Annotated in this window: 88 protein-coding genes and 2 tRNA genes (1 of these 90 running past the window's edge); 46 read left to right on the forward strand and 44 right to left on the reverse strand. The window is 33.7% G+C overall.

What is annotated here, in order from left to right; all coding sequences use genetic code 11:
• The 9 genes from PW52_RS10600 to PW52_RS10640 all read right to left on the reverse strand — a co-directional run.
• On the reverse strand, positions 1 to 1,934 hold a 1,934-nt coding region (locus tag PW52_RS10600), incomplete at its 3' end, for a hypothetical protein (protein WP_044632932.1).
• A 212-nt stretch (positions 1,935 to 2,146) separates the two neighbouring features.
• On the reverse strand, positions 2,147 to 3,937 hold the full coding sequence (locus PW52_RS10605) for a cytochrome c oxidase subunit I (RefSeq protein WP_044632933.1): 1,791 nt from the start codon (positions 3,935 to 3,937) through the stop codon (positions 2,147 to 2,149).
• Positions 3,938 to 3,964: 27 nt separating this feature from the next.
• The gene (locus tag PW52_RS10610; RefSeq protein ID WP_044632934.1) at positions 3,965 to 5,032 is read right to left on the reverse strand and encodes a cytochrome c oxidase subunit II; all 1,068 of its coding nucleotides are present in this window, start codon (positions 5,030 to 5,032) and stop codon (positions 3,965 to 3,967) included.
• A gap of 29 nt (positions 5,033 to 5,061) precedes the next feature.
• Complete coding sequence (locus PW52_RS10615; protein ID WP_044632935.1) at positions 5,062 to 6,438, reverse strand: quinol:cytochrome C oxidoreductase; 1,377 nt, start codon at positions 6,436 to 6,438, stop codon at positions 5,062 to 5,064.
• A 13-nt stretch (positions 6,439 to 6,451) separates the two neighbouring features.
• Entirely contained in the window at positions 6,452 to 7,003 is a 552-nt protein-coding gene (locus tag PW52_RS10620; protein WP_044632936.1) for a c-type cytochrome, read from the reverse strand.
• Between the two features lie 7 nt (positions 7,004 to 7,010).
• Positions 7,011 to 7,541 carry a DUF3341 domain-containing protein gene (locus PW52_RS10625; RefSeq protein ID WP_044632937.1) on the reverse strand — a complete coding sequence of 177 codons (531 nt, stop codon included), beginning with the start codon at positions 7,539 to 7,541 and terminating at the stop codon, positions 7,011 to 7,013.
• A 9-nt stretch (positions 7,542 to 7,550) separates the two neighbouring features.
• Complete coding sequence (gene nrfD, locus PW52_RS10630; protein ID WP_082050895.1) at positions 7,551 to 9,287, reverse strand: NrfD/PsrC family molybdoenzyme membrane anchor subunit; 1,737 nt, start codon at positions 9,285 to 9,287, stop codon at positions 7,551 to 7,553.
• A 29-nt stretch (positions 9,288 to 9,316) separates the two neighbouring features.
• Complete coding sequence (locus PW52_RS10635; RefSeq protein WP_044632938.1) at positions 9,317 to 12,583, reverse strand: TAT-variant-translocated molybdopterin oxidoreductase; 3,267 nt, start codon at positions 12,581 to 12,583, stop codon at positions 9,317 to 9,319.
• Between the two features lie 28 nt (positions 12,584 to 12,611).
• A complete protein-coding gene (locus tag PW52_RS10640; protein WP_044632939.1) occupies positions 12,612 to 13,907 on the reverse strand; it encodes a c-type cytochrome in 1,296 nt (431 codons plus the stop codon).
• Positions 13,908 to 14,117: 210 nt separating this feature from the next.
• Between PW52_RS10640 and PW52_RS10645 the strand changes: the two genes are divergently transcribed.
• The gene (locus tag PW52_RS10645; protein WP_044632940.1) at positions 14,118 to 14,510 is read left to right on the forward strand and encodes an SPOR domain-containing protein; all 393 of its coding nucleotides are present in this window, start codon (positions 14,118 to 14,120) and stop codon (positions 14,508 to 14,510) included.
• A 598-nt stretch (positions 14,511 to 15,108) separates the two neighbouring features.
• On the opposite strand, the gene infB is transcribed toward PW52_RS10645, so the two are convergent.
• The 5 genes from infB to PW52_RS10670 form a co-directional block, all read right to left on the reverse strand.
• Positions 15,109 to 17,865, reverse strand: a complete 2,757-nt coding sequence (gene infB / locus PW52_RS10650; RefSeq protein ID WP_044632941.1) for a translation initiation factor IF-2 — start codon at positions 17,863 to 17,865, stop codon at positions 15,109 to 15,111.
• Between the two features lie 31 nt (positions 17,866 to 17,896).
• Positions 17,897 to 19,129, reverse strand: a complete 1,233-nt coding sequence (nusA, locus tag PW52_RS10655) for a transcription termination factor NusA (RefSeq protein WP_044632942.1) — start codon at positions 19,127 to 19,129, stop codon at positions 17,897 to 17,899.
• A gap of 7 nt (positions 19,130 to 19,136) precedes the next feature.
• Complete coding sequence (rimP, locus tag PW52_RS10660; protein WP_044632943.1) at positions 19,137 to 19,598, reverse strand: ribosome assembly cofactor RimP; 462 nt, start codon at positions 19,596 to 19,598, stop codon at positions 19,137 to 19,139.
• A gap of 118 nt (positions 19,599 to 19,716) precedes the next feature.
• Positions 19,717 to 22,773: a choice-of-anchor I domain-containing protein gene (locus PW52_RS10665; protein WP_052823458.1), complete on the reverse strand. Its 3,057-nt coding sequence runs from the start codon at positions 22,771 to 22,773 to the stop codon at positions 19,717 to 19,719.
• Between the two features lie 192 nt (positions 22,774 to 22,965).
• A tRNA-Gln gene (locus PW52_RS10670) sits at positions 22,966 to 23,038 on the reverse strand.
• Positions 23,039 to 23,187: 149 nt separating this feature from the next.
• Between PW52_RS10670 and PW52_RS10675 the strand changes: the two genes are divergently transcribed.
• Together PW52_RS10675 and PW52_RS10680 are read left to right on the forward strand one after the other, a co-directional pair.
• Positions 23,188 to 26,574 carry a glycosyltransferase family 117 protein gene (locus PW52_RS10675; protein WP_044632944.1) on the forward strand — a complete coding sequence of 1,129 codons (3,387 nt, stop codon included), beginning with the start codon at positions 23,188 to 23,190 and terminating at the stop codon, positions 26,572 to 26,574.
• A gap of 6 nt (positions 26,575 to 26,580) precedes the next feature.
• Positions 26,581 to 27,228: a polysaccharide deacetylase family protein gene (locus PW52_RS10680; protein ID WP_044632945.1), complete on the forward strand. Its 648-nt coding sequence runs from the start codon at positions 26,581 to 26,583 to the stop codon at positions 27,226 to 27,228.
• A gap of 105 nt (positions 27,229 to 27,333) precedes the next feature.
• Here the strand turns inward: PW52_RS10680 and PW52_RS10685 are convergent, their stop codons facing one another.
• The 3 genes from PW52_RS10685 to PW52_RS10695 all read right to left on the reverse strand — a co-directional run bounded on the left by PW52_RS10685 (position 27,334) and on the right by PW52_RS10695 (position 30,386).
• Positions 27,334 to 27,633 (reverse strand): thioredoxin family protein, encoded by a 300-nt coding sequence (locus tag PW52_RS10685; RefSeq protein WP_044632946.1) that lies wholly within the window; start codon positions 27,631 to 27,633, stop codon positions 27,334 to 27,336.
• A gap of 44 nt (positions 27,634 to 27,677) precedes the next feature.
• Entirely contained in the window at positions 27,678 to 28,904 is a 1,227-nt protein-coding gene (locus PW52_RS10690; RefSeq protein ID WP_044632947.1) for a metallophosphoesterase, read from the reverse strand.
• Between the two features lie 81 nt (positions 28,905 to 28,985).
• Positions 28,986 to 30,386 (reverse strand): aldehyde dehydrogenase family protein, encoded by a 1,401-nt coding sequence (locus PW52_RS10695; RefSeq protein WP_044632948.1) that lies wholly within the window; start codon positions 30,384 to 30,386, stop codon positions 28,986 to 28,988.
• A gap of 101 nt (positions 30,387 to 30,487) precedes the next feature.
• On the opposite strand from PW52_RS10695, the gene polA reads away from it, so the two are divergent.
• From polA to PW52_RS10725, 6 genes are all read left to right on the forward strand, one after another.
• Positions 30,488 to 33,334, forward strand: a complete 2,847-nt coding sequence (polA, locus tag PW52_RS10700) for a DNA polymerase I (protein WP_044632949.1) — start codon at positions 30,488 to 30,490, stop codon at positions 33,332 to 33,334.
• Between the two features lie 14 nt (positions 33,335 to 33,348).
• Positions 33,349 to 34,272, forward strand: coding sequence for a DUF4421 family protein (locus PW52_RS17170; RefSeq protein ID WP_082050896.1), 924 nt, complete (start codon positions 33,349 to 33,351; stop codon positions 34,270 to 34,272).
• Positions 34,273 to 34,284: 12 nt separating this feature from the next.
• A complete protein-coding gene (locus PW52_RS10710) occupies positions 34,285 to 34,671 on the forward strand; it encodes a (deoxy)nucleoside triphosphate pyrophosphohydrolase (protein WP_044632950.1) in 387 nt (128 codons plus the stop codon).
• On the forward strand, positions 34,668 to 37,802 hold the full coding sequence (locus PW52_RS10715) for a DUF3427 domain-containing protein (protein WP_044632951.1): 3,135 nt from the start codon (positions 34,668 to 34,670) through the stop codon (positions 37,800 to 37,802). The genes PW52_RS10710 and PW52_RS10715 overlap by 4 nt, the downstream gene beginning before the upstream one ends.
• 69 nt (positions 37,803 to 37,871) lie before the next feature.
• Positions 37,872 to 38,732 carry an N-acetylmuramoyl-L-alanine amidase gene (locus tag PW52_RS10720; protein ID WP_240475180.1) on the forward strand — a complete coding sequence of 287 codons (861 nt, stop codon included), beginning with the start codon at positions 37,872 to 37,874 and terminating at the stop codon, positions 38,730 to 38,732.
• An 84-nt stretch (positions 38,733 to 38,816) separates the two neighbouring features.
• Positions 38,817 to 39,770, forward strand: coding sequence for a bile acid:sodium symporter family protein (locus PW52_RS10725; RefSeq protein ID WP_044632952.1), 954 nt, complete (start codon positions 38,817 to 38,819; stop codon positions 39,768 to 39,770).
• A gap of 50 nt (positions 39,771 to 39,820) precedes the next feature.
• Here PW52_RS10725 and PW52_RS10730 read toward each other — a convergent pair whose 3' ends face one another.
• Positions 39,821 to 40,381, reverse strand: a complete 561-nt coding sequence (locus tag PW52_RS10730; RefSeq protein ID WP_044633134.1) for a type 1 glutamine amidotransferase domain-containing protein — start codon at positions 40,379 to 40,381, stop codon at positions 39,821 to 39,823.
• A gap of 139 nt (positions 40,382 to 40,520) precedes the next feature.
• Positions 40,521 to 41,480 carry a helix-turn-helix transcriptional regulator gene (locus PW52_RS10735; protein WP_044632953.1) on the reverse strand — a complete coding sequence of 320 codons (960 nt, stop codon included), beginning with the start codon at positions 41,478 to 41,480 and terminating at the stop codon, positions 40,521 to 40,523.
• A gap of 229 nt (positions 41,481 to 41,709) precedes the next feature.
• Here PW52_RS10735 and PW52_RS10740 point away from each other — a divergent pair, with 229 nt between their 5' ends.
• Positions 41,710 to 42,201: a DinB family protein gene (locus PW52_RS10740; RefSeq protein WP_044632954.1), complete on the forward strand. Its 492-nt coding sequence runs from the start codon at positions 41,710 to 41,712 to the stop codon at positions 42,199 to 42,201.
• A 10-nt stretch (positions 42,202 to 42,211) separates the two neighbouring features.
• A complete protein-coding gene (locus tag PW52_RS10745) occupies positions 42,212 to 42,430 on the forward strand; it encodes a hypothetical protein (protein WP_044632955.1) in 219 nt (72 codons plus the stop codon).
• Positions 42,431 to 42,545: 115 nt separating this feature from the next.
• On the opposite strand, the gene PW52_RS10750 is transcribed toward PW52_RS10745, so the two are convergent.
• From PW52_RS10750 to PW52_RS10765, 4 genes are all read right to left on the reverse strand, one after another.
• A complete protein-coding gene (locus tag PW52_RS10750) occupies positions 42,546 to 43,073 on the reverse strand; it encodes a hypothetical protein (RefSeq protein WP_044632956.1) in 528 nt (175 codons plus the stop codon).
• 128 nt (positions 43,074 to 43,201) lie between these two features.
• Positions 43,202 to 45,610: a TonB-dependent receptor gene (locus tag PW52_RS10755; RefSeq protein ID WP_044632957.1), complete on the reverse strand. Its 2,409-nt coding sequence runs from the start codon at positions 45,608 to 45,610 to the stop codon at positions 43,202 to 43,204.
• Positions 45,611 to 45,622: 12 nt separating this feature from the next.
• Positions 45,623 to 46,723, reverse strand: a complete 1,101-nt coding sequence (locus tag PW52_RS10760; protein WP_044632958.1) for a DUF4249 domain-containing protein — start codon at positions 46,721 to 46,723, stop codon at positions 45,623 to 45,625.
• A gap of 419 nt (positions 46,724 to 47,142) precedes the next feature.
• Positions 47,143 to 49,092, reverse strand: a complete 1,950-nt coding sequence (locus PW52_RS10765; RefSeq protein ID WP_044632959.1) for a YgiQ family radical SAM protein — start codon at positions 49,090 to 49,092, stop codon at positions 47,143 to 47,145.
• Between the two features lie 226 nt (positions 49,093 to 49,318).
• Between PW52_RS10765 and rplM the strand changes: the two genes are divergently transcribed.
• From rplM to PW52_RS10820, 11 genes are all read left to right on the forward strand, one after another.
• Positions 49,319 to 49,774 (forward strand): 50S ribosomal protein L13, encoded by a 456-nt coding sequence (rplM, locus tag PW52_RS10770; protein ID WP_044632960.1) that lies wholly within the window; start codon positions 49,319 to 49,321, stop codon positions 49,772 to 49,774.
• A complete protein-coding gene (gene rpsI, locus PW52_RS10775; protein ID WP_044632961.1) occupies positions 49,774 to 50,160 on the forward strand; it encodes a 30S ribosomal protein S9 in 387 nt (128 codons plus the stop codon). Before rplM ends, rpsI begins: the two co-directional genes overlap by 1 nt.
• 225 nt (positions 50,161 to 50,385) lie before the next feature.
• Entirely contained in the window at positions 50,386 to 51,165 is a 780-nt protein-coding gene (rpsB, locus tag PW52_RS10780) for a 30S ribosomal protein S2 (protein WP_044632962.1), read from the forward strand.
• A gap of 82 nt (positions 51,166 to 51,247) precedes the next feature.
• Entirely contained in the window at positions 51,248 to 52,222 is a 975-nt protein-coding gene (gene tsf, locus PW52_RS10785) for a translation elongation factor Ts (protein WP_044632963.1), read from the forward strand.
• A gap of 128 nt (positions 52,223 to 52,350) precedes the next feature.
• A complete protein-coding gene (gene pyrH / locus PW52_RS10790) occupies positions 52,351 to 53,058 on the forward strand; it encodes a UMP kinase (protein ID WP_044632964.1) in 708 nt (235 codons plus the stop codon).
• Positions 53,059 to 53,116: 58 nt separating this feature from the next.
• A complete protein-coding gene (gene frr, locus PW52_RS10795; protein ID WP_044632965.1) occupies positions 53,117 to 53,674 on the forward strand; it encodes a ribosome recycling factor in 558 nt (185 codons plus the stop codon).
• A 114-nt stretch (positions 53,675 to 53,788) separates the two neighbouring features.
• Entirely contained in the window at positions 53,789 to 55,060 is a 1,272-nt protein-coding gene (locus tag PW52_RS10800; RefSeq protein ID WP_044632966.1) for a DUF5686 family protein, read from the forward strand.
• Between the two features lie 47 nt (positions 55,061 to 55,107).
• Positions 55,108 to 57,495 carry an efflux RND transporter permease subunit gene (locus tag PW52_RS10805; protein WP_044632967.1) on the forward strand — a complete coding sequence of 796 codons (2,388 nt, stop codon included), beginning with the start codon at positions 55,108 to 55,110 and terminating at the stop codon, positions 57,493 to 57,495.
• 54 nt (positions 57,496 to 57,549) lie between these two features.
• Entirely contained in the window at positions 57,550 to 58,983 is a 1,434-nt protein-coding gene (gene asnS / locus PW52_RS10810; protein WP_044632968.1) for an asparagine--tRNA ligase, read from the forward strand.
• 68 nt (positions 58,984 to 59,051) lie between these two features.
• Positions 59,052 to 60,509 carry an RNA polymerase factor sigma-54 gene (gene rpoN / locus PW52_RS10815; RefSeq protein ID WP_044632969.1) on the forward strand — a complete coding sequence of 486 codons (1,458 nt, stop codon included), beginning with the start codon at positions 59,052 to 59,054 and terminating at the stop codon, positions 60,507 to 60,509.
• The gene (locus tag PW52_RS10820) at positions 60,509 to 61,114 is read left to right on the forward strand and encodes a hypothetical protein (protein WP_044632970.1); all 606 of its coding nucleotides are present in this window, start codon (positions 60,509 to 60,511) and stop codon (positions 61,112 to 61,114) included. Before rpoN ends, PW52_RS10820 begins: the two co-directional genes overlap by 1 nt.
• Here the strand turns inward: PW52_RS10820 and PW52_RS10825 are convergent.
• From PW52_RS10825 to PW52_RS10870, 10 genes are all read right to left on the reverse strand, one after another.
• Positions 61,109 to 61,798: a porin family protein gene (locus PW52_RS10825; RefSeq protein ID WP_044632971.1), complete on the reverse strand. Its 690-nt coding sequence runs from the start codon at positions 61,796 to 61,798 to the stop codon at positions 61,109 to 61,111. The two genes, PW52_RS10820 and PW52_RS10825, sit on opposite strands and share 6 nt — an antisense overlap.
• Positions 61,799 to 61,933: 135 nt before the next feature.
• On the reverse strand, positions 61,934 to 62,407 hold the full coding sequence (locus tag PW52_RS10830) for an ExbD/TolR family protein (protein WP_044632972.1): 474 nt from the start codon (positions 62,405 to 62,407) through the stop codon (positions 61,934 to 61,936).
• A 21-nt stretch (positions 62,408 to 62,428) separates the two neighbouring features.
• Complete coding sequence (locus tag PW52_RS10835; RefSeq protein WP_044632973.1) at positions 62,429 to 63,013, reverse strand: ExbD/TolR family protein; 585 nt, start codon at positions 63,011 to 63,013, stop codon at positions 62,429 to 62,431.
• Positions 63,014 to 63,016: 3 nt separating this feature from the next.
• Positions 63,017 to 63,448, reverse strand: coding sequence for a hypothetical protein (locus PW52_RS10840; RefSeq protein ID WP_044632974.1), 432 nt, complete (start codon positions 63,446 to 63,448; stop codon positions 63,017 to 63,019).
• Positions 63,449 to 63,474: 26 nt separating this feature from the next.
• On the reverse strand, positions 63,475 to 64,248 hold the full coding sequence (locus PW52_RS10845; RefSeq protein WP_044632975.1) for a MotA/TolQ/ExbB proton channel family protein: 774 nt from the start codon (positions 64,246 to 64,248) through the stop codon (positions 63,475 to 63,477).
• Between the two features lie 74 nt (positions 64,249 to 64,322).
• Positions 64,323 to 64,410 (reverse strand) — tRNA-Ser (locus PW52_RS10850).
• 79 nt (positions 64,411 to 64,489) lie between these two features.
• Positions 64,490 to 65,521, reverse strand: coding sequence for an asparaginase (locus tag PW52_RS10855; protein WP_044632976.1), 1,032 nt, complete (start codon positions 65,519 to 65,521; stop codon positions 64,490 to 64,492).
• Between the two features lie 3 nt (positions 65,522 to 65,524).
• On the reverse strand, positions 65,525 to 66,292 hold the full coding sequence (locus PW52_RS10860) for a TatD family hydrolase (RefSeq protein ID WP_044632977.1): 768 nt from the start codon (positions 66,290 to 66,292) through the stop codon (positions 65,525 to 65,527).
• Between the two features lie 118 nt (positions 66,293 to 66,410).
• A complete protein-coding gene (locus PW52_RS10865) occupies positions 66,411 to 67,148 on the reverse strand; it encodes a tetratricopeptide repeat protein (RefSeq protein ID WP_044632978.1) in 738 nt (245 codons plus the stop codon).
• Positions 67,149 to 67,152: 4 nt separating this feature from the next.
• A complete protein-coding gene (locus tag PW52_RS10870) occupies positions 67,153 to 67,734 on the reverse strand; it encodes a sigma-70 family RNA polymerase sigma factor (RefSeq protein ID WP_044632979.1) in 582 nt (193 codons plus the stop codon).
• Positions 67,735 to 67,877: 143 nt separating this feature from the next.
• Here PW52_RS10870 and PW52_RS10875 point away from each other — a divergent pair, with 143 nt between their 5' ends.
• The 6 genes from PW52_RS10875 (at position 67,878) to PW52_RS10900 (ending at position 75,178) form a co-directional block, all read left to right on the forward strand.
• Positions 67,878 to 68,315 (forward strand): hypothetical protein, encoded by a 438-nt coding sequence (locus tag PW52_RS10875; protein ID WP_044632980.1) that lies wholly within the window; start codon positions 67,878 to 67,880, stop codon positions 68,313 to 68,315.
• 84 nt (positions 68,316 to 68,399) lie between these two features.
• The gene (locus PW52_RS10880; protein WP_044633135.1) at positions 68,400 to 69,383 is read left to right on the forward strand and encodes a hypothetical protein; all 984 of its coding nucleotides are present in this window, start codon (positions 68,400 to 68,402) and stop codon (positions 69,381 to 69,383) included.
• Positions 69,384 to 69,541: 158 nt separating this feature from the next.
• Positions 69,542 to 71,494: a PKD domain-containing protein gene (locus tag PW52_RS10885; RefSeq protein WP_044632981.1), complete on the forward strand. Its 1,953-nt coding sequence runs from the start codon at positions 69,542 to 69,544 to the stop codon at positions 71,492 to 71,494.
• 28 nt (positions 71,495 to 71,522) lie between these two features.
• Entirely contained in the window at positions 71,523 to 74,084 is a 2,562-nt protein-coding gene (locus PW52_RS10890) for a CHAT domain-containing protein (protein WP_044632982.1), read from the forward strand.
• The gene (locus tag PW52_RS10895; RefSeq protein WP_044632983.1) at positions 74,074 to 74,517 is read left to right on the forward strand and encodes a retropepsin-like aspartic protease; all 444 of its coding nucleotides are present in this window, start codon (positions 74,074 to 74,076) and stop codon (positions 74,515 to 74,517) included. The genes PW52_RS10890 and PW52_RS10895 overlap by 11 nt, the downstream gene beginning before the upstream one ends.
• A gap of 31 nt (positions 74,518 to 74,548) precedes the next feature.
• Positions 74,549 to 75,178: a response regulator transcription factor gene (locus PW52_RS10900; RefSeq protein ID WP_044632984.1), complete on the forward strand. Its 630-nt coding sequence runs from the start codon at positions 74,549 to 74,551 to the stop codon at positions 75,176 to 75,178.
• Between the two features lie 593 nt (positions 75,179 to 75,771).
• On the opposite strand, the gene odhB is transcribed toward PW52_RS10900, so the two are convergent.
• Positions 75,772 to 76,980 (reverse strand): 2-oxoglutarate dehydrogenase complex dihydrolipoyllysine-residue succinyltransferase, encoded by a 1,209-nt coding sequence (odhB, locus tag PW52_RS10905; RefSeq protein WP_044632985.1) that lies wholly within the window; start codon positions 76,978 to 76,980, stop codon positions 75,772 to 75,774.
• A 30-nt stretch (positions 76,981 to 77,010) separates the two neighbouring features.
• Positions 77,011 to 79,761, reverse strand: coding sequence for a 2-oxoglutarate dehydrogenase E1 component (locus tag PW52_RS10910; RefSeq protein WP_044632986.1), 2,751 nt, complete (start codon positions 79,759 to 79,761; stop codon positions 77,011 to 77,013).
• 146 nt (positions 79,762 to 79,907) lie between these two features.
• On the opposite strand from PW52_RS10910, the gene PW52_RS10915 reads away from it, so the two are divergent.
• The gene (locus PW52_RS10915; protein ID WP_044632987.1) at positions 79,908 to 80,426 is read left to right on the forward strand and encodes an alpha-ketoglutarate decarboxylase; all 519 of its coding nucleotides are present in this window, start codon (positions 79,908 to 79,910) and stop codon (positions 80,424 to 80,426) included.
• On the opposite strand, the gene PW52_RS10920 is transcribed toward PW52_RS10915, so the two are convergent.
• Together PW52_RS10920 and PW52_RS10925 are read right to left on the reverse strand one after the other, a co-directional pair.
• Entirely contained in the window at positions 80,423 to 80,773 is a 351-nt protein-coding gene (locus tag PW52_RS10920) for a hypothetical protein (RefSeq protein ID WP_044632988.1), read from the reverse strand. The genes PW52_RS10915 and PW52_RS10920 overlap by 4 nt on opposite strands.
• Positions 80,773 to 81,747: a polyprenyl synthetase family protein gene (locus PW52_RS10925; protein ID WP_044632989.1), complete on the reverse strand. Its 975-nt coding sequence runs from the start codon at positions 81,745 to 81,747 to the stop codon at positions 80,773 to 80,775. Before PW52_RS10925 ends, PW52_RS10920 begins: the two co-directional genes overlap by 1 nt.
• A 125-nt stretch (positions 81,748 to 81,872) precedes the next feature.
• Here PW52_RS10925 and PW52_RS10930 point away from each other — a divergent pair, with 125 nt between their 5' ends.
• From PW52_RS10930 to PW52_RS10945, 4 genes are read left to right on the forward strand one after another with little or no spacing between them, the layout of a single operon-like run.
• Positions 81,873 to 82,478, forward strand: coding sequence for a TetR/AcrR family transcriptional regulator (locus tag PW52_RS10930; RefSeq protein WP_044632990.1), 606 nt, complete (start codon positions 81,873 to 81,875; stop codon positions 82,476 to 82,478).
• 6 nt (positions 82,479 to 82,484) lie between these two features.
• Positions 82,485 to 83,810, forward strand: a complete 1,326-nt coding sequence (locus PW52_RS10935) for a TolC family protein (RefSeq protein WP_044632991.1) — start codon at positions 82,485 to 82,487, stop codon at positions 83,808 to 83,810.
• 5 nt (positions 83,811 to 83,815) lie between these two features.
• Positions 83,816 to 84,982: an efflux RND transporter periplasmic adaptor subunit gene (locus tag PW52_RS10940; protein WP_044632992.1), complete on the forward strand. Its 1,167-nt coding sequence runs from the start codon at positions 83,816 to 83,818 to the stop codon at positions 84,980 to 84,982.
• 29 nt (positions 84,983 to 85,011) lie between these two features.
• The gene (locus PW52_RS10945) at positions 85,012 to 88,485 is read left to right on the forward strand and encodes an efflux RND transporter permease subunit (RefSeq protein ID WP_044632993.1); all 3,474 of its coding nucleotides are present in this window, start codon (positions 85,012 to 85,014) and stop codon (positions 88,483 to 88,485) included.
• A 111-nt stretch (positions 88,486 to 88,596) separates the two neighbouring features.
• Here PW52_RS10945 and PW52_RS10950 read toward each other — a convergent pair whose 3' ends face one another.
• On the reverse strand, positions 88,597 to 91,479 hold the full coding sequence (locus PW52_RS10950; protein ID WP_044632994.1) for a TonB-dependent receptor: 2,883 nt from the start codon (positions 91,477 to 91,479) through the stop codon (positions 88,597 to 88,599).
• A 284-nt stretch (positions 91,480 to 91,763) separates the two neighbouring features.
• Here PW52_RS10950 and aspS point away from each other — a divergent pair, with 284 nt between their 5' ends.
• The 4 genes from aspS (at position 91,764) to PW52_RS10970 (ending at position 96,343) form a co-directional block, all read left to right on the forward strand.
• Positions 91,764 to 93,518 (forward strand): aspartate--tRNA ligase, encoded by a 1,755-nt coding sequence (aspS, locus tag PW52_RS10955; RefSeq protein ID WP_044632995.1) that lies wholly within the window; start codon positions 91,764 to 91,766, stop codon positions 93,516 to 93,518.
• Positions 93,519 to 93,597: 79 nt separating this feature from the next.
• Positions 93,598 to 94,299 (forward strand): DUF6503 family protein, encoded by a 702-nt coding sequence (locus PW52_RS10960; protein ID WP_044633136.1) that lies wholly within the window; start codon positions 93,598 to 93,600, stop codon positions 94,297 to 94,299.
• Between the two features lie 11 nt (positions 94,300 to 94,310).
• Positions 94,311 to 96,095, forward strand: a complete 1,785-nt coding sequence (locus PW52_RS10965; protein WP_044632996.1) for a chloride channel protein — start codon at positions 94,311 to 94,313, stop codon at positions 96,093 to 96,095.
• An 8-nt stretch (positions 96,096 to 96,103) separates the two neighbouring features.
• Complete coding sequence (locus PW52_RS10970) at positions 96,104 to 96,343, forward strand: hypothetical protein (RefSeq protein WP_044632997.1); 240 nt, start codon at positions 96,104 to 96,106, stop codon at positions 96,341 to 96,343.
• A gap of 268 nt (positions 96,344 to 96,611) precedes the next feature.
• On the opposite strand, the gene PW52_RS10975 is transcribed toward PW52_RS10970, so the two are convergent.
• Positions 96,612 to 97,061 carry a nucleoside deaminase gene (locus tag PW52_RS10975; protein WP_044632998.1) on the reverse strand — a complete coding sequence of 150 codons (450 nt, stop codon included), beginning with the start codon at positions 97,059 to 97,061 and terminating at the stop codon, positions 96,612 to 96,614.
• Positions 97,062 to 97,100: 39 nt separating this feature from the next.
• On the opposite strand from PW52_RS10975, the gene dxs reads away from it, so the two are divergent.
• The 3 genes from dxs to PW52_RS10990 all read left to right on the forward strand — a co-directional run bounded on the left by dxs (position 97,101) and on the right by PW52_RS10990 (position 100,233).
• Positions 97,101 to 98,852: a 1-deoxy-D-xylulose-5-phosphate synthase gene (gene dxs / locus PW52_RS10980; RefSeq protein WP_044632999.1), complete on the forward strand. Its 1,752-nt coding sequence runs from the start codon at positions 97,101 to 97,103 to the stop codon at positions 98,850 to 98,852.
• Positions 98,853 to 98,917: 65 nt separating this feature from the next.
• On the forward strand, positions 98,918 to 99,673 hold the full coding sequence (locus PW52_RS10985) for a DUF5995 family protein (RefSeq protein WP_044633000.1): 756 nt from the start codon (positions 98,918 to 98,920) through the stop codon (positions 99,671 to 99,673).
• Between the two features lie 41 nt (positions 99,674 to 99,714).
• The gene (locus PW52_RS10990; protein ID WP_044633001.1) at positions 99,715 to 100,233 is read left to right on the forward strand and encodes a hypothetical protein; all 519 of its coding nucleotides are present in this window, start codon (positions 99,715 to 99,717) and stop codon (positions 100,231 to 100,233) included.
• A gap of 204 nt (positions 100,234 to 100,437) precedes the next feature.
• On the opposite strand, the gene dgt is transcribed toward PW52_RS10990, so the two are convergent.
• Positions 100,438 to 101,778: a dGTP triphosphohydrolase gene (gene dgt / locus PW52_RS10995; RefSeq protein ID WP_044633002.1), complete on the reverse strand. Its 1,341-nt coding sequence runs from the start codon at positions 101,776 to 101,778 to the stop codon at positions 100,438 to 100,440.
• Between the two features lie 159 nt (positions 101,779 to 101,937).
• Here dgt and PW52_RS11000 point away from each other — a divergent pair, with 159 nt between their 5' ends.
• From PW52_RS11000 to PW52_RS11010, 3 genes are all read left to right on the forward strand, one after another.
• A complete protein-coding gene (locus tag PW52_RS11000; protein ID WP_052823460.1) occupies positions 101,938 to 102,315 on the forward strand; it encodes a carboxypeptidase-like regulatory domain-containing protein in 378 nt (125 codons plus the stop codon).
• A 249-nt stretch (positions 102,316 to 102,564) separates the two neighbouring features.
• Positions 102,565 to 103,863, forward strand: coding sequence for a hypothetical protein (locus PW52_RS11005; protein ID WP_044633003.1), 1,299 nt, complete (start codon positions 102,565 to 102,567; stop codon positions 103,861 to 103,863).
• A gap of 70 nt (positions 103,864 to 103,933) precedes the next feature.
• Complete coding sequence (locus PW52_RS11010) at positions 103,934 to 106,822, forward strand: TonB-dependent receptor (RefSeq protein ID WP_044633004.1); 2,889 nt, start codon at positions 103,934 to 103,936, stop codon at positions 106,820 to 106,822.
• Positions 106,823 to 106,891: 69 nt separating this feature from the next.
• Here the strand turns inward: PW52_RS11010 and PW52_RS11015 are convergent, their stop codons facing one another.
• Entirely contained in the window at positions 106,892 to 107,206 is a 315-nt protein-coding gene (locus PW52_RS11015; RefSeq protein ID WP_044633005.1) for a toxin-antitoxin system YwqK family antitoxin, read from the reverse strand.
• Positions 107,207 to 107,483: 277 nt separating this feature from the next.
• Between PW52_RS11015 and PW52_RS11020 the strand changes: the two genes are divergently transcribed.
• Together PW52_RS11020 and PW52_RS11025 are read left to right on the forward strand one after the other, a co-directional pair.
• Positions 107,484 to 109,751 carry an inorganic phosphate transporter gene (locus PW52_RS11020; protein ID WP_044633006.1) on the forward strand — a complete coding sequence of 756 codons (2,268 nt, stop codon included), beginning with the start codon at positions 107,484 to 107,486 and terminating at the stop codon, positions 109,749 to 109,751.
• A gap of 88 nt (positions 109,752 to 109,839) precedes the next feature.
• A complete protein-coding gene (locus PW52_RS11025) occupies positions 109,840 to 110,700 on the forward strand; it encodes an OmpA/MotB family protein (RefSeq protein ID WP_044633007.1) in 861 nt (286 codons plus the stop codon).
• Between the two features lie 249 nt (positions 110,701 to 110,949).
• Here PW52_RS11025 and PW52_RS11030 read toward each other — a convergent pair whose 3' ends face one another.
• The 3 genes from PW52_RS11030 to PW52_RS11040 all read right to left on the reverse strand — a co-directional run bounded on the left by PW52_RS11030 (position 110,950) and on the right by PW52_RS11040 (position 115,164).
• Complete coding sequence (locus tag PW52_RS11030; protein ID WP_044633008.1) at positions 110,950 to 112,749, reverse strand: ribonucleoside-diphosphate reductase subunit alpha; 1,800 nt, start codon at positions 112,747 to 112,749, stop codon at positions 110,950 to 110,952.
• Between the two features lie 2 nt (positions 112,750 to 112,751).
• Positions 112,752 to 114,026, reverse strand: coding sequence for a ribonucleotide-diphosphate reductase subunit beta (locus PW52_RS11035; protein WP_044633009.1), 1,275 nt, complete (start codon positions 114,024 to 114,026; stop codon positions 112,752 to 112,754).
• Between the two features lie 565 nt (positions 114,027 to 114,591).
• Entirely contained in the window at positions 114,592 to 115,164 is a 573-nt protein-coding gene (locus tag PW52_RS11040; protein ID WP_044633010.1) for a DUF3109 family protein, read from the reverse strand.
• 100 nt (positions 115,165 to 115,264) lie between these two features.
• Here PW52_RS11040 and PW52_RS11045 point away from each other — a divergent pair, with 100 nt between their 5' ends.
• On the forward strand, positions 115,265 to 115,343 hold the start of the coding sequence (locus PW52_RS11045) for a MarC family protein (RefSeq protein ID WP_044633011.1). It continues 509 nt past the right edge of the window; 79 of the gene's 588 nt are visible here — the first part of the coding sequence; its start codon is at positions 115,265 to 115,267; its stop codon lies off the right edge, out of view.

A 115,343-nucleotide genomic window follows, 5' to 3' on the forward strand; every position in this document is an offset into this window, starting at 1 on the left:
GCACAAAAGGTGGCTGGCGTTGGTGTTCCTGCATTTGGTAATGGGTTAATTATAATGCTAACCGTTACGTCTATATCATCACAACTTCCGATAGTAGCCACATCATAAGTATAGTAATATGTGCCTGCGGTAAATCCTGATCCTGATGGATTAATAATGTTGTTTGCAGTTGCTCCTGAAGTATCAGAACCAACATACCAAGTTCCTGTTTGATCTTCATTTTCTAATAAATCGAATAAATCGTAACTTGTTGGAGCTTCACCTTCACAAAATTCGGCCGGTGCATTTGCTGTACCAGATTCTGGAGCTTCTTCAACCGAAATAGTTATTGGTTCAGTATCTGAACAAGTACCATTATCTATTGTATAATTAAAAGTATAAGGGCTTCCTGCTACCGTTAAGTTAGTTATATCTAAATTACTTGAAATTGTATTACCAGAAACGTCTGTCCATGTTCCAGAATCGTGATCTTGCGATCCATCCAAAGCATCAAATAAATTAAATGGTGAATTGGTAGACAATTCATTTTCACAAAACACTTGATTAATTGCAACACCAGCATCTGGGTCTTCTAAAACGATTACCTGTACTGTTGTAGACTCTTGTGGACAAGGGTTTGGAGCCACATTTTGCCAATACGTAAAATTATAAGTGCCACTTGTATAACTAGACAAATCAATTGGAGTCAGTACAACAGGGTCAGTAATTAACGTCCCTTGAGTCCAGCTACCTGCTAAATCATAATTTTCTAATAAGGTAAATAAATCGAAACTTGTTGGTAAATTGGATTCACAAAAAGATTCTGGATTTGTAGCTGATGCATTACCCGCAGAAAGTGTTTCGTTTACTGTAATTGTAACTGTTGCAGTTGAATCTGGACAATCATTATTACTTAAAACACTATATGTAAAAATATAATTTCCGGCAGTAGTTAAAGAACTAATGTCTACTGTACCTTGATAGCCGTTTGATGTAGTTAAAGGTCCAGACCATGTTCCTGTAGTTTCTGGTGTTCCGCCTAACTCGTCAAATAAATTAAAAGCCGATGGTAAATTATCATTACAATACTCTAAAGTACTAGATGAACCCGCATCTACAGGATCATAAACTTCTACCATTACGCCTACTGCATCACTTGTACAAAAGAAACTATTAATTTGAATATAATATGTACTACCATCAACTAAAACTGTTGTATTAGAAAGCGCTGGTGGTATAGGTTCACCAGAACCATCAACATTAGCATACCAACTATAATTAGTTTCGGTAGTTCCAGGATTTAAATCGGCAATTGTAGGATTTGTATCTGAACAAAATATTTGTGGGCTAGTTGGCGTGGGGTTTGCTGGGGCATCGAATACTCCCACTTGTCCAACTTCAATCTGACTTTTACAACCACTATTATCTACAAAAACAATATAATAACTTTTTGCTCCATTTGGTAAATCATCTGATGGACTCACTAAATCGGTTAATGCCGAATCATTATAAAGTTCTATACTTCCTCCTGTCGGTATTTCAGAATCTAAAACATCATCAATATAACTTTGAACAGTAGCATTTTCATTACTACAGTAAATTTGATCAAAATTTTCACCCGTTGCTCCTACTGCAAAATTTACGACTATAGATTGACGTATACCACATGTTCCAGAATTATCGTCGACATAATAAGTGCCTTCTTTAACTAATTCATTGTTGTTAATTAGACTTCCATCTGAAATAGCGTCATACCAGACGATACCATTTCCGCCATTGGTAACATAATCTGCACTTAAATTGGAAAAGGTATAACCTGAGGCATCACAAATAGGTGGTGGCGTAGGGTTTGTTACAATTGGACATTGGGCATTTAAAGAAAAAGCCGTCCAAAGAAACACCATAATAAAGGATCCAATAAACCTTGGAAACCTAACAAGGGATTTTGTTTTCATAGATTCGGTTGATTTGTAATTGGTTAAAAGCTCAACAAATGTTAATTATGTTAAAAAAACACAGATAAAATTTATCTCGCACGGCAATTTAACTGATTTATTTTACATTTCATCGATTTTTACGAAAAAAAATGTACTTCGTCCTAAAAAACACGCATTTAAACGAAAAAGCCCGCTATAAATAGCGGGCTTATAAATAAGTAAGAATATTATTAATGTTGTAGTTCTTCTTCTCCTTCTTTTAAAGGTATATGTTGTGGAACAAAGTCTACATCGTGACCTGGTTTACTATAATCGTAAGCCCAACGGTGTACTTCTGGAATAGCTCCTGGCCAATTTCCATGCACGTGTTCAACCGGTGTTGTCCATTCTAAAGTATTAGATTTCCATGGATTTTGTTCCGCTTTCTTTCCGAAGAAAATACTAGAGAAGAAGTTATAAAGAAATACTAACTGAAATGCTCCACCAACAATTGCAAATATTGTAATTACCACATTTACATCAGCTAAATCATCAAATAAAGGGAAATTACTATTTGTGTAGTAACGACGAGGTAAACCTGCCATTCCTATAAAGTGCATTGGGAAAAATACACCATAAGCACAAACTGCCGTTACCCAAAAGTGTAAATAACCTAAATTCTTGTTTAACATTCTACCAAACATTTTAGGATACCAATGATAAATACCAGCAAACATTCCATATAATGCCGATATACCCATTACTAAATGGAAGTGAGCTACTACAAAGTAGGTGTCATGTACGTTAATATCTAAAGCTGAATCACCTAAAATAATACCTGTTAAACCTCCTGTAATAAATGTAGAAACTAAACCGATAGAGAACAACATAGCAGGGTTCATTTGTAAATTACCTTTCCATAAAGTTGTTATATAGTTAAAGGCTTTTACCGCCGATGGAATTGCAATTAATAATGTTGTAAATGTAAATACAGAACCTAAAAATGGATTCATTCCAGATACAAACATATGGTGACCCCAAACTATGGTGGATAAAAATGCGATAGCTAAAATTGAAGCAATCATAGCACGGTAACCAAAAATTGGTTTACGAGAATTAGTTGCAATAATTTCTGAAGTAATACCTAATGCAGGCAATAATACAATGTATACCTCAGGGTGCCCTAAGAACCAAAATAAGTGCTCAAATAAAACTGGTGAACCTCCTTGGTAATGTAAAACTTCACCTTGAATAAAAATATCTGATAAGAAGAAGGACGTGCCAAAACTTCTATCCATAATTAATAATAAAGCCGCAGATAACAATACAGGGAATGAAATAATACCGATTACTGCTGTAATAAAGAATGCCCAAATAGTTAAGGGTAATCTTGTCATAGACATACCTTTTGTACGTAAATTTAAAACCGTAACCACGTAATTAAGTGAGCCTAATAAAGAGGATGCAATAAAGATTGCCATAGATACTAACCAAAGTGTCATACCTGCGCCAGAACCACCTTGTGCCATAGGTAATGCACTTAATGGCGGATAGATAGTCCATCCAGCGGCTGCAGGTCCAGCTTCTACAAATAATGATAGTACCATGATTACACTTGATAAAAAGAATAACCAATATGATACCATATTTAAGAAACCAGAAGCCATATCTCTAGCTCCTATTTGTAACGGAATTAACAAGTTACTAAACGTACCACTTAAACCAGCTGTAAGTACAAAAAATACCATAATGGTACCATGGATGGTAACTAATGCTAAATAAATATCGGCATCCATTACACCATCTGGCGCCCATTTACCTAATAACGCTTCAAATAAAACATTAGGCTCTTCTGGCCATGCAATTTGCATACGGAACATTATTGACATCATAATACCAATAATACCCATAATGGTACCAGTAATTAAATACTGTTTAGCAATCATTTTATGGTCTATACTAAAAATGTATTTAGTAATAAACGTTTCTTTATGATGATGTCCGTGGTCGTCGTGAGCGTGATTATCTTCGTGTGCTGACATAATCTTATATCTTGTTAAATCTAGTTATTAGTTAATTAGAGAGTTTTTAAATTCCTTTTGTTCTTTAATCCATGCGTCGTATTCTTCTTGAGTTTCAACAACTATTTTCATTTGCATATTGTAGTGCGATTTACCACAAATTTTGTTACAAAGTAATAAGTAATCGAATTCATAACGCTCTAAAGCATCTTCTCCCTTAGCAATTAAAGCTTCACTTTTCTCAACTCTAATATCATTAATATGTTGAACTTTTTCAATCATTTCTGGGGTTTGTCTCATTTCTTCGGTAGTTACTGTTGGCGTAAAACCAAATTGAGTAATCATACCAGGGACACAGTTCATTTGCGCTCTAAAGTGAGGCATGTAAGCTGAATGCAGTACATCTTGTGAACGCATTTTAAATAATACTGGCTTACCAACAGGTAAATGCAATTCCGTAGTAATAATATCATCTTGCGCATTAGGATCAGCTTCATCTAAACCTAGTATATTCGCTCTGTCGATATCAATTAAACGCACATTAGCTTTACCTAAAGTATTATCAGCACCAGCGTATCTAGCCTTCCAGTTAAATTGTTGCGCATATAATTCTACAACTATTGGATCATCACTTTCATCAACACCCATAATATTAATCCATGTATTTAATCCGTATATAATTAAACCAGCTAAAACAATCACAGGTATAATAGTCCAAATAGCTTCTAATTTATTATTATCGGCAAAAAACAGTGCTGTTCTTCCTTTTTCACCTTTATACTTAAACGCGAAATAGTGTAATAAGAATTGTGTAATTATTTGAACCAAAAAAATAATAGCCAATGAAATAGCCATTAAATTATCGATTGTAGGACCGTGCTCTGATGCAGAATTTGATAATAAGGGTAAATCACCCCATTTAACTACACATACTAAAGTAATGATATAAATAAAAGCTAAAAAGCCCATCATTAAATAACCGTTAAGCGTGTTGTCTTTATCGGTAGCGATTTGAGAATTTTCATTTTTAGCTTGAGCTAAATCGAAAATCTTTACCATTTGCCAAATGGCAATTAATATAAATACTAAAATTACAATTGTTAATAAAGCAGTCATTGTTTCGTTCGTCTTTATTTATATCTTAATTAATAATGAAACTCTTCACTTTCTTTTATAAGTGGATACCCTTTAGCAAGCAAAGGCGCTTTTGTTAATGCTGTAAATACTACATATATAAATAATCCAGCAAAAAGTAAAATAGCTCCAATTTCAGGAATTCCAATTGACCATCTATCTCCTACTGTAGCAGGCATAATCATATTGAAAATATCGATGTAGTGGCCAAATAAAATCACAATACCCGTCATAACCACAAACCAAGGCATACGCTTATAATCTGCATTCATTAACATTAATATTGGGAATACAAAGTTTAATACTACCATACCTAAGAATGGTAATTGGTAATCGTTGAAACGTGAAATAAAATAGGTCACCTCTTCTGGAATATTTGAATACCAAATAAGCATGAATTGAGAGAACCATAAATAGGTCCAGAAAATACTAATTGCAAACATAAACTTAGCAACATCATGTAAATGGTTTGCATTTACAAATTCTAAATATCCTCTAGATTTTAAGTATAAGGTTACTAAAGCAATGGCTGTAATACCACTTACAAACATACTTGCAAATACGTACCATCCAAATAAGGTAGAAAACCAGTGCGGATCTACACTCATAATCCAATCCCAAGACATCATAGATTCTGTGTAAATGAAGAACACTAAAAACCCAGCTGCAATACGGAATGATTTCTTAAAGTTACTTTTATCTTCGGCTGTATCTTGAGCAATTGAAAATTTACGCGCAAAATGACGATATAAACTCCAACCTCCTATAAAAATTAAACCTCTAAAGATGAAGCCCCAAATATTTAACCATCCAGATTTCCCCTGGATTAGTTTATCGTGAGCTACAACTTCTGGATCCATCCAGATAAAAATATTGTTATGTCCAATAAAGTGCGACGCCGCTGCAATAAGTAAAACAATTAACGCACCAGGTAATAAATACGCCGTAATGGCTTCCATAACTCTAAACAATACTGGCGACCAACCTGCTTGTGATGCAATTTGAATGGCATAAAAAGCTAAACAACCTAAGGCAATCATCATAAAGAAAAAGGCCGCAACATATAAAGCAGACCAAGGACGATTTGCTATTTGATGTTGCACGTGTTCGATATGTTTAGCATGCTCATCAACATGACCATGTTCAGCCTCGGCATGATGCTCATTATGTGCGTCACCATGAGCCGCTTCTTTAGCATGCGTATCGTGTGCAGGTGCATGATGTGCATCAGCTTCACCGTGCCCACCGTGGTGTGATTCTTCTGCAAGTAAGGTTTCAACTTCTTCAAAAGATTTATGAGACGTGGAAAAACCAATTCCAACACCTATCGCACCTAATATAATTAGAACGATAGAAAATATCTTTAATTTACTTGAAAATGTGTACATATCTAAACTTATCTTACTTTTCTAAATCTGATTTCAGTTTTAAAACGTAGCTAACAACTTGCCAACGCTCTTCTTCATTTAATTGGTTCGCATAAGACCCCATAGCATTTTTACCATAATAAATAGTGTGGTAAATACTACCCGCGTTAATAGCTCTACCCGCATCATCATAACTAGGAATACCAAGTATTTTTTCTCTCTTTACAAGGTTTCCTTGTCCGTCTCCTTTTGTACCATGGCAAATACCACAGTAAATGTTGTATAATGCTTTCCCCCTTTCTAAATCAACTTCTGTTGAATCTAAAGGACTATTTAAAGTGGCTTTTGCTAAGTTGTAACCCTCTGTAGAATTTTCAATATCGAAAGGAACAAAACCTCTCGCTATAGAACCTTTGGCCGGTAATTGCGCTTCAACTCCGTTTTTAAAGGCAGCTTCACCATATGTTTCGTAACCAGCAGATTCATACATATTAGGCATAAACTGATAGTTAGGAGCAGAATCCTTTTTACATGACACAGCTACTAAAGCAACTGCTAATACTATTATTTTAATTAAGCTTTTCATATTTATATTAATGGGCTTTATCAACTAATTTAATTTCTACAGCTCCAGTTTCTTTAAGTAAAGTTTCTAAAGCATCTTCATTCCCATGAACACCAATTTCCATTAAAAAATGATCGTCAGTAGTTCTTGGATCAGGGTTTTCGGCTTTTTTAAACGGCCACATTCTACTACGTAAGTAAAAGGTAATTACCATTAAATGCGCTGCAAAAAACACAGTAAGCTCGAACATAATTGGCACGAAAGCCGGCATATTTTCTATGTAGCTAAAACTTGGCTTACCACCTATATTTTGCGGCCAATCTTCAATCATGATAAAATTCATCATGGTAATTGCCACAGTTAAACCAACCAAGCCGTATAAAAATGCACAAATAGCAATTCTAGTACCTTCTAATCCCATAGCCTTATCTAGCCCATGAACAGGGAATGGTGTGTATATTTCTTCTATGTGATGTTTCTCTGCACGTACTTTTTTTACGGCAGACATTAATACATCGTCATCGTTATAAATAGCGTGAATAACTTTTGAAGCTTCCATTGACTATGTTTAGTTAATTAATTTTTTAGCTTGCCCTGACCAATCATCACGTTCTGCTCTTCCAGGGAAAGAACCTGTAATACTGTCTAACAAGTCATATTCATTTTTGGTCATTTTACTAACTTGAAGGAAGGTATAAATACCAATGCTATTTAAAACCTCTTCCATTTTAGGTCCAACACCACTTATTTTCTTTAAATCATCCGGTGTTTGAGTTTCCGTATCGAAAGCACCAATAGTTCCTAAAAGACTAGTAACGCGTTCTGCTTTTTCTTCCTCAGAAACTTCAATCACTTCACTTTTAATCTCTAGACCATAAATACTGGATGTACGAGCATCGGCACCAGAACCCACTAAGGTTTTTCCAGATTCTCTTAAATTCTTATAGCGTTCTCCAGAAGATTTTAATATCGTTTTGACCTCTGCCTGGGCGATTACAGGGAATGTTCTTGAGTATAATAAGAATAATACAAAGAAGAATCCTATTGTACCAATAAATATTCCTATATCTACAAACGTTGGCGAAAACATCGTCCAAGAAGATGGCAGATAATCGCGGTGTAATGATGTTACAATAATTACGAAACGCTCAAACCACATTCCAATATTTACCACAATTGAGATGATAAACGAGAACATAATACTTGTTCTTAATTTTTTAAACCACATAAACTGTGGAGAAAATACGTTACAAGACATCATCATCCAATATGCCCAAGCATAAGGACCTGTTGCTCTGTTTAAGAACGCATATTGTTCGTATTCTACACCAGAATACCAAGCAATAAATAACTCAGTAATATAAGCTACACCTACAATAGAACCTGTAATCATAATTACTAAGTTCATTAATTCGATATGTTGTACAGTAATATAATCTTCTAGGTTACACACTTTTCTCATAATAATAAGAAGCGTGTTTACCATAGCGAAACCAGAGAATACCGCACCAGCAACGAAATAAGGTGGAAAAATTGTTGTATGCCATCCAGGTATAACCGATGTAGCAAAGTCAAACGATACAATTGTATGTACAGAAAGTACAAGCGGAGTTGCTAAACCAGCAAGTACCAAAGATACTTCTTCAAAACGTTGCCAATCTTTAGCACGACCAGACCATCCAAAACTTAATAAAGCATATATTTTCTTTTGGAAAGGTTTAATTGCTCTATCACGTAACATAGCAAAATCAGGTAATAAACCAGTCCACCAGAATACTAATGATACCGATAAATAGGTAGAAATTGCAAATACATCCCAAAGTAATGGTGAGTTAAAGTTAACCCATAACGAACCAAATTGATTTGGAATAGGCAATACCCAATATCCTAACCACGGACGCCCCATGTGTATGATAGGGAATAAACCTGCTTGCACAACCGAGAAAATCGTCATTGCTTCTGCTGAACGGTTAATTGCCATTCTCCATTTTTGACGAAATAATAAAAGTACAGCAGAAATAAGTGTTCCTGCGTGACCGATACCTACCCACCAAACGAAGTTTGTAATATCCCAGGCCCAACCCACGGTTTTATTTAAACCCCAAGTTCCAATACCTGTAGATACGGTATATAAAATACATCCAATTCCCCAAAGAAAAGCGGTAAGTGAAATTCCAAAAACAATCCACCATTGTTTATTTGCTCTTCCCTCAACAGGCTTCGCCACATCCACAGTTACGTCGTGGTATGATTTTTCGCCTGTTACTAGAGGTCTTCTAATAGGTGCTTCGTAATGAGACGCCATAATTATATAATTGATTCTTTAATTTAGATTTATGCTTCCTTTGTATTTCTCACTTTTGTTTGATACTGAACATTTGGTTTGGTACCAACGTGTTCTAATAAGTGATACATACGATTATCTTCTTTAAGTTTTGCAACTTTACTTTCCTTATCGTTAATATCTCCAAATACCATGGCTCCACTACTACAAGCCGCAGAACATGCGGTTTGGAATTCACCATCTTTTATTGGGCGACCATCACGTTTAGCATCAAGAATTGTTTTTTGTGTCATTTGAATACACATTGAACATTTTTCCATAACACCACGAGAACGTACAACAACATCTGGGTTTAATACCATTCGTCCTAAATCATCGTTCATATGATAATCGAACTCATCGTTACCATTGTACAAGAACCAGTTAAAACGACGCACTTTATACGGACAGTTGTTTGCACAATAACGGGTACCAACACAACGGTTATAAGCCATGTGGTTTTGTCCTTGACGACCATGTGAGGTTGCTGCAACAGGACAAACTGTTTCACAAGGTGCATGGTTACAATGCTGACACATTACAGGTTGGAAAGATACTTGAGGATTATCGGCAGGATGTTCCATCTCACCAAATCCACCTAACGATCCGTTATCTCCAAATAAACCAGAGAAACCATCTTTCTTTTCGTTATCACCTTCAAATGTATCATCTGAAGAGTAATATCTATCTATACGTAACCAATGCATATCACGGCTACGACGTACTTCTTCTTTACCTACTACAGGCACGTTGTTTTCGGCATGACAAGCGATAACACAAGCACCACAACCGGTACAAGCATTTAAATCGATTGATAAATTAAAATGATGCCCAATGGAACGATCGAACTCATCCCATAAATCAACTTCTGGAGAGGTTACTGGAGTTTCTTCATGGTTTAAAGAAACAACTGGAATTGGATTCCAATGCGATTTGTCTTTGGTGTTAAATATTTCAAGAGTTGTTTCTTTTAAAATATCACCACGACCCATTAATGTATTATGTAACTGTACACAAGCAAATTCATGCATTCCAGATGTCGCTTTTACGGTAACCTCTTGTACAGTTTCAAATTTAGTGTAAAGCTCATAAGCATTAACACCTGTTTTCATTTCGTCTTTAAGACCCAACTTTCGACCATAACCAAACGAAAGTCCTACAGAACCTTTAGCTTGACCTGGTTGAATTAAAACTGGTACATTTTTTAATGTGGTTCCGTTAACCGTTACATCGGCATAACTACCATCAAGAGCACCAGTGGCTACATGTACATTTTTCAATCCTAACTTTTCAGCATCACTTTTCGAAACTGTTAAGTAGTTATCCCAAGACACACGTGAAATTGGATCTGGGAATTCTTGTAACCATGGGTTATTGGCTTGTTGCCCATCACCCATACCGGTTTTAGAATACAATACCAATTCCAAGCCATTAGATTTAGCTGATGAAGCTAAAGCTTTAGCTGCGGCAACACCGCTTACAACATTTACTCCATTTATTGCTACACTTCCGTTAGAAACTGTAGTTGTAGAGGTTGTAGTTATATATTCATCTTTATCTTCTTCTTTTAAACCAATTCCTACTGCAGCACCGTGTATAACACCACCAACCCAAGTTCTATCTTTTTTATCTTTTAAAGTAGATTCTGCACTGGTTACAGTTTTAGCTAAAGCCCCATTTGAAGCATATGCCGAAGCAATGTATACACCATCGTGTAATGCTTGGTTAAATGATGCACCACCTAGTACGCTACTATTCCAAGTTGATTTAATAAAATCGTGATAAGATCCTTCAGTTTCTGTCCACTTCAATAAAGTGTCCTGAAATTGTCTAGTATCAAATAATGGTCGAATTGTTGGCTGCATCAAGGCATAATGTCCTTTTTTAAGCTCAACATCACCCCAAGATTCTAAATAATGAGGCGCAGCACCAATAAAGTTAACTAAAGAAGATGTTTCGTCTTCTTTTAATGAAAAAGCAACAGAAAGTTCTGTTTTCTTTAAACCTTCAGCAAAATCTGAAGCATTTGGAAGGGTATAAATAGGATTTACACCACTCATTATAATAGCCGCAACTTTACCAGCCTTCATATCGGCTACTAATTCTGCTACCTGAGCATTACTACCTTGTCTTGTTTTAATTGGTGTACTCGGTTCAAATGCTTTACTACCTAACGTTTGGTTTATTTCTAAAACCAAAGTTTGAGCATTCACATCTTGTAAACCGGTTACAACAACAGCTTTACCATCTGCAGACTTAAGTTCGGCAGCTGCATTTTTAACAGCAGCTTCAATATGCTCTGGTAAATTTCCAGAAACTGAACCACCAACTATTAAGCTGTATAATTTAGCTAAAGCTAATTTTTGTTCGGTAGGTGTTGCAGGAATACGCTTATCGGCATTAGCACCAGATAAAGACATATTAGCTTCGAATTGAATATGACGTGACATTTTACCATGATCTGGCACTCTGTTTTTAGCATACGCAGAATCAAATCCACCACCTTGCCAATCACCTAAGAAATCTGCACCAACAGAAACTATAGTCATGGCTTTAGAGAAATCGTAATCGGCTAAACCGCGTTCTCCATATTTCGCTTGGTAAGCATCTAATGCAGCAGACTCCGAAATGGCATCGTAAACTACATGCGATACATTCCCATATTTTTCTTTAAATTTTGAAATTAACTTGTCTGTAGAAGGACTAGCATAAGTTTGTGTTAATAAAACAATTTTTTTGTTGGCCTTAGCTATATCTTTTAATTTCTTAGTTATTTCGGCATCAAATGTTCCCCAAGAAATAGCTTTATCACCTTGTTTAGGTGTTTGAACACGTAAACTATCGTATAAACCTAAAACTGAAGCGTTAACTCTTGCATTAGCATTTCCATTACTACCAGCAAGTGCATTATTTTCAATTTTAATTGGACGACCTTCACGCGTTTTCACTAAAACACTCGCAAAATCAAATCCATCTGCAATAGTTGTTGCATAATAGTTAGCAACACCGGGAATAATCTCCGTTGGTTGCACAACATAAGGAATAGATTTTTTAACCGGTCCTTCACACGCTGCCAATGAAGCTGCAGCCGTACTAAAACCAATATACTTTAAGAAATCGCGTCGTGTCGTAGAAGTTGCCTCTAATGTTTCTTTATCACCTAAAAATTCATCAGTAGGAATTTCTTCTACAAACTCGTTTTGTTTTAGCGCCTCAACAATAGAGCTATTCTCGTTTAGCTCTTCAACACTTTTCCAGTATTTCTTGTTTGATGACATATTATATAATTGAATTACTTCTTGTTAATTAATAATGGCACTTACCACACTCTAAACCACCCATTTGAGCCGCTGTTAACTCGTCGACACCGTACTTTTTCGATAATTCTTCATGAATTTTCTCGTAATAAGCATTATCTTTTACCGAAACATTCGTTTCACGGTGACAGTTTATACACCATCCCATTGTTAATGGCGCGTGTTGATACACAACTTCCATTTCTTCAACTGGACCATGACAAGTTTGACACTCTACACCAGCCACTGTTACGTGTTGCGAGTGGTTAAAGTAAGCAAAGTCCGGCAAATTATGAATACGAACCCATTTTACTGGTTTAGATTCTCCTGTATATTTTTGATCGGCATCACTCCATCCTGCAGCAGCATAAAGCTTTTGAATTTCACCGTCGTAGAATTCTTTAGAATACTCCGGAGAAGTTTCACCGTTATATTCATAAATTGACTTATGACAGTTCATACAAACATTTAAAGAAGGGATACCTGAAGTTTTACTAACACGAGCTGAAGAGTGACAATATTTACAATCGATACCATTATCTCCGGCATGTATTTTATGCGAAAAGTGAATAGGCTGCACTGGCTGATATCCTTGGTCGACACCTACCTGAGATAAATATCCATACACAAAATATGCACTAGAAAGCAAAAAGAATATAGCAACAACAATCATTAAAAATTGATTTTGCACAAATGCTTTCCAAAGCGGAGTTCTTTTTGCAGTTTCAGGCAACTCAATATCTTGAGCAACCGCAAAACGTCGTAATGTTTTATTAACTAAATAAAGCCCTAAAGCAAGTAATATAAACAATACCGCCAACGCCCCTAATATAATTTCATTAGACACACCGCTAGACGAACCACTACCTGAATTAGCAGTAACAGCAACAGCCGCATTTTGAGCTGGCGCCGATTTTTCCTCGGCAGTGTAAGCTAAAATATTATTAATATCCTCATCTGACAACTGTGGAAAAGCAGTCATTGCAGCTCCTCCATATTCATTGTAAACCTTATTCGCATATGCGTCTCCAGATTTAATTACCCCAGAACTGTTACGAACCCAAGCATGAATCCAATCGCGATCTAAGCCTTCATCGTTAGACAAACGCTGCTCGACATTACGAAGTGCAGGACCTGTCATTTTTTTATCAAGTTGATGACAAGCTGCACAATTGGCATTAAATAATGATTTTCCTTTTGCTGGATCTCCTTCTTGAGCAGAAAGAACAGTTGTAAACGCTAATAAAATAATTAAGCTAGAACGAAGAAAGTTTTTACTTAATTTTCGGTGAATCACCTGTTTCATATTATTGGTTGAATTAACTTCTAAACTTTGGTATGATTTTTTCTTATGGTTAAAAAGAATAAATCAATTAAAATCTCTCGCAAAAGTAACATTTAAAGTCGATTTTAGAAATGTTCATTATGTGTTAATTATTAATTTAGAGAGAGTCTAAATAAAATATAATCCGCAATTTAATTTATAACGTATACATTTGTATAAACCTATCTAGTAATGAAAGTATTAAACTCAAAAGCCATTTTATTCACTGTTAGCATCTTAGCTTTTAGTAACAGTAATTTATTCGCTCAAGATGGTACAGTTACCATAAATGAAGACCCAAAAATTAAAGAACTATTAGCATTAAAAAAAGAAATTAACAGTAATGAAACCGATTCGGAACGCTATAAAATACAGGTGTATTCTGGAAACCGAAATGGTGCGCAAACCGCGCAAAAGGAATTTAGTGAGGTTTACAGGTCTTGGCATCCAACATTACAATTTGAAGCACCTAATTTTAAGGTTTGGGCTGGAAATTTTAGAACAAGATTGGAAGCCGACCGCGCTTTAAAATCGATTAAAAAAACCTTTCCTAGTGCTTTTATTTTTAAACCGAAGAAAAGTTAAAATTACGCATAACCGTTTATCGAAAATTATAAAGCAATCGAGATTTTATCAAGATTGCTTTTTTTTGGTTTAAGTTCTAACGACACCTTATGTTGCTCTTACTTTTTATACATACGTGATTTTTATTTAATATTGTTAAATACCAGAAACTAATTCCATGATTATGACACATCCCTTACTCCCCTCTTTTTAGAGGGGAAACTACCATGGTTATTAATTAGGCATTAATATCGGGTTATATGTCATTAGTATTGTATATGGCCATGTAAAACATAACAAATTATTTTATTTGCTATTTTAAAACCACCCTTCTCACATTTAATAACGCGCCTTTAATTAATTCTTGATTTGGATGTATTTGAAATTTCAATAAGGCTGTTTAAAACTCATTTGAAGGTTAGGAAAAACCTAAAAGTATAAACTTTATTTCTAAAATTTACACACCCCTAACTCCCCTCTTGTTAGAGGGTACACTCTTGCTCTTTAATAGTGAAAAGCATTTTTTAAAACTTACATACAAAAAAAGGCCGGAATATGCTTCCGACCTTTGTAAAACCAAAATAATTGGTTTTTTATTTTTATACAAACTGTGAAAAGATTACAATTTCTTTTTAACTTCAACTTCGTGGAAAGCTTCAATAATGTCGCCTTCTTTAATATCGTTGTAACCTTTAATTTGCATACCACAATCATAACCTTTTGACACCTCTTTCACATCATCTTTAAAACGTTTCAAAGAAGCTAATTCTCCTGTATAAACAACTACACCATCACGTATTAAACGTACACCAGAGCTTCTAAGTATTTTACCATTTGTAACCATACAACCTGCAATACTACCAATTTTAGACACTTTGAAAATTTCTCTAATTTCTGCCGTACCTGTAACTTCTTCCTTAAGTTCTGGAGAAAGCATACCTTCCATAGCATCTTTAAGATCGTTTATAGCATCATAAATAATGGAGTATGTTCTGATATCAATTTCTTCCTTATCTGCAATACTTCTTGCATTTCCAACAGGACGCACATTAAATCCGATAATAATAGCATCTGAAGCTGTTGCAAGCAAAACATCACTTTCTGTAATTGCACCTACTCCTTTATGTATAATATTTACATGTATTTCTTCGGTAGATAATTTTTGGAAAGAATCTGTTAATGCTTCAACAGAACCATCCACATCACCTTTAAGTATGATATTAAGCTCCTGGAAATCTCCTAATGCAATACGACGTCCAATTTCATCAAGTGTAATATGGCGTTGTGTTCTAACCGATTGCTCACGTTGTAACTGCGCACGTTTAGTTGCAATTTGCTTCGCTTCACGTTCGTCTTCAAATACATTAAACTTATCACCTGCTTGTGGCGCGCCATCTAAACCAAGTATAGAAACTGGAGTTGATGGACCTGCTTCTGCAACATCGTGTCCGCGTTCATCATGCATAGCTTTTACTTTACCGCTATGTTGACCAGCCAACACATAATCTCCTATTCGTAAAGTACCGGCTTGTACTAATATAGTAGATACATAACCACGACCTTTATCTAAATATGCTTCAACAACAGTACCTGTAGCAGCTTTATTCGGATTTGCTTTTAGCTCCAATAGTTCGGCTTCAAGTAATACTTTTTCAAGTAGTTCGTTAACACCTGTACCAAATTTAGCCGAAATATCATGTGATTGAATTTTACCTCCCCAATCTTCAACTAATAAGTTCATATTAGCTAAGCCTTCTTTAATTTTATCTGGATTAGCATCAGGCTTATCAATTTTATTAATTGCAAAAACAATTGGTACTCCTGCAGCTTGAGCATGAGAAATAGCCTCTTTTGTTTGTGGCATAATATCATCATCTGCAGCAGCAACAATAATAGCAATATCTGTTACTTGAGCACCACGTGCACGCATTGCTGTAAAGGCCTCGTGACCAGGTGTATCAAGGAATGCTATTTTTTGTCCGCTTTCTAACTGAACACCATAAGCACCGATATGCTGTGTGATTCCACCAGATTCGCCTGCAATTACATTTTCTTCACGAATGTAATCTAAAAGTGATGTTTTACCATGATCGACATGACCCATTACAGTTACAATTGGCGCACGCGATTTTAAATCTTCTGGTTTATCTTCAACCTCTTCGATTGCTTCTTCGATATCGGCAGTTACAAATTCTACTTTATAACCAAACTCTTCTGCAACTATAGATAAGGTTTCAGCATCTAAACGTTGGTTCATAGTAACCATCATTCCTAACGACATACATGCCGAAATAATTTGAGTTACCCCAACATCCATCATGGTTGCTACCTCACTAGCTGTAACAAACTCTGTAACTTTAAGTATTTTACTTTCTGCTGCTTCTGCTTGTAATTCTCTTTCGGTTTGATCTCTGTGTTGATCACGTTTATCTCTACGATATTTTGCACCACGACCTTTATTAGATTTCCCTTGGAGTTTTTCAAGCGTTTCGCGTACTTGTTTTTTAACATCTTCTTCGCTAGGCTCTTCTTTAACCACAGTTCTGCCTCTTCCTTTACCTTTAAAGCGATCGTTTCTGTTATTATTATTTCCGCCTCTATTATCGTTTGGCGTACCGCCACCAGTTTTACTAATTCTGCGGCGTTTTCTTTTATTTTGAGCTCCGGCACCATCTTTGGCATCGGTTTTCTTATCGTCTTTTTTCTTCTTTGGCTTATTAAATTGCGATAAATCAATTTTATCTCCTGCAATTTTAGGACCCGTAAGTTTTTGGTACTGCGTTTTTACACGGCCTCCTGAAACAGCAATATCTGTTTTAGGCGCTTCTGCTTTTGGAGCTTCGGCTTCTTTAGGCTTTGCAGGTGCTTCAGCTTTAACCTCTGGTTTAACTTCTTTTGCAACCTCAACTTTAGGAGTTTCTGGTGCTTTTTTAGCGGTTTCCTCTGGTTTTGGCGCTTCTGGTTCAGGTTTTTTATCAACCTTTTTAGGCTCTAAATCTATTTTACCAACTTGCTTTGGTCCAGTAAGCGTTTTTGCTGCTTTAACAACCTCATTCTTTTGCGCTTCTTGACGCGCTTTTTCTTGAGCTTCGCGGGCTTCATCTTGGGCTTTTTGCTTAGCTTCGAGTTCTTTTTCACGTTTAATACGTAAATCTTCCTTCTCTTTTAGCTTTGCTTCACTTACTTCTTGCGACTTTACTTTTTTGCTAGCGTCGGTCTCAAACTCATCGGAAAGAATCTTATATGTTTCTTCCGAAATTTTTGTAGTGGGACGCTTCTCAATATCGACACCTTTGGAATCTAAAAACTCCACAGCACGATCTAGAGAAATGTTAAGTTCGCGTAATACTTTATTTAATCTTATTGTTTCAGCCATAAATTGCCTTTAAAATACTCAAATATATATGTTATTCTTCGAATTCTTCTCTTAAAATTCTAATAACGTCGATAATAGTTTCTTCTTCTAAATCTGTTCGCTTCACTAAATCGTTTACCTCTTGCTCTAAAATGCTTTTTGCGGTATCTAATCCAGCTTTACTAAACTCTTCAATAATCCATCCTTCAATTTCATCTGAAAACTCGGATAATTCTACGTCTTCTTCAGCACCTTCTCTAAACACATCAATTTCGAAACCAGTTAATTGACCAGCCAAACGGATGTTATGTCCACCACGACCAATAGCTTTACTTACTTCTTCTGGCTTTAAAATTACCTCGGCACGTTTGTTATCTTCATCTAATTTAATAGATGTTACACGTGCAGGACTTAAAGCTCTGGTAATAAATAATTGTAGGTTATTGGTGTAATTAATTACATCGATATTTTCGTTTCCTAACTCACGAACAATACCATGAATACGTGACCCTTTCATACCAACACAAGCTCCTACAGGATCGATTCTATCATCATAAGAATCTACTGCTACTTTTGCTTTTTCTCCTGGAATTCTTACCACATTTTTAATTGTAATTAAACCATCGAAAACTTCTGGTATTTCTTGCTCGAACAATTTCTCCAAAAATAACGGCGATGTTCTAGACATAATAATTGCTGGTTTTGCACCTTTAAGCTCTACAGCTTCAATTACACCTCTTACGTTATCTCCTTTTCTAAAGAAATCTGATGGAATTTGTTTATCTTTTGGAAGTACAATTTCGTTACCTTCATCGTCTAACAAAATTACTGCTCTGTGACGAATGTGGTGTACTTCTGCTGTATAAATTTCTCCTATTAAATCTTTAAATTGCTTATAGATAATAGTGTTATCGTGTTCGTGAATTTTAGAAATTAAGTTTTGACGTAATGCTAAAATAGCACGACGACCTAAATCGATTAACTTTACTTCTTCAGACACATCTTCACCAACTTCAAAATCTGGTTCAATTTTACGAGCTTCGGTTAATGATATTTCTTGATTTTCGTCTTCAACTTCACCATCGGCTACCACAATTCTGTTTCTCCAAATTTCTAAATCGCCTTTATCTGGGTTTACAATGATATCGAAATTATCATCGTCTCCATATTTCTTTTTAAGGGCGCTTCTAAACACGTCCTCTAAAATTGCCATTAACGTAACTCTGTCAATTAGCTTATCATCTTTAAATTCTGAAAAAGATTCTATTAACGCGACATTCTCCATAACTCAATTAAAATTTTATCATAACTTTTGCTTCTTTAATATCTTGATAAGGAATTTTTGCTTCCTTTTTTACTGTCACTTTACCTTTACCTACTGGTTTTGGCTCACGCACTTTCCAGTTTAGGCTTATTTCGGTATCGTTAGCTTCGGTAAGTTCGCCTTCAATTTCGGTTGAAGCCGTTTTTACTTTTAGCGTTCGGCCTAAATTTTTTTTATACTGGCGGTTATGCACTAACGGTGCTGTGGCACCTGCCGACATAACTTCGAGCGAAAAATCTTCTTCTTCGCGATCTAAATTATGCTCAATGGCTCTGCTTACAAAAATACAATCTTCTACTAAAACACCGTTATCTCCATCGATAATCACTTTTATATGATTTTCGGTATTTATAGTAAAATCAATTAAAAATAAATCGGTACGTTCTAACAACGCGCCTTCTAGTAGTTCTAAAGCTTTTGTTCGCAACATTTTTTAGTATAAAAAGAGGGGACTTTCCGTCCCCTCATTTAGTTTTTTCGCCTTTCAACGCTGCAAATATATAATATTTTATTGATTTTTAAAGCATCTAGACAAAATATGTTATGTGCTAAAGTTTTACAAAACGCTTAACCCCGTAGTTTTTGGTTTTAATAATATATACTCCAGAAGTTAATTGCTCTACATTTAAAACCGATTTTCCATTAAATGCTTGCACTTCTTGCCCATTTAAATTATAAATAGATCCAGACAATGTTTTATTAAAGTTTAAAGCTGAATTAACCACCGGATTTGGATACATTTTAAACTTATTCTTAGCTACAACTTCGCTTACACTTAAAGCCGCTTCATCTATTTGAATAATTGCTAACGAACCACTAACCTCATACCCTACTAAAAGTAAATTTTTAGAGTTAGGGCTTTTAGCTGCTGGAATAAACTTAATGATTTCTGGAGCTACATCGCCCGAAGTTCTGTTGTATTTGTAATAAGTTATAAATTCAACATTTTTAGGATCGGTAACATCGAACATTAAAATAGAACTTTGTCTTTCTAAACCAACAAAAGCATACGTTTTACCATCGATTGTGCCTAATGCGATAGCTTCTGGCTCACCTCCTTTATCGTCTGAGCGACCATCAAATTCTTCTTCATCTTCGTTAAATAATGACGCTTCTTCTGTTGCTATGGTTTGCCCGAATTGGTCACCGCTATCGAAAACTATATTTCCATACTGATCGAAAATTGAAAAAGAACGTGCACCATACGAATATATTTGCTCGTAAGTACCATCGTTGTTATAATCACCATCGGCATAAGTCATTTTTAACCTTCCTAAATTTTCATCTTCTTGAAGCGTTGCAGCATCTGGATAATAACCAGCAGCAGTGTTTAAAGTTAAATCTTTTACACGGTCTTCTTCCGAATACCCATCGTAATCTCTAGAATCGCCTTCGTTTGCCGTTACGATATAATTTGTACCAGCAACGTTATAAGACGCAATAGCATCGGGCATGTAAATTCCTAAAGTTGGATGCGCTTTAATATCGATTTTTCCATCTTCGTTTGAAGCATCGAAACCGTAATCGTTAGCGAAAGAAATAATACCTAAAACACTGCTATCTGTAATTCCAGCTCCAGCTAAACCAAAATCGTTATCATTAATAACAGCAATTTCATTATTTGGTAATAACGCAATACCTTCTGGTTTATCTGAAGATTTATAACCAATTGAAGGTAAATTCACTACTTTATTTTTATGAGACACTAAAATACCTTCGGCTAAAATCTCATCGGCACTCATTTCTTCCAATTCTTTTGATCCAGAAAGCGCATAGTTTAAAACGTTTGTAGCGTAATTAATATCGATTTCGAAAACATATTTTTTACCGTACTCAGCATCTGGACCTTCGGAATCTCTTTCAAGAACCAAAAATTTACCGTTACCTGTGTAAACGGCATCACCAATTTTATCGACTCTAGAAGCTGCGTAACCGGCATCTTTATTTCTTTCTAAAAGGTAAACATATTCTGAAACTGGTTCTCCGGTATTGGCGTTAATACCTAAAATTCGAATTACATCAGAATTATTTCTAACCGCATTCGAAGGATTTTCGATAGGCGATTGAATAAAGGCATAAATAATATGATTTGCCTCGTCGTAAGCAATGGCTTCAAAACCACGATTAGCACGACGTAGCGAATACACGTCTGGCAATGTTTCGGCACCGTAAGTTCCTACAGCTTGTGGCGAATCTCCAAGTAACGATGTTCCCGAAGGCACGTAACGCTCTACTAAAGTTCCGTTAGCCTGAAATTTATAAATGGCTGGTCTGTACTCGTCGCACATCCAGAAATATCCGTCTTTATCAATTAAAATACCTTCAAAATCTCCACCGTATTCGTCGTAAGGCAAAGCATGATACTCTTCGGTATCTGCACCTATATAATCGGCATTTGCATAGGCAGTTGCAGCATCGGTATACGTTACAGGAACCTCATCGAATCCTGGTATATTTCCTTTACCAGTAATTGGTGTTGTCCCGTCTTTTCTGGTTAATAAAATTTGGTTATCTAAAGTGATATCTCCAGTCGTTTTATTTATAGTGAATTTGGCAATTCTACCTTGATAATTTGGCAATTTAAACGGACGTAAATTTTGAGACGTAGCCGGCGTTACAGAAGCTCCACTTGTTGTAGCATCGTTAGGACCTCTATCTGGTATGGCATAAAACACGTAATCTGTTGCTGTTGAATTTGCTTCATCGAAAAACAATCCGGAAAAACCACCTAACATTACCGTAGGCTGTCCTCCATCGTAAACTGGAGTTCCTAAAGCAGGCCAGTTTTCTTCTAATTCGTTTACCACATAACTTTTTACTGTTGGAGTACCAAGCATGTGATTTTTATATCCTAACGGAAGAATATCTAAAATAGCATTTGTTGTTAAGTCAATTACCACAAGCGCATTGTTTTCTTGACAACTCACGTAGGCTTTTGTGCCATCTTCTAATACGGTGATATATTCTGGCTCTAAATCTTGAGAAACCGAAGCGGCACCATCATTTCCAAAAATACGAATGCCTTTATTTCTTAAAGACTCTTTTTTGTCGTCATAACTATTAAAACTAATTGTAGTTGCAGAGGCAGACATAACACCCGAACTTAAATCGATTACCGTTATAGACCCTTCTGGATCGGTTACATAATCGTCTGACGGCTCTCCTTCGTTCGCGACAATTACTTTTGTTCCATCGGGAGTAAAGGTTAACATATCTGGTAAAGCACCAGCAGTTATTTGGTTTTGGTAGGTTCCGTTTAAATCGAAAAACACAACTTTACCGTTATTTTGCTTTACAGCATCTTCAACAGCTAAGGCGACAACACTTCCATAAATAGCGATTGAGTTTGGTCCTGCTCCGTAAGGTGATAAATCGACCGTTTTAACTAAAACTGGTGACGATGGTGTACTAATATCTACAATAGTAAATGAGTTTGTAGACGAATTTGTAAAAAATGCTTGCTGATTTGTAGCATCGTGAGCAACAGTTTCGGCAGACCCTTCGGTATTTGTAGCGTAACTTGCTAAATGCTGAAGCGGGTTTTGACTAAAACATGTTGTGGATATAGCTAGAATAACTCCAGCTAAAAGAGTAGTTTTTTTCATTTGTTTAAAAGTTGGATTAATTACCCGTAAAATAAACTAAATCAAAACTTTAACAGATTAAACCTACATTAGCATAATGTTAATTAAACCATAACAAATAAGATGAATTAAGATGAGAGATTAACTAAGTGTTACCAATTAATTAAAAAACAAAAAACCTTAACTATTTTAATAGTTAAGGTTTAATTTCTGTTGGCCCACTAGGGCTCGAACCTAGACTCTTTGGTACCAAAAACCAACGTGTTGCCAGTTACACCATAGGCCATTCGTGTATTGAGGGTGCAAATTTAAAACAAAGTTTTATTTTCGCAAGCTTTTTTTTAAAAAATAATAGTTAAAACTTAACGTTTACTTAAAAATATTTGCTGTAACGTATTTATTGTTAAATTCGCCAAAGCAATTAAACACATAAAAATGGCACAATTCAACTTTAAAAAATGGAACACAATTTTAGGCTGGTTCTCTTTTTTAATCGCTTTAATAACATACAGTTTAACCGTTGAACCTACGGTAAGTTTTTGGGATGCTGGCGAGTATATTTTAACATCCTCGAAACTTCAGGTTGGCCACCCGCCAGGAGCACCACTTTTTCAAATGATGGGTGCTTTTTTCTCAATATTTACTTTTGGTAATAACGAACTTGTAGGTTGGATGATGAATATGATGAGTGCCGTATCGAGTGCATTCACCATTCTTTTTATGTTTTGGACCATTACTTTATTGCTAAAAAAACTAGTTGGAGCCAACACCGAAATTACCCAACCTAAAGCCATCGCAATTTTAGGAAGCGGTTTGGTAGGTAGTTTAGCTTTTACTTTTACCGATTCGTTTTGGTTTAACGCTGTTGAAACCGAAGTTTACGCTATGGCAACTCTAATTATGTCGGCGTTATTTTGGCTAGGGCTCCGCTGGGAACAAGACATGGATAACCCTCGTGGCAATCGTTGGTTAGTTTTAATTGCTTTTATTATTGGATTATCGTTTGGTGTGCATTTTATGGGACTACTAACCATTCCTGCTATCGGGCTTATTTATTACTTTAAAAATTACAAAACCGTTACTATAAAAAACTTTATTATTGCCAATGTAGCTTCTGTTGCTGTTTTATTATTCATTTTTAAACTCTTAGCGCCAAATATTCTTAAAATATTCTCTGCTTCAGAAATATTTTTTGTTAACAGTATAGGCTTACCATTCAACTCAGGATCTATAATTGCATTAATTGTTTTAATAGCTCTTATAAACTATGGGTTGCGTTTTACCAGAAAAAAAGGCTATATACACTTAAACACTGGTATTCTATGTATCACTTTTGTTATTATAGGTTTTTCAACTTGGCTTATGTTACCTATTCGTGCTAATGCCAATGTTGTTATTAATGAAAACAATCCATCAAGCGCCAGAGAACTTTTAGCATATTACAATCTAGAACAATACCCAGAAACTCATTTGTTTTACGGACCTCAATTTACAGATCAATATGCTTATTTAGATGATAACAACCCGTATATAGATGATAAACCTAAATACGAAAAAGATGAAGAAAAGGGTAAATATGTTATTGTAAACGATTACAAAAACGACAAACAAAATTACAACTCGAAGCATGCATCTATACTCCCACGTATGTGGAGCCCGGAACATGCCGAAAATTACATGATGTTTTCTGGATTTTTAAATTTTAAAGTAAAACCTGGATTGCAAAACGATTATTATAGATCAGCTATAAATGCTGGTTTTCCTGAAGACCAAGCCAATGCTTACGCCTTAAACCAAATTACACAATATAAATCGCAAATTTCGGAGTTTAAAAATCAAGTTGCTCAAGGAAATGTTGATTATGAAGACTACAACAACTTTTTAAAAAGCGAAAAAAATAATATTGAAATTGAAAAACCATCTTTAGCTAGTAATATCGCTTATTTATTCGAATATCAATTAGGTTATATGTATTGGCGTTATTTTATGTGGAACTTCTCTGGAAGGCAAGATGATATTCAAGGCAAATACGATAACCACGGTAACTGGATTACTGGAATTAAATTTATTGATGAATGGCACTTAGGCTACTCGCAAGACAATTTACCGAGCGATGTAAAAAATAATAAAGCCAGAAACACCTATTATTTACTACCTTTAATTTTAGGTTTAATTGGGTTTTTCTTCCTGTTTAACAAAGACAGAAAACAATTTTGGGTAATGCTTGTGTTTTTCCTATTTACAGGAATTGCTATTCAAGTATACACCAATGTTCGCCCATTCGAGCCTAGAGAACGTGATTACTCGGTAGTTGGTTCATTTTATGTATTTGCTCTATGGATTGGTTTTGGAGTTTATGCCATTTTTGATGCTTTAAAAGCTAAAGTAAACTCAAAATTACTAGCCCCAGCCATTAGTGTGGCATGTTTGGTTTTAGTACCAACCATTATGGCAGCAAACAACTGGGACGACCATGACAGATCGGAGAAATATACCGCCAATGCCATGGCTAAAATGTACCTAGATTCTTGTGCAGAAAATGCCATATTATTTACCATTGGCGATAACGATACGTTTGCCCTTTGGTATGCTCAAGAAATTGAAGGTTACCGTACCGATGTGCGTGTTGTAAATACAAGCTTATTCCAAACCGATTGGTATATAGACCAAATGAAAAGAAAGGCTTACGAAAGCGACCCAATACCATCGCAACTAGAACATAAAAACTACCAATACGGCACCAACGATTATATTGTAATTGAAAATGTGATTAAGGATACTTTAGACATTAATAAATTTTTAGACTTCGTACAAAGCGACAACCCGCGAACAAAATATAAATACGTTTTAGAGCAAAAAGGATATGATGTTACAGACATAAGAAGTCAAGATCTTACAGCTACTTACATGCCAACACCACATTTACGCATTCCTGTTAATAAAATAAATGCTTTAAAATCTGGTATTGTAAAAGCAAAAGATGCCGAAGCTATTGTACCTTATATTGATATTGAGGTAACAGGCGGTGCTCTTTACAAAAACCGTTTGCTTATGTTAGACATTGTTGCCAATAACGAATGGAACCGCCCTATTTATTTCACAGGAGGAAGTTTTGGTGACGACGATTATCTATGGATGAAAGACTACCTTCAACTAGATGGTATGTGCTACAAATTAGTACCTATTAAAACTGAAGTTGATAGAAATAACCCTTTCGACATGGGACGTGTTGATGCCGATTTAATGTACGAAAAAGTAAAAAAATGGGATTGGGGTAACAGCGGAAGCCCAGACATTTATCACGACCCAGAAACACGTAAAAACTCCATTACCTATCGCGGTAATTTAGCTCGTTTGGTAGAGCAACTTATTAACGAAAACAAACTCAAAAAGGCAGAAGAAATAGCGGATATTGCTATGGAAAACATGCCCGTTAATTATTTTGGTTATTATACCTTATTAGAGCCCTACATTAGCGCCTATTACGAGGTTGGAAACCAGGAAAAAGCTAGAAATTTATACAAACAAGTTGCCTTAAAATATCAAGAAAACTTAAACTATTATAGTGGTTTAAAAATTGACATGCAAGAGCGTTTGTTTGAAGAGATTTATACCGATATACAACGCTACAAATCTTTATTAGATGTATTAGTTGCAAACGATTTGGAGTTTGCCGAAAAAGAAGGCGAAGTTTTTAACAACCATTTAAGAGCATTTAAATATTTTTATGGTGATGAAGACATCTCTGAAGACGAAATACAAACCGAATTAGATTTGCCTTTAGACTCAACGAATAGCCTGCCTATAGATACAACAAACTAAATAGGCATGAACATAATACCTGTTAAAACCCCTTTGGTTGTAAAAAAAATGTTCCCCAAATATATTTGGGACATACCTACAACTAAAAGGGTTTTATATTTAACTTTTGATGATGGTCCAACACCAGAAATAACCCATTGGGTTCTCAAAACATTAAAACAATACCAAGCCAAAGCTACCTTTTTTTGTATTGGTGATAATGTTAAAAAACATCCCGAAATTTTAAAAGATGTACTTGCCGAAGGCCACACCGTAGGCAACCATACACAAAACCATTTAAAAGGTTGGAAAACCTCAACAAAAAGATACTTAGAAAATACACTTGAAGCTAAAAAAACTATTAGCTCAGTTATTGATACTTCTATGCAAACATGTAATTTGTTTAGGCCGCCTTATGGTAAAATAACTAACAAACAGGGCAAAAAGTTACTAGCCTTAGGTTATAAAATAATTATGTGGGATGTTATTTCCTTTGATTGGGATAAAAACATCAGTAACGAAGCGTGCTTAAATAATGTAATTACAAAAGTAAAAAGAGGTAGTATTGTTGTATTTCACGATAGTGTAAAAGCACAAAAAAACATGCAATTTGCACTACCAAAAGTATTAGAACATTTTTATAAACTTGGGTTTACTTTTGAAGCTATTGTGTAAATACCTAAAACCACGTTAAGGATTGAAGTGGAAAGCCCGGAGCTTGCGAGGACTTGTAACGTAAAGCCTGACGCCGACCTTAGGAGGTGTAACGCCCTAAAAACTTTAAATATATTCTTCTATTTTACTAATTATTGCGCTGGTTTGTTGCTCGCCACTTTGGCGCCATTTCATTTCACCTTGTTTATAAATTATTAGTGTAGGTAATGTTTTAACTCGAAGCGCTTCAACTAAATCTTTGTTTTTATTTATATCAATTTTTATAACTTTTACTTTGTTGCCCATAGTTGCAGCCACATCATTTAAATTTTGATGCTGGGTTATGTTTTTGTCGTTATCCGTTTGTGTATAAAACGCAAGTAGCACCGGAATTTCAACATCTATAAGTTCTCCAAATTTCGACATAAATTAACACTTTTGTTAAACAAATATAACGATTTATAACACAATTAAGCGGGTTTTGTACCGCGTTTTAATTCTATTACAGTTACTTCTGGCCAAATACCAACGCGACCTGGATAACCCAAATAACCAAACCCTCGATTTACGTTTATGTATTGTCCCATTTGCTCGTATATACCAGCCCAATATTTGTAACGCCATTTTGCAGGGCTCCATTTTATCCAACCTGGAATTTCTATACCAAATTGCATACCGTGCGTGTGCCCACTTAGGGTTAAGTGATAATGATAATCGGCATCTATTACTTCTTCTTCCCAGTGTGTTGGGTCGTGACTCATTAATATTTTAAAATCGTTTGCTTGCACCTTTTGTACGGCTTTATTTAAATCACCAACTTTTTTAAAGCCTTTACCCCAATTTTCTACACCAATTAAAGCTATGCGTTCTCTATTTTTTTCTAAAAACTTGGTTTCGTTTAATAATAAGTTAAAACCCATGTTTTTTTGAAGTTGTTTTAATTCTTCTAGGTTTTGTGCTTTTTCTTCTTTTGTTTTCCAGTTTACATAATCGCCATAATCGTGATTTCCTAACACCGAAAAAACACCATCTTTAGCCTTTAATGTAGAGAATAAATCTTGCCATGGCTCCATTTCACTAGCTTTATTATTCACCATATCTCCAGTGAATAGAATAACATCAGAATTTTGTTCGTTAATTAAATTAACGCCATATTCTATTTTCTCTCTGTTATCGAAACTTCCGGAATGAATATCGCTTATTTGAGTTATTTTATAACCATTGAAGGCTTCTGGCAAATCTTCGAAATACAGTGTGTAATTTAATACGCGAAAACGATATTTACCACGATACATACCGTATAAAATAGAAGCTAGTGGAATAGCTGCTAAACCCAAAGCTATCTGGCTTATAAATTTACGTCTAGATGGTAAATTAAAATTGCTTTTGGTTGCAAACAATTTGTCGTAAATACCAATAACAAACCTAATTATATCTTCGCCAAACATAATAGGAATTATTATAAGGTTAAACGCTAAATAGGCAAGTAAAAAACCAAAAGCATAACTTTTTGCTGGTGTCAAAACACGACCTTCTGAAGCTGATAAAAACTGATATAAAAAATTACCTAAAACCAATAACGCTACTGCAAAAAACGCATAGTAAATCCAGTTATTTTTTACTACGGTTTTAAAGGCTTGAAAACCGTAAATGGTTACTAGTATATATAGAATTAAAAATATAATCCAACGTGTCATGCTTAATTTTTTTAGCAAAGATAACGGTAATAAAACCTAATACAGAAAGCTGTATTTCTATTTAACTAAATGTTAAGGGTTTTAAAGCCATTTTATAGTAAAGTCTACTACTTTTTGCTTAAAGTTTGTGTATGGTGGAAATAATACTTTTAATGGTGCCGACCAATAACTTTTTAAAACAGCGCGCTCGTTAGAGAAGGCTTTAAACCCAAAATAACTATGCGATTTACCTATTCCGCTATTGTTAATACCACCAAACGGCAATTCATGATTTGTAAAATGTATTTCGGTACTATTTATACAAGTACCACCAGATCGTGTATTTTTAATAACATAGTTGGTGTTTTTTTTACTTTTGCTATACATGTAAAGCGCTAAAGGACGCGCTTTTGAATTGATATAACTAACAACTTCATTTAAATTTTTATAGGTTTTTATGGGAAGTATTGGTCCAAAAATCTCTTCGTTCAGTAACGGGTTCCTTTCTGGTATTTTTGAGATTAGTGTGGGTTCAATATAATTATCGTTAGCATTATAGTTTCCGCCTTTGTGTATTATAGCTTTGTCTTCTTTTGCTGCCTCAATATAACTGGTTAATCGTTTAAAATGTTTCTCGTTTACAACGCGCCCAAAAGATTTAGATTTTTCAGGTTTTTTTGAGTAATAATTATCCATTGTCATTTTAAAAGCTTCAATAAAAGCCTCTTTTTTACTTTCGTGTACCAAAACATAATCTGGAGCTATACAAGTTTGCCCAGTATTTAGGTATTTACCCCAAACTATGCTTTTAACAGCGGTTTGCACATTAGCTGTTTCATCTACTACTGTAGGCGATTTACCTCCCAGTTCTAAAGTTACCGAAGCTAAATGTTTTGATGCCGCTTCCATAATAATTTTACCAACAGCAGGCGAACCTGTAAAGAAAATATGATTAAAGGGCAATTTTAATAAATGCTTAGAAACCTCAACATCGCCTTCAACCAAAGCAATTTCGTTTTCATTAAATACATCTTTTACAATTTTTGCCATAACACGTGAGGTATTTGGCGTCATTTCAGAAGGTTTTAAAATAACCGTATTTCCTGCCGCAATTGCAGAAACTAAAGGACAAAATGTTAAATTAACCGGATAATTCCATGGCGAAATAATTAAACAAACACCTTTAGGCTCGTATTTAATCCATGAGGTTGTACCTAACAAAGCTAATGGCGTACCTACATGTTTATTACGCATCCAAGATTTTAGATTTGAAATAGCAACTTTTATTTCTTTAATAACAAGATATAGCTCTGTTAAATCGGTTTCTATATATGGCTTTTTAAAATCGGCGTAAAGCGCTTCTCTAATATCTTGTTTATAGGTTTTCTCAAGGGCAACCTTTAATGTTTTTAGTTTTTTTATTCGTTGCTTATAATTGCTGTTTCCTATGTTAAATTGATTTTCCTTTTGTGAATTAAAAAGTTGTAAATAGGGGTTTTTCAAAGCTTATAGATTTTATTTATCTTAAAAATACAAATTGCAATTCAATTAATTTATAATCTTTACTAGATTTCGTAGTTTTACGTACTTTCAAATTCAAATAAATGTCAGATAAAAAACGCCTTTTTTTAGTAGATGCTTACGCTTTAATTTTCCGTGGGTATTATGCCTTTATAAAAAATCCTAGAATTAATTCGCAAGGTATAGATACTTCTGCCATTATGGGTTTTATGAACTCGCTTTTAGATGTTATTAAACGTGAGCGCCCAGACCATTTAGCAGTATGTTTTGATAAAGGCGGAAGTGCCGACAGAGTTGAAATGTTCGAGGCTTACAAAGCTAATCGTGATGAAACACCAGAAGCTATAAAAGTGGCTGTGCCGTATATTCAAAACATTTTAAAAGCCATGCATATTCCAATAATGGTTAAAGAAGGTTTTGAAGCCGACGACGTTATTGGAACGCTAAGTAAAAAAGCCGAAAAACAAGGTTATACAACCTTTATGGTTACACCCGATAAGGATTTTGCTCAATTAGTTTCAGAAAATATTTTTATGTATCGCCCAAAATCGTTTGGTGGTGGTTACGAAACTTGGGGCATTCCTGAAGTACAAAAAAAGTTTGAGGTTGAAAACCCATTACAGGTCATTGATTATTTAGGAATGATGGGCGATGCCAGTGATAATATTCCAGGATTACCAGGTGTTGGCGATAAAACAGCTAAAAAATTTATTAAAGCCTATGGCAGTATGGAAGGTTTGTTTGAAAACATTCATGAGCTTAAAGGCAAAATGAAGGAAAAAGTTGAAGCCAACCAAGAATTGGGGTTACTTTCAAAAAAACTAGCCACCATTATGCTTGATGTTCCGGTGGAATTTGATGAAAAAGATTTTGAAATGTGTGATCCAGATATTGAAGCTGTGAAAGCCATTTTTCAAGAATTAGAGTTTAGACGCTTAACCGATAACTTTGTAAAAACCTTTGCTTCTGAAGCTGATAACGGTTCCGCGGAAGCGAAAAAAACAGAAACTGAGGTTAAACCCAAAACAACCTCAACTGCAGGAGCTGGTCAATTTTCCTTATTTGGTGGCGATGTTAATAGTACTGATACTGAAACGAGTTCGGAATCTCACACCCGAAAAACTGCCGAAAACACAAGTCATTTTTACCAAAGCGTAGCTTCTGGAATGGCAACAAAACTGTTTATTAAAAATTTAATGAACCAAACCTCGGTGTGTTTCGATACGGAAACTACGGGTTTAAATCCGTTAACTGCCCAATTGGTTGGTATTGCATTTTCATGGGAAGTTGGTAAAGGCTTTTACTTACCTTTTCCAAAAGATAAAACCGAAACACAAGAACTTATTGAACAGTTACGTCCGTTTTTTGAAAGTGAAACCATCGAAAAAATTGGTCAGAATTTAAAATATGATATTAAAGTTTTAGCCAAATACAACATATCTGTAAAAGGCAAATTGTTCGATACCATGTTAGCGCATTACTTAATTAACCCAGATATGCGCCATAACATGGATGTATTGGCAGAAACCTATTTGAATTATACACCAATTTCTATAACAGAGCTTATTGGTAAAAAAGGGAAAAATCAGTTATCCATGCGCGATGTTCCTTTAGAAAAACAAACAGAATATGCTGTTGAAGATGCCGACATTACCCTGCAACTAAAAGAACATTTTCAAAACGAATTAGGAGAAGCCAACACACAAACGTTGTTCGATGATATTGAAATTCCGCTATTGCGTGTTTTAGCAGCTATGGAATTGGAAGGTATTAATTTAGATAAAGACTTTTTAGCATCATTAGCCGAACAACTTAACAACGATATCGCTTCACTTGAAAAAAGCATTTACGAAGCAGCTGGAGAAGAATTCAACATTGCTTCACCAAAACAATTAGGCATTATTTTATTTGAAAAAATGAAATTGGTTGACAAGCCTAAAAAAACCAAAACGGGTCAATATTCTACAGCCGAAGATGTATTAAGTTATTTGGCCAAAGACCACGAAATTATTAGAAAAATCATCGATTTTAGAGGTTTAAGCAAGCTAAAAAGCACTTATGTTGATGCTTTACCACTACAAGTTGAAGAAGCTACAGGTCGCGTACATACCGATTATATGCAAACCGTTGCAGCTACCGGACGTTTAAGTAGTAACAACCCCAACTTACAAAATATTCCTATTCGTACCGAACGCGGTCGCCAAGTAAGAAAGGCTTTTATTCCGCGAAGCGAAGACTACACGCTTCTTGCTGCCGATTATAGCCAAATAGAATTACGCATTATTGCCGCTTTAAGCGAAGAAGAAACCATGATTGAAGCTTTTAAAAATGGTGAAGATATTCACGCTTCAACGGCTGCAAAAGTGTTTAATGTTGCTATTGATGATGTTACTCGCGAACAACGTAGCAACGCAAAAACCGTAAATTTTGGTATTATTTATGGCGTTTCAGCTTTTGGTTTAAGTAACCAAACCGATTTATCGCGTAGCGAAGCCAAAGAATTAATTGACACCTATTACGAAACCTACCCAAAGTTAAAAAACTACATAAGCAAACAGGTAGATTTTGCCAGAGATCATGGTTATGTACAAACCGTTTTAGGTCGTCGCCGCTATTTAAAAGATATTAATTCCAGAAACGGTGTGGTTCGTGGCGCTGCAGAGCGTAATGCTGTTAACGCACCAATACAAGGTAGTGCCGCCGACATTATTAAACTAGCTATGATTGCCATTTATAATAAATTAGAAGCTGGTAACTATAAAACTAAAATGTTATTACAAGTACACGATGAATTGGTTTTCGACGTTTATAAACCAGAACTAGAAGAAGTTTCAAACCTAATAAAAACCGAAATGGAAAACGCTTATAAATTAACTGTTCCTTTAGACGTTGAATTAGATACTGGAAACAACTGGTTAGAGGCTCACTAAACATAAAACCATTTATGAAAACCTACAGCGCTTGTTTTATAATGTCTTTGTTTTTTTTAACTAATGCCAACGCCCAAGATATTGTAAAATTAAACAACTATTTAATTACCAAAGTTTCTATAAACCGCCAAACAGAAATTCTATCGGTAAATGAAGACATAAATAACGAGCGCTACACCATTGAAGCTACCAACGATTTAAGAACAAAACTTGCGGCAAATTATAAATTTTTGGGTTTCGGTTTTGGGTTTTCGCCACCACAAAGCGATAGGAAATCTAAGTTTCTGGAGGCTAAACTCAATGTGTTTTTAAGTAAATGGATTTTTGGTGCAAATTTTAGCAGAATTAAAGGCTTCTACGAACAAAATATTAATTTAGAAAACCTCGACCGAGACTTTCCAGATCTTAAATCTACAAGCTATAGATTTTCTGCTGGCTATTTATTAAACGACCGTTTTTCGTATAAACATTTGTTTCAGCTTAATGAATGGCAACGTGAAAGTTCAGGTAGTTTTATTCCAAGTTTTACTTACAGATACAATCGTATTTCAGATTTTATTGATGGCGATAAAGTGGTTCAGCATAATTCCGATTTCACCATATCGCCCGCCTATTATTACACTTGGTGTGTAGACCAAAATTGGTTTGTAACACCTGCTATTAGTCCTAAATTTGGTATGCGATTCTCGAAAGACGATACCAATAAAGAAACCTATTTTACCCGCGGATTTAATTTTAGATTACAATTTGGGTTTACCAACGAGCGTGTTGCTGCTGGTGCTACTTTTACTTTTGAGAGCAACAACATAAACTACCGCTCTACAAGAAGTACGATTAACGATAGAAACCATGCACAACTCTATTTTGCTTATCGATTTAATGCTCCGAAATTTTTACAACGCACCGTAGAATCTATTGAGCGTGAGTTTAGGTTGTAAATTAAGATGTAAATGAAAACTATTTTAGTTACTTGCGCTATCATTTTAAAAGATGACAAAGTTTTTGCTTTTCAAAGAAGTGAAAAAATGAAGCTACCATTAAAATGGGAATTTGCAGGTGGAAAAATAGAACCTAACGAATCAGAAATTGATTGTATTAAACGCGAAATTAAAGAAGAGCTTAATATTGAAATACATGTTAAACAGCGATTAACACCGGTAACACATCAATACCCCGATTTTAAAATTAAATTAATTCCTTTTGTAGCTAATTATGTAAATGGAAATTTAATTTTAAGAGAACACGCCTACTTTGTTTTAGCAAAAAAAGAAGAATTACTAGATTTGGATTGGGCTGAAGCAGATATCCCAATTTTAAAAGAATTTTTATCATTATGAATCAAGGAATTTACGAAGCATTAATAACACAACTTATAAATGAAAAATTAAATCTTCTTGATGATGAAAAATTTTATATAAAAAAAAATAAAATTGATAAAGAAGAAGCTTCTAGAGTTCTTTCGACACATTTAGCAATAGCTTTCAACAATGCTTTCCAGCTCATTAAAGGTAAGCCTGAATTACAAATTGAGATTTCCAATAAAATTTTAAAACTATTAAAAGAAGAAATAAACAAGCAAGATTTCGATTGCGATTTAATTGATGCAGAAGGCGAAATTCTGAAAGCTGTATTCAGTAAAGTAGATTCAAGTTACACTGATTTAGATTTAAGACTAAAAGAAATAACACCCTACACAAGACTAACACATAGCGAGTTATTTACTGGTGGGAATTCTGGTTTATCCTTAGAAAGTGAACTAAAAAAAGAAATTTTATCCGCAGATCAAATTAACCTATTAGTTTCATTTATAAAATTTAAAGGAATCATAATTCTTGAAAAAGAACTTCGAGAATTTACAGAACGAGGGGGAAAACTCAAGGTCATAACCACAACGTATGTTGGCGCAACTGATTATAAGGCGGTGCAGTTATTATCAAAACTTCCCAATACTGAAGTAAAAATATCGTACAATACAAGTAACGAAAGGTTACATGCTAAAGCTTACCTGTTTTATCGAAACTCAGAGTTTCATACTGCATATATTGGATCTTCAAATTTTTCCCGATCTGCATTAACAGATGGACTAGAATGGAACTTAAAAATTACAACTAAAGAAGTAAACCACGTTATTAATAAATTCCAAAAAACATTTGATGCCTATTGGCACAGTGAAGATTTTGAAATTTTTGATGATGCTATACATAAAGAAAAACTACAAAGTGCACTTAAGTATAGTAAGTTTAGTAAACCGCAAGAAATAAATACAACATTTTTTGACATAAAACCTTTTCCTTATCAAAACGAAATTTTAGAAAAACTAGAAGTTGAAAGAGAAACACACAATCACTATAGAAACTTGGTTGTGGCCGCAACAGGCACAGGTAAAACAGTTATTTCAGCATTCGACTACAAACGTTTTAGACAAAACAATTCTTCTGCAAAGTTGTTATTTCTGGCACATAGAAAAGAAATAATACAAAAATCATTATCTACTTTTCAAAGTATCTTAAAGAATAATAATATTGGCGAATTATGGGTTGATGGTTTAGTTCCAGATAATTTTGAAATCGTATTTGCATCCGTACAATCTGTAAAAAATCAATATAAAAACTACAACCTAAATCCGGATTTTTACGATTTCATTATCATAGATGAATGTCACCATCAAAAAGCGAATAGTTACCGAAAATTAATAGACTATTTTCAACCGAAAATTTTACTTGGTCTTACAGCAACACCTGAAAGAATGGATGGGGAAAATATCCTTGAAGATTTTGATAATAGGATTGCCGCAGAAATAAGATTACCAGAAGCAATGAATAGAAAGTTACTCTGCCCATTTCAATATTTTGGAATAACCGACAGTGTTGACTTAACGAATATTACATGGGCTAGAGGAAAATATGTTGCTAGTGAATTAACAAATTTATACACTGAAAACGATAGAAGAGTTAGTGAAGTAATTAACGCACTCGAAAAATATACTAAAGACAGCCGTGAAGTAAGAGCATTAGGTTATTGTGTTTCCATGGAACACGCTAAATATATGGCAGAAAAATTTTCACTAGCAGGATTTAAAGCCGATTATTTAACCAGCAACAATAGCAAAGACAGAGATTTAATTAGAATAAAGTTAGAAAAAAGAGAAATCAACTATCTGTTTGTTATTGATATGTTTAACGAAGGAATTGACATTCCTGAAATTGACACTTTACTTTTTTTAAGACCAACAGAAAGTTTAACTATATTTTTACAACAACTTGGTAGAGGATTGAGACTTCATGAAGAGAAAGACTGTTTAACCGTTTTAGATTTTGTCGGTAATTCTAAACCAGAATATAATTTTGAGCACAAGTTTAGAGCATTAATTGGTAAAACAAATACTACTGTAAAAAAAGAAGTTGAAGACGATTTTCCTCATCTTCCTTTAGGCTGCTCTATCATTTTAGAAAAAAAGACAAAAGAAACAATTCTTAAAAATATATCAGCTGTAACATCATTAAACAAAACCAAACTAATTCAAAGAATACAACAATTTCAAAACGAAACACATTTACCATTAACAATAGGAAACTTTAGCACATTTTATAATATTCCAATTCAATATATTTATAAAAGAGGAAGTTGGAAACGTTTATGTCAGTTAGCAGGAAAAATAGAAAATTTTAATTCGATAAACGAAAAAGATATTGTTTCAGCCATTTTAAACAAATGGATGTCTACAAATTCATTAAGTTATTTCTCTTTCATTTTAAAAATTGCAAAACAGAATTTTATGGTAAATATTTCAAATTTAAATGACAATGAAAAAACCATGCTTTTAATGTTGCATTATGATATTTGGCAGAAAGAAGGTGGTTTTGATTCTTTAGAAAAAAGCATACATCAAATAGGAACTAACCCCATTTTAGTTGAAGAAATAAAGGAAGTTTTAGAGTTTTTAATAAATAAAATAGACTTTAAAGAGCTACCAATTAAACTTCCTTACAAACAACCTTTAAAATTACATAATCGCTACACAAGAGACCAAATTTTAGCTGCATTTAAATTTAGTAGTTTTAGCAAAAAATCATCTAATCGAGAAGGAACTGCATTGAATAAAGACTTAAATACTGAATTACTTTTTATCAACCTTATAAAATCTGACGAAAACTTTTCACCAACTACGATGTATGATGATTATGCAGTAAATGAATTACTATTTCATTGGCAAACGCAAAACTCTGCAAGACCCGATAAAGGAAAAGGACTGTCCTATATAAAACACCAAGAAGAAAATAAACGAATCTTACTTTTTGTTCGTGAAAAAGCAAAAGATGAATTTGGCAACACAAAAGGTTACGTTTTCATCGGTGAAGGAAATTTAAAAGACTATTATGGTTCAAAACCCATGAGTATAAATTGGGAATTAAACGAACCTATGCCAAACTATCTTTGGAAAGATGCTGCAAAACTTTCTGTAGGATAGTGCAAATAAATTCAAAAAACACCAGATTAATTAATCATTCAAAAGCATATATTTATAAAAACATTCATCTTGAAACACAAAACTTCTATAACAGGTTATTACATCCAAAAGTCAATTTTCTTATTAATAACATTAGCACTTTTACTCGTTTTAAGCTGCTCCGAAAACATATATCAAGAATCTAAAAAAGCATATAAAAAGCAAGTCAAAACTTTAGGTAAAAGCTTAAGAAATATTCAGCCAGATTCTATAAACAATCAAGCTTTTAATGTTATAGAATCGCAAAACTTTAGTTTACGCAAGCCTAATTTCATTATAATTCATCACACCGACCAAGAAAGCTGCGAACAAACCTACCGAACCTTTGCTTTACAACGCACCCAAGTTAGTTCGCATTATGTAATTTGTGATGATGGCACCATTACCCAAATGCTTAACGATTTACTTCGCGGTTGGCATGCCGGAAATTCTACCTGGGGCAATGTAACCGATGTAAACAGTGTTTCTATTGGCATTGAGCTCGATAACGATGGCGAAGAACCATTTTCGTACGCCCAAATAAACAATTTAACTTGGCTATTAAAAAACCTAACCGAAAAGTATAAAATACCAAAACAAAACATAATTGGTCATGCCGATATTGCTCCAGGACGAAAAGTAGACCCAAGCGCTTTATTCCCTTGGAAAACCCTTGCCAAAAGTGGTTATGGTATTTGGTACGACGAAACCAAACTAGATTCAGTAGTTATCGATAGTGCCTTCAACCCTAAAAAAGCATTAAAATTTATTGGCTACAACATTAGTAATCTTGAAAATGTTATTTATTCGTTTAAGCTTCATTTTAACCCGAGTGATGTATCGAAAACACTTTCCGAGAAGGATAAAAAAATATTGATTTTACTTGAAGATGAAATTTTAAAACTTAAATAAATATTAAATTAAAGCTCATTTAATTAAAATAATTATTGCTTTGTGCTTACTTTAATTAAGAACATAAACTGATGCTTAATTTTTATGAATTTTAAGATTGATAAATTTGTTGTTGCCATAATAATTGTGGTTTTATTTGCTTATTTATTTCCCAATGCAGCAGGAGATTTGCCATTAAACACTATTGGAAGCATAGGTGTTTCGTTAATTTTCTTTTTTTACGGACTTAAATTGAGTCCAGAAAAAATAAAGGCAGGTTTAAAAAACTGGAAATTGCATGTTTTAGTTCAAGCTACAACATTTTTAATTTTCCCTTTAATTGTTTTGTGTTTTTACCCTTGGGTTAATGAAACCAACAAAACATTGTGGTTAGGCTTTTTATTTTTAGCTGCTTTACCATCAACCGTTTCTTCGTCTGTAGTTATGGTTTCTATAGCCAAAGGCAATATAACCGCTGCTATTTTTAACGCCAGTATTTCCGGTTTAATTGGGGTTTTAGTTACACCCATTTGGATGGGATTATTTTTAAACTCTAATACCGCTGATTACAGTTTAGCTACTATTTATAAAAACTTATTTTTAGAAATTTTAGCTCCGGTAATTTTAGGCTTATTACTACACAGGTTTTTAGGAAGCTTTGCCATAAAACACAAAAACTACTTAACACTGTTTGACAAAAGCGTTATACTACTTATTATCTATAAAAGTTTTTCAAAATCCTTTTCCGATGGTATTTTTAATGGTTTAGGCTTACCAATGTTGGCTGGTGTATTTATAGTAGCTGTTCTACTATTTTTTACAATTTACTTCTTAATTGGTTTTATTAGCAAGCAACTTCAATTTAATGAAGAAGATAAAATTACTGCCCAATTTTGCGGAACAAAAAAATCTTTAGTTCACGGTACCGTGTTCTCTAAAATACTGTTTCAAAATGCATCGTTTTTAGGCATTATTTTGCTTCCCGTAATGCTATTTCACGCTTTTCAAATTTTAACCATAAGCGTTATTGCCGCCAAAAAAGCAAAACATAAAATATAAAAAAAGCAGGAACTAAGTTCCTGCTTTTTTATTTGAGTGTTTAATTAATATTATGCAGTTTGCATTTTGTGCTTACCTTCGTAAACCTCTTCTACTAATTTTTTATTAAATGCTGGTAAATCTTCAGGAGAACGACTGGTTACTAAACCTTCGTCTACAACTACTTCTTGATTTACCCATTGGGCACCTGCGTTTTCGATATCTGTTTTAATAGAACTAAACGAGGTTACTTTACGACCTTTTAAAACATCGGCTTCAGCCAACAACCATGGCGCATGACAAATTGCTGCAACTGGTTTTTTATTTTCAAAAAACGATTTTACAAAACCAATGGCTTTATCGTTTCGTCTTAATAAATCAGGATTAATAAGTCCGCCTGGTAACATTAAAGCATTGTAGTTGCTTTGCGAAACTTCATCTAAAGTTTTATCTACTTTATAGGAATTACTCCAATTACCATTTTTCCAACCTTTAATTTCGCCAGATTCTAAAGACACGATATGCACATCGGCACCGGCTTCTTCAAGGGCTTTTTTAGGTTCGCTTAATTCACTTTCTTCAAATCCGTTGGTTGCTAAAATTGCAACGGTTTTTTTCTCTAAATTTTCCATTTTCATTTGTGATTTTTTGGGTTAATATTTCTCCATTCAAACTAATGGATATATTCACCGAAACCAAATATAACGAACGGATTAACCTAGACTTAACAGGTTTTGTTAATGAAAAATTAAAAGCCCCAAATATCAATTCTTATTCTAAATTAGAAATAGCTTTCTCAAAAACATCTTTTAATTTAGCCTTTAAATTTTTGGGTTCTATAATTTTAGCATAATCGGAAAACACCACAAACCAACGTAAAAAGCTATGTTCTACATAAGGGGTTAAAAATGTCATTTCAACAAAATTTCCTTTTACTTTTTCCGACACAAAACCATGTTGCCATTTACTGTTATTTATAAACCGCACCACCTTTTTATCCACTTGAATAACCACTTTTGTTTTTTCTACATTATCCGATTTACTGCGATAGTCATCTAAAGAAATATGTTCTCTTGTAAAACTTTGTTGTGTGGCTTTAATGGCTTGCATTCTATCGGTTCGAAATTGTCGGTAATCATTTCGAAGATGACAAAACGCTAAAACATACCAGAACCCGCTTTCTTGATAAATTCCAACTGCTTCAACATGACGTTCGGTTGGCGTTTCATTATTTAAAGCCTGATATTTTAAATAGACTTGACGTTTTTCTGCAATACTTTCAAATAAAACCTCTAGTGCATTTGGTAAATCGTCATTAAATAATTTATGTGTAGGATCGACCAGAATTTGAGACTCTAAAGCTGAAATCCAATCTTTTTCTCGACCTCGAAGCACCGATTTTAATTTAAACATCGCTGATTCGTAATAATTACCTAACGATTTATCGACATACTTTTGCATTAGCTTTTCGGCCGCAACAAAGCTTCCTGCTTCCTCACGTGTAAACATAACTGGCGGTAAACGGTAACCTTCCATTATTGAATATCCTACACCTGCTTCGCTAATTATTGGTACTCCCGAGGCGTCAAGCGTACGAATATCGCGATAAATAGTGCGTAAACTTACCTGAAACCTATCGGCCAATTCTTGTGCTTTTACAACACGTTTGGATTGTAATTGAATAAGTATGGCCACAATTCTATCAAAACGTTTTACCGTGTCTAAACTCATAATGTTGTAACATATATCCCAAAGATAGGATTTAAGGTTGAAGTTTGTATTTAATTTACGCTTCAACATAATCTATTGATTTTTAATAGGACTCAAAACTACTACTGAGGCATGACAAAGGATTGTCAGTAGAAAAAAGTGAAAATTATTTTTTTACTACTGACATAAAGCTGTCACCTCACCCGGCTAATTTTGATTTCAAATAACAATAACATTAAAATTAAAAATCATGGAAACAACTTTTAACACCACTGTATCGCCAATTATTAAACCTTCACAATTATTAGAGCACTGGCAAGGACACCGCAGTTTAACACGTCGCGTAATTGAAGCTTTTCCAGAAGATGCATTTTTTAATTATTCTATAGGAGGCATGCGTACGTTTGCCGATATGGTTATGGAACTGTTAGGTATTGCAGCACCAGGGACTAAAGAAATTGCCACAGGAAAAACCGTCCAATTAATTGAAAAAATTAACCATAATAATCAAAAAGCTAAAATTTTAGAATTATGGGATAAGTCCACCTACGATATTAATACTTATTGGGCTCAAATTAAACCAGAACAATTTCAAGATAGCATTAAAAGTTTTGGGCAATTTGAAGGCACTGTTTGGTCGGCCATATTTTATTTTATTGACAATGAAATTCATCATCGCGGACAAGCCTATGTTTATTTACGCGCTTTAAATATTGAACCACCTTTCTTTTACGAACGCTAAAATTTATTTTATGAATTCTGTTTTGGTTTTTAAAACATCTATTACATCACAAGGTGAAATTAAACAGTTAAAACCTGTTTTAAACACTTTAATAGCTAAAAATGATTACTGGAATTTCGACTTGGAAGATTGTGACAACATTTTTCGAGTTGAAACCAAAACTATTGAACCGCGCACTATTTTGCAAGTTTTTAAAGGATTTGGGTTTTATTGTGAGGAATTGGTTTGATTTATAAATCAAATAATTCAAAAGGAACAGTTTTATTTACATAAAAAAACTGTTCCTTTCGTTTTTTATATAATATCAAGTTTAAATTTAAGAATTAGATTATTATTTCAATATTTTATCCATTCCCCAATTTTTCAAAAATAAAATTTGCATCACCATCAATTGGTAAAATAGTTGCCAGCGGCAAATCTTCTAAAATCATTGAACCAGACTCAAATTTTATTGTAATAGAAACAGTTTCGTCCTCTGAATTTGTAATAATGAGTTGGTCATCCTGTAAATCCCATGTACCAGTAAATATGTCGATCTTACTGCAATCTGCAACATACTCTACCTCCTCCACAGTAGGATTATAATCAGTTACATTGTATTGTTCTAATATTAGAGATTTATCTGGTTTAAATTCAAAAGACATCAATTCGCACCCTTCGTTAATTATTACTTCTAAAAAACCTATGATGTCTTGAGAAAGTTCAACAGGAACTGTATTACCATCTAGATTAATATCGGTTATATCTCTTAACTCCCAAACACCTTCAAAAGCGACTTCTTGATCTTTTATTTCTTCTTCATTTAAAGATTTTGAACAGGATAGTGTAAACAATAATGTTACTAAAGCGGTAAAAATTTTAATAGTTTTCATATGAATTAATTTATGTATTTAATTACACATCGACACATGAAACTTTTGTCATCACAAAAAAGAAAAAACTATCTAGTTAATAAATAGAAAATAAATAACTGGTAAATATTAGTTGTAATCGAATGGGCTTACTGAAACTTAAAGTTATAAGTTAACGAAAAAACAGGACTGTTTGTAACTAATAATTCATAAGACCCCAAAGGGTTGTTTGAGAAAACTTCGTTAAATTCTCCGTTACGTTGCGCGTAGTATTTATTAAACGGATTTTTTCGGCCGTAAACATTATAAATAGTAAAAGTCCAGTCGCTTATTAGGCGTCTATTTTTATTTTTACTTACATTAATGTTCCATGCAAAATCTAAACGATGATATGTTGGTAATCGTGAATTATTTCGCTCTAAATAAATAGGAACGGTTATATCTTGAATATCAAAATTACCGTTAGCAATAGTATACGGTCTACCAGACTGTCCGGTAAAATTAAAACGTAAGGTATTGTATTTATCACTTTTAAAATTAAGGGTTGCATTAAAAACATGAGGTCTATCGAAATCTGAATTATACCATTGATTATTATTTACTCTATCCCCGAGGTCATTATTTTCGGTTCGTAATAAACTTTTAGACCATGTGTAGTTTATCCAACCGTTAAGCTTTCCTTTAGCTTTTTTTAAACTTAGCTCAACACCATAAGCTTTTCCTTTACCCTGAACTACAAATTGCTCTAGGTTTTTCTCAAGAAAAAAATCGGCTCCTGGTTTATAAGTTAAATGGTTATTTGTAGCTCTATAATAACCTTCAATACTCATTTCTATTTTATTGTTATCAAAGTTTTTATAAACACCTAAACTATAGGCATTACTACTTTGTGGTTTAACATAAGGGTCTGAAGCCTTCCATCTCGATGTTGGTATTGGCGTTGTACTATTATAAATATTTTGCAAATATTGATGTACGCTTGAGTAACTTGCTTTAATAGATATATTGTCATTTAACTTTAAATTAAGTCCTAATCTAGGTTCTAGATTATTATAATCGTTAACTTTTTCTCCTTTGCCAAAAAACTCTGTTTCAATTATTTCTTCGGCATCATCGTAGGTATTTAAAGTATAAGGTCCTTGAAAACAGAAATAATTATATCTTAATCCTGCAGATAATGTTAAATTAGAAAATGGTTTAAGATTAGCATTTGCATATCCTGAAAAGTCGTAACTCGTTTCGGTTGGAAGCAAAATTGGCAATACAGTATTGGAGCTTCCAACATTTAACTTTCCAGGAGATATCTTGTATTGGTTAGACTGAATCCCTGCATAATAATCGAATGTATTCGACACTTTTTTAGTAAATTCTGTAACCAAGCTTAAATAGTTAATTTTAGATTCGAATTCAATTTCATTCGTACTATCTATCTCAGGAAAAATATTTCTTGGCCTGTAATTACTACTTACTAAAATGGTTCTAAGATTCGTACTATTATTGAATGTATGCAACCAATTTAAAGTACCATTTAAAGTTTTAAAATCGTATTGATTGGTCTCTGCAACAATATTTTCAACACTAGAAATTAAATCTAATTGATAAAAATCTTTGCTATAAAACGAAGTAATTGCAATTTGATCCTTGTCGGTTGGAAGATATAATAATTTTATTGTGCCGTCGTAAAAACGTGCTTTTGTGTTATTTAATCGCTTAGAAAAAATTGGCAATAAAAAATCTGTAAGACCAGCTCTACCACCAGCAATTAACATTAGCTTATCTTTTATTATTGGTGTTTCAAGAGCTAATCTGCTGGACACCAACCCAACGCCTCCACTTAATTTAAATTGGCTTACATATGGGTTTTTAACCTTTACACCTAAAACAGAACTTGTTCTACCTCCATAACGAGCAGGAATATTAGCCCTATATAAATCTACGTTCGAAATAACGTCTGGTGTAAACACCGAGAATAAACCAAATAAATGCGTGGGGTTAAAAATTGGAGCATGATCATAGAGAATTAAATTTTGATCTAAAGAGCTTCCTCTTACCGATAATCCGTTACTAATTTCTCCTGAATTATTTACACCAGCTAATAAAGTTACTCCTCTAAGTATATCGAACTCGCCAGCAGCTGCTGGTATTTTATTCAAATCTTCAGCTTTTAATTGTATTGTCCCCATTTGCGGCGACTCTAAATTATCGTTAACTCTTTTTGCATTTACTATTACTTCTGATAATTGCTCATCATTACCTATTAGCTTTACATCCAATTTCATGTTCTTATCTAATTGAACATGCTTTATTTTATCTTTAAAACCAATATAAGTGAGCACTACTTGGTAGTTGTTATTTTTGGGTAAATTTATAGAAAACTCTCCTCTCGAATTTGTTACACCTCCACATGAGCATGGCTCAATAAAAATGTTTACATTCTCCATTGGAGTTCCTGTTTTTTGGTTTAAAACCTGCAACGATAATTGATATTCTTGGTTTTGCCCATAACCAATACCAAAAAAACAAATAAATTGTAAAACAAATAAGTAAAACGTCTTCATTAGATAAAAGTGCTAATTTGGCCAATCTTCTGGTTTAATGGATGTAGAATAAAACCCCTCTCTACAGGGTGCGTAAAGCACTTCAGGAGTACCAGGTGGTGTCGGATTATTTTCACTTTCAGGAAAAAGCACTTCGAGAGCATCAATAGCTCCTTGTAAACTTTCCCGGTCTAAAAAAATAGTTGCTTTTGAGGTAGCGGCGGCAGTAAATCTTCCTAAAACATACTCGTCTTCTTGGTTAGGATTATACATATTACCAACTAAGGCTGCTGGCGGTGGTGCGTTAAAACCACTATTATTTTCTGTTAGGTCTTTAAGTACTTTATAATAGTTATACGCTGGTTTTGATAATGAAAACTGTCTTATTTCAACCAAAATATCTTTTACATTATGTAATAAAATGTTGGCTATTGGTAATTGAGAAATTGCAGAGCCATTGGTAAATTCATCATCTAAAATCTCAATTTTTTGATTGTATCGTATGCGCCAACAATCTGGCTCGCATAAATAGGTAACGTAAAAAGGTTCTGCAGCTCTTGGATAATACCCATCAAAATTATCACAAATACCATTTCTGTAATAGGAATCAACGCAAGTCAAGCAAATTACTTTTGTTTCAAAAGACCTAAAGCTCCAATAATAATAATTTTTTTCGTCTACAGGATCATTAAAACTTACCTTAATGCTGTGTCCAGGAACATAGCCTTCTTTTTCTATTGAATACTCTAATTCTTGCTTAAATTCAGCTTCAATACTCCCAATTGCTACAGGTTGTTTTATGGTTTCTGGCAAAGACTTATATTCTCGCCCATCGGCTAGCTTTATCTCCAATACCCAAGTATCACCTAAAGATGCTTCAAAATCATTTGGAGGTAAATATACTTCAGATTCAACATCTTCAATTAAATTAACAACTTCTGTGGTGTTTGTATTAACAAAAGTTATACTTGCATTATTTACTGGAACATTTACGTATTTACCAAATACGGCTTCTATTTCAGACTCTTTAATTTTAACAAAAGACCCACCTGTTTCATTGGAAATTATAGCTTTAATAGTTATTAAACCGGTAATATAATTAAACTCTGGTTCTACTGGTTCTATACAATTCATTTGTATAATAAATTGAGACAGTACAAAAAATTTAATTAAGGGCCACTTGCATCTTTTACACATTTATACATTAATTAATGTATCCAAAACGGGGTAATTTTCACGTTTTTGAAAACGGATTTAGGTGTAAATATAAATTAAGTTAAAAACCTAATATGTAACCCATTACCCTAAGTCTATAAAATAAACTCCATTTTTCAATGAATGTTTATTTCACAGTTTTCCATTTAGTATTTTTCAAGCGAATGTTAAAATAAAATGATCCTACTTTGAGATTAAGATTTAAAGCACCAATATTTAAAAGAATAGCATAATTATTAATTTATCAATACTTAACTGATGAAACTAATATTATATATTAAACTAGTGTAAAAAAATGAGCATTTCAAAGATTACCTATACTCATATTATCCACAATATTATCGTCTTTTCTTACTTTTAAACTTCGCCTTATTTTTTCGCTGATTAAAAGGTACAGCATCATTAAAGGTATTTTTTGTTTTACCTGGCTTGTTTTTACGCCATTTTTCTTCCTTTTTAGGTAGTAAAACATCAAGTAAATCTTGGCGCCCTAGTTTATTAAGTGTGTTTTTTATCCACGCCTTGTTTTCATCTTTATACCAAAAGAAAAAACGATGTTGCTCATCTTTTTCTTTTCTGGTTTTTGGGGTATTTACTTTTTTAAGTGTGTACGGGTGGTAGCCACTGTAGTAAATTACCGTAGCAACCGTCATTGGTGTTGGTGTAAACCCTTGTACTTGCTCAAGCTGAAAACCCATATCTTTAGTTTCAGCAGCAAGATTGGCCATATCTTCTACTTCGCAAGCTGGATGATTTGAGATGAAATACGGTATTAACTGTAAGTTCAGTTTATTTTTAGTATTGATTTTATCGAAACGCTCCTTAAACTTATGGAAGTAACTAAAGGACGGTTTACGCATTAATTTTAAAACAGGATCGCTGGTGTGTTCTGGTGCAACTTTAAGTCGTCCAGAAACGTGCTTCGTCATCACTTCTTCGGTATAATCGTCTAATTCTTTTGGGTCGGCGTTTTTATTGAATTCTGGCACCAACATATCATGACGGATACCAGAGCCTATAAATGATTTTTTTACTTTTGGATGACTATCAACCGCTTGATATAATTCGGTTAACGGTTTATGCGATGTATCTAAGTTGCTACAAATTACTGGCGAAATACAACTCGGCGCGACACATTTATCGCAGATAGATTGCACTTTACCTTTCATTTGGTACATATTTGCACTTGGCCCACCAATGTCTGATAAATACCCTTTAAAATCGGGCATGTTAGCCACTTTATCAACTTCCTTTAAAATAGATTCTTTACTTCGACTCGCTATAAATTTTCCTTGATGTGCCGAAATGGTACAAAAACTACATCCACCAAAACAACCACGATGTATATTTATAGACGTTTTTATCATCTCGTAAGCAGGAATTGGCCCGCGCTTATTATATTTTGGGTGTGGTAAACGCGTGTACGGTAAATCGAAAGACGCATCAATTTCGGCCTCTGTCATTGTAGGATACGGTGGATTTATCATCAGCATCTTATCTCCTACCTTTTGAAAAATACGTCTTGCAGCTAGTTTATTCGACTCTTGCTCTATAACCTTAAAGTTAGATGCGTAAGCCTTTTTATCTTTTAAACAGGTTTCGTGTGAAGCGATTTCAACATCTTCCCAATTTTTATTTTTAGGAATATCGTTTTCATTATTAATAAGAATCGCTGTCTGGTTTACGGTATTTATACTACTAAACGGAACACCACGCTCTAATAATCGCACAATCTCGCGTAATGGTTGCTCACCCATACCATAAACCAACATATCTGCTTTTGAAGTTTGTAAAATAGTTGGCATGAGTTTATCACTCCAATAATCGTAATGTGTAACTCTTCGCAAAGAACCTTCAATTCCTCCAATTAAAACTGGAGTATCGGGCCATTTTTCTTTTAAAATTTTACTGTAAACGGTTGATGCATAATCTGGTCTAAACCCAATTTCACCATTTGGTGTGTACGCATCTTTATCGCGTCGCTTTTTATTAGCATTGTAATTACTAATCATGGGGTCCATACACCCGCCAGTTACACCAAAAAACAAACGTGGTTTACCCAACTTAACAAAATCTTGAAGATTATCGTTAACATTAGGCTGCGGCACAATGGCCACTTTAAGCCCAAAACTTTCTAGCAAACGCCCAATTACGGCCGGCCCAAAGGTTGGGTGGTCTACATAAGCATCGCCGCTAAACAGGATAACATCAAGTTCTTCCCATCCGCGTATTTTCACCTCTTTATTTGTGGTAGGTAACCAACTAGAAAGTTTTAATTCTTCTTGCATAACGCTGCAAAATTAATCAAAAATTAAATGCTTGAGAGGTTTATAACTGTTATAATTAAAGATTACAAAAATTAAAACCTATTAAAACCTTAAGAAAATCAAATAATTAAAGCCAAATTTAGACCCTGAAAATAACTTTACATACTATTTGGTAATCAAATAATTAATCGTAAATTTGCAAACTCTTTTTGAGAGAGGAATGTTTAATAATTAAAAATCAATTAGTGTGGATACATTAAGCTACAAAACGATTTCAGCCAACAAAGCTACTGTAAATAAAGAGTGGGTTTTAGTTGATGCTGAAGGACAGCCGCTTGGTCGTTTAGCTTCTAAAGTAGCGAAGCTATTAAGAGGTAAGCACAAGCCAAACTTCACACCTCATGTTGATTGCGGAGATAATGTTATTATTATCAATGCAGAAAAAATCACGTTATCTGGTAACAAATGGAACGACAAAACGTACATTCGTCATACTGGATATCCAGGAGGTCAAAGAAGTTTAACAGCTACAGAGTTGTATGGTAAAAACCCAACTCGTGTTGTTGAAAAATCAGTAAAAGGAATGTTACCTAAAAACAAATTAGGCGCAAATTTATTCCGTAATTTAACAGTTGTTGTTGGTAAAGAGCACAAACACGAAGCTCAAAAGCCAAAAACAATTAACTTAAACGAATTTATTTAATGGAAGTAATTCACAAAATCGGCCGTAGAAAGACGGCTGTTGCTCGTGTATATGTTGCTGCTGGTAGCGGAAACATAACGATTAACAAAAAAGACTTAACTAATTACTTTACTACGGCTCCTTTGCAGTACAAAGTAAAGCAACCTTTAGTTTTGACTAACAATGATGGCAACTTTGATATTACAGTAAATGTATATGGAGGTGGTATTACTGGACAAGCAGAAGCTGTTCGTTTAGCAATTTCTCGCGCAATGTGCGAATTAGATGCTGAAAACAGATTAACGCTTAAACCAGAAGGATTATTAACTAGAGACCCAAGAATGGTTGAACGTAAGAAATTCGGTCAGAAAAAAGCACGTAAGAAATTCCAATTCTCTAAACGTTAATATTACCCTGAACTTGTTACAGTGCCTGTTTACCAGTTACTCCAACATTTTCAAAACATTAAAACACATAAATTCTTAAGTTTTGAAGTTTATCTTCAAAACTTAAGATTAATTAAAAACAGTTATTGTTGTTACCTAGCTTGAAAAGCAGGTTTAGTTTAGCATCTAAATGAAGCCAATAATATTGGAACATTGCTAATCAACAGAACGTAAACTATTACAAACATGGCAGTAGAAGTAAAAGAATTACTTGAAGCAGGTGTACATTTTGGACACCTTACACGTAAGTGGGATCCTAACATGGCTCCTTACGTTTATATGGAGCGTAACGGCATCCATATTATAAACCTTTACAAAACAGCGGCTAAAATTGATGAAGCCGGAGCAGCTCTTGCTAAAATTGCAGCTTCTGGACGTAAAATTTTATTCGTTGCAACTAAAAAGCAAGCAAAAGATGTTGTTGCTGAAAAAGCTGGCGGAATTAACATGCCTTACATTACTGAGCGTTGGCCAGGTGGTATGTTAACTAACTTCGTTACTATTAGAAAAGCTGTTAAAAAAATGGCTTCTATTGATAGAATGAAGAAAGACGGTACTTTCATGACACTTTCTAAAAAAGAACGTTTACAAGTAGATCGTTTAAGAGCTAAGTTAGAGAAAAACTTAGGTTCTATTAGCGACATGACTCGTTTACCAGGTGCGCTTTTTGTTGTAGATATTAAACGTGAGCACATCGCGATTAAAGAAGCTCAAAAATTAAACATTCCAATCTTTGCAATGGTTGATACAAACTCAGATCCACGTCAAGTAGATTACGTTATCCCTGCAAACGATGATGCTTCTAAATCTATCGATAAAATTTTAACTTACGTTTCGTCTGCAATTGCAGAAGGTTTAGCAGAACGTAAAGCTGAAAAAGAAGCTTCTGCAGCAGCAAAAGCCGACGGTGCAAAACCTAAAGCTGAAGCTAAAAAAGCAGTTGCTGCTAACGAAGAAGAAGAATAATAACATTAACAAAACATAAATAAGTCGTTTAGTTCTTTTCTTTGTGAAATAAATTGAACGACTTTTTTAAATTATAACTACTATGAGTACTACAGTAAAAGTTACAGCCGCTGAAGTAAATAAATTAAGACAAGCAACTGGCGCAGGTATGATGGACTGCAAAAAAGCCTTAGTTGAAGCCGGAGGAGATTTCGATAAAGCTATCGAAGTGTTACGTAAAAAAGGTCAAAAAGTAGCAGAAAAAAGAGCCGACAGAGATTCGTCTGAAGGTGCTGCTGTTGCTAAAGTTAACGACGACCAAACTGCCGGTGTTGCAATTGTTCTAGGTTGTGAAACTGACTTTGTTGGTAAAAACGAAAATTTCTTAGCATTAGCTAATCAATTAGGTGATATCGCTTTAAACACCGCTACTAAAGAAGAATTTTTAGCTGCAGATTTCGATGGTATGACTGTTGCCGACAAATTAGTTGAGCAAACTGGTGTAATTGGTGAGAAATTAGACATCACATCTTTCGAAAAGTTAGAAGCCGCTTATGTTGGTTCTTACGTTCACATTAACAAAATTGCTGCTTTAGTTGGTTTAACTGCAAAAGTTGATAACGCCAATGTTTTAGTAAAAGACGTAGCTATGCAAGTCGCTTCAATGGGTGCAACTTCTTTATCTTACAAAGATTTCGATCCTGCATATGTAGCTAGCGAAACTGAAGCTAGAATTGCTGTAATTGAAAAAGATAATGAAGAGTTAGCGCGTTTAGGGAAAACTTTAAAAAATGTTCCTAAATACATCTCTATGGCTCAATTAACTCCAGAAGTTTTAGCTCAAGCTGAAGAAGATGCAAAAGCTGAATTACAAGCAGAAGGTAAACCAGAAAAAATCTGGGATAGAATATTACCAGGTAAAATGGAGCGTTTTATCTCTGATAATACAACTTTAGATCAAGAACAATGTTTATTAGATCAAAAATTTATTAAAGACGAAAAGAAAACTGTAGCAGAGTATGTTTCATCTTATGGTGAAGTTGCTATTGCAGGTTTTAAACGTGCATCAGTAGGTTAATACTTTTGTTTCTAGAATTCTAGAAATTAAAAATCTAATATAAACCACTACTTATTTTTTAGGTAGTGGTTTTTTTGTACAAAAAATAAAAATTTTATGTAGTTTTGCTCAACCTTCATAACGTACACATGAAATACAAAAGAATACTTCTAAAACTATCTGGCGAAGCCTTAATGGGAAATCGCCAATACGGTATTGATCCAGACCGTTTAGCCGAATATGCAAATGACATTAAAACAATAACCGACAAAGGTGTTGAAGTTGCCATAGTTATTGGTGGCGGTAATATTTTTAGAGGTGTTGCCGGAGCAAGCAATGGTATGGACCGTGTACAAGGCGATCATATGGGCATGCTAGCAACCGTAATTAATGGTTTAGCCTTGCAAAGTGCGCTAGAAGACACTGGTATACCAACACGCTTACAGTCGGCAATTAAAATTAATGAAGTGGCAGAACCTTTTATTCGTAGAAAAGCCATGCGACACCTTGAAAAAGGCCGCGTTGTGATTTTTGGAGGAGGAACCGGAAACCCTTATTTTACAACAGACTCTGCCGCAGTACTTCGTGCTATAGAAATTGAAGCCAATGTTATTTTAAAAGGTACTCGTGTAGATGGAATTTACAATGCCGACCCGGAAAAAGATAAAAAAGCTGTAAAATTCAACAATATTTCTTTTGATGATGTTCTACGAAAAGGCCTAAAAGTAATGGATACCACCGCATTCACTTTAAGTCAAGAAAATAAATTACCAATAATTGTTTTCGATATGAACAAAAAAGGCAATTTACTAAAAGTAGTATCTGGCGAAAAAGTAGGAACAGAAGTAAACTTATAATTTTGGCTTAATTTTTGCGAAAGCATAATTTATTTTAACGTAATATAAGCGCAAAGCTATGAACGAAGACATTCAATTTATACTAGATTCGACTAAAGAAGCAATGGATAATGCTGTAAAGCATTTAGAAAAGCAATTTGTAAATATAAGAGCCGGTAAAGCATCTCCAGCCATGTTAGGAAGTGTTATGGTAGAGTACTATGGTTCGCAAACACCACTAGGCCAAGTGGCCAATGTTAACACACCAGATGGCCGAACCATTACGGTACAACCTTGGGAAAAAGGCATGCTTCAAGAAATTGAGAAAGGAATTATGTATGCCAATCTTGGGTTTAACCCAATGAATAACGGCGAAACCATTATAATTAATGTACCGCCTTTAACTGAAGAAAGACGTAAAGATTTAGCAAAACAAGCAAAAGCTGAAGCTGAAGATGCTAAAGTTAGTATTCGTTCGGCCAGAAAAGAGGCCAATAACGATATTAAAAAAACCGAAGATGTATCGGAAGATGCAAAAAGTAATGCCGAAATTGATGTACAACAAATGACAGATAATTTCGTTAAAAAGGTTGATGAACTTTTCGTTATTAAAGAAAAGGAAATTATGACCGTATAAAAACTTTAAGAAAGCTGTTTTAAAAAGATTATCCCGTAAATTAATTTCGGGTGCTTGGTATAATTAATATATAAAGCCTCTTTTAAAACAGCTTTTTTTGTTTCTTAATAACACATGTTGAATCGTTGTATTTTATTAATCTGCTTTTTTTGTTTTTACTTCTCTCAAGCTCAATATAATCTTGAAAGTGGTTCAAAAATCCAACAGGATTCTCTAAAACGCAAAGAGTTTATTCAGCATTTAGGACAAGGCTTCTTTCCTACCCGATTTCTCGATTTAGATTTACGTTACCTTATTAAATTTAATCAATATGAAGGCATTCGTACTGGTTTGGGATTTGTAACGAATAACAAATTTTCTGAGCGCTATCGCATAAACAGTTACTTAGTTTATGGTTTTCGCGACCACCGCTTTAAATACAGTATTGGGGGCGGTTTTCGGCTTTCAAAAAGCACGAACACTTGGATAAATCTTGCATACACAGACGATTTACAAGAAACCGGAAGCACCAAATTTATTACCGATGGAAGGTTTTTTCAATTTTTTGAACCTCGCTTGTTAAATATAGATTTATTTCATAAGCATATTACTAAAAAAATATCCTTAGAACATGAATTACATAATACACTTATTTTTGAATCGGAATTTGCGACGAGCAAAATAGAGCCTACTTACGCTTATACCTTCAACATAAACGAAGACAGTTTTACGAATTTCGATATTAGTTATACTAAATTAGCTTTAAACTGGAATCCTTTCAACAAAATTATAAACCAATCCAACAATAAATCAACAATAAAACAAGGTTATCCAAAAATCACATTACAATACACCAAAAGTTTTAAAGATGTTTTAAAAAGTGACTTTAACTTTTCCAAAATAGATTTTAAAAGCATATTTAGGCTCGGTAAAACATCCAAATCTTTTTCAGAAATAACATTGGTTTCTGGCATTGCAAACGGCGAAACACCACTAACGCATTTGTATCATGCCTACCCCAATAATATTACCAAAGAAACTATTTTACAACGGTTTTCGGTTGCTGGGTTAACTAGTTTTGAAACTATGTACTTTAACGAATTTTTTTCAGACAAGTTTATCACTCTTCAATTTAAGTATTTTTTAAAACCATTCGAAATAAGTCAGCACTTTAAACCTCAAGTAGTTTTAATTTCAAGGTACGCCATTGGTGACATGCAACACCCAGAACAGCACGAATATATTAATTTTGACACTTTAAATAGAGGTTACACCGAATCTGGTTTCGAGTTAAATAAATTGTTTTTTGGTTTTGGTTTAAGCTTCACCTACCGCTACGGCGCTTACCATTTACCAAACATAAGCGATAATGTGGCCTTAAAATTCACATTTAACGTCTCGTTATGAGGTAATCTGTCTCTTTTTTCTACCTTTGCGCAGCTTATAATTTTAGCATGTTAAAACTTTTTACTACCGATTTCTGGGACGTTATTGCAAGATTAATTTTACGCAACAAAATTATAATTCTTGTGAGCATCGTTATTGTTACATTTTTGTTTAGTACAAAATGGAAGAATATGCGTTTTAGCAATACAGAGGCCAATTTATTACCGGATGAACACGCTGTAAACATTACTTACAATAATTTTTTAAAAATCTTTGGAGAAGAAGGCAACCTAATAATTTTAGGTGTTAAGGATAGTTCTCTTTTTACAGTTGAAAAAATAAATGCTTGGAATAAACTCGCCGAAACTTTTAAAAAGTATGACGAAGTGGAAACTGTGGTTGCTATAAAAGATCTTCAAAAGCTTATAAAAGATTCAGAAAACCAAAAATTTAAACTACAACCCTTTATAAATGACTCTATTGTTTCGTTAGCTCAAATTGAAACATTACAAGAGGAGTTGTTTAAAAAATATCCTTTTTACGATAATTTTTTATTTAATAGCGAATCTAAAACGGTCAGAACAGCTATTTATTTAAAAAAAGAAATAGTAAACACTTCGGCAAGAAAAAACTTTGTACTTAATGAGCTTGTAAATAAAATTGCAGCTTTTGAAACTGCTAACAACCTCGATATTCGTGTTTCTGGCATGCCTTATATACGCTCGTTAAACGCTCAAAACATTGTAGATGAAATTGGTAAATTCGTTGGGGCTGCTTTATTAGTTACATCGCTTATTTTCTTTTTATTTTTTAGATCTTTACGAGCTACTTTTATTTCGTTAATAGTTGTATCTATAGGAGTTATGTGGACTCTTGGAATTATTGGAGCAATGAATTATGAAATCACCGTTTTAACAGCTTTAATACCACCTTTAATTATTGTTATTGGCATACCCAATTGTATTTTCTTAATCAATAAATATCAACACGAAGTACAATTACATGGTAATAAGGTTAAATCGTTACAACGTGTAATTACTAAAATTGGTAATGCCACCTTAATGACCAATGTAACTACAGCTTCCGGTTTTGCCACGTTTATTTTAACCGAAAGTAAATTATTAAAAGAATTCGGCATTGTTGCATCATTAAGTATCCTAGCTATTTTTATTCTGTGTTTACTCATTATTCCTATTATTTATACCTTTTTACCATTCCCTAAAGAGCGGCATTTAGAACATTTAAATAAACGATGGATTGGTGGTTTTGTAAATTGGATGGAGCGCATGGTAAAACAACGCCGCATTACTATTTACTTCACAGCCATTGTACTTTTAATTGTGAGCATGATTGGAATTTACCAAATTAGAATTTCTGGAAGCTTAATTGAAGACATGCCTCAAGGGTCGGAATTTGTAAACGATATCCGTTTTTTCGAAAAAGAATTTAATGGCATTATGCCTTTAGAGTTTGTTATAGACACCAAGCGCAAAAAAGGTGTTATGAAGTTGTCTACTTTAAAGCGCATGGATGAACTTGAGAATTTAATAGTTGAAATTCCGGAACTTTCAAAACCTATTTCAGTGGTGAGTTTAGTAAAATATAGTAAGCAAGCCTATTACAATGGTAATCCTAAATTTTATCAATTACCAACCTCTCAAGAAAATAGTTTTATTTTATCGTATGCTAAAAATTCGACTTCTAATGTAAATTTATTACAGAATTTTGTAGATAGCACTGGGCAATATGCAAGAATTACTACCTTTATGAAAGATATCGGCACCGATAAAATGGAGCGCATAGAAGAGGATATTCAAGCCAAAGTAAACAAAGTTTTCCCTAAAGATCGTTACAATGTAACCATGACCGGTAAAGCCTTAGTATTTCAAAAAGGGACAAAATATTTGGTGAAAAATTTAGCTATTTCACTCTCTCTAGCGATAGTGCTTATTGCTCTTTTTATGGCATACATGTTCCGTTCAGGCCGCATGATAATAGTATCATTAATTCCAAACTTACTCCCCCTACTTGTTACCGCAGGGTTAATGGGTTATTTGGGAGTACCCATAAAGCCATCAACCATTTTGGTTTTTAGTATAGCCTTTGGCATTTCAGTTGATGACACTATTCACTTTTTGGCAAAATATCGTCAAGAATTACAAGCCAATCACTGGAAGATAAAAGTTTCTGTTTACGGTGCTTTGCGGGAAACCGGCGTAAGTATGTTTTACACCTCGATTGTATTATTTTTTGGTTTTTCGGTATTTACTATTTCAAATTTTGGTGGCACCGTAGCATTAGGGGCATTAGTGTCTGCTACCTTACTTTTTGCTATGTTATCTAACTTACTACTATTACCGTCGTTACTACTTTCATTGGAACGAAATATTGCAAACAAAGAAGTATTGCGAGAACCATCAATAAATATCATACCAAAAGAAGATGAAGAAGCTTAAATCTTGGTTATAAAATCAGGCTTTTTTTTATCTTTACATTATAAATTTAACCATATGCAATCAAAAACCGTTTCAGATTTACTAAACCAAGACATTTTATTACAAGAAGTAGAAGTAAAAGGATGGGTTCGCACATTTAGAGCCAATCGTTTTATTGCTTTAAACGATGGATCGACCATTAATAACATACAATGTGTAGTAGATTTCGAAAATTTTGATGAAGGCCTTTTAAAGCGTGTAACTACGGGTGCTGCTATACATATAAAAGGTGATTTAGTGGAAAGTCAGGGTAAAGGTCAGACCGTAGAAATACAGGTTAAGCAGCTCGATGTTTTAGGAGATTCTGATGTAGAAACCTATCCTATTCAACCAAAAAAACATTCTTTCGAGTTTTTACGCGAAAATGCGCATTTACGTACAAGAACTAACACCTTTAGTGCAGTAATGCGTTTGCGTTCAGCGTTATCGTTTGCCATTCATAAATATTTTAACGAGAATGGATTTTATTACATGCATGCCCCTATAATCACTGGAAGTGATGCTGAAGGTGCTGGCGAAATGTTTCAAGTAACCAATTTAAATATTGAAAACACACCTAAAACAGAAGATGGTAAGGTAGATTACTCTCAAGATTTTTTTGGTAAAGAAACCAACCTTACCGTGTCTGGGCAATTGGAAGCCGAAACTTATGCCATGTCCTTAGGAAAAGTATATACTTTTGGACCAACTTTTAGAGCTGAAAACTCGAACACATCTCGACATTTAGCCGAATTTTGGATGATTGAACCTGAAGTTGCCTTCATGGATTTGGCCGGTAATATGGATTTAGCTGAAGACTTTATGAAATCGGTTATAAACTACGTGCTTGTCAATAATAAAGAAGATTTAGAATTTCTTGATAAACGGTTGGAAGACGAAGACAAAAAGAAGCCACAAGCAGAACGCAGCCCAATGGGGTTAATTGAAAAGCTAAATTTTGTTACCGAAAACAATTTTAAACGAGTTAGTTACACTGAAGCTATTGATATTTTAAGAAACTCAAAGCCCAATAAAAAGAAAAAATTTAAATATCTAATTGACGAATGGGGTGCCGATTTACAAAGTGAACATGAACGCTTCTTAGTTGAAAAACACTTTAAATGTCCTGTAATTTTATTTGATTATCCAGCAAATATAAAGGCATTTTATATGCGTTTAAATGATGATGGAAAAACCGTTCGTGCAATGGATATTTTATTCCCAGGCATTGGTGAAATTGTTGGTGGCGCACAGCGTGAAGAACGTTTAGAGGTTTTAAAAGAAAAAATGGCAGCCATCGATATTCCCGAAGAAGACCTTTGGTGGTATCTTGATTTACGTAAATTCGGTACCGCAGTACATTCTGGTTTCGGTTTAGGTTTCGAGCGCTTAGTTATGTTTGCTACAGGAATGAGCAATATTCGCGATGTTATACCGTTTCCAAGAACACCACAAAATGCCGAGTTTTAACCCATGTACAATACTTTGTTAAGCTTAATCCTTTTTTATATATTTGAGTAATCTCCTTAAATCGAAACATGCTTAAACAACATTTACAATTTAAATTATCGCAAAAGCTATCGCCGCAGCAAATTCAGTTAATGAAATTGATACAATTGCCTACACAAGCTTTTGAGCAACGTTTAAAGCAAGAACTAGAAGAAAATCCAGCTCTAGAAGGGGGTAAAGACAAAAACGACGATTTAGATTCTGATTTTGATAATTCTGATGATGAATACAACGATAGTGAAACTATTGGAAATGACGAAATAAACGTTGATGACTATTTAAGCGACGACGAAATTCCAGATTATCGTACACAAGCCAATAATTACAGTAGTGATGACGACGATAAAACCATGCCATATGCGGCCGGAACATCGTTTACACAGCATTTAAAAAATCAACTTAACACCTATCGTTTAAATGATGAAGAGCGCGATATAGCTGAGTTTTTGGTAGGAAGTGTAGATGAAAGCGGATACATACGTCGAGAGTTAAGCGATATTATGGACGATTTGGCATTTACCCAAAATGTTTATACCACGGAAGAAAATATAGAAAAGGTTTTAAAAATAGTACATCAATTAGACCCAGCAGGTGTTGGTGCTCGCAATTTACAAGAGTGCTTAAGTATTCAACTACAGCGAAAAACTAAAACCGCCAACATTGAAATGGCAATAGCTATAATTGAAAGTGCTTTCGAGCAATTTACAAAAAAACACTATAAAAAATTACTTCAAAAATTTAGTATAACTGAAGAACAACTGAAACATGCTATTTCTGAAATAGAACATTTAAACCCAAAACCGGGAGGGGCCTATGCCGGAAACAACAAAATTGTAGAGCATATTGTACCCGATTTCGCCATTAAAATTGTTGATGGTGAATTAGAACTGACCCTTAATGGAAGAAATGCGCCAGAACTACATGTATCGCGCGAATATAACAACATGCTTAAGGGCTATAAAGACTCTAAAGACAAATCGAAATCACAAAAAGATGCCATAGTATTTATAAAACAAAAATTAGATGCAGCGAAGTGGTTTATTGAAGCTATAAAACAACGTCAGCAAACGCTATTTGTAACCATGAGTGCCATAATGCACTACCAGAAAGATTACTTTTTATCGGGAGACGAGCGTAATTTAAAACCCATGATTTTAAAGGATGTTGCAGATAAAATAAACATGGATGTTTCAACGGTTTCTCGTGTAGCCAACAGTAAATATGTCGATACTCCATATGGTACAAAATTGATAAAAGAATTCTTTTCAGAATCTATGAAAAATGATCAAGGAGAAGATGTTTCGACACGAGAAATAAAAAAAATACTAGAAACTGTAATTGAAGAAGAAGATAAAAAGAAACCCTTAACCGATGAAACTTTGGCTTCAATTTTAAAAGAAAAAGGTTATCCCATCGCTAGGCGTACCGTTGCAAAATACCGTGAGCAACTCGATATTCCGGTAGCCAGACTTCGTAAAAAAATTTAATGGATAGGCTATTAAAAAGCATCTCATATATTTTTCACCCTTTGTTTATGCCAATTGCTGGGGTTATTTTTTATTTTTCAAAAACACCTCGGTTTATTCAATATGATGTTATAAAAGGTAAATTAATAGCCATTTTTATACTTACCGTATTACTACCCATATTGCTATATTTCCTTTTAAAAACCTTAAATAAAGTCAACTCTATTAAATTAGAGAATGCTCGCGAACGAATTTATCCACTAATTTTAAACGGTGTAATAACTTTAATGGTCTTGAAGCGTATCTTATCTCCTTCACAAGATATTGAGCTCTATTTTTTCTTTTTAGGTATTTTAATCTCGACCATGGCAAGTTTAATATTAGCCATTTTTAGGTTTAAAGCCAGTTTACACATGATGGCTATTGCAGGATTATCTATGTTTTTTATTTCCCTAAGCATTCATTTTAGCATAAATATTAACAACACGTTGGCTGCAATGTTTTTACTAATTGGAGCAATTGCTACCTCACGTATTCATTTAAAAGCACATTCACCTATAGAGCTTATAATTGGTGTATTTATAGGCTTTATACCACAACTCATTTTAATTAACCATTGGTTATAATATATAGAAAATTAAACCGAGTTTAATATCGGTCATATTAACCGCAGTACCATCACTTAAAGCCGCATTTTTTAAAATAGGATTTAGACCGTAATAAGTATAAAAATTCCAAGTATTATAACCTGCACTTAAAGTTAACCCATATTGAAACTTGTTAAATTCACTAATATTAGAAAATTTAATACTACCTAAATCACCTTTATACTTAGTGTTATTTAAAAACATATACCTCAATTTTAAACCAGCATAAATGCGCCAAAAATTATAATCAGTTGCAGTAGAAGTTCGCCACCTAAATTCAACTGGTAATTCAACGAAATGATTTGAAAATTTATTTTTAGAAAAATCGTCTTCATCAACAATGGCATAATTAAAACTATTATCAACTTCCTTATTAATTAATAAATTTTGATTAAATGAATTAGTAGAATATCCTAAACCAATACCAATTGCAAAATTTCGTCTTATATTCAAAGGTATGTCTTTAATATGCCCCAAATGGAAGCCTAAAGAAAAGCCTGTTTGTGACAACTTATCAGGCACCTGGTGCAACACGTTATAAGTTATTGCTGCGTAAAACTGATCTTCTTTATAACGTGAACTAACAACTTTAGCCGTGTTTTGCTCCTGCGAAAATCCCACACAAAAATTAAAACCTAATAAAAATATCAAAAAATGTTTCATTATACCTAGTTCCTGTTTGATCAAGAATTAAATTTAAAAATAACGATAAAAAAGTTAAAATTTTAAGCCCTAAAACATTAAAAGGCGTTTTGAAATAAATCAAAACGCCTTTTAAATAAAATTAAGAATGTAAAATTATTGGTTAATTACACTACCTTTTTTCGTAGTATAGTTAATTTTTAACGCATTAACTTTACGTAGTTCTTGTTTAATATCGCCAACAATACCCATATTAGTTTCACCATCAACTTTTAATGCAGTGGTTAAAAACGGAACCAACTCTTCACGTTTCGATGCGCGCTCTGCTGCAATAAACGATGCAATGTCACTAACATTAGCAAAATCATCATTTAACTGAATTCTTGCCTGTGTACCATATTGTTTGTAGTTTTCACTTGGTTTACCAGCGTAAATATACATTACCAAATCCTTTTTATCTAGCTTCTCAACTTGATCTGCAAAAGGCAGATTGTTTTCAATCTTTAGGGTGTTTTGCCTCATTACTGTTGCCACCATAAAGAAAAATAAAAGCATGAATACAATATCTGGTAACGCTGCAGTATTTACTGCAGGTATTCCTCCCTCTTTTTTCTTTTTAAATTTAGACATAGTTTATGTTAAATTTTAATGTTATTGTACTTCAGAAAGTTTTTGAGGATAGTCGAGTTTGATTTTCTCAATTTGATCCTTTAATCTTTCTTTGTTTCCAGGCCAGTTTACATCGTTAGCGTTAGCTTCCATTTCTGTAAACGTTTTCCCGTATAGTGCTTCTGCTCTTTTATTTCTTAAAACATTATAGGCCGCTACTAATTCATTTTGAACAGCAATATACTGCTTATACGATGTTTCACGTTCATTTTTTAAAGAAATAATGGCTTTCGCAGGATTATCAGACGATTCAGGATCTTTCTTCCCTTTACAGTAATCACATGAACCGTCTCCGCCATTATCTAAAAATGCTATGGCCGCTTCTCTTAAATCCTTAACCTCCATAATTTCATCTTCAACAAGTAATTGATCATTACCATTTAAAAGTACAGTAAAGATGTTTTTTTGTTTGATGATTGGTGGTTCTGTTTCTTCAATTGGAGGTAACTTTCTGTTTAAACCAGAGTCAACTTCAATAGTTGTTGTAACTAAGAAGAAAATTAATAATAAGAAAGCAATATCGGCCATAGAGCCTGCATTTACTTCTGGTGCTGCTCTTTTTGACATAATCTATTTATTTAATATTTTTTTAGCTCCACCAACTAACATTGAACCAATAGCTAAAACGGCTAAAATGTAGAAAGCTATTAAGCCTGCTCCAACAGTTTTAGATGTAGATTCTGTTACGTCAGAACCTTTTTGGATAAATGGTTGTAAGTCTAAATCTGAACCAGACGACACTCCAAAAGAGATCGCAATAATTACTAAAAATGCGCCAACCGTTAATAAAGTCTTTTTAATATCGCCAGAAAATAGTCCTTTAATTACAAAGACTACAACAAGCGCAATTACTATTGCTAATACGGCATAAGCTACATATAGTATATTCCCGCTAAGGCCTTGTGCTGCTTCCTCCTCTGAACCCATAATCATCAATGCGAAGATAGCACCAATAATGGCTAGAGCGAAAGCTACTATTTTTAATACTTTATGTAAATTCATAATTTGTTTTCGTTTTAATTATATTATTATTTTTTGTGTCTAATTAATAGATCCATTAACGTGATAGAAGCATCTTCCATATCGTTAACAATACTATCAATCTTAGCAATAATATAATTGTAGAAAATTTGAAGAATAATAGCCACAACAAGACCAAATACTGTTGTTAAAAGTGCTACTTTAATACCACCTGCTACTAAAGAAGGTTGCATATCTCCAGCTGCTTCAATTTTATCGAATGCTTGAATCATACCAATTACCGTACCCATGAAACCAAGCATTGGTGCAAGAGCGATAAATAATGAAATCCATGATACGTTTTTCTCTAGTTGTCCCATTTGAACACCACCGTAAGCTACAACCGCTTTTTCGGCAGCTTCGATACCTTCGTCTGTTCTATCTAAACCTTGGTAGTAAATAGAAGCGATAGGCCCTTTTGTGTTTCTACAAACTTCTTTCGCTGCTTCTACACCACCAGATGCTAAAGCGTCTTCAACTTTTTGAGTTAATTTTTTAGTGTTTGTTGTAGAAAGGTTTAAAAAGATAATTCTTTCGATTGCAATTGCTAAACCTAAGATTAAACATAATAATACAATTCCCATAAATTCTGGTCCACCTTCAATAAAACGCTTTTTTAATTCTTGGTGAAATGTTAAACTTTCTTCGGCAGGAGCTTCATCGTCTTGTGCTACCGTTACCACAGTAGTTGATGCGGCAGTTGTGTTTGCAATTGTAGTTGCATTTGCAGTTCCGAATACCATCATTCCTGTAATGGCAAGGATAGAAAATAATCTTTTCATGTTTCTAGTTTCTTAATTTTATTAGTTAAAGTGTTAAAGATATAAAAAAAAAGCAATTAAAAATAAAAATTCAGCAGAGAGGAAGGGATTCGAACCCTCGATACCCTTTTGAGGTATACACACTTTCCAGGCGTGCGCCTTCGACCACTCGGCCACCTCTCTTTATTATTTTAAGTCACCTTAATTTTGGAGGCTCAAATAACAAAAAATTCTTTTAACTCTAAAATTTTAAGAGTTAATTTTAAGTGATTTCTCCTCGTAAGTTAGTTTCATATATGGTTTTGAAGCTTTTACCTGTAATATTTTGCCCTAATAAGTACATGGCTTTCGCTATTGCAGCTTCGGTAGTTATGTCTTTGCCAGATATTACGCCTGCTTTTTTTAGCGCACTACTGGTTTCGTAATGTCCCATTATTACACTTCCGCCGCTGCATTGCGTAATATTAATTATATGTATACCTTTTTTTATTGTTTCGGTAATCATATTAATAAACCAATTTTCGGTGGTACAATTACCTGCGCCGTAGGTTTCAATAATAACAGCTTTTATATTTTTAATACTAAAAATGCTTTTAAATACTGCTGAAGAAATCCCTGGAAACAATTTAATGATTGCGATATTACTATCTAAATTTTTTCGAACAATTAAATCTGCTTTTAAATTGGGGCGAAACAAATACTCGTTATTAATTTTTAGATGCACTCCAGATTCTGCCAAATCGGGATAATTTAAAGAAGCAAAAGCCTGAAAATGTTCGGCATTAATTTTAGTAGTTCGGTTACCTCGATACAGTTTATATTCAAAATACAAGCAAACTTCCTTAATAATAGGTATACCTTCTTGTTGTTTGGATGCTATTTGTATTGATGTAATTAAATTCTCTTTGGCATCGGTACGTAAATCTCCAATTGGCAATTGCGATCCTGTAAAAATAACTGGCTTCGCTAAATTTTCTAACATAAAACTTAGGGCAGATGCCGTATAGCTCATGGTGTCGCTTCCGTGTAAAATTACAAAACCATCAAACGCATTATAATTCACCTCTATTATTTCGGCAATTTGCACCCAACATTCTGGGTTCATGTTGCTAGAATCTATAGGTTCTTTAAACGATACCGTATCAATGTTGCAGTCTAAAAGCTGTAATTCGGGTATTTTTTCGAGTAAGTTTTTAAAATCGAAGGCTTTTAATGCTCCCGTTTTAAAATCGCGACTCATTCCTATAGTTCCGCCTGTGTAAATAAGTAATATGTTTGGTTTTTGCTCTGTCATAATTTATATTCCAAATACCATTTTAGAATTTTCGGTAGTTATTTCTGCTAATTTTTCTAAAGACATATTATATATGGTAGCCATTTTTTCTAGTACTTGTATAATGTATGCACTTTCGTTACGCTTTCCGCGGAATGGTGTTGGAGCTAAATATGGCGCATCGGTTTCTAAAACAATATGTTTTAGGTCTATTTGATTTAGGAATTTATCTATTTTTCCATTTTTAAATGTAGCTACACCGCCAATGCCTAATTTCATATTATACGAAATAGCTTGTTCTGCTTGTTCTAAGCTTCCAGTAAAACAGTGAAAAATCCCAAATAAATCGCCTCCTTTCTCTTCTTCTAGAACTTCGAAAACTTCATTAAAAGCCTCTCTACAATGAATAACAATTGGTAATTTATACTTTTTTGCCAACTTAATTTGATGTTTAAAAGCATCTTGTTGAATTGCCAAGGTACTTTTATCCCAATATAAATCGATTCCTATTTCTCCAACCGCATAAAACTTTCGAGAAGCTAGCATATCTTCAACATGTTTCAACTCTTTTTTATAGTCTTCTTTTACATGTGTTGGATGCAAACCCATCATTAAAAAAATATGTTCTGGAAAATCGTTTTCCAATTGAAGCATACTTTGAGTATAAGTAGAATCGATTGCTGGAATAAAAAACCTAGAAACACCACTATTAATGGCTCGATTAATCATTTCTGTTCTATCCTCATCGAAAGCTTCACTGTAAAGATGCGTGTGGGTGTCTGTAATAATCATGAAGCAAAAGTAACTGGGTGAATCGAGATTATCAAGTAATTATTAATTTGAACTTGTTCCAGATTCTATTGATCTAAATTAATGAGATCTCAAAACAAGTTCGGAATGACAAAAAACTTTAATCTAGTTTATTAATAAGCTTTTGGGCGCGTTTATAATCTTCGGCGCCTTCTGGAATGGTTTTTAAAATATTTAAACAAGATTTATAATCTTCTTGCTTTAACTTGCTTAATCCTAAAAACCAGATGGCTTTGTTTTTATAAACTGAATGCCCACTTTTTACGTCGTTTAATAAAGCTTCGGCTGTTTTAAAATTATTTAATTCAAGGTTCGAAATAGCGCTGTAAAGCTTATATTCGGCATTGGTGGCATCTAACTTTATCAAGGCACTAAAAGTATCTTCCGCTTTAGCGAAATCTTTATTATTAAATGCAGTTTCGGCTGTTTTTAAAAGCGCATCATTTTCACCTCTTACCGTTAAACTGATGGCGTTGTAATTATTAAAATCGGAATATGCTGGTGTTGAAAACTGATTAAACACAAAAAAGCCTAACAATGCCACAACACAAGCTGCTACAGCATATTTATAAAAATTGAATGGCTTTTGTTTTTTGTTTGAAGCTTCATCTTTATTAAAATAAGCATTCGATATACCTTCTAAATTATTTTTAAATGCCTCTGAAGCATCTTCGTTTTTAAACTTATGGTCTAAAAACTGATTAAGCGATTTGTATGTTTGGAACCCTTCATTAAAATCGGAATCTGTTTTTAGTTTATGTTCAAAAGCTTCCAGCTCTTCTTCGTTTAAATTCTGCTCCAAATACGCTTCAAATTGTATATATTTTTCTTCTTCCATTAGGCTACATTTTAATTTGGTTAAATTTTGGCGAGCTTCGAACTAACTCGGTTAATTTGCCAATGCATAACGATTTTTTCTTTCGGGCGTAAGCATAAGTTACACCCAAATTTTTGGCAACATCTTCCATCGATTTGGTTTTAAAAGTTGCCTTCAATAAATCTTTACAAGCATCGCCAAGTTTGGCAAACATTTCGGCAAACAACACTTGTTTTTCACCAAAAACAGATGTTTCGAAGGCTAGTTCGTGAGCGTCATCATTTTTAGATAAAACTTCCTCATTAATTGTTACCTCTTTATTTGAAGATTTTTTTAGTTCGTTTAACCACTTGCATTTACACAACAGAAAAAAATAAGCATCGAATGGGCAAGTAAGCTGTAAATTTTTCGCACTCGCTTGGTTAAATATGGTAATTAAAGTGTCTTGAACAACATCTTGAGCTTGGTGCACACTTCCGCTATTCTGTTTTATATAGTTTACCACTTTTGGCACAAACTTATCGTAAATAGCTTGTATTATAAAGGAGTTGTTTTGCAACAATCCGTTTATATATTTCTGGTCTTCATGATTTTTTTTTTCGCCCATTAAGCCTTGTGTTTTCAACTAATGTAAAAAAAATTTAAAAATATCGGGTAACAAATTTAAAAGGGTTTTGATATAAGGTTGTAACAGTCTAAAAAAACAAAACTGTAAAACAAAATTTAATTAATCCATAAAAACTTAAAATCATGAGACATTTAATTTTAACATTCGCCGTAGTTGCTTTTTCAATATTTAGTGTAAATGCAACAAACAAATCCCTAAATACTACAACTTACGCTTCAACCGTAACAAAAAATGCCATTGCTCAAATTTTTGAGTGGAAGGTAAAAACCAATAAAGGCATTTACTCTGGCACAGCTTTATCATTAAAAGAAGCAAAAAAACTAATGCAACTTTCTACTTCTGGCGAAATTGTAATAAGTAAATCGGTACAAAGTTTTTTCATTTTAAAATCTGAAATAAACAAAAACAACAATCGTAATTATTTCTGGGAAGTCGAAACTAAAACAGGTAAAGCCAAAGGATATGCTTCAAACAAAGCTTACGCCGAAAAAATGATAGCCTGGGTTGCATCTGGTGACACTGTTGTTTCAAAAATTATTATTAGTCAACCTCAGCAATAATCAAAAAAAAAAATCAAAAAACAGGGTAACAAAAAAATAGTCCTGTTGATATAAACATGAATAACAATTTAAATAATGAATATTATGAAATCTATTAAACACATTTTAGGAACATTAATTTTAGCTACAACACTTTTTACAAGTTGTAATGACAACGATGATAACGATGCCGATATTAAAATATATCCAACAGCCGAAGAGTTTGCTAATTTGCAAGAGGAAGCACTTGAAAACAAAATACAAAATTTTCAATTTAACGCAGATGATGGCTGGATAACATTAACCACCAACAACGGAGTAGACATTGGTATTAACGGGTCGTGCTTAACTTTAAACGGAAATGCCGTTACAGGAACCGTAGATTTAGAATTTGTTGAATTATTCGATAAAGGCAGCATGATTACTACCAATAAACCAACAATGGGTATTTTACCAAATGGCGATAAAGCCTTATTAATTTCTGGTGGTGAATTTTTTATAGAAGCTACTCAAAATGGCGAAGCGTTAGAAACATCTTGTAGCTTGCAATTAGGTATTCCTGCGGCATTAACTGGCGGTCCTGATAACGACATGATTTTATGGAATGGTATTATTGATGATGAAGGAAATCTTGCTTGGGAAGAGGACAAACGCGACGATCCGCAAGGCGACGGTGGCGGTGTTTTTACGGAAGGCAATCAATATTACGCATTTATTGGTGATTTTGGTTGGAGCAATGTTGACCGTTTTTATAATGACCCAAGACCAAAAACCACCATATTAGTTGATGTGCCAGAAGGTTACGATAACACAAACTGCTCTATATTTTTATCGTATGATGGTGAAGATACTGGATTAGCAAATTTAGATACTTATGATCCAGTTGGTAAATTATTTAGCGAGCATTACGGGCAAATCCCAATTGGATTAGAATGTCATGTAATTTTTGTATCTGAAGAAGGTAACGATTGGAAATACGCTATACAAGCCGCAACTATTGTTGAAGATGGTGTTATTACCATTACTGAAAGCGAAACATCAATTGCTACACAAGCACAACTTGAAGCCGCTATAAACGCATTACCGTAAACATCTGCCCTTGTTTTACCTACTTTTTTCTGTCCCAAAGTAGTAATCTACTTTTTAAACCAGAGGCTTTTAAGTCTCTGGTTTTTATACTTCAATATTTATTTTTAGTTAACCCTAAAATCGTTTTTGCTATATTTAAACTACTAAACTAAAACGCTATGTTTAAAAAAACCATTTTCCATATCATTTGCCTCATCAGTTTTTATGGTTTTTCACAAGAAACCTTAGTAACCGATTCTATTAGAGTTGCCACAATACTCCCAACTGTAAATCAAAATGAAGTTAAGTTTACGCCCAAAACACCACAACTTAATCAAATTGCTGGTGCGCCTAAAGCTTTTTATACCCATTACTGGGAATTTGGAGACGGCCAATTTAGCACCGAAGAAAACCCAACTCATGTTTATAAAGAAAAAGGCGAATACAACGTCAAGTTATGGGCAACTAATAATTACGACACGGGTAAACCACCAACCTCCAGACCCAAAAAAGTAGTTATAAATTCGACCAACATAACTTTTGATGATGTTGCAACCATGAACAACGACTTTATTTTAAAACGCAATCGAGAACCCGTTCCAGATGAAGAAATGGTAGCCATTGTACGTTATAAAAACATAAAAAACTATACAACAAACGGTAAAATTTATCTGTTTTACAACGAAAATGAATTTAAAGCAGACAATTTTGAAATTCTTGAAACCCGAATGTACCATAACGAAAAAAGCAGCGATGCCAACACGTTTACTTACACTGGAAAAATGGATTCAGATGTATTTGATATTGCTTCCGTAAGTGCAATTAATCAAATAAAACACCAACAACTACAAGACACCACCGTAAAAACCAACTTACCGCTTACTTTAAAAGAATCGGAATTTCTATATAAAAACTGGCGCGTTATAGAATTCGACAATATGAAACCCGAAGAAGAACGCAATATTTTTGTTAGCCTAAAAACAACACCCGAAATGATAAAAGATACCAGCGCTATAATTTCGGTTCGCGGTGTTTATGTACCCGATAGCAATTACGACAACCATAAAGTAAAGGATATGGAAATGGAAATTGTTACCTCGCACGATCCTAATAAAATGTCATCCAACGGAACACTCATGAATTATCGTTTGGTTCGTTTTAAAAATTTAAAGTATAAAATAAAATTTCAAAACAACGGTGAAGGGCCCGCAAGAACTATTCGACTAGAAACCGATATTCCTGAGATGCTCGATAAAGCTTCAATTAAAATTTTAGATATGTATCCTAAATGCGACATTTGCCCCAAGCGCGATGTTATTTACAGTTGTTTAGATACAACTTATACCGATTCGCAGGCTATTTTCACCTTTAAAAACATCTATTTACTAGGCAGTGAACAAAAAAATGTTAAGGAATACGACAGTACAAAAGGCTTTGTAAAATACAGCATTAAGTTTGCTAAAGATTTTCATAAGAAAAAAACAAAGAGCAGAACCTCTATTATTTTCGATAAAAACGAACCTATAATAACCAACTACTCTACCACACGTTTTACACCCGGACTTTCCATTGGCTTAAAAGCTGGTGTAAACTCTTTTAGCAACTTAAACGATTCTGAAAGTTACTTTTTTGGGGTTACCTTATCGCCTTACAAATCGTACCGTTGGTATTGGCAGGTAGAATTACAAAACAATTTTCACGAGTACCAACAAGACACACAAGTACAAGAAGAATTTGTTGATGATCCGCAAGGCTTTAGGTTTAGGCAACGCACCACTACAAACACTACCTTTAATAATATTGATTGGGATGTTCCTGTGCTAATACGCTACAACATAAATAATTATTTAGGGCTTGGAGCTGGCTTACACAATACCATTTCGGTTTCCGAAAAGCAAAATCAAGATATTTTAATTGAGCAGTATGAAGGCTCCGAACCTGATGCCCCTGTATTTAACACTATTGAAGACTCACAAGAAACCACCAACAGCTTTACCAATTTAAGAAGCGGTTTACTTTTTGAAGCTACCGCAGGATTTGCCAGAATTGGCCCAAGTTTAGGTGCCCGATATATTATGAATTTCGATAGCGATTTTAGCTATTGGCAATTTTACGCCATTTGGAAGTTTTAAAACTTAGCTACAACGAGCGTACATAAATATGAAAAAACTCCATTTTCTTCTTTTTTTAATTTCGCCTTTTTTGTTTTCTCAAAACTTAGAAGAACGTATTTATGCGGCCTCCGAAACATTTATCGCAAATAAAACTGAAGCTGAATTAATAAAATTGACAGAAAAGGAACAGCATTATAAATCAAGAATAAAAAGTAAAGACGAGCAGCTAGCTTTGGTGTTCTTACAATGCCACAAAGGCTTTTATTTAAAAGAAACTGGCCGTTTAACAACTAGTATTTTAAGTTACGAAGAAGCTTCAAAACGTTTTTTTAACAACGAACTTTCAGTCATTTCTAATTTCGATATTATTGAAAGTTGCCTTAAACCTTTAGGTAATTTATACATTCAAATAAACGATTATACTAATGCCATAAGTACAATAAATCATTATATTTTACTGGCTAAAAATCAACAAAACACAAAACATCAAAATAGTGGTTATATCAACTTAGCTATTCTATATCAAACTCTAGGAAAACATAATACAGCTTTACAAACTTTAGAATTAGCCACATTAAAACCCATTAAAAACAATAAGCAATGGCAATTAATACATCAATTAAAAATTAAAAGTTTTATTGCCTTAAATAATTTTAAAACCGCACAGGCGCTCAACAATCAACTACAATCAAATTTTGAAAAACATAAAAACAACTACGCCATTGCATTAAAACTAAACAATATTCCTTTAGCTATTTCAGAATTTAAAAAAGCCAAGGCCTTAATTAAAAAAGAACAGGTATCGGCCAGATATTTAGCTAAATTTTATTTTGAAGAAGCTCAACTTCATGTTCTCAATCAAAATAACACTTCTGCTAAATTAAGTCTACAACATGCGCTCGATTTTTTATTACCGAACCACAACAAGTTAAAGCTACCAAATACGAAATCTCTATACGCCGAAAATACTTTTATTGATATTTTCGACCTTTTTGCTTCAATTGAAACAAACATTAGTAAAGCTTTAAACTATCTCGACTTAAGTTTTTATGTATCGCGTTTACTTCAAGAAAAATCGACTTCGCAGGAAAACAAAATTCAGCATCAAGCATCAAACAGATTGCGCAGCGAAACCTGTATACATTTTCTTTATAATCGGTTTAAAAATTCAGGAGATAAAAAAAATATTATTGCAGCCTTACAATATGCCGAAAGCAACAAATCTGGTGTTTTAAAAAAAATTGCAACTAAAAAATTACGATTGCAAGAATTTCCAAACGACAGTTTACTTATAACAGAATTTAAATTATTAGCAGAGCAAGAACGACTTACAAGCGAGTTAATTCAAGCCGAAATTAAAAATAGCGACACACAAAAAATAAATACGTTAAGCACTGCTTTAAATTCTGTTTCTGTTGAATTAAAAAGATTGCAACCCTCGATTAACGAAAAATACGAAAACTATAAAACCAACAAATTCTCTTTAGAAGAACTTCAAAATTTGCTTCATAAAGATGAAGCTACCTGTTTAGAATTTTTCTTTGGAAATCGCGCAATTTATTTATTTAAAATAACCAAAAACGATATTAATCTAGATAAAATTGAACTAGACGAAACGGTTTTAAACCAAATAAAAAACTTTATTCATTTATTCGATAATGCTTCAATAATAAACAATAATTTAGCAAACTTCAGTATTAATGCATTCCGCTTATTTCAGCTTTTAAAACTTGAACGTATTGAAAGTAAAAATGTCGTTATAATACCCGATGGTTTATTAAATTTCGTGCCTTTCGAAGCCCTTTTAACCAAAAAAACCGAAAGCACTTTATACCAAAACATGCCGTTTTTAGTAACACAGCATAACATTGCATATAATTCGAGTGCGGTATTTTATACACAAAATATTAAACCTAAAACCAACAAAAATGTTTTAGGCGTATTTCCTGTTTTTGAAAACGAAAATCAGGCTCTGCCATATTCTTTAAACGAAGCAACCCATATAAAAGAACACTTTAAAGGAGACTATTTAATAAAACAAGCGGCTACAAAACAAGCTTTTTTAAATCGAGTAGAACATTTTGGAATCATTCATTTATCAACGCACGCAAGTAGTGGTAATTTTTCGTTACCTGCAAATATTTCCTTTATTGATGATACTTTATTTTTAAACGAACTTTACACCTTGAATTTAAATCCAGATCTCGTTATTTTAAGCGCATGCGAAACAGGCATTGGCAAATTATACAAAGGTGCTGGCGCCATGAGTATTGCCCGAGGATTTCAATACGCAGGTGCAGAAAATCTTTTGTTTTCGCTTTGGCAAATAAACGATTTATCGACTTCGCAAATGATGCAATTGTTTTATAAAAGCTATAAAAATTCAAAATCGGCATTCCAAGCTAACGTATTTTCAAAACGAAGTTACCTTAACAGCGAAACTATTTCGAACGCCAAAAAATCGCCCTATTATTGGAGCGCATTTGTTTATTACGGCCAACTGGACAACCCTATTAAAAATAACAATTTAATTTATGTTATTATTGGTAGTTTAATTTCACTGTTTATAGTATTTTTGAGAAGAAAACTAAAAAGACATGCAGCCTAATTTACAAGAATTTCTTCTACAAAAAGGTTATGCCAAAGTAAAGTTACACCTTACCAAAACCAATCATTTTGAAATAAAAGCTACTATTAACGGTAAAAAAGGCCTATTTATTTTAGATACAGGAGCCTCAAATTCTTGTGTTGGCTTTGAAGCCATTGAAACCTTTAAACTAAAAGCTGAAGAATCTATTATAAAAGCAGCAGGTGCAGGGGCTACTGATATGGATACTAAAATGTCTAAACGCAATAAAATTAAAATAGGAAAATGGACCAATAGTAAAATAGTATTGGTCCTTTTTAACCTTACACACGTAAACACGGCTTTAAAAAATCATAATTCACAACCTGTTGATGGTATAATTGGAGCCGATATCTTAAAAAAAGCTAAAGCTGTTATAGATTATGAAAAGAAATATCTATATTTAAAACTATAATAATAGCATAAAATAATTTCCTCTCTAACGAATGACCAATTCAATTGTAATTGCAGACGATCATCCATTGATGTTACGTGGCCTCACCGATTTTTTAAACTCCAAAGGTTTTAATATAATTGGTAGCGCTTCTGACGGAAAAAGCGCCTATAACTTAATAGTTAAGGAAAAGCCTGAAATAGCCATTTTAGATATTAGGATGCCACATATGACGGGATTAGAAGTCGCAGAAGCCTGTAAAAAAAACAATATAGACACTAAAATTATTCTTATTACCTTCGATAAAGAAGAAGACCTTTACGACCAAGCCAAGGTTTTTAACGTTTACGGCTATATTTTAAAAGAATTTGCCATTGAAGAAATTGAAGCTTGCATTAAAAGTGTAATAAGCAACACCCCTTATTTTAGTGACGAAATAGCATTATACTTACAAAACTCTCATAGGGAAAGACCTAAAGAAATTGATTGTTTAACAAAATCTGAATTAAAAATTGTTAAACTAATTAGCAACAACAAAACGAGCCAAGACATTGCAGATGAACTTTCTATATCGGTTAGAACGGTAGATAAACACCGTAGTAATATTGTTGCAAAGCTTGGTTTAGATAACAAACCCACATCCTTATCCATATGGGCAACATTAAACAAGCATTTTTTATAAAATACGTATATGTACGTATTTTATAATTCATAAACATAATATATCTTTACAGTGCTATTAATTAGTTCTTAGGGAGAATTATAAAAAGGTTCTAAATTGAAAAATTTAGACCTTTTTTTTTGATATCAAATTAAAAATACGCAGAAGTACGTATTTTATAATTCACAAACATAGTATATCTTTACAGTGCTATTAATTAGTTCTTAGGGAGAATTATAAAAGGTTTTAGGTCGTAATGACCTAAAGCCTTTTTTTAATTGCAAATCCGGTAGAGCCTTAAAATACGTATAACTGCTTATTTTATTTAACAATTTTACTATTTAACTTTACGGTGCTATTAAACAAAATATCTAGTTGAGGGATTTTTAAATCTCTGCGTTAATTACAATAGCGCAGAGTTTAAAAATATAAAATAATTATTATGGGAGAGGAAAATAAAACAATAAACAAATGTTTATTTATTGGCTTAGTCATTATAGTTGTTATAACCATCGGTTTTAATATAATGCTGTTCTTTTATTAGTTAAATGTTCTAAAATAAAAAAGGTGTTGTTTTTAAAAACAACACCTTTTTTATTTTTAATAATATTTGCTTATAATTCTAAAGCCTTTTTAACATCATTATTCATTAGTAAATCTAAAGGACTTTCCAGAGCTTCTTTAACAGCTACTAAAAACCCTACACTTTCTTTACCATCAATAATTCTGTGATCGTATGATAAAGCTACATACATCATAGGATGAATTTCAACATTACCATCTACAGCAATAGGACGTTGTATAATGTTATGCATACCTAAAATACCACTTTGAGGTGGATTAATAATTGGTGTAGACAACATACTACCAAAAACACCTCCATTAGTAATAGTAAACGTACCTCCGGTCATTTCATCTACAGTTATTTGACCATCGCGAGCACGTAATGCTAAACGTTTTACTTCAGACTCAACACCTCTAAAGGTTAAATTTTCGGCATTTCTAATTACAGGCACCATTAATCCTTTAGGTCCAGAAACTGCAATACTAATATCACAGAAATCGTATGAAAGCATTTCTTTACCATCAATCATTGAGTTAACAGCAGGATACATTTTTAAAGCACGAACTACAGCTAAAGTAAAGAAAGACATAAAACCTAACCCTACGCCATGCTTAGCTTTAAAAGTTTCTTTATACTCGTTACGTAAAGCAAAAATTGGTGTCATGTTAACTTCGTTAAATGTTGTTAACATGGCTGTAGTATTCTTAGCTTCAACTAAACGCTCTGCTACTTTACGACGTAACATTGACATTTTACTACGTGTTTCGCCTCTAGAACCACCAGTTGGTGTTCCCATTGAAGGAACCGCCTTAACAGCATCTTCTTTAGTTACTCTACCTGCCTTTCCGGTTCCAGCAACAGCTGATGCTTCAATACCTTTTTCGGCTAATATTTTTTTAGCAGCAGGACTTGCTGTTCCTGTTGCGTATGTTTTTTCGGTATTTGCTGGTTTAGCAGCTTCTACTTTTGGAGCTTCTTCTTTCGTTTCGGCTACTGGCTCACTACCACCTTCTGGTTTTTCTGCATCTGTATCAATTAAACAAACTACAGCACCAACCGCTACGGCATCACCTTCTTCTGCTTTTAATGTAATTGTTCCGCTTACTTCTGCAGGTAATTCTAATGTTGCCTTATCGCTATCTACCTCTGCTATGGCTTGATCTTTTTCAACATAATCTCCATCTTCTACTAGCCATGTTGCTATTTCTACCTCAGTAATAGATTCCCCCGGAGAAGGGACTTTCATTTCTAAAATCATTGGTCCTAATTTTTAAGTCGTATTTTTCGTTTATTTTGTTTCTTCATTATTAAAAACAGCGTCAATTACACGGCGTTGTCTTCTTTTATCTCTTGTACTCGAACCCGGAGCAGGTACCGAGCTATATGGTCTTGCGCAAACCTCTAGTTTAACTAAATTTAAGCGTTCTGCCATAAAACTCCAAGCTCCCATATTTTTAGGTTCTTCTTGTGCCCAAACATAAGTTTCTACGTTTAAGTACTTATTAATTAATTGTTGTATTTTATCTAAATGAAGAGGGAAAAGCTGCTCTATTCTCACTAATGCAACATCTTCTCTATTTAATACTTCACGCTCTGCTAATAAGTCATAATAAAACTTACCTGTGCAGAACACTAGTTTTTTAACTTTTGAAGCTTCAATCACATCGTCTATAACTTCCTGGAATGCTCCTGTAGCTAATTCGTTTATAGAAGACACCGCTTTAGGATGACGTAATAAACTCTTTGGTGTTAAAACTATTAATGGCTTTCTAAAATCACGTTTCATTTGGCGACGCAGCAAGTGAAAAAAGTTAGCTGGCGTTGTACAATCTGCCACAATCATGTTATCGTTAGCACAAAGCTGTAAATAACGCTCCATTCTTGCAGATGAATGTTCTGACCCTTGCCCTTCGTAACCATGAGGTAATAATACTACAATACCGTTTTGAACCTTCCATTTATCTTCTGCTGCCGATAAATATTGGTCGAAAATTATTTGAGCACCATTACTAAAATCTCCAAACTGCGCTTCCCAAATGGTTAATGTATTTGGGTTTGCCATAGCGTAACCATAATCGAAGCCAAGTACACCATATTCAGATAAAAAGGAATTGAAAATATACATTTCACCTTTATTATCTGGATTTGTATTTAGCAAGTTAATACGTTCTTCAGATTTTTCATCCCGAAGTATAGCATGACGGTGACTAAACGTGCCTCGCTCCACGTCTTGACCTGAAATGCGTACATTAAAACCTTCTTCCATTAAAGTTCCGTAGGCTAAAGTTTCAGCCATACCCCAATCTAAGGTATCGGTTTCAAACACCATCTTTTTACGGCCTTCAAGAATACGTTCAGCTTTTCTTAAAAACTTAACACCCTCTGGCACAGTAGACACCACTTTAGAAATATGTTCTAATTTATCTTTTGGATAATTGGTTTCAACCTTTTCCAACATGGCATCAACACCTCTTCTGGTAAAATCTTCCCATCGCTCCTCCATAAATTCACGAACTTTTGAAGAGTCGGCCTCTTTAGATTTTTCGTATTCACTTTCGAGCGTTTCTTTAAATTCGGCTACAATAGCATCTACATAACCTTTATTAATAGTCCCTTCAGAAATTAATTTATCGGAATATATTTTAAACGGATTAGGATGTTTAGATATATACTTGTATAGTTTAGGTTGTGTAAAACGTGGCTCATCACCCTCGTTATGTCCATATTTTCTATATCCTAATAAATCAATATAAACATCCTTTTTATAACGCATTCTGTATTCTAAAGCCATTTCTACGGCATGAACCACAGCTTCTGCATCATCGGAATTTACATGTAAAACTGGCGATAAAGTTACTTTTGCCACATCGGTACAATAAGTACTAGAACGAGCATCTAAATAGTTAGTTGTAAAACCAACTTGGTTGTTAACCACAATATGTATAGTTCCTCCTGTTTTATAACCATTTAATCGACTCATTTGGGCAACCTCATACGCAATACCTTGTCCTGCAATTGCAGCATCTCCATGCACAACTATTGGAATAATCTTAGAATCGTCTCCGCCGTAATCTTCATCAATTTTTGCACGAGTAATACCTTCAGCAACTGGAGCTACAGTTTCTAGATGTGACGGGTTTGGCACCAAGTTCATCTTGATGGTTTTTCCGTTTTGGTATGTTTTATCAAGTGTTAATCCTAAATGATATTTTACATCACCATCAATATTTTCATCTTCAAAATCTTTTCCATCGAACTCGTTAAAAAGCTCACGCATTGGTTTTCTAAAAATATTAACCAACGTACTTAAACGTCCACGGTGTGCCATTCCTAAAACACATTCTTTTACCCCATATTTTTCAACGGCATAAAATAACACATTACTAATCGCAGGAATTAATGACTCGCCACCTTCTAAAGAAAAACGTTTTTGCCCCACATATTTGGTTTGCAAAAAATTCTCGAAAGTAACCGCTTGATTTAATTTAGACAAAATGTACTTTTTTGTCTCTGCGGAAAAATTTGGCTGATTATCGTTTTTATTTAATTGTTCTTGCCACCACCCAATAACTTCTGGGTTACGCAAATACATATACTCAACACCAATAGAATCGCAATAAATATTATTTAAATGCTTTAAAATAACACTTAATGGTTGCGCACCAATACCTAAAATTTCGCCTGCATTAAAAACAGTAGCTAAATCGTTTTCGCTAAGACCAAAATTTTGTAACTCTAAAGTTGGCGAATAGGTACGACGGTCGCGAACTGGATTTGTTTTTGTAAACAAATGTCCACGCATTCTATACCCATCTATAAGTTTTACAACCTGGAATTCTTTTTGTAATTGTTCTGGTATTTGTGTGCTAACACCTTCAATTATTTCGCCATTAATACCATAGTTTTCGCTTCCAAAATCGTAACCTTGAAAAAAGGCTCTCCAACTAGGTTCTATGGCATCGGGATTTTGTAAATATTGTTCATATAACTCAGCAAAATATGCTGTATGAGCTGCATTTAAAAAGGAATATTTATCCATTGTTTTATTTAATACCTTGTAGGTTTAGTAAAAATATTTTTCAAAAATACAACTTTTAGTAAAATAAGGGGTTTGTTTAACTATATTTATATCTTATATTTTAATATTATTTACTGATACAAGAAAACTGTTAAATTTTTAAAAGAATGAAAACCAAAAAACTGCAGAAAATCGTTATTCTTCTTTTTGTTTTATGTGCAAATCACATCTTAAATGCCCAAATAAGCGAAAAACATTTCTGGAAAAACGTAAGATTTGGTGGTGGTGTTGGTTTAAATGTTGGCAACGGATTTTTTAGTGGTACTTTGGCACCGAGTGTTATTTACGAAGTAGATCGTGTTTTCTCTTTTGGTATTGGATTAAATGCAACGTACAACCGCCAAAAAAACTTATATAATTCTACTATTTTAGGCGGAAGCTTAATTGGGCTTGCCAATGTTATTCCAGAAATACAACTATCGGCGGAATTTGAACAATTGCATGTTAGCAGAAATTTTGATGACCCAAGTTTATTAAAAGACACCTACTGGACGCCTGCTTTATTTCTTGGTGCTGGTTACCGAAGCAATAACGTTACTCTTGGTGTGCGTTACGATGTACTTTATAACAACAATAAAAGTATTTATGCGAATGCGTGGATGCCTTTTGTTAGAGTGTATTTTTAACTATATTTATTTCGAAACCAAACTTTTTGCCATTCGCGTTTTAAAATTAAAAAGCTAACTTCTTCAGATAGTTTTAAAATATCATCGCCATTTAAAGCTTTTACTGCACGTTCTGGAACATCAATTATATAAAGTAAATTAAGGTATTCTGTAAATTTTTCTTGAATTAGCTTAAAAACGGTTTCGTGCAGCATCAATTTTAAACTAGACGGCAAAATAGCCTCGTTAAACCCCAAATCGATATTAGCTAATAAAAAATCTTTATTAAGCTGTTGCACTAATTTTGTGTATAAATCGAGTGCAGTAGCCTCGGCTATTAAAGTTTCAAAATTAGTGGGGAATTGCATTATACCGTTCTATTCATTAAACTGTTACCAAAAGCTTTTAAAAGTACTTTTTTATCTTCAGTAATATTTAAACAATCTAGGTTTTTAAAAGCTTTTTCGGTGTAAGTTTTTATGGCTTCTTTAGTTGCCTTAGCAGCACCTGAAGTTTCAAACAATTGTTTGGTGGTTTCAATTTTTTCGTCGACTTGCTCTGGCTGCGAAGAAAACAATGCTTCGAGTACAGCTTTATCGCTATCATCTAAAAATTCGATTGCTTTTAAATACAAATAGGTTTTTTTATTTTCTATAATATCGCCACCAACTTGTTTTCCAAAGGTTTGAGGGTCTCCAAAAGCATCTAAATAATCGTCTTGTAACTGGAACGCTATCCCAAGGTTTCTACCAAATTCGTAAATATTATTTTGTTCTGTTTTCGATGCATTGGCAACTATAGCGCCCATTTTCATGGCAGCACCAACTAAAACGGCTGTTTTATATTCAATCATTTTTAAATATTCCGGAATAGTAACATCGTTTCTGGTTTCAAAATCGACATCGTACTGTTGTCCTTCGCAAACTTCAAGCGCCGTTTTACTAAATAACTTTGCTAAATCTAGAAAAACCGTAGCTTCATAGTTTTCGAAAAGTTGATATGCTAAAATTAACATGGCATCTCCAGAAAGTATTCCGGTATTTACATCCCATTTTTCATGAACCGTTTTATGTCCCCGACGCAATGGTGCATCATCCATTATATCATCATGAACCAAAGAAAAATTATGAAAAACCTCAACACTTAAAGCTGCATTTAAAGCATTTTTAAAATGACCTCCAAAAATATCGGCTGTCATAAGCGTAAGTACAGGCCTTAAACGCTTTCCGCCTAAGTTTAAAATATAATTAATGGGATTATATAGATTTTCTGGTTGCTTTTCTGTCACAAATTCATCTAGAAATGTAACAAAATGATCTCTGTATTCGTCTATGGATTGCATGGTGCTAAAATAAATTAAAAACTGCTAAAACGTTGCGGTAAAATAAATTTAATGTTAAAAAAAGGTAAAACGTTGGAAACTTTTTTTGTTTTTAAAGTTTCCTGTTGTAGTTTTGCGGCTTAATTATGAAAGATAAAATATTACATACCGCCTGCGATTTATTTTTAAACTATGGTTTTAAAAGTGTTACGATGGACGAAATAGCCAATGCCCAAGGTATTTCGAAAAAAACCATTTATCAATATTTCAAAAACAAAACGGTTTTAGTCGAAGAATCTGTTTTTTACCTATTTCAAAAAATTTCGGCAGGAATAAGCAACGTATGCAAACAAGAAAAAAACCCGATTGATGAAATTTACGAGGTAAAGCAAGTGTTAATGCATAATTTAAAAGATGAAAAGTCGTCACCTCAATATCAATTAGAAAAATATTATCCAGAGATTTACCACAACATTAAGCACAAACAAATGTGCGTAATGAGTGATTGTGTGCAAGAGAATATTAGTAGAGGAAAAAAACTAGGCCTGTTTAGAACGGAAATTAATTCTGAATTTATTTCTAAAATTTATTTTAACAGTATAATGACTTTAAAGAATAAGTCGCTTTTTCCGTTAGAAAACTTTTCAATGAAAATACTTATGAACAACTTTTTAGAATACCATTTACGAGGTATTTGCACGCCAAAAGGGCTTGAATATTTAAACCGATACTTACAAATCAATCAAAAATAACATTTAATGAAACAAATCTCAATCTTATTAATTGGGTTGTTTTTCTCATGGAGCATTTATGCACAAGAAAACAACTCTTATAATTTTAGTTTAGAAGAAGCTATAAATTATGCCAAAGAAAATAATAGAACAATACAAAATGCCAATTTAAGTATAAACGCAGCCGAACAAGACGTAAAAGCAACTACAGCCTTAGGATTACCTCAAATTAATGGCGCAGTAGATTATCAACTTTATGTAAAAACGCCGTTCGATGTTAATAGTTTACCAGAAGGCGACCCGTTTCGTTTTCTTTTTCCTAAACATCAATTAACACCGGCTATACAATTAAACCAATTACTGTTTGATGGCGGATATGTTGTTGGTTTACAATCAAACAAAGTATTTTTAGAAATTTCTAAAAACGCAAAAGAAAAAACAGAAAACGAAATTGTTACCGCAGTTATTAGCGCTTACAACAATGCTTTACTCACTAAAGAAAGTATTGCAATTACGAATAACAATATTTCGGTTTTAAAAGATAATTTAAACGAAACCACTAAAATTTTTGAAAACGGTTTAACCGAAGAAGAAGATGTTGAACAATTGCAAATTACACTTTCTAGTTTAGAGATTACTTTAAAAAACCTTGAAACCTTGCACGACATTTCTAAAGGCTATTTAAAAGTACTTTTAGGACTAGACATAAATGCAGAAATTACTTTAAAAGATAGTTTAGAATCATTAGTAACCGATAATATTTCGCTAGAACTAATTAGCGAAAACCAACCTATATCGAATAATATCGATTATAAAATTGCGGCTAACCAAGTTCTAAGTAAAGAGTTAGAATACAAGCTAGAACGATCGGAACAATTACCAAAGCTTAACGCCTTTGTTAATGCTAGCTATTTGGGTATTAGTGACGAATTTACTTTTTTTAATAAAGAACAAAATTGGCTATTTTCGTCTATAGGCGGTGTAAGTTTAACGGTTCCTATATTTAGTTCGTTTGGTAATAAAGCAAAACGCCAAAAAGCAAAAATAGAATGGGACATTGCTAAAAACGAATTAATCGAAAAAGAAAGTCAATTATCTATTGAAGTTCAAAATGCTAAAAACGAGTATAATTTGGCTATTGATACCTATGCAAACCAACAAAAAAACTTGGCTTTAGCCGAAAAAATCGAACGTAAAAACACCATAAAATATCGCGAAGGTATTGCAAGTAGTTTCGATTTAAGACAAGCACAAACCCAACTTTATACAATACAACAAGAATATTTACAAGCTATTATAGATGTAATAAACAAAAAAGCAGAATTAACAAACCTATTAAATATAAAACAATAACCACGATGAAATATTTACAATTAATTTTAGTAACCCTTCTTTTAGCATCATGTGGTGGTAACAAGAATCAGTCTGTTCAAGATATAATTGAAACAAACGATTTAACGCTTATTAGAAAAAAGAAAAACGAGTTAGATGCTTCTGCTCAAGAAATTGCAACACAATTAAAGCAATTACAAGCAAAAATTAAAGCGCTCGATCCTCAGGAAAAAATACCGCTTATTACAACTTTTAATGCTAAGGCTGAAACATTTACACATTATGTAGAATTACAAGGAAGTGTAGATACTAAAGAAAACTTAGTTATTTTTCCAGAATATTCTGGTGTTTTATCTAAAGTGTATGTAAAAGAAGGACAACGTGTAAGCAAAGGTCAAATTTTAGCTAAAATTGACGATGGCGGACTTAGCCAACAATTAGCGCAACTTAAAATTCAAACGGCATTATCGAAAACTACTTTTGAGCGTCAAGAGCGTTTATGGAGCCAAAAAATTGGTAGTGAAATTCAATTTTTACAAGCCAAATCAAACTACGAAGCACAACAAGAAGCTGTAAATCAATTAGAACAGCAAGTTGCAAAAACCATTGTAAAAGCTCCATTTTCTGGAACTATAGACGATGTTATAACCGAGCAAGGTTCTGTTGTAGCTCCTGGGCAATCACAATTATTTCGTATTATTAATTTAAGTAACATGTATATTGAAACCGATGTACCAGAACGCTACGTATCAGATATCATTGTTGGTAAAGCTGTAAAAGTAGAATTTCCAATTTTAGGAAAAACTGTTGATGCAAAAGTACGTCAAGCAGGAAACTACATAAACCCAGCTAACCGAACTTATAAAGTTGAAGTTGGTATACCAAACAAGGATGCTTCAATAAAACCAAATTTAACAGCAAAACTTAAAATTAACGATTACACTAACGAAAACACCTTTTTAATTCCTCAAAGTATTGTTTCAGAAAATGCAGAAGGCGAACAATATATTTACATAGTTGAAAATAAAGATAATAACAACCAAGGTGTTGCTAAAAAAGTAATTATTAAAACGGGGAAAACGCAAGGTGATGTAATTGAAGTGCTTTCTGGAATAGATATAGGTACAGAAATTATTGAAGAAGGCGCTAGAAGCGTGAAAGATGACCAACCTGTTAAGGTAATAAACATTTAATTAATCCTTTTTAATTACCTATTAAAATTATGACTGATAATCAGAAAAAAGTCAATAAAGAGTTTTCGTGGTCCTCATGGGCAATCAATAATAAAACCACAATGTATGTGCTTATTGCGGTTATATTTTACTTAGGTGTTTCGGCATTTTTCGATATGCCACGCGAAAACTTTCCAGAAGTAAACGAAACCAAAATATACGTAAGTACTATTTTTCCAGGCAACACTGCCGAAGATATTGAGAAATTAGTTACCGACCCGTTAGAAGATCAACTTAAAACAGTAAGCAATGTTGTAGAAATAACCTCAACATCCACTGAAGATTATTCGATGGTTATTGTTGAATTTGATGAAAATTTAACGGTAGAACAAGCCAAACAAAAAGTAAAAGACGAAATAGAAAGCGAAACAGCAGGTGAAGATTGGCCTACCTTTAACGGAGCTAAAGTAGAACCCGATGTTTTCGAGCTGAGCTTATCGGAAGAAATGCCTATACTTAACATTAATATTTCAGGTGATTATACGGTAGAAAAATTAAAAGAATATGGCGAATTTCTTCAAGATGAAATTGAAGACTTACTCGAAATTAAAGAAGTTGCCATTCGTGGTGCTCAAGAAAAAGAAGTTGAAGTTGCTGTAGACATTTATAAAATGACGGCAGCCAAAGTTACCTTTACCGATATTATAAATGCTATAAACGGTGGTAACGTAACTATGTCTGCTGGTAATATAAAAGCTAGCGGACAACGCAGAACTATTCGTGTTTTAGGTGAAATTGAAAAACCATCAGAATTAGAAAATTTTGTGGTAAAAGCAGAAAACAATTTCCCTATTTATTTAAAAGATGTAGCAACTGTTACATTTCATGAAGAAGATAAAACAACATTTGCTCGCGAATACGGTCATCCTGTTGTTATGCTCGACGTTAAAAAACGAGCTGGAAAAAACATGGTTGATGCAGCCGAACAGGTTAGAGTTATTGTTGAAAATGCCAAAGCGAACGATTTTCCTCAAGACCTAGAAGTTAGTATTACAAACGATCAATCATCGGTTACCATTGGTCAAGTAGACGACTTAGTAAACAACATTATTTTCGGGGTTATTCTTGTAGTAACCGTATTAATGTTCTTTTTAGGATTTAAAAATGCGATTTTCGTTGGTTTCGCTATTCCAATGTCTATGTTAATGTCGCTGATGATACTTAACATGTTCGGCATTACCTTAAATACCATGGTACTTTTTGGTTTAATTATGGGATTAGGAATGCTCGTAGATAACGGTATTGTAGTTGTTGAAAACGTTTACCGTTTAATGGACGAAGAAGGCATGAGCCGCATTGAAGCTGCAAAAAAAGGTATTGGTGAAATTGCATTCCCTATTATTATTTCTACCGCAACAACTGTAGCAGCCTTTATTCCATTAGGGTTATGGCCAGGAATTATGGGAGAATTCATGAAAATTTTACCGCAAACCTTATCTATTGTTTTAGGTTCATCTCTTTTCGTTGCTATTTTCTTCAACTCAGTATTAGTTTCAAATTTTATGAGTATTGAAGATAAAGACATGCCATTAAAAAGCATTATTGCCCTAACTGGTATTATGGCTAGTATTGGTCTACTTGTAATTATTTTTGGAGGTAGTTATCGGGGATTAGGCGCTTTAATGGTATTTACTGCTATTATGCTTTGGGTCTATCGATTATTATTACGTAAATGGGCAAATAAATTTCAAAACAGTACACTAGTAAAATTAGAAAACATATATGAACGTCAATTGCGTGGAACCTTCAAGGGTCGACGCCCCTACTATTTTACCATAGTAACTTTTTTACTACTTATTTTATCATTTGTGGCTTTTGGAGGGTCTTTAGCATCTCAACGAACAAAAGTGGAGTTTTTCCCAGATAATATTCCTAATCAAATTATTGTTTACATTGAATATCCTGAAGGAACAGCTATTGAAAAAACCAATACCATTACAAAAGAAATTGAAAAAATAGTTTACAATGTTCTAGACGATAATCAATACAAAGATGGCGATTATAACTTTATGGTAGAAAGTGCCGTTTCGCAAGTTGGCGAAGGTGCCGGAAATCCACAAACCGATGGTGGTTCGGCTGCCGAAATGCCACATAAAGCAAAAATAACAGCTTCTATGCGCGAGTTTAAATATCGCGAAGGCGAAGACAGTGAGTTGCTTCGTCAAAAAGTACAAAAAGCATTGGTTGGTATTTTTCCAGGTGTATTAATTTCGGTTGAAAAAGATTATAATGGCCCGCCAGTTGGAGCGCCAATTAATATTGAAATTGAAGGTGAGGATTACAACGAATTAATTACTACCGCCGAACGTATGCGTGAGTTTATTAATAGTAAAAACGTTGGCGGCGTTGATGAATTAAAAATTGATGTTAACAAGGACAAACCTGTTATGCGCGTGGTTGTAGACCGTGAAAAAGCAGGCGAGTTAGGTGTAAGCGCTTCGCAAGTAGGACAACAATTACGTAACTCAATTTTTGGTTCGAAAGCCGGTATTTACAAAGAAGATGGCGACGATTTCGATATTTATGTGCGTTTTAATGAAGAAAACCGATATAACACGAGTGCCTTATTTAACCAGAAAATCACCTTTAGAGACATGGCAAGTGGGCAAATACGCGAAGTACCTGTTTCTGCCATTGCTCATGCCGAAAACACTTCAGGATTTAGTGCTATTAAGCATAAGGATACGAAGCGTGTTGTAACGGTATATTCTGCATTATCTCCAGGATTTACTGATGCTGGCGCAGTTGTGAGCCAAATTCAAAGTGAAATGCAAGGTTTTGAGAATTTACCAGAAAACATTAAAATAGATTACACCGGGCAAATTGAAGAGCAAAATAAACAAATGGCCTTTTTAATGGGCGCTTTCTTTACCGGTTTAGGTTTAATCTTCTTTATTTTAATTTTCCAATTTAACTCTATTTCAAAACCAACTATTATTATGTTGGCCATATTTTTAAGTTTAATCGGGGTATTTGGCGGTATTGTTGTTACTGGTAGCTCGTTTGTTATTATGATGACTATGGTTGGTATTATATCGCTTGCTGGTGTTGTGGTAAACAATGGAGTTGTACTACTCGATTACGCCCAATTATTAATTGATCGTAAAAAATTAGAACTCGATTTACCCGAAGATGCTTATTTAAATATAGACGATTTATACGAATGTATTGTTAAAGCAGGTAAAGCACGTTTACGCCCAGTATTACTTACTGCAATTACAACTATATTAGGTTTGGTTCCTTTAGCTATTGGTTTAAACATAAACTTCTTTACACTATTTTCAGAGTTTAACCCACACATTTACATGGGTGGAGATAACGTAGTGTTTTGGGGACCACTTGCTTGGACCGTAATTTATGGTTTATTAATTGCTACATTTTTAACCTTAATCATTGTTCCTATTCTGTTCTTTTTAGTAACTAAGTTAAAAATGAGACTGTTTAAAGATCGTGTAGCTGCCTAGCAGTTACTTATAGTATTAATATTTTTAATCCCTATTAAAAATATTGATTAATAGCAGAAAAGCCTCAACATATGTTGAGGCTTTTCAATTTTAAAGTAAGTTATTTCAATATTATAATTTAAAGCTTAAACGGGCAAAAAGGAATCGACCACCAATACCAAATTGTTGAGATCTTCTGGACCAGTCGAAACGCCCACTACTTCTATTAGCTTCAATAGCTCTATCTGGATAGATGTCGAATAAATTATTAGCTCCAATGGTAAGTGTTAGGGCATCTGTAGCTTGATAACCAAAAGATAAATCGGTTACAATTTTAGATGAAAACTCTTGCTGATTAGCTACCGTATTGGTTGCTTCAGAAACAGGACCAAAATAAACATTACGCAAAAACAAATTAAATTTATTAACGGTGTAGTTATTGGTTAAATTAACTTTAGTTCTTGGCACCGCTTCTTCTAAATAAATTCTGCTAGACTCATCAAAATAAGTTTCAACTAAACCTGCATTTTCTAAAACATTTGAGGCTTTAATATCGCCAACACGTTTTGTTTTAGACAGTGTACCCGATAAGTCGGTTACCAATCTTCCATTTGTTCCAATATCGGCTTTGTGAGTAATTACAATATCTAAACCTTTAGACTCTGTATCGATGGCATTCGCAAAAAACGCAGCTCCCGATGCATTGGCTTGAGTTAATAAATTTGCTAATTCTTCGTTAGCATCGTCAGTATAACTACCATCAGCTTCTGTTTGAGGCTCAAAGGTTCCAGTATAAACAACACGATCATCTATAGCCACAAAATAAGCATCGGCTGTAATACTTAAATTGGCATCTGGAATTTTGGCAGTAACCCCAAAACTAACACTTCTAGAAGTTTCTTCTTTTAGCGCAGGAATACCAAGTAGATTTGCCACTTTACTATCGTTAGAGAATGTTCCAACTTCTTGAGCAATACCATCTACAAAAATAGTAGAAACCGAGTTGTAATTTAACTGGTGAAGCGATGGCGCTCTAAACCCTGTATTTACAGCGGCTCTAATGTTTACATTTTCACTTGCCTTTAAACGACCGGCTAATTTGAAATTAATCGTCGATCCGAAGTCGGAATAATTTTCGTAACGCGTTGCAAAACTTGCTAAAAATGTTTCCGAAAAATCGGCTTCTAAATCAAAATAAGCAGCAACACTATTTCTGCCACGAGATAATTCGTTTGTTGGTCTAAATCCAGGAAAAACTTGCGAACCTCCGGGTCTTGCTTCTCCAAAGAAATCTTGCGCAGCAACCTGAGTTGAAGTTTTAATTAACTCTCCAGCGGCTGTATATTGGCCATAAGAAGCTTCTTCACCGGCATAAATTTCATATTTCTCTAAACGATATTCAGCCCCAAAAGCCACGTTTAAACCGTTTAAAATGTCGTCATGAAATTTATTAATATCTAAATTAACGGTGTTTTGTGCAAAACTAAATCCGCCAGCATCAAAAGTAAATGGCGATGCATTTTGCATGGAAGCATTGTAAGTGTTTCCAATAACGTATAAAAATTCATTTTTACCCCAAGAATTACTTAAATCTACATTCCAGTCGTTTACTTTGCCTTTAATACCAACAGCAAAAGATTGATCGGTAATGGTTGAGTTTATTTCAGGTAAAAAACCATTTATATAAGCCGGTGTATACGTTCTGCTTTGGTTTGGTAACCTATAAAAACCTGCAGAATTTCCTTTTCTTGAACTAATACCAGCGAAAGAGTATAATTCTGTGCCTTGATCGTCGATTGGCAAAGATAAGTTTCCAAAAAAGCGTCCGCCGCGAACTTCAGACTGCCCAACACGCATATTGAAATCGCTTCTAACTAAACCTCTTGCAGCTAATTCTGCTTCAGTATTATCAGCGCTTAAAATAGCTTGTAATTCTTCTTTTGTTGCAGTTTGGCTTAAGCCTAACCCTGCTTGATTTCCATATTGAATAACATCATCAACATCATCATCTAATAAGTTTGCAATATCATAACCGTCGGCATTTGCAAAACGCTCTACTGTATTATATAAATTAAACACATCCCCTTCCCACTCTTTCATTCTGTTGTACGAATCTCTAAAATCGAAATCGCCAGTTAAGTTAATAAAGCCTCCATTAGTTCCTAACGGAATACCATAGTTAGCGCTTATATTAATGGTTTCGCCGTCAACACCGCCAGTTTGCCCGTTGGCGTTTTTTGAAAAATTGGCTCCGGTAGTCATGTTTAAAGTAAGTTCGTTAACACTACTATCTAACACAATATTAATAACACCTGCAATAGCATCCGATCCATATTGAGCAGCAGCACCATCGCGTAACACTTCTAAGCGTTTTATGGCACCAGAAGGAATAGCGTTTAAATCGGTACCAACACTACCTCTACCAAAAGTACCGTTAACATTAACAAGCGACGAGTTGTGTCTTCTTTTACCATTAATTAAAACTAACACTTGATCTGGTCCTAATCCTCTTAGCGAAGCAGGATCGATGTGGTCTGTACCATCTGAAATGGTTTGCGTGTTTGATGTAAATGAAGGCGCTACGAAGTTTAAAATTTGATTTAAATTTACTTGAGGTCCAGCAGAAGTTAATTCAGAAATGTCAATAACATCAACAGGAACAGGTGTGTCTGTTGCTGTTCTTGCTGGGTTTCTAGAACCTACTAGTATAACTTCATCTAGTGCAACACCAGATTTTAAAGAGACATTTAATTTTGGTCCTGTAACTGTAATTTCTTGAGTATCGTATCCAACATACGAAAATATAAGTACATCGCCATTATTAGCTGTAACAGTATAATTTCCGTCAAAATCAGTAGTTGTTCCTGTAGTTGTCCCTTTAACAACTACCGATACACCCGGTAATGGTCCCGTTTCGTCCTTTACGGTACCGGTTACCTCTTGAGCATTTATGGCATTTACTGTTACTAAAAACAGAAAAGCCAGAATACGTCTTAATTGTAAAAATTGATTCATAATTAGTTATATTTTAAGTTAATTACTACTAAGATAAACATTCTGACAGAATTTACGTAATCGCAAGAAATAATATTATCAATAAAAAGTTAATTTCACTAAATTATTCGCAAATTATAACAGTAATAATTATTGGTTATTAAAAAATAATTAACTATTTTAAACGTATTAAATACGTTTAACAAAAATCACTTTTTCCATTTTCTTACTCTTTTTCAAAAAAGCTTCCATATAAAACCAATACTCTCTAGTATTTATTAAATTTGCACGATTAAAATTTCGATATGTACAGAAGTCATAACTGTGGTGAATTAAGAGCATCACATACAAATACAGAAATAACCTTAGCAGGTTGGGTGCAAGGTGTTAGAGATAAGGGTTTTATGGTTTACGTAGATTTGCGAGACCGTTACGGGATAACTCAATTATATTTTGATGAAGAGCAAACCGATAAAAAAGTTTTGGAAACCGCCCAAAAGCTTGGACGTGAATTTGTAATTCAAGTTAAGGGAAAAGTACAAGAGCGTGCTTCTAAAAACCCAAATATACCAACAGGTGATATTGAAGTGCTTGTTTCGGACCTTACTATCTTAAACAAAGCTAAACTTCCGCCATTTACAATTGAAGATAAAACAGATGGTGGCGAAGATATTCGCATGAAATATCGTTATTTAGATATTAGAAGAAATCCAGTAAAAAACAGCTTGATTTTTAGGCATAAAGTAACTCAAGAAGTTCGTAATTACCTGTCTAATGCCAGTTTTATTGAGGTTGAAACGCCATATTTAATAAAATCTACGCCAGAAGGTGCTCGCGATTTCGTAGTGCCAAGTCGTATGAATGAAGGGCAATTTTACGCCTTACCACAATCGCCACAAACATTTAAGCAATTGCTTATGGTTGGTGGTATGGATAAATATTTCCAGATTGTAAAATGTTTTAGAGATGAAGATTTACGCGCCGATAGACAGCCAGAATTTACACAAATAGATTGTGAAATGGCTTTTATTGAGCAAGAAGATATTTTAAATACCTTTGAAGGTTTAACACGCCATTTACTTAAAGAAATTAATGGTGTTGAAGTCGATAAATTTCCAAGAATGCTTTACGATGATGCCATGCGTTTATACGGAAACGACAAACCAGACATTCGCTTTGGTATGCAGTTTGGCGAATTAAACCAAGTAGCTCAGCATAAAGATTTTGGGGTTTTTAATAATGCCGAATTAGTTGTTGGTATTGCAGTTCCTGGAGGAAACAGTTACACCAGAAAAGAAATTGATAAATTAATAAGCTGGGTAAAGCGTCCGCAAGTTGGAGCTTTAGGTATGGTTTATTGTAGATATAATGATGATGGAAGTTTTAAATCGTCTGTAGATAAATTCTACGATCAAGACGATTTAGCTAAATGGGCCGAAGTTACAGGTGCAAAACCAGGCGATTTAATTTGTGTGCTTTCTGGCGACACTAACAAAGTACGCGCACAATTAAGTGCCTTACGTATGGAACTTGCAGAGCGTTTAGGTTTACGTAAACCCAACGAATTTGCGCCACTTTGGGTTATTGATTTTCCGCTTTTAGAATGGGACGAAGACACCGAGCGTTACCACGCCATGCACCACCCATTTACATCGCCAAAACCAGGGCAAATAGAATTATTAAAAACAGATCCGGGTGCGGTTAAAGCAAATGCATACGATTTAGTTTTAAATGGTAACGAAATTGGCGGTGGTTCTATTCGTATTCACGATAAAGAAACCCAAGCTTTAATGTTCGATTATTTAGGATTTACAGAAGAAGAAGCTAAAGCACAATTTGGATTTTTAATGGATGCTTTTCAATATGGCGCGCCTCCGCATGGTGGTTTAGCTTTTGGATTAGATAGATTGGTTGCTATTCTTGGCGGTCAAGAAACTATTCGCGATTATATTGCATTCCCTAAAAATAACGCAGGTCGTGATGTTATGATTGATGCACCTGCACCAATTAATGATGAGCAACTCACAGAATTAAGCTTAAAACTTAATTTAAAATCATAATTTTAAAAAATCCTGCACATGCAGGATTTTTTATTACTTTTAATTGGGCTGTATAAATCAACTAAAAAAAATTAAAACCATGAAACAACTTTTACAATGTGTTACACTTTTATTTTCATTAGTTGTTTTTACTCAAGAAATTACCGGAAGTCAATTGTTAGACAAAGCTATTGCTTACCACGACCCGCAAGGTCATTGGGAAACCTTTTCCGATTCCTTAAAAATAATCATGGACATTCCTGAAAAACCTAATCGAGAAAGTAAAATTTATATCGATTTGCCAAACGAATATTTTTCAGTAAAGGCTAAAGTAAAAAATAAAGTCTCAGAATATATCGTGGATAAGGATAGTGTTATTATTGGATTCAATGGAGAAAAAAATCCTTCCGAAGCCATTTTAAAAGCAAACAAATTAAGTAAAAAGCGCGCATTGCTTTATAAAAACTATTACAGCTACCTATACGGTTTACCAATGAAGCTTAAAGATGAGGGCACTATTATTCATGAAAAAGTTGAAGACAAAACCTTTAAAGGAAAATCATACTTAGTTTTAAAAGCCACTTACGATAAAAGTGTTGGCAAAGACACTTGGTATTTTTATTTTAATAAGGTTACTTATGCTATGGAAGTGTATCAATTTTATCATGATGAAAGCAAAAATGATGGTGAATACATTTTATTATCTGACGAGAAATTAATCAGTAATATAAAAATGCCAAAAATAAGAGCTTGGTACATGAATAAAGACGACAAACATTTAGGAACCGATATTTTAAATTAGTTTGAGGCTTCATGAAATTTAACCAACTATTACGAAATTTTTTAATTTGGAAATACAAACACATTTCCGAACGAAATTTTGTGTATATTCTTAGTGTAATCGTTGGGTTTTTAGCAGGATTAGGTACTGTAACCTTAAGAAACATAACCCATTACATTAGGTTGCTTTTCGAAATCGATTTATTTAAAAACTACCAAAACTCCCTCTATTTTATTTTTCCAATTATAGGGCTTTTATTGGTTTATATTATAAAACAAACTTGGTTAAAAAAGCATATTGGTCATGGTATTTCTTCAACATTACATGCCATTTCAAAATTAAAAGGCATCATTCCCAGATATAATATTTATGCATCACTAATTACAGCACCACTAACTGCAGGATTTGGTGGTTCGGTTGGGTTGCAAGGTCCTGCCGTAAGTGTAGGATCAGCTTTAGGTTCAAACTTAGGGCGTTTATTACATGTAAATGCAAATACCCGCATGTTGCTTATTAGTTGTGCCGCCGCCGGAGCTATGGCAAGTATGTTTAAAGCACCAATTGCCGCCATTATTTTTGCGGTTGAAGTGTTTAGTTTAGATGTTGCTTTTGCTTCTTTAATTCCGTTGCTGTTAGCATCGGTTTCAGCGGTAATAACCTCGTATTTTTTCTTAGGCACCGATTTTTTATTGCGTTTCGAGTTAACCGATAAATTTCAAATAAACGATATCGCCTTTTATATCATTTTAGGTTTAGTAACGGCTTTTGCATCGGTTTATTTTTCAAAAGTATTTTTCGCCATTACCAATTTTTTCAAACAATTTGAAAGCAGAGCAAAACGCTTACTTATTGGTGGTTTAGCTATTGGAACCATCTTATATTTTATTCCGCCGCTTTATGGTGAAGGTTACGGTATAATGAATAACTTACTTAAAGGTGATCATCTTGCTGCTATTGGCAACACACCTTTCGAATTAGATTTAAATAATATCTGGATTGTAATTGCATTGCTTTTAGGAATTGCCATTTTTAAAGCTATAGCCATGACAACCACTTTTGGTGCCGGCGGTGTTGGCGGTGTATTTATTCCAACTTTAGTTATGGGAAGCGCCTTAGGTAATGCCTTTGCCAAAATAATTAATAATATTGGATTTGGTTTTCATGTTTCAGAATCTAATTTCACATTAATTGGTATGACAGGGTTAATGGCAGGAGTTTTACATGCACCACTTACTGCTATATTTTTAATTGCAGAAATTACTGGTGGCTACGAACTATTTGTTCCGCTTATGTTGGTATCGGCCATATCGTTTGCTATAACAAAATACTATATTTCACATTCTATTTACACCTTAAAACTAGCACAACGTGGCGAGTTAATGACTCATGATAAAGACCAAAACGTGCTTATGGTTTTAGATATAAATAAAGTTATAGAAACCAATTTTGTACCCTTAAAACCAGAAATGAGTTTAGGCGATATGCTTCATGAAGGCGTTTCAAAATCTACAAGAAATTTATTTCCGGTGGTCGACGATGATAATGCTTTAGTTGGTATTATTTTATTGGACGATGTTCGAGACATCATGTTTAATCAATCGCTATACAACACTACATTTGTTGAAGATTTAATGCACAACGCGCCAGATATAATCGATTACAACAACGATTCTATGAAAAAAATTATGGCGAAATTTCAAGACTCAAACGCTTGGAATTTACCCGTAATTAAAGACAATAAATACATGGGTTTTGTGTCAAAATCTAAACTACTTACGGTATATCGCCGAGAATTAATTAATTTTACAAAATCTTAATTAATAGCATGAAGTATTTAATAGGCATCATCTTTTTTGCAGCATTAGCAAGCATTATTTGTGGCTTCGTTTTACAAGTCCCTTACTCCGAAAAGCTCATAGGTTTTGGCGTAGTTGCCTTATTTTTTGTAGTCATCCCAATGTTTTCTTATCGCCACTGGAAAGATAAAGATGTAAAAGATTATATGCTTACCAAAGAAAACCTAGAATCCATGCGAAAACGTGAAGGAGACAAACGTAAACTTTAATTGTTTTTTTTGGCGTTACCCAAGGGTCGCGCTGTCATTACTCGCTACCTCCTACGTCGGTGAGCTCAAACAGGCCATTCCATCGCTAACGCAGACACCAACATTATAATAGACTTTAATGATAATGAACCTGAGTTTGATATAAAACACAAAAAAAACAGCTAAAAACTCAATGAAACAGGTAAATTTCACCTTGAGCGCAGTCGAAAAGTTTCCAAATAACACTATATCAATTAGGTTTCGACTGCGCTCAACCTGACAAAAGATATTAATTTAAATTACGTTTTTCTGTAAAAAATCGCTTTAATAATCTCGAAGCTTCTTCGGCCAAAATACCACCAGTCATTTTAGTTTTTGGGTGTAATTTAGTGTTTAAATTTATACAGCCGCGTTCTTCATCGCGAGCGCCATAAACAATTTTCCCAATTTGACTCCAATACAAAGCTCCAGCGCACATTTGGCAAGGCTCTAAAGTAACATAAAGTGTACATTTTTTTAAATACTTTCCGCCTAAAAAATTTGCTGCCGCAGTAATAGCTTGCATTTCGGCATGGGCCGTAACATCGTTTAAGGTTTCTGTTAAATTATGGCAGCGGGCAATTATTCTATCTTCTATTACAATAATAGCACCAACAGGAATTTCACCTTTATCAAAAGCAGCTTCAGCTTCCTGCAAAGCTTTTTTCATAAAATAGGTGTCGTCAAAAGGTTTTATCATAATAGCAAAAATACAAATTCAAACTTGTACTTTTGCGTTGTGCAAAATTCAATTTTAAATCAAATACAATCACCTACAGAGCTACGTCTTTTAAACCCAAAGGACTTGCCTCAGCTTGCCCAAGAGTTACGTGAGTTTATTATAAACATTGTAGCAACAAAACAAGGCCATTTAGGAGCGAGTTTAGGTGCTGTAGAACTTACAATTGCTTTGCATTATGTGTTTAACACACCAACAGACGAACTTATTTGGGATGTTGGCCATCAAGCATACGGACATAAAATTTTAACTGGCAGAAAAGATGTTTTTCATACAAATCGAAGGTTAAACGGTATAAGTGGTTTTCCAAAACGAGAAGAAAGTGAATACGATGCATTTGGTGTTGGGCATTCATCAACCTCCATTTCTGCAGCTTTAGGTATGGCTATTGCATCACAGTTAAAAGGCGATAATAAACATCATGTTGCAGTAATAGGCGATGCCAGTATTGCTAGCGGAATGGCTTTTGAAGGTTTAAATCACGCCGGAGTTACCAATGCTAATTTACTCGTAATTTTAAACGATAATGCTATTGGTATAGACCCAAGTGTTGGAGCGTTAAAACAGTATTTAACCAATGTTAAAAAAGGCACACAAAAGCAAGATAATATTTTTGAAGCCTTAAATTTTAATTATTCAGGACCTATTGATGGGCATAATTTAGAAGCACTTATTTCTGAATTAAACCGATTAAAAACCATAAAAGGCCCTAAATTTTTACATGTAATTACCACTAAAGGCAAAGGTTTAAAACAAGCAGAAAAGGACCAAGTAAAATATCATGCGCCTGGTAAATTTGATGCCATAACAGGTGAAATTATACCAAAAACTAAATCCAGCTACACTAAATTTCAAGACGTATTTGGCGAAACCATAGTTGAATTGGCTAAGCTAAATGAAAATATTGTTGGAATTACGCCTGCAATGCCAACGGGAAGTTCTTTAAAATACATGATGGAAGAATTGCCCGAACGCGCCTTCGATGTTGGTATTGCCGAACAACATGCCGTTACTCTGGCTGCAGGCATGGCAACACAAGGTTTAATTCCGTTTTGCAATATTTATTCCACCTTTTTGCAACGGGCTTACGACCAAATAATTCATGATGTTGCTTTGCAAAAATTGCCTGTAATTTTTTGTTTAGATCGTGCCGGTTTGGTTGGTGAAGATGGCGCTACGCATCATGGTGTTTTCGATTTGAGTTATTTAAATTGCATACCAAATCTTGATGTTTTTGTACCAAGAAACGAGGTTGAGTTGCGTAACATCATGTACACTGCCCAATTGGGTTTAAATAAACCCATCGCTATTCGTTATCCTCGCGGAACTGGAAATATGCTTAATTGGAAATTACCGTTTAAACCTATTGAAATTGGAAAAGGCGAACAGCTAAAACAAGGGAAAAACCTAGCTGTTTTAAGTGTTGGAACCATTGCTAACAACATTGCTAATACGATTGAAAATTTAGAAGTTTCGCATTACGATATGCGTTTTGTAAAACCGCTTGATAAGGAGTTATTACATGATATTTTTAAAAACTATCACACCATAATTACTGTTGAAGATAATAGCGTAAAAGGCGGATTTGGATCTTCAATTTTAGAATTTGCTGCAAAATACAATTACAAAAACACCATTAAAGTTAAAGGTATTCCCGATAATTTTATTGAACATGGTAGCGTTGATGAGTTGCAGAGATTGGTTGGTTTAGATGTTAATAGTCTGAAAATCGAGTTTCAAAAATTTGTATAACACTGTTCTTATTGTAGTTACAAAAATTTTAGCTAATTTAGTTAACATCACTTTAGCTAATTTATATGCCAACAGCCACCACAATTCAAGAAGTTTTAGAGCAACTCGACGAAATTATTACCGAATGCATTGCAACCAATAATCGTATGGGTTTGTTTGCTTATGTTTACCGCCGAACCACTGCCGAAATAGCTCTAGAAATTAGCTTGGGTCATTTTGAAAATAACCAACGCCTAGAAATAATGGACGTGGCTTTTGCAAATTTATATTTAGAAGCCTACCAACGCTATAAAAACAACCAAGAAATATCGAAGTCTTGGGCTTTTGCTTTTAATAATTCCAACGAATCGCTTAGTATTTTACAACATATTATGTTGGGGATGAATGCGCATATTAATCTCGATTTAGCCATTGCCACCGCTGCAACTATGAATGGAAAAGATATTAACGCTATAAAAAATGACTTTAATAAAGTAAACGATATTTTATTTAGAATTACTAATGAGCTACAAGCACGATTAAGTCGGGTTTCACCAATTCTATTTTTATTGGATTGGTTCGGAAAAAATAGTGATGAAATGATTATTGATTTTAGCATGCGAAAAGCTAGAGAACAGGCTTGGAATTCGGCTAAATTACTATGGTCGTTGGGAACTAATTATAATCCAGATGCTATTAAAAACATTGATAATTTGGTGCTTAAAGTTGCCGAAATTATTAGAAACCCAAAATCGAAAATTATTGGGTTTGTTCTAAAAATTATTTCTTTTTTTGAAGTTAAAACTGTTGGAAAGGTTATTGATAAACTTCGCGTGGATTAATGTTTTCAGGTTATAATTAATTTGCAACAATAAAAAATAAAATGGCTAATAAAAACGATATTAAAATAAGAGGAAAAGTTTTATCATCAAGCTTGTTGATTGAAGAACTACTGAATAAAATAATCTTTAATTTTTTTATTCCAAAATCTGTTGATAAAACAACAAGAAGTAAATTTTTAGAATTATTTGTTTTTAACAAGACTTTTGGTGGTAAAAAACAAATCTACTGTGAATTATTAAAAACTAATAGATATAAATCCAAAGTTGTTAAACAATTGAAAGTAGCTCCTGTTGTAATCAATGGAATAATTATTTACGACTTTAAATCTTTCAAATCTTTAGTTACTGAAAATCTAACCAAAGTAATAGAAATAAGAAATGTTATTGCTCATGGATACGACATTTCAAAAGCCTTCATCGCATTAGAAGAAAATGAGTTTATATTCGCTAATAAAAATAAGTACAAGAAAATAAGTGAATCAGATATTGATGATTACATTAAACTAACAAATGATACACTAAAACTTTTAGAAATAACAGCAGGGAGTTTACAAGATTAAAAAGCTTTAATAAAAATCTTTCGTTATATTATTTGTTTAACGTTTTACCTCTGCAAATAGCTTTTTTTAGTTGGGATAAACCTAAAACTTATTTGGTGGTTGCGTTAGGGATTGCAGTGGAAAGCCCGCAACTTGCGAGGACTTGCAACGGAAAGCCCGACCCCGATCCCGAATATTCGGGACGGGGTAACGCCCAAAGGGTTTTTAAAACCCGATACCTTTTATTTTTTTGTATTCTAAAATGGCTTTGCTATCGGACAAAGACGCGACGTAATGGCAAACACTTAACAAACGCTTGTACAAACTGGTTTGGTTGGTTTGCAAACTAGCAGGTAAACTTTTTAAAATAAGCTTATCGTAATTTGATGCTTGGTCTTTAAAACTGTTATTAACGGCTTGCGTGTAAGCGGTTAACAAGGTTTTTATAACCCCGTATCCTACAATTTCTTTATCGATTACCTCTTTGGATTGGTAAATATTTTCGATACTAATTTTTATAATATCTTTTATTTGAGCATCGTACTTGCTCTTATCGAGTAGTGCACAGTTAAATTCGCCGTTAAGTATAGCGTCTTCATTTTCCATAAATACGTTTACAGCATCGTCGATTAGGCTTCCTATGGCTAATGCCCGTAAGTAACCAATGCGATCTTCGCGGGTGGCGAGTCCGTAATAATTCTCTGGTTTTATGGTGTTTCGTATAATTTTCGACAAATATTCTAAGGCAAATTCTTCTTGTATAAGGCCAAGGTTTATACCATCTTCAAAATCGATTATGGTGTAGCAAATATCGTCGGCCGCCTCTACTAAAAAAGTTAATGGATGGCGTGAAAAACTAACATCTGTTTCGCTTCGTTTTTGTAAACCTAAACTATTAGCTACATCGATAAAGGCTTCTTTTTCGCTTTGAAAAAAGCCATATTTTTTATCGGCAATATGCGTTGTTGGTTTTTTTGGAAGCGACTCTTTTGGGTATTTTGTAAAAGCGCCTAAGGTTGCGTAGCTTAGTCTTAATCCGCCTTCGCGACCTTGACGTGTTTCGGCCAAAATTTTAAAACCGTTAGCATTTCCTTCAAAATCGCATAAATCTTGATACTCTTTAGGAGTTAATTCTGTTTTATATGTTTTACCTTCTCCGTTTATAAAAAATTCGCCAATGGCTTTTTCTCCAGAATGTCCAAACGGCGGATTTCCAATATCATGCGCCAAAGCAGCTGCAGCAACAATGGCTCCAAAATCGTTAGCCTTATAACCTAAATCGTATTGTAAATGCGGGTATTTATCCAGAATTTTTTTTCCTGCTAATCGTCCTAAAGAACGGCCAACCACACTAACTTCTAAACTGTGAGTAAGACGTGTGTGCACAAAATCGGTTTCGGAAAGTGGTATAACCTGAGTTTTATCTTGTAAGCTTCGAAACGCTGATGAAAATATGACACGATCGTAATCGACCTCAAAACCCAAACGGGTTTCGTCTTGCGCAATTCGTAAACGTGGCTCCGTATCGCCAAATCGTTTTAAAGATAATAGTTTTTCCCAGTTCATTGTTTTAGTAAAATGAAAGCAATATAACATTTCCAAATAATATAGGACTAAAAACGGCTTAACATTACGATAAACTTTTAATTAACTTTTGTTGATGTTTTGGTAACATTGGGTTTGATTGATTGCTTTTTATTTGCAGTTGAATTTTTAATTCAACTCATGAAACATTTTTTAATTGCTTTAAGCTTCGTTTTTACAGGCACCATGTTCGCCCAAAATAGCCACGCCATTTCTGGAGCGTTATTCGATGCCGAAATTGAAAATTCACCTTTAGCTTTTGCCGAAGTTTTAATTAAAGAAACTGGCGAAAAAACACTAACCAACGCCCAAGGCGTATTTAAGTTTGAAGCTTTAGAAAACACAACTTATACTTTAGTGTTTTCGTTTGCAGGATACGACAACAAGGAAGTAGCTGTTAACAATAACACTACTAACAAAGAAGCTTTAAAAATAGCATTGCAAGCTAAAACCATTTCTTTCGAAGACTTAGCAAGTGTTTTAGAAAAAGCCGACAACAAAACGGTTGCTCCTAACTAATAAACACAAACTATTTCCTCCTCTCCTCTTTAAAAAGTAAATTTTATTTACTGAAAATTGCCACGTATTAACGCTAATTTTTAGTGTTAAATTAATGTTAACGAATGTTTTTAAAAATCAAAATCAATAACGTTAACCTAACCTTTTTATTACTGTTGTTTAATCTTTCGGTAACACAATATTAAACGTACAGTGGTTTCTTTGCGCAGAGAAAATTAAATCAAAAAAATATCTAAAAAATTAATACTCATGAAAAAATCGTTCTTAACTTTTTTAACTGCATCTGCTTTAGTGTTTACTGGATGTTTACAAGATGATGATACTCCAATTATTATAGAGGAGGTTACAAACAATTATTACAATAATGGTGATACTGATAGTGGTGATGATGCTGATTATGAAACCATAGTGGTTTCTGGTGGTATTGCGCTTGATGCAACTTGGTTTGCAGATAAGGTTTACGTTTTAGATAGAAAAGTTGTAGTACAAGAAGGTGTTACTTTAACTATCGAGCCAGGAACTATTATAAAAGGTAGAGCGGGTACAGGTTCTTTATCTTCTGCTTTAATTGTTGCAAGAGGTGCTCAAATTAGTGCTATTGGAACTGCAGATGCTCCAATTATTTTTACTTCAGAAAGTGATGAGATAGCGCCAGGAGAAACTTCAAGTCCTAACTTAACTTCTGATAACAGAGGTTTATGGGGAGGAATTATTATGTTAGGTAATGCTACAATATCTGTTTCAGGTGATACTGGTCTTGCAAATATTGAAGGTATTGCTGCAGATGATACTTTTGGATTATATGGTGCCGATTTAGCTAACGGTGAATCTTTTGATGATGCTGATAGTTCAGGTACTTTACAATATGTTTCTATCCGTCACGGTGGTGCTTTATTAGGAGAAGGAAACGAAATTAACGGATTAACTCTTGGTGGTGTTGGTACAGGAACTACTATCGATAATGTAGAAGTTGTTGCTAACGTTGATGATGGTATCGAATTTTTCGGTGGAACAGTAAACGCTTCTAACTTATTAGTATGGGCTCAAGGTGATGATGCTTTAGATATCGACCAAGCTTATTCTGGAACTATTACTAACGCTGTAGTTATTTTAGGTGATGCTTCAGATCACGGTTTAGAAATTGATGGTCCAGAAGGTTCAATTAATGGTGAGTTTACTATCAACGATTTAACACTTATTGGTAACACTGCAACTCCAAACGGTGAGTATGCAGATTGGAGAAGTAACGCACAAGGACATGTAAACAATGTTTATGCTTACGGATTTAAAGATACTTCTGATGTAGAGTTAGATAACGATGGTGTTGCTGTTAACTATAACGCTGGTTTAATTTCTATGAGTAAATGGGAAATCGTTTTACCTGCTGGTGTAACAGATGTTACTAGCATCTTTAAAAACAATGCAGAAAACGAAACTGTAACAGGTTTAGGTTCTGAAGCTACTGCTGTAACTCTAGGGAGTCAAACAGTTGGAGCTACTACTACTGTTTTTGGCTGGACATACGCAGCTGAAAACGTAGATTTCTAATTAAAACCCATTATTTAATAAAATAAATACAACTGCTCACAAGGTGAGCAGTTGTATATAAAACTCATTTATGAAAAATAATTTAATAGTTCTTATTCTATTTGTAATAGGATTATTTAATGTTGCACAAGCACAAACCGGTATTATTGCTGGTAATGTTATTGATGGCGACTATAACAATGAGCCCCTTGCATTTGCGAATATATTGGTTAAAGGAACTACAACTGGTACAACATCAGATTTTGATGGTAAATACCAAATGGATTTAAATGCCGGTACTTATAATATTATCTTTTCTTTTGTTGGTTACGAAACCAAAGAGATTAGCGGTGTTGTAATAAACGCAGGTCAGGTTACTAATTTAGATGTTACTTTAGCTTCGAATGCTTTAGATGAAATTGTAATTACAACTAGTGTAAAGCGTAATACAGAATCTGCTGCATTAGCACTTCAAAAGAAATCGGTAACATTATTAGATGCCATGTCTGCCCAAAGTATAAAGAAAACTGGTGCAGGAGATGTAGCTAGTGCTGTAAAAAGTGTTCCTGGTGTTTCTGTACAAGGCGGTAAATATGTTTATGTTCGTGGTCTTGGAGATAGATACTCAAAATCTATTTTAAATGGTGTAGATATTCCTGGTTTAGATCCAGATAGAAACACCGTACAAATGGATGTGTTCCCTACAAATATTATTGATAATATTGTTGTTGTTAAGTCTGCAGCTGCAGAACATCCAGCAGATTTTACTGGTGGTATTGTAGATGTTATTACAAAAGATTTCCCTACAAAAGCCGAATATTCTATTTCTTTAGGCGCGGCTTACAACCCAAGTATGCACTTTAACGATGAAGCGCTTAAATACGAAGGAAGTGATACAGATATTTTTGGTTACGACGATGGTACTAGAAAGTTACCTATTAACCGTTACCAACCAATTCCTGGAACTTTTGAAAACAAAACATTACTTACAACTTTAACAAATCGTTTTGAGAAACAACTTAAAGCAGATAACTTTACTAACGGAGCTAACTTCGATTTAGGTTTTACCTTAGGAAATCAATATGCTTTAAAAAACGACGATAAATTTGGTTACCAAGTTGCTGTTTCGTACAAAAACGATGTTACATTTTACGACGAAAGAATTGATGGTCGTTATACTAGACGTGTTACTTCAGGATCTGAAAATATTTTCGAATTAGATGGAAATAGATTAAGTACCGGATCGGAAAGTATAAACACGGTACTTTTAAGTGGATTAGTTGGAGTTACTTATAAAACCAGTCGTTCTAAGTATAAAGTTAACTTTTTACACATTCAAAATGGTGAAACAACTTCAAACTTCTTAGAGCAACAAATAAATACCAGTGGTGGTGTTGGTGCTTTCGAACCAGTTGTAAAAGATGGTTTATTGTACACACAACGCTCAATTAGTAATTTATTAGTAGCAGGTTCTCATAATTGGGGCACTGAAAACGATTGGACTTTCGATTGGAAATTTGCGCCTACATTTACCGGTGTTTACGATAAAGATCATAGAATTACGCCATTACAAATTAGTGATGATGGTGATTATTTTATTTCTCCAAGTGCTTCTAGTTACCCATTACAATTATGGAGAAACTTATCGGAAGAAAACTGGACAGGTAAAGTAGATTTTACTAAAAAAGTAAGCATTTTTAGTAGTCCTGCTAAAATTAAATTTGGTGGTGCACACACTTATAAGTTTAGAGATTTTAGTATTGATAATTACGCGTTTACTTCAACAAACTTAATTATTCCAAATGGAAATAGTAATTTATTATTAGCAGACGAAAACATTTGGACACCAGATACTGGTGCAGGTACATACTTAAACTTAGAGAATGTTTACGAGCCTTCAAACTCTTATGAAGGAGAGTCTCAGGTTAGTGCTACATATTTTTCAGCAGAATTTAATTTCTCAGAAAAACTTAAAAGTGTTTTAGGAATACGCACAGAATATTATTCTCAATATTATACAGGTGAAGAAAATGATGGAACGTCTTATACTAGAGAAAACATTATCGATGTAATAGATTTTTACCCTTCGGCAAACTTAATTTATGCTTTAACCGAAGAATCTAACTTAAGAGCATCATACTCTCGTACAACAGCAAGACCATCTTTTAAAGAAGCTTCAAGTGCACAAATTTACGATCCTGTAACTAACGATACGTTTTTAGGAAACGGATTTGGTAAATTTGATTCTGAAGGTGATGTAATTTACGATCCTATTAGCCCAAGTTATATTACTAACTTCGACTTGAGATACGAAATATTTAGAGAAGAAGGCCAAATGATTGCGGTAAGTGGTTTTTATAAATCATTTAAAGACCCGATAGAAATTGTATTTATGCCAAATACAAGTTCGGCTTCACCACAATTTACAGTTGCTAATCTTGGAGACTCAAAAGTATATGGAGCAGAGTTAGAATTTCGTCAAAACTTCGGTTTTTTAAGCGAATCTTTAACAAATTTAAAGCTTACAGCTAATGCGTCTTACACGCAATCTGAGCTTGAAATGTCTGAATTCGAATACCAATTACGTACGGCAGAAGGTACTCTTAAAACAGGAGAATCTGTAGATAGAATTCGTGATTTACAAGGTATGTCGCCTTACTTAATAAATGTTGGTTTAGATTACGATTTCGTTGACAAGGATATTAGAGCTGGTTTGTTCTATAATGTTCAAGGTAAAACTTTAGAGATTGTTGGTACTGGATTTTTCCCAGATATTTACACACAACCTTTTCATAGTTTAAACTTTACATCTAACTTTACTTTAGGAGAAAAGAAAAGATCTTCAATTTCACTTAAAGTAAATAACATCTTAGGAGAAGAAAGAGAAAGTCATTACGAATCGTTTAATGCACAAAATCAAGTATTTTCTTTAAGACAACCAGGAACAGAATTTTCTTTAGGATATTCTTTAAAGTTCTAAATCTTAAAATTTTAAATAAAAAAAAAAGCCTAAAGTATATACTTTAGGCCTTTTTTTTGTAAACTAATATTATAAAGATGCTACGTTATTATTGTAGTTAACAAACTTCTTTTTTCCATCAATCCAATGGATCCACTTTCCAACTTTTTTTCCATTGTTGTAAAATGCAGATACTAATTTGTTCCCGTCCTTATCATAACTTATCCAGTTACCTTCAAGTTTACCTTCTAAAGTAAACGATCCAGTTTGACTAACTTCGCCATTGTTATGATAATAAACAACATCAATTAAATTTGTTTCTTCGTTTAATGTTAGCTTTTTTTCTTTTTGTGCAAAAGTCACGGTTACAAACAGCGCCATTGCAAAAGTTAATATTGTTTTCATAATATGGGGGTTTTATTTGATTATTTTTTTACAAATATAAGTAATTTTTACAATTATGAAACAATTACATAACATTAATTTAACATTGAATCAATATTAAGTTGAATACCAGTCATTTAACCCATAACATTTAGTTAACTTAAAATATACCGCTTAACATGTGCAACAACCGAATAAACATACTTATTTTAGCAGGGATATTGAAAGAACATAACATTTCGGTAACATTGAGTTCAATTTAAAATGAGACATTTGCCTTATAATATTTAATAGTTTTATGGGAGATATTTACATCTATATGTTGGTGGCATTAGCCGTTTTAGCTGCTGCCGATTTAGTTGTTGGAGTTAGTAACGATGCTGTTAATTTTCTTAATTCAGCTATAGGCTCAAAAGCCATTTCGTTTAAAACCATTATGATTGTAGCTAGCTTAGGTGTTGCCTTAGGTGCTTTGTCTTCTAGCGGTATGATGGAAGTTGCCCGTAAAGGTATATTTAACCCCAGTGAATTCATGTTCGATGAGATCATGATTATTTTCATGGCCGTTATGCTTACCGATATTCTATTACTCGATTTTTTTAATACGCTTGGCTTACCAACATCTACAACTGTTTCTATTGTTTTCGAACTTTTAGGAGCTTCGGTTTGTATTGCTATTATGAAAATTACGGCCGATGAATCTCAATCCATCTTAAATTTAGGCAATTATATTAACAACGAAAAAGCCATCGAAATTATACTCGGTATACTACTCTCGGTTGTTGTTGCATTTTCTATTGGAGCTATTATTCAATTTGTTTCCAGAGTATTACTTTCTTTTAACTTTAATAATAAACCTAAAATTTTTGGAGCCGTTTTTAGCGGTTTTGCAGTTACTGCTATTATGTACTTTATTCTTATTAAAGGAATAAAAAATGCCAGCTTTATGAATGCTAGCATTAAAGAAATAATATCAGATAATCCAATAGCTCTTTTAGGTATTTCGTTTATAATTTTTACAGCGCTGTCTTATTTAGCCATGGCGACTTTTAAAACTAATATTTACAAGATTATTATCGTTGTTGGTACTTTTGCACTTGCTGTAGCATTCGCCGGAAACGATTTGGTTAACTTTATTGGTGTTCCTATTGCTGCTTATAATTCTTACGAAGCTTGGTCCGTAACTAATATTTTACCACAACATTTTCCTATGGTTGCGCTTAGCGAACCAGTGCAGGCTAAACCAGAATTACTTTTAATTGCTGGTATTATTATGGTGTTAACACTATGGTTTTCTAGCAAAGCAAAAGCAGTTGTTAAAACCTCGGTCGATTTATCTCGTCAGGATGAAGGCTCAGAGCGTTTCGAACCTAATTTCTTATCAAGAAGTATTGTGCGTTACAGCATTGCTGCTTCAGAAAGTTTTAATAACCTTTTACCTAAGGCATTTAAGCAAAAAATTGATGACCAGTTTAAAAAACCAGTAGCCTCAACAATAATTAAAAAAGAAGATTTACCAGCATTCGATTTAGTTCGTGCAGCAGTTAATTTAATGGTTGCCAGTGTGTTAATTTCTATTGCTACATCAATGAAATTACCATTATCTACAACTTATGTAACTTTTATGGTTGCCATGGGAACCTCGTTAGCCGATAGAGCTTGGGGTAGCGAAAGCGCAGTTTACAGAGTCGCAGGTGTTTTAAATGTAATTGGTGGTTGGTTTTTTACTGCATTAAGTGCTTTTGTTGCTGCAGCTATTATGGCTTTAATTTTATTTTATGGTCGTGGTTACGCGTTAACAGCTTTACTTACAATAGTTGTTATACTTTTAATTAGAAACTCTATTGTACACAGCAAAAAAGCTAAAGAACAAAAAGCTGAAGACAGCCTAAAAAAGGCCGAAAGCAGCTCTACACAAGGTGTTATTATTGAAAGTGCTAACAATATTGCAAACGTAGTAAAACGTGGTAATAAAATTTACAGCGGTGCCATAAACGGATTAGCAACGCATAATTTAAAACAACTTAAAAAGAATAAAACCAACATAAATAAACTATCGGACGAGATTGAAGAACTTCGCGATAATATATTTTATTTCATTAAAAAATTAGACGAGCCAAGTGCTAAAGCAAGTAACTTTTACATTACTGTTTTAAGTCTTTTACAAGATATAACGCAATCACTCGAATACATTTCAAACGTAAGCTATAAACACGTAAACAACAATCATAAAAAATTAAAGTTTACTCAAATTAAAGAACTAAAAGAAGTTGATAAAGTTTTAGAGAGTTTATTTGAAAGTACAAAAACATCTTTTAACTCACATTCTTTTGAAGAAATTGGTCTAGTTTTAAGTAAAAAAGAAGCTATATTTAATTTACTTAATGACAAAATACAAAAGCAAGTTGAACGTACCCGTACCGAAGAATCGAGCCCTAAAAACACAACATTGTACTTTAGTATTTTATTAGAAACTAAAGACTTACTTAAAGCTATGATGACGCTTTTAGAAGAGTATTACAGGGCCCACGACGATTCTGTTGAGCCTGCTACTATCAAAGAGTAATATCTTAAAATCTTCTTAAAATAATAATTTAAACATCTATAATTGGTTTTGTAGCGTAAGTATAAAAAACAATTAAGATTAAATTATTATGAAGAATTTTTCAATTTTATTACTTGTAACCATTTTTACTTTTTCGTGTGTTTCAAAGAAAAAATACATAGCCCTACAACAAGAAAATGGTGAAATAAAAAGTGAACTACAAAAAACTAAAGTGGCAAATGAAGACCTTGAAACTAAATTTGCGAAAATTGAAGCTCGCGTTGCCAACTACAACAATAAAATAATGTCTCTTAAAGAAGAAAGTGACGCTAAGTTAGAAGTTGCCGAAAACGGTACACTTATTTCTAACGACGCTAAAGCACAAATGAGAGAAACTTTAAAAAACGTTGATGCGGCTAAATTAAGCAACGCTAAAACCCTTAAAGATTCTATGAATATTGCCGTGGCTTACAATCTTGAAAAAGCCATAAACGAAAGCAATATTAACGAAGATGAAGACTTTGCTGTAGATATTAATGAAACTGTAGTGATGATTTCTATTGCCGATAATATGTTATTCAACACCGGAAGCTACCGTTTAAGCCCAAAAGCAGATAACGTGCTTAAAAAGTTAGCAGATGTTATTAATTCGGAGCCTAGTTTAGATGTTATGATTGAAGGCCACACAGATGCCAGAACCATTAGTACTGCTAAAGTTTCTGATAACTGGGATTTAAGTGTTTTAAGAGCTACATCGGTTGTTAGAAAACTACAAGAAAAATATGAAGTTTCTCCAGAAAAAATGATTGCTTCAGGAAGAAGTAGCTACCAACCTATTGCAAGCAACGACAATGCAGAAGATAGAGCTAAAAACAGAAGAACACGCATTATAATTTTACCAAACATTGATAAATTTTTTGCTTTAATGGCAAATAACGACACCAATTTGGCAGAAAATATTTTAGATTAAATTTTATTTATATTATTTAATTAGTCCATTTATTTACCTACTGGTACCAGACCTGATAGCTTAAAAACTATCAGGTCTTATTTTTTACATTAATATTAAGTGCTATTATAAACGCGGATATTTGTTTTAATAATTATAAAACCAAACCCATTTATATACTTCTGAAAAACAATAAACCCCGGGAAAAGGGCATAAAAAAAGCATTTCTAATTAAAGAAATGCTTTTTTAAAATCCATAACACTTTTGTATTAACCCTCACAGCTAGTACACTCTTTTTTCTGTTTGAATTTTTGTGCTGCATTCATACTATGTTGATAGTACAGCGATTTTATACCTAATTTCCAAGCCGTAACATATATTTTATTAATATCTTTTACTGGCATATCTGGATGTACCATAATGTTTATAGATTGTCCTTGATCTATATGGTTTTGACGGTTTGCCGCTTGGTAAATAATTGTTAACTGGTCGATTTCAGAATAGGTTTTAAATACATCCTTTTCATGATCGGTTAAAAAGTCCAGGTGTTGTACCGAACCATCGTAATCACGAATGCTCTTCCAAACCTCACTCGTATTCATTCCTTTTTCTTCTAAAAGATTTAATAAAAACGGGTTTTTAATAGTTGTTTTTATTTTAGCAATATCTTTTACATAACTATTAGACCAAATTGGCTCGATACCTTGCGATACTTGACCCAAAATAAATGCTGAAGATGTTGTAGGTGCAATAGCATTTAAGGTTGTATTACGACGTCCATAGCCTTTTAATACTTCTGGTTCTCCATATAATTTTGCTAATTCTTCTGAAGCTTTAACAGAACGTTCTTTTATTGTTTTAAAAATTTCACTGTTTAAATTAAATGCTTCTTGGCTATCAAAAGATAACATTTTGCTTTGTAATAAAGAGTGCCATCCTAATGCTCCCATTCCTAAAGCACGGTTTTCTTTAGCAAAATTATAAGCACGCTCCATAAACAAGAAGGTTTGTTGGTCGTCACGATTCGACGAGTCTCTGTACACTTCTAATTTTGTAATGAATTCCTCTAAAACTGCATCTAAGAAATAAATCATGGTTTCAACCGCATCGGTATCTTTCCACTTATCGTAATGCAATAAGTTTATTGAAGATAACACACATACAAACGACCATTTTTCGTTTGTAGGAAGCATAATTTCGCTACATAAGTTACTAGCATAAATTTCGTGCTTTTTATCTCGGTAAACATCGGCAGCATTATTGTTAGCATTATCTCTAAAGAAAATATAAGGATATCCTATTTCGCCACGACGTTGTAATACTTTTGCCCAAATTGAACGCTTTTCAACATCACCATCAATCATTTCTTGCATCCAATCGTTACCTACAGTCACACCGTGAGTAAGTTCTTGAATTGGGTTACCTTCGGTACCGATTTCTAAAAACTCATTTATATCATTATGATCGATAGGTAAATATGGGGAAAAACGACCACGTCTTACAGAACCTTGACTAACAACATCAACCATTTTTTCAAACAATTGCATAATATGTACTGCTCCAGACGACTCACCATTGTTTTTTACAGGCGCACCACGATGACGTAGTTTACCAAAATATCCAGACGTTCCTCCACCTAGCTTCGACATCATTCCTACTTCAGACTGCGTGTATAAAATATCACCCATATCGTCTGATACATGCGAACCAAAACAGCTAATTGGTAAACCGCGTTTTTTACCAAAGTTAGACCACACTGGCGACGCTAACGAGTAGTAACCCTCGGCCATGTAACCATAAAACTTATCGGCAAACCCGTCTATTTTTAATATGTCTTCAGCACGTTGTGCAATTTCTAAAATACGCGCTTCTGGCGTTGTGCCTTCGGTTAAGTAACCCGACGATAAAAATTTACGACTGTGCTCTGTTAACCATTTAATTTCTGGTTGTTGTTTCGCAGCAGTTTCTTGTCTGGCTTCTTTTCTTGCTTTTAGTAACTCATCGTATTTTGAGGCTGCCTCGGCCTCTACTTGAGCACTTTTTAGGTCTGGATTTGTGTGTTCGTTCATGTTTAAAATAAGTCGTCGCTTGTTATACTTTTGGTTCTTTTACTGTAATTTATAGAGCGTTTAACAAAGAAATCTCCATGCTTGGTGCCTATTATCTCATCATCAAACCATTCGGTTTGAGCTATTAATGATTCGTCTATTTCGAAAATTTTGTCTATACCTATACTTTGTAACGAGTTGTTAAATCTGTTTTTAATAAACTCGTTTATAACATCTTTTGGAAGGAAATCTAGTTCTCCAGCTTCAAAAATCCAATCCACGATTTTACTTTCCGATTCAAAAGCTTGTTTACATAATTCTTGTACTTTGGTGTTGTGTGCTTCACCAAACCAAGTTGGGTTTTCATCTTTTATAATTCTTATAATATCGATACCAAAATCGCCGTGAATTTGCTCTTCTTTTGAGGTTGCTTCAACCACATTCGATATTCCTTTAAGCATATTTTTATGCTTATTAAATGCCATTATTATTAAGAACTGAGAGAATAATGATACGTGCTCAATAAATAACGAGAACAATAAAATTGATTCTGCGTATTCTTGGTTGTCTTCACTTTTAGCATTTTTAAGTGCTGTTTCTAAAAAGTGAACACGTTGCATTACTACGGGTTTCTTTTTAAGATTTTTAAATTCGTTATTTAATCCTAAAATTTCTAATAAATGTGAGTATGCATCGTGATGACGAACTTCACTTTCGGCAAATGTAGAACCTACTGAGCCAATTTCTGGTTTTGGCATTTTTTGATAAATGTCGCCCCAAAATGTTTTTACAGCTACTTCAATTTGAGAAATAGCAAGCATGGTATTTTTTATAGCATTTTGCTCAACAACAGTAAGTCTTGTTTTAAAATCTTGAATATCGCTAGTAAAGTTAAACTCCGAGTGAATCCAGTACGAATGTCTTATTGCATCAACATACTCGTTAAGCGCTGGGTATTCATATGGTTTTAAGTTAATACGTTTTTCAAAAATATTAGCTTTTCTATTTCTAGCTTGTTCATTTCTATAAAGAATATAAGCCTTGGCAACGTCGTGAAATTCGCTACCCATTAATTTATCCTCAACAATATCTTGAACCTCTTCTACCGTTGGCACATAATTAACATCATTAGTCTTTCTAGCTATTAAAGTCTCTAGTACCTTTTCGGAAATATTTTTTGCATCTTCCTTAGAGCCATTGCCAACAGAAATCATTGCTTTTTCAATGGCATTTGAAATCTTATTCAAAACAAACGGAGCTGTTTCGTAATCTCGTTTAATAATTTGTGTAATTTCCATACTACTTAAATTTACAGACTAAAATATCGTTAGAATAACTGCTTATCTTTAGTTATTCAGTTTAGCGGATTCGTTAAAAAATGTGTTTTATTGTGCTCCTAAAAAGAGGACTGATTGGGGCGTTTTTTGAAAGCTTAATTTTAGTCTAATTTTCTACCCAAATAACCGACCAAATATTTTGCTTTTTTTGCCTACAACAAAGATTGATAATTGTGTTTAAAAAAGAAAGTGGTTTTAATAAACGTTGTTAACAAGTTTTTAACAACGGGCATTACTCTTATTAAAAACACCTGTAAATTCGATATTATTTAGTTGATTGCCAATTTTTTAAACAAAAAATATTGATTTAATAAATTCTAGAACAAAATATTATTCAGTAAAAAATGAAGACTTTTAGCTTGAAGTTGAAATTTTAAAATTTATAAAGTTTTTTACCTAAAAAAACTTGAAAAACAAGATTAAAAAAAAGAGCATCTACAAGTGAATTTTAAAGGGATTTTATATTGAAAAAACCAGGCACAAAAATCTATTTTTAAAAGTCTAAAAAGTTAAAAAAATGGGGTTGTTATTTTTCGTTTCTTTCTTTAGCAATTTTCTCTAATTCCTCATACCAATCGACGCCAAATTTTCTAACTAATGCTTCTTTTACAAATTTATACACCGGAACTCCTAACTCTTCACCAAGTTCGCAAGCGGCATCACAAATTTGCCATTTGTGATAATTTACCGCCGAAAATTCGGTATAATCTTGTACTCGAATAGGATATAAATGGCAAGACACTGGTTTTTTCCAATCGACTTCGCCTTGATTATATGCTTCTTCAATGGCACAAAGCGCCGTTTTGTTTTCATCAAATATAACATAGGCACAATCGGCACCATTAATAAGTGGCGTTTCTAGTTCTTCGTTTTCAGTTGTAATAAAAGTGCCTTGATTTTCAATTGCTTTTATCCCTTCTGGTCTTAAAAAAGGCTTCACCTTTGGGTAAATAGTTTCAAGTATTTGAGTTTCCTCTTTATTTAGCGGCGCACCAGCATCACCATCTATACAACAAGCTCCTTTGCATGCATTTAAATTACACACAAAATCTTTTTCTATAACATCTTCAGAAACAATAGTTTTACCTAACTGAAACATAACTTTTAAAAATTAAAATTTTGGTAAAAATAGTTAATAATAATTTGAAATTAATTAAGATTTATATACTACTTTTGCCGAAAATTTAACCCCCTTTAATATGCAACTTAATTTAAAAGAAATATTTACCGCATTTATGGTACTTTTCGCAGTAATTGATATTATTGGTAACGTACCTA

Origin of the sequence: Neotamlana sedimentorum (assembly GCF_000943565.1) — a bacterium.
GTDB classification, from domain to species: Bacteria; Bacteroidota; Bacteroidia; order Flavobacteriales; family Flavobacteriaceae; genus Neotamlana; species Neotamlana sedimentorum.

What these genes read in the sequence shown, in the direction of transcription:
- PW52_RS10605 (WP_044632933.1), bottom strand. Translation starts at nt 3,937, where the DNA reads ATGTCAGCACACGAAGATAATCACGCTCACGACGACCACGGACATCAT.
- PW52_RS10610 (WP_044632934.1), bottom strand. Translation starts at nt 5,032, where the DNA reads ATGACTGCTTTATTAACAATTGTAATTTTAGTATTTATATTAATTGCC.
- PW52_RS10615 (WP_044632935.1), bottom strand. Translation starts at nt 6,438, where the DNA reads ATGTACACATTTTCAAGTAAATTAAAGATATTTTCTATCGTTCTAATT.
- PW52_RS10620 (WP_044632936.1), bottom strand. Translation starts at nt 7,003, where the DNA reads ATGAAAAGCTTAATTAAAATAATAGTATTAGCAGTTGCTTTAGTAGCT.
- PW52_RS10625 (WP_044632937.1), bottom strand. Translation starts at nt 7,541, where the DNA reads ATGGAAGCTTCAAAAGTTATTCACGCTATTTATAACGATGACGATGTA.
- nrfD (WP_082050895.1), bottom strand. Translation starts at nt 9,287, where the DNA reads ATGGCGTCTCATTACGAAGCACCTATTAGAAGACCTCTAGTAACAGGC.
- PW52_RS10635 (WP_044632938.1), bottom strand. Translation starts at nt 12,583, where the DNA reads ATGTCATCAAACAAGAAATACTGGAAAAGTGTTGAAGAGCTAAACGAG.
- PW52_RS10640 (WP_044632939.1), bottom strand. Translation starts at nt 13,907, where the DNA reads ATGAAACAGGTGATTCACCGAAAATTAAGTAAAAACTTTCTTCGTTCT.
- PW52_RS10645 (WP_044632940.1), top strand. Translation starts at nt 14,118, where the DNA reads ATGAAAGTATTAAACTCAAAAGCCATTTTATTCACTGTTAGCATCTTA.
- infB (WP_044632941.1), bottom strand. Translation starts at nt 17,865, where the DNA reads ATGGCTGAAACAATAAGATTAAATAAAGTATTACGCGAACTTAACATT.
- nusA (WP_044632942.1), bottom strand. Translation starts at nt 19,129, where the DNA reads ATGGAGAATGTCGCGTTAATAGAATCTTTTTCAGAATTTAAAGATGAT.
- rimP (WP_044632943.1), bottom strand. Translation starts at nt 19,598, where the DNA reads ATGTTGCGAACAAAAGCTTTAGAACTACTAGAAGGCGCGTTGTTAGAA.
- PW52_RS10665 (WP_052823458.1), bottom strand. Translation starts at nt 22,773, where the DNA reads ATGAAAAAAACTACTCTTTTAGCTGGAGTTATTCTAGCTATATCCACA.
- PW52_RS10675 (WP_044632944.1), top strand. Translation starts at nt 23,188, where the DNA reads ATGGCACAATTCAACTTTAAAAAATGGAACACAATTTTAGGCTGGTTC.
- PW52_RS10680 (WP_044632945.1), top strand. Translation starts at nt 26,581, where the DNA reads ATGAACATAATACCTGTTAAAACCCCTTTGGTTGTAAAAAAAATGTTC.
- PW52_RS10685 (WP_044632946.1), bottom strand. Translation starts at nt 27,633, where the DNA reads ATGTCGAAATTTGGAGAACTTATAGATGTTGAAATTCCGGTGCTACTT.
- PW52_RS10690 (WP_044632947.1), bottom strand. Translation starts at nt 28,904, where the DNA reads ATGACACGTTGGATTATATTTTTAATTCTATATATACTAGTAACCATT.
- polA (WP_044632949.1), top strand. Translation starts at nt 30,488, where the DNA reads ATGTCAGATAAAAAACGCCTTTTTTTAGTAGATGCTTACGCTTTAATT.
- PW52_RS17170 (WP_082050896.1), top strand. Translation starts at nt 33,349, where the DNA reads ATGAAAACCTACAGCGCTTGTTTTATAATGTCTTTGTTTTTTTTAACT.
- PW52_RS10710 (WP_044632950.1), top strand. Translation starts at nt 34,285, where the DNA reads ATGAAAACTATTTTAGTTACTTGCGCTATCATTTTAAAAGATGACAAA.
- PW52_RS10715 (WP_044632951.1), top strand. Translation starts at nt 34,668, where the DNA reads ATGAATCAAGGAATTTACGAAGCATTAATAACACAACTTATAAATGAA.
- PW52_RS10725 (WP_044632952.1), top strand. Translation starts at nt 38,817, where the DNA reads ATGAATTTTAAGATTGATAAATTTGTTGTTGCCATAATAATTGTGGTT.
- PW52_RS10730 (WP_044633134.1), bottom strand. Translation starts at nt 40,381, where the DNA reads ATGGAAAATTTAGAGAAAAAAACCGTTGCAATTTTAGCAACCAACGGA.
- PW52_RS10735 (WP_044632953.1), bottom strand. Translation starts at nt 41,480, where the DNA reads ATGAGTTTAGACACGGTAAAACGTTTTGATAGAATTGTGGCCATACTT.
- PW52_RS10740 (WP_044632954.1), top strand. Translation starts at nt 41,710, where the DNA reads ATGGAAACAACTTTTAACACCACTGTATCGCCAATTATTAAACCTTCA.
- PW52_RS10745 (WP_044632955.1), top strand. Translation starts at nt 42,212, where the DNA reads ATGAATTCTGTTTTGGTTTTTAAAACATCTATTACATCACAAGGTGAA.
- PW52_RS10750 (WP_044632956.1), bottom strand. Translation starts at nt 43,073, where the DNA reads ATGAAAACTATTAAAATTTTTACCGCTTTAGTAACATTATTGTTTACA.
- PW52_RS10755 (WP_044632957.1), bottom strand. Translation starts at nt 45,610, where the DNA reads ATGAAGACGTTTTACTTATTTGTTTTACAATTTATTTGTTTTTTTGGT.
- PW52_RS10760 (WP_044632958.1), bottom strand. Translation starts at nt 46,723, where the DNA reads ATGAATTGTATAGAACCAGTAGAACCAGAGTTTAATTATATTACCGGT.
- PW52_RS10765 (WP_044632959.1), bottom strand. Translation starts at nt 49,092, where the DNA reads ATGCAAGAAGAATTAAAACTTTCTAGTTGGTTACCTACCACAAATAAA.
- rpsI (WP_044632961.1), top strand. Translation starts at nt 49,774, where the DNA reads ATGGAAGTAATTCACAAAATCGGCCGTAGAAAGACGGCTGTTGCTCGT.
- rpsB (WP_044632962.1), top strand. Translation starts at nt 50,386, where the DNA reads ATGGCAGTAGAAGTAAAAGAATTACTTGAAGCAGGTGTACATTTTGGA.
- tsf (WP_044632963.1), top strand. Translation starts at nt 51,248, where the DNA reads ATGAGTACTACAGTAAAAGTTACAGCCGCTGAAGTAAATAAATTAAGA.
- pyrH (WP_044632964.1), top strand. Translation starts at nt 52,351, where the DNA reads ATGAAATACAAAAGAATACTTCTAAAACTATCTGGCGAAGCCTTAATG.
- frr (WP_044632965.1), top strand. Translation starts at nt 53,117, where the DNA reads ATGAACGAAGACATTCAATTTATACTAGATTCGACTAAAGAAGCAATG.
- PW52_RS10800 (WP_044632966.1), top strand. Translation starts at nt 53,789, where the DNA reads ATGTTGAATCGTTGTATTTTATTAATCTGCTTTTTTTGTTTTTACTTC.
- PW52_RS10805 (WP_044632967.1), top strand. Translation starts at nt 55,108, where the DNA reads ATGTTAAAACTTTTTACTACCGATTTCTGGGACGTTATTGCAAGATTA.
- asnS (WP_044632968.1), top strand. Translation starts at nt 57,550, where the DNA reads ATGCAATCAAAAACCGTTTCAGATTTACTAAACCAAGACATTTTATTA.
- rpoN (WP_044632969.1), top strand. Translation starts at nt 59,052, where the DNA reads ATGCTTAAACAACATTTACAATTTAAATTATCGCAAAAGCTATCGCCG.
- PW52_RS10820 (WP_044632970.1), top strand. Translation starts at nt 60,509, where the DNA reads ATGGATAGGCTATTAAAAAGCATCTCATATATTTTTCACCCTTTGTTT.
- PW52_RS10825 (WP_044632971.1), bottom strand. Translation starts at nt 61,798, where the DNA reads ATGAAACATTTTTTGATATTTTTATTAGGTTTTAATTTTTGTGTGGGA.
- PW52_RS10830 (WP_044632972.1), bottom strand. Translation starts at nt 62,407, where the DNA reads ATGTCTAAATTTAAAAAGAAAAAAGAGGGAGGAATACCTGCAGTAAAT.
- PW52_RS10835 (WP_044632973.1), bottom strand. Translation starts at nt 63,013, where the DNA reads ATGTCAAAAAGAGCAGCACCAGAAGTAAATGCAGGCTCTATGGCCGAT.
- PW52_RS10840 (WP_044632974.1), bottom strand. Translation starts at nt 63,448, where the DNA reads ATGAATTTACATAAAGTATTAAAAATAGTAGCTTTCGCTCTAGCCATT.
- PW52_RS10845 (WP_044632975.1), bottom strand. Translation starts at nt 64,248, where the DNA reads ATGAAAAGATTATTTTCTATCCTTGCCATTACAGGAATGATGGTATTC.
- PW52_RS10855 (WP_044632976.1), bottom strand. Translation starts at nt 65,521, where the DNA reads ATGACAGAGCAAAAACCAAACATATTACTTATTTACACAGGCGGAACT.
- PW52_RS10860 (WP_044632977.1), bottom strand. Translation starts at nt 66,292, where the DNA reads ATGATTATTACAGACACCCACACGCATCTTTACAGTGAAGCTTTCGAT.
- PW52_RS10865 (WP_044632978.1), bottom strand. Translation starts at nt 67,148, where the DNA reads ATGGAAGAAGAAAAATATATACAATTTGAAGCGTATTTGGAGCAGAAT.
- PW52_RS10870 (WP_044632979.1), bottom strand. Translation starts at nt 67,734, where the DNA reads ATGGGCGAAAAAAAAAATCATGAAGACCAGAAATATATAAACGGATTG.
- PW52_RS10875 (WP_044632980.1), top strand. Translation starts at nt 67,878, where the DNA reads ATGAGACATTTAATTTTAACATTCGCCGTAGTTGCTTTTTCAATATTT.
- PW52_RS10880 (WP_044633135.1), top strand. Translation starts at nt 68,400, where the DNA reads ATGAAATCTATTAAACACATTTTAGGAACATTAATTTTAGCTACAACA.
- PW52_RS10885 (WP_044632981.1), top strand. Translation starts at nt 69,542, where the DNA reads ATGTTTAAAAAAACCATTTTCCATATCATTTGCCTCATCAGTTTTTAT.
- PW52_RS10890 (WP_044632982.1), top strand. Translation starts at nt 71,523, where the DNA reads ATGAAAAAACTCCATTTTCTTCTTTTTTTAATTTCGCCTTTTTTGTTT.
- PW52_RS10895 (WP_044632983.1), top strand. Translation starts at nt 74,074, where the DNA reads ATGCAGCCTAATTTACAAGAATTTCTTCTACAAAAAGGTTATGCCAAA.
- PW52_RS10900 (WP_044632984.1), top strand. Translation starts at nt 74,549, where the DNA reads ATGACCAATTCAATTGTAATTGCAGACGATCATCCATTGATGTTACGT.
- odhB (WP_044632985.1), bottom strand. Translation starts at nt 76,980, where the DNA reads ATGATTTTAGAAATGAAAGTCCCTTCTCCGGGGGAATCTATTACTGAG.
- PW52_RS10910 (WP_044632986.1), bottom strand. Translation starts at nt 79,761, where the DNA reads ATGGATAAATATTCCTTTTTAAATGCAGCTCATACAGCATATTTTGCT.
- PW52_RS10915 (WP_044632987.1), top strand. Translation starts at nt 79,908, where the DNA reads ATGAAAACCAAAAAACTGCAGAAAATCGTTATTCTTCTTTTTGTTTTA.
- PW52_RS10920 (WP_044632988.1), bottom strand. Translation starts at nt 80,773, where the DNA reads ATGCAATTCCCCACTAATTTTGAAACTTTAATAGCCGAGGCTACTGCA.
- PW52_RS10925 (WP_044632989.1), bottom strand. Translation starts at nt 81,747, where the DNA reads ATGCAATCCATAGACGAATACAGAGATCATTTTGTTACATTTCTAGAT.
- PW52_RS10930 (WP_044632990.1), top strand. Translation starts at nt 81,873, where the DNA reads ATGAAAGATAAAATATTACATACCGCCTGCGATTTATTTTTAAACTAT.
- PW52_RS10935 (WP_044632991.1), top strand. Translation starts at nt 82,485, where the DNA reads ATGAAACAAATCTCAATCTTATTAATTGGGTTGTTTTTCTCATGGAGC.
- PW52_RS10940 (WP_044632992.1), top strand. Translation starts at nt 83,816, where the DNA reads ATGAAATATTTACAATTAATTTTAGTAACCCTTCTTTTAGCATCATGT.
- PW52_RS10945 (WP_044632993.1), top strand. Translation starts at nt 85,012, where the DNA reads ATGACTGATAATCAGAAAAAAGTCAATAAAGAGTTTTCGTGGTCCTCA.
- PW52_RS10950 (WP_044632994.1), bottom strand. Translation starts at nt 91,479, where the DNA reads ATGAATCAATTTTTACAATTAAGACGTATTCTGGCTTTTCTGTTTTTA.
- aspS (WP_044632995.1), top strand. Translation starts at nt 91,764, where the DNA reads ATGTACAGAAGTCATAACTGTGGTGAATTAAGAGCATCACATACAAAT.
- PW52_RS10960 (WP_044633136.1), top strand. Translation starts at nt 93,598, where the DNA reads ATGAAACAACTTTTACAATGTGTTACACTTTTATTTTCATTAGTTGTT.
- PW52_RS10965 (WP_044632996.1), top strand. Translation starts at nt 94,311, where the DNA reads ATGAAATTTAACCAACTATTACGAAATTTTTTAATTTGGAAATACAAA.
- PW52_RS10970 (WP_044632997.1), top strand. Translation starts at nt 96,104, where the DNA reads ATGAAGTATTTAATAGGCATCATCTTTTTTGCAGCATTAGCAAGCATT.
- PW52_RS10975 (WP_044632998.1), bottom strand. Translation starts at nt 97,061, where the DNA reads ATGATAAAACCTTTTGACGACACCTATTTTATGAAAAAAGCTTTGCAG.
- PW52_RS10985 (WP_044633000.1), top strand. Translation starts at nt 98,918, where the DNA reads ATGCCAACAGCCACCACAATTCAAGAAGTTTTAGAGCAACTCGACGAA.
- PW52_RS10990 (WP_044633001.1), top strand. Translation starts at nt 99,715, where the DNA reads ATGGCTAATAAAAACGATATTAAAATAAGAGGAAAAGTTTTATCATCA.
- dgt (WP_044633002.1), bottom strand. Translation starts at nt 101,778, where the DNA reads ATGAACTGGGAAAAACTATTATCTTTAAAACGATTTGGCGATACGGAG.
- PW52_RS11000 (WP_052823460.1), top strand. Translation starts at nt 101,938, where the DNA reads ATGAAACATTTTTTAATTGCTTTAAGCTTCGTTTTTACAGGCACCATG.
- PW52_RS11005 (WP_044633003.1), top strand. Translation starts at nt 102,565, where the DNA reads ATGAAAAAATCGTTCTTAACTTTTTTAACTGCATCTGCTTTAGTGTTT.
- PW52_RS11010 (WP_044633004.1), top strand. Translation starts at nt 103,934, where the DNA reads ATGAAAAATAATTTAATAGTTCTTATTCTATTTGTAATAGGATTATTT.
- PW52_RS11015 (WP_044633005.1), bottom strand. Translation starts at nt 107,206, where the DNA reads ATGAAAACAATATTAACTTTTGCAATGGCGCTGTTTGTAACCGTGACT.
- PW52_RS11020 (WP_044633006.1), top strand. Translation starts at nt 107,484, where the DNA reads ATGGGAGATATTTACATCTATATGTTGGTGGCATTAGCCGTTTTAGCT.
- PW52_RS11025 (WP_044633007.1), top strand. Translation starts at nt 109,840, where the DNA reads ATGAAGAATTTTTCAATTTTATTACTTGTAACCATTTTTACTTTTTCG.
- PW52_RS11030 (WP_044633008.1), bottom strand. Translation starts at nt 112,749, where the DNA reads ATGAACGAACACACAAATCCAGACCTAAAAAGTGCTCAAGTAGAGGCC.
- PW52_RS11035 (WP_044633009.1), bottom strand. Translation starts at nt 114,026, where the DNA reads ATGGAAATTACACAAATTATTAAACGAGATTACGAAACAGCTCCGTTT.
- PW52_RS11040 (WP_044633010.1), bottom strand. Translation starts at nt 115,164, where the DNA reads ATGTTTCAGTTAGGTAAAACTATTGTTTCTGAAGATGTTATAGAAAAA.